Source organism: Ciceribacter sp. L1K22 (assembly GCF_017599385.1).
In the GTDB taxonomy this organism is placed as follows: domain Bacteria; phylum Pseudomonadota; class Alphaproteobacteria; order Rhizobiales; family Rhizobiaceae; genus Allorhizobium.
Map to the genome: position 1 here is coordinate 126,177 of NZ_JAGFPK010000001.1, position 115,343 is coordinate 241,519.

The 115,343-nt window shown below is 58.8% G+C and carries 95 protein-coding genes (1 of these 95 only partly in view); 46 read left to right on the plus strand and 49 right to left on the minus strand.

Annotated elements, in window-relative coordinates; genetic code table 11:
• Window positions 1–164: 164 nt before the first annotated feature.
• From dapF to J5J09_RS00610, 5 genes are read left to right on the plus strand one after another with little or no spacing between them, the layout of a single operon-like run.
• Window positions 165–1,079 carry a diaminopimelate epimerase gene (dapF, locus tag J5J09_RS00590; RefSeq protein WP_208547792.1) on the plus strand — a complete coding sequence of 305 codons (915 nt, stop codon included), beginning with the start codon at window positions 165–167 and terminating at the stop codon, window positions 1,077–1,079.
• Window positions 1,076–2,350 (plus strand): tRNA (N(6)-L-threonylcarbamoyladenosine(37)-C(2))-methylthiotransferase MtaB, encoded by a 1,275-nt coding sequence (gene mtaB / locus J5J09_RS00595; protein ID WP_208547793.1) that lies wholly within the window; start codon window positions 1,076–1,078, stop codon window positions 2,348–2,350. The genes dapF and mtaB overlap by 4 nt, the downstream gene beginning before the upstream one ends.
• A 12-nt stretch (window positions 2,351–2,362) precedes the next feature.
• Window positions 2,363–3,694: a signal recognition particle-docking protein FtsY gene (gene ftsY / locus J5J09_RS00600; RefSeq protein WP_208547794.1), complete on the plus strand. Its 1,332-nt coding sequence runs from the start codon at window positions 2,363–2,365 to the stop codon at window positions 3,692–3,694.
• A gap of 13 nt (window positions 3,695–3,707) precedes the next feature.
• Entirely contained in the window at window positions 3,708–4,361 is a 654-nt protein-coding gene (locus J5J09_RS00605; RefSeq protein ID WP_208547795.1) for a septation protein A, read from the plus strand.
• Window positions 4,358–4,948 (plus strand): DUF2585 domain-containing protein, encoded by a 591-nt coding sequence (locus tag J5J09_RS00610; RefSeq protein ID WP_208547796.1) that lies wholly within the window; start codon window positions 4,358–4,360, stop codon window positions 4,946–4,948. Before J5J09_RS00605 ends, J5J09_RS00610 begins: the two co-directional genes overlap by 4 nt.
• A gap of 55 nt (window positions 4,949–5,003) precedes the next feature.
• On the opposite strand, the gene J5J09_RS00615 is transcribed toward J5J09_RS00610, so the two are convergent.
• Genes J5J09_RS00615 through ccmA form a run of 5 tightly spaced genes read right to left on the minus strand, consistent with a single transcriptional unit; the run spans window position 5,004 to window position 7,900 of the window.
• Window positions 5,004–5,609, minus strand: coding sequence for a DsbE family thiol:disulfide interchange protein (locus tag J5J09_RS00615; protein ID WP_208547797.1), 606 nt, complete (start codon window positions 5,607–5,609; stop codon window positions 5,004–5,006).
• Complete coding sequence (ccmD, locus tag J5J09_RS00620) at window positions 5,606–5,785, minus strand: heme exporter protein CcmD (protein ID WP_208547798.1); 180 nt, start codon at window positions 5,783–5,785, stop codon at window positions 5,606–5,608. The genes J5J09_RS00615 and ccmD overlap by 4 nt, the downstream gene beginning before the upstream one ends.
• Window positions 5,786–5,789: 4 nt before the next feature.
• Complete coding sequence (locus tag J5J09_RS00625; protein ID WP_208547799.1) at window positions 5,790–6,551, minus strand: heme ABC transporter permease; 762 nt, start codon at window positions 6,549–6,551, stop codon at window positions 5,790–5,792.
• Window positions 6,552–6,596: 45 nt separating this feature from the next.
• Entirely contained in the window at window positions 6,597–7,256 is a 660-nt protein-coding gene (ccmB, locus tag J5J09_RS00630) for a heme exporter protein CcmB (RefSeq protein WP_208547800.1), read from the minus strand.
• Window positions 7,253–7,900 carry a heme ABC exporter ATP-binding protein CcmA gene (ccmA, locus tag J5J09_RS00635; RefSeq protein ID WP_208547801.1) on the minus strand — a complete coding sequence of 216 codons (648 nt, stop codon included), beginning with the start codon at window positions 7,898–7,900 and terminating at the stop codon, window positions 7,253–7,255. Before ccmA ends, ccmB begins: the two co-directional genes overlap by 4 nt.
• Before the next feature lie 275 nt (window positions 7,901–8,175).
• Between ccmA and acnA the strand changes: the two genes are divergently transcribed.
• The 3 genes from acnA to J5J09_RS00650 all read left to right on the plus strand — a co-directional run bounded on the left by acnA (window position 8,176) and on the right by J5J09_RS00650 (window position 12,479).
• On the plus strand, window positions 8,176–10,869 hold the full coding sequence (gene acnA, locus J5J09_RS00640) for an aconitate hydratase AcnA (RefSeq protein ID WP_208547802.1): 2,694 nt from the start codon (window positions 8,176–8,178) through the stop codon (window positions 10,867–10,869).
• A 180-nt stretch (window positions 10,870–11,049) separates the two neighbouring features.
• On the plus strand, window positions 11,050–11,799 hold the full coding sequence (locus tag J5J09_RS00645; RefSeq protein WP_208547803.1) for a DUF1223 domain-containing protein: 750 nt from the start codon (window positions 11,050–11,052) through the stop codon (window positions 11,797–11,799).
• Window positions 11,800–12,080: 281 nt separating this feature from the next.
• Window positions 12,081–12,479 carry a DUF2794 domain-containing protein gene (locus tag J5J09_RS00650; RefSeq protein ID WP_208547804.1) on the plus strand — a complete coding sequence of 133 codons (399 nt, stop codon included), beginning with the start codon at window positions 12,081–12,083 and terminating at the stop codon, window positions 12,477–12,479.
• Between the two features lies 1 nt (window position 12,480).
• On the opposite strand, the gene J5J09_RS00655 is transcribed toward J5J09_RS00650, so the two are convergent.
• The gene (locus J5J09_RS00655; protein ID WP_208547805.1) at window positions 12,481–13,035 is read right to left on the minus strand and encodes a GNAT family N-acetyltransferase; all 555 of its coding nucleotides are present in this window, start codon (window positions 13,033–13,035) and stop codon (window positions 12,481–12,483) included.
• Window positions 13,036–13,415: 380 nt separating this feature from the next.
• On the opposite strand from J5J09_RS00655, the gene J5J09_RS00660 reads away from it, so the two are divergent.
• Entirely contained in the window at window positions 13,416–14,441 is a 1,026-nt protein-coding gene (locus J5J09_RS00660) for an aspartate-semialdehyde dehydrogenase (protein ID WP_208547806.1), read from the plus strand.
• 179 nt (window positions 14,442–14,620) lie between these two features.
• Window positions 14,621–15,427, plus strand: a complete 807-nt coding sequence (locus tag J5J09_RS00665; RefSeq protein ID WP_246745874.1) for a lytic transglycosylase domain-containing protein — start codon at window positions 14,621–14,623, stop codon at window positions 15,425–15,427.
• Between the two features lie 18 nt (window positions 15,428–15,445).
• Here the strand turns inward: J5J09_RS00665 and J5J09_RS00670 are convergent, their stop codons facing one another.
• Together J5J09_RS00670 and J5J09_RS00675 are read right to left on the minus strand one after the other, a co-directional pair.
• Window positions 15,446–17,044, minus strand: coding sequence for a diguanylate cyclase (locus J5J09_RS00670; RefSeq protein WP_208547808.1), 1,599 nt, complete (start codon window positions 17,042–17,044; stop codon window positions 15,446–15,448).
• A 109-nt stretch (window positions 17,045–17,153) separates the two neighbouring features.
• Window positions 17,154–17,795 carry a carbonic anhydrase gene (locus J5J09_RS00675; protein WP_208547809.1) on the minus strand — a complete coding sequence of 214 codons (642 nt, stop codon included), beginning with the start codon at window positions 17,793–17,795 and terminating at the stop codon, window positions 17,154–17,156.
• A gap of 203 nt (window positions 17,796–17,998) precedes the next feature.
• Between J5J09_RS00675 and J5J09_RS00680 the strand changes: the two genes are divergently transcribed.
• Window positions 17,999–22,780 carry an NAD-glutamate dehydrogenase gene (locus tag J5J09_RS00680; RefSeq protein WP_208547810.1) on the plus strand — a complete coding sequence of 1,594 codons (4,782 nt, stop codon included), beginning with the start codon at window positions 17,999–18,001 and terminating at the stop codon, window positions 22,778–22,780.
• Window positions 22,781–22,821: 41 nt separating this feature from the next.
• Window positions 22,822–24,225 carry an MFS transporter gene (locus J5J09_RS00685; RefSeq protein WP_208547811.1) on the plus strand — a complete coding sequence of 468 codons (1,404 nt, stop codon included), beginning with the start codon at window positions 22,822–22,824 and terminating at the stop codon, window positions 24,223–24,225.
• A gap of 34 nt (window positions 24,226–24,259) precedes the next feature.
• Here J5J09_RS00685 and purH read toward each other — a convergent pair whose 3' ends face one another.
• The 4 genes from purH to htpX form a co-directional block, all read right to left on the minus strand.
• Complete coding sequence (purH, locus tag J5J09_RS00690; protein WP_208547812.1) at window positions 24,260–25,876, minus strand: bifunctional phosphoribosylaminoimidazolecarboxamide formyltransferase/IMP cyclohydrolase; 1,617 nt, start codon at window positions 25,874–25,876, stop codon at window positions 24,260–24,262.
• A gap of 111 nt (window positions 25,877–25,987) precedes the next feature.
• Window positions 25,988–27,580 (minus strand): heparinase II/III family protein, encoded by a 1,593-nt coding sequence (locus J5J09_RS00695; RefSeq protein ID WP_208547813.1) that lies wholly within the window; start codon window positions 27,578–27,580, stop codon window positions 25,988–25,990.
• A gap of 219 nt (window positions 27,581–27,799) precedes the next feature.
• Window positions 27,800–29,176, minus strand: a complete 1,377-nt coding sequence (locus J5J09_RS00700) for an RsmB/NOP family class I SAM-dependent RNA methyltransferase (protein WP_246745759.1) — start codon at window positions 29,174–29,176, stop codon at window positions 27,800–27,802.
• Window positions 29,173–30,135, minus strand: a complete 963-nt coding sequence (htpX, locus tag J5J09_RS00705) for a zinc metalloprotease HtpX (protein WP_208547814.1) — start codon at window positions 30,133–30,135, stop codon at window positions 29,173–29,175. The genes J5J09_RS00700 and htpX overlap by 4 nt, the downstream gene beginning before the upstream one ends.
• A gap of 86 nt (window positions 30,136–30,221) precedes the next feature.
• Between htpX and J5J09_RS00710 the strand changes: the two genes are divergently transcribed.
• A complete protein-coding gene (locus tag J5J09_RS00710; RefSeq protein ID WP_246745760.1) occupies window positions 30,222–30,467 on the plus strand; it encodes a DUF1674 domain-containing protein in 246 nt (81 codons plus the stop codon).
• 46 nt (window positions 30,468–30,513) lie between these two features.
• The gene (locus J5J09_RS00715; RefSeq protein ID WP_210387923.1) at window positions 30,514–30,957 is read left to right on the plus strand and encodes a thermonuclease family protein; all 444 of its coding nucleotides are present in this window, start codon (window positions 30,514–30,516) and stop codon (window positions 30,955–30,957) included.
• Between the two features lie 41 nt (window positions 30,958–30,998).
• Here the strand turns inward: J5J09_RS00715 and acs are convergent, their stop codons facing one another.
• Window positions 30,999–32,951: an acetate--CoA ligase gene (acs, locus tag J5J09_RS00720; RefSeq protein ID WP_208547815.1), complete on the minus strand. Its 1,953-nt coding sequence runs from the start codon at window positions 32,949–32,951 to the stop codon at window positions 30,999–31,001.
• 230 nt (window positions 32,952–33,181) lie between these two features.
• Between acs and J5J09_RS00725 the strand changes: the two genes are divergently transcribed.
• Window positions 33,182–33,886, plus strand: a complete 705-nt coding sequence (locus J5J09_RS00725; protein WP_208547816.1) for a DUF1013 domain-containing protein — start codon at window positions 33,182–33,184, stop codon at window positions 33,884–33,886.
• A 51-nt stretch (window positions 33,887–33,937) separates the two neighbouring features.
• On the opposite strand, the gene pbpC is transcribed toward J5J09_RS00725, so the two are convergent.
• From pbpC to J5J09_RS00745, 4 genes are all read right to left on the minus strand, one after another.
• A complete protein-coding gene (pbpC, locus tag J5J09_RS00730; RefSeq protein ID WP_208547817.1) occupies window positions 33,938–36,025 on the minus strand; it encodes a penicillin-binding protein 1C in 2,088 nt (695 codons plus the stop codon).
• Window positions 36,022–41,481, minus strand: a complete 5,460-nt coding sequence (locus tag J5J09_RS00735) for an alpha-2-macroglobulin family protein (RefSeq protein WP_208547818.1) — start codon at window positions 41,479–41,481, stop codon at window positions 36,022–36,024. Before J5J09_RS00735 ends, pbpC begins: the two co-directional genes overlap by 4 nt.
• 142 nt (window positions 41,482–41,623) lie before the next feature.
• A complete protein-coding gene (locus J5J09_RS00740) occupies window positions 41,624–43,537 on the minus strand; it encodes a propionyl-CoA synthetase (protein WP_208547819.1) in 1,914 nt (637 codons plus the stop codon).
• A gap of 109 nt (window positions 43,538–43,646) precedes the next feature.
• The gene (locus J5J09_RS00745) at window positions 43,647–44,306 is read right to left on the minus strand and encodes a YggS family pyridoxal phosphate-dependent enzyme (protein ID WP_208547820.1); all 660 of its coding nucleotides are present in this window, start codon (window positions 44,304–44,306) and stop codon (window positions 43,647–43,649) included.
• 189 nt (window positions 44,307–44,495) lie between these two features.
• Between J5J09_RS00745 and leuS the strand changes: the two genes are divergently transcribed.
• The 3 genes from leuS to holA are packed head-to-tail and all read left to right on the plus strand — an operon-like array spanning window position 44,496 to window position 48,704.
• Complete coding sequence (gene leuS / locus J5J09_RS00750; protein WP_208547821.1) at window positions 44,496–47,126, plus strand: leucine--tRNA ligase; 2,631 nt, start codon at window positions 44,496–44,498, stop codon at window positions 47,124–47,126.
• 16 nt (window positions 47,127–47,142) lie between these two features.
• Entirely contained in the window at window positions 47,143–47,640 is a 498-nt protein-coding gene (gene lptE / locus J5J09_RS00755; protein ID WP_208552939.1) for an LPS assembly lipoprotein LptE, read from the plus strand.
• A gap of 23 nt (window positions 47,641–47,663) precedes the next feature.
• Entirely contained in the window at window positions 47,664–48,704 is a 1,041-nt protein-coding gene (gene holA, locus J5J09_RS00760; RefSeq protein WP_208547822.1) for a DNA polymerase III subunit delta, read from the plus strand.
• A gap of 7 nt (window positions 48,705–48,711) precedes the next feature.
• Here the strand turns inward: holA and J5J09_RS00765 are convergent, their stop codons facing one another.
• The 8 genes from J5J09_RS00765 to hemE all read right to left on the minus strand — a co-directional run bounded on the left by J5J09_RS00765 (window position 48,712) and on the right by hemE (window position 57,392).
• Window positions 48,712–49,599, minus strand: coding sequence for a ParB/RepB/Spo0J family partition protein (locus tag J5J09_RS00765; RefSeq protein ID WP_208547823.1), 888 nt, complete (start codon window positions 49,597–49,599; stop codon window positions 48,712–48,714).
• Window positions 49,600–49,631: 32 nt separating this feature from the next.
• Window positions 49,632–50,426, minus strand: coding sequence for a ParA family protein (locus J5J09_RS00770; protein ID WP_208547824.1), 795 nt, complete (start codon window positions 50,424–50,426; stop codon window positions 49,632–49,634).
• Window positions 50,427–50,444: 18 nt separating this feature from the next.
• On the minus strand, window positions 50,445–51,068 hold the full coding sequence (gene rsmG, locus J5J09_RS00775; protein ID WP_208547825.1) for a 16S rRNA (guanine(527)-N(7))-methyltransferase RsmG: 624 nt from the start codon (window positions 51,066–51,068) through the stop codon (window positions 50,445–50,447).
• Window positions 51,065–52,933, minus strand: coding sequence for a tRNA uridine-5-carboxymethylaminomethyl(34) synthesis enzyme MnmG (gene mnmG / locus J5J09_RS00780; RefSeq protein ID WP_208547826.1), 1,869 nt, complete (start codon window positions 52,931–52,933; stop codon window positions 51,065–51,067). The genes rsmG and mnmG overlap by 4 nt, the downstream gene beginning before the upstream one ends.
• Before the next feature lie 30 nt (window positions 52,934–52,963).
• Window positions 52,964–54,283, minus strand: coding sequence for a tRNA uridine-5-carboxymethylaminomethyl(34) synthesis GTPase MnmE (gene mnmE, locus J5J09_RS00785; protein WP_208547827.1), 1,320 nt, complete (start codon window positions 54,281–54,283; stop codon window positions 52,964–52,966).
• A gap of 94 nt (window positions 54,284–54,377) precedes the next feature.
• Window positions 54,378–55,643, minus strand: coding sequence for a transcription termination factor Rho (gene rho, locus J5J09_RS00790; RefSeq protein WP_208547828.1), 1,266 nt, complete (start codon window positions 55,641–55,643; stop codon window positions 54,378–54,380).
• A 190-nt stretch (window positions 55,644–55,833) separates the two neighbouring features.
• Entirely contained in the window at window positions 55,834–56,364 is a 531-nt protein-coding gene (hemJ, locus tag J5J09_RS00795; protein WP_208547829.1) for a protoporphyrinogen oxidase HemJ, read from the minus strand.
• Complete coding sequence (gene hemE, locus J5J09_RS00800) at window positions 56,361–57,392, minus strand: uroporphyrinogen decarboxylase (protein WP_208547830.1); 1,032 nt, start codon at window positions 57,390–57,392, stop codon at window positions 56,361–56,363. The genes hemJ and hemE overlap by 4 nt, the downstream gene beginning before the upstream one ends.
• Before the next feature lie 399 nt (window positions 57,393–57,791).
• Between hemE and J5J09_RS00805 the strand changes: the two genes are divergently transcribed.
• The 5 genes from J5J09_RS00805 to dnaQ are packed head-to-tail and all read left to right on the plus strand — an operon-like array spanning window position 57,792 to window position 61,380.
• The gene (locus tag J5J09_RS00805; protein WP_208552940.1) at window positions 57,792–58,613 is read left to right on the plus strand and encodes a pyruvate, phosphate dikinase/phosphoenolpyruvate synthase regulator; all 822 of its coding nucleotides are present in this window, start codon (window positions 57,792–57,794) and stop codon (window positions 58,611–58,613) included.
• A gap of 25 nt (window positions 58,614–58,638) precedes the next feature.
• Window positions 58,639–59,232, plus strand: coding sequence for a Maf family nucleotide pyrophosphatase (locus J5J09_RS00810; protein ID WP_208547831.1), 594 nt, complete (start codon window positions 58,639–58,641; stop codon window positions 59,230–59,232).
• Window positions 59,225–60,085: a shikimate dehydrogenase gene (locus J5J09_RS00815; RefSeq protein WP_208547832.1), complete on the plus strand. Its 861-nt coding sequence runs from the start codon at window positions 59,225–59,227 to the stop codon at window positions 60,083–60,085. The genes J5J09_RS00810 and J5J09_RS00815 overlap by 8 nt, the downstream gene beginning before the upstream one ends.
• Entirely contained in the window at window positions 60,082–60,672 is a 591-nt protein-coding gene (coaE, locus tag J5J09_RS00820) for a dephospho-CoA kinase (protein ID WP_208547833.1), read from the plus strand. Before J5J09_RS00815 ends, coaE begins: the two co-directional genes overlap by 4 nt.
• Window positions 60,673–60,675: 3 nt before the next feature.
• A complete protein-coding gene (gene dnaQ, locus J5J09_RS00825) occupies window positions 60,676–61,380 on the plus strand; it encodes a DNA polymerase III subunit epsilon (protein ID WP_208547834.1) in 705 nt (234 codons plus the stop codon).
• A gap of 48 nt (window positions 61,381–61,428) precedes the next feature.
• Here the strand turns inward: dnaQ and secB are convergent, their stop codons facing one another.
• Complete coding sequence (gene secB / locus J5J09_RS00830; RefSeq protein ID WP_208552942.1) at window positions 61,429–61,911, minus strand: protein-export chaperone SecB; 483 nt, start codon at window positions 61,909–61,911, stop codon at window positions 61,429–61,431.
• 189 nt (window positions 61,912–62,100) lie between these two features.
• Between secB and J5J09_RS00835 the strand changes: the two genes are divergently transcribed.
• The 5 genes from J5J09_RS00835 (at window position 62,101) to gyrB (ending at window position 67,406) form a co-directional block, all read left to right on the plus strand.
• Window positions 62,101–62,799 (plus strand): Tim44/TimA family putative adaptor protein, encoded by a 699-nt coding sequence (locus J5J09_RS00835; protein WP_208552944.1) that lies wholly within the window; start codon window positions 62,101–62,103, stop codon window positions 62,797–62,799.
• On the plus strand, window positions 62,796–63,917 hold the full coding sequence (locus tag J5J09_RS00840; RefSeq protein ID WP_208547835.1) for a murein transglycosylase A: 1,122 nt from the start codon (window positions 62,796–62,798) through the stop codon (window positions 63,915–63,917). Before J5J09_RS00835 ends, J5J09_RS00840 begins: the two co-directional genes overlap by 4 nt.
• Window positions 63,914–64,474 carry a Smr/MutS family protein gene (locus tag J5J09_RS00845; RefSeq protein WP_208547836.1) on the plus strand — a complete coding sequence of 187 codons (561 nt, stop codon included), beginning with the start codon at window positions 63,914–63,916 and terminating at the stop codon, window positions 64,472–64,474. Before J5J09_RS00840 ends, J5J09_RS00845 begins: the two co-directional genes overlap by 4 nt.
• Window positions 64,471–64,839 carry a helix-turn-helix domain-containing protein gene (locus tag J5J09_RS00850; protein WP_208547837.1) on the plus strand — a complete coding sequence of 123 codons (369 nt, stop codon included), beginning with the start codon at window positions 64,471–64,473 and terminating at the stop codon, window positions 64,837–64,839. Before J5J09_RS00845 ends, J5J09_RS00850 begins: the two co-directional genes overlap by 4 nt.
• Before the next feature lie 131 nt (window positions 64,840–64,970).
• Complete coding sequence (gene gyrB, locus J5J09_RS00855; protein WP_208547838.1) at window positions 64,971–67,406, plus strand: DNA topoisomerase (ATP-hydrolyzing) subunit B; 2,436 nt, start codon at window positions 64,971–64,973, stop codon at window positions 67,404–67,406.
• A 42-nt stretch (window positions 67,407–67,448) separates the two neighbouring features.
• On the opposite strand, the gene J5J09_RS00860 is transcribed toward gyrB, so the two are convergent.
• A complete protein-coding gene (locus J5J09_RS00860; RefSeq protein WP_208547839.1) occupies window positions 67,449–68,030 on the minus strand; it encodes a nitroreductase family protein in 582 nt (193 codons plus the stop codon).
• A gap of 234 nt (window positions 68,031–68,264) precedes the next feature.
• Here J5J09_RS00860 and phaZ point away from each other — a divergent pair, with 234 nt between their 5' ends.
• The 8 genes from phaZ to J5J09_RS00900 all read left to right on the plus strand — a co-directional run bounded on the left by phaZ (window position 68,265) and on the right by J5J09_RS00900 (window position 76,112).
• Window positions 68,265–69,548 carry a polyhydroxyalkanoate depolymerase gene (gene phaZ / locus J5J09_RS00865; RefSeq protein ID WP_208547840.1) on the plus strand — a complete coding sequence of 428 codons (1,284 nt, stop codon included), beginning with the start codon at window positions 68,265–68,267 and terminating at the stop codon, window positions 69,546–69,548.
• Between the two features lie 143 nt (window positions 69,549–69,691).
• Window positions 69,692–70,123, plus strand: coding sequence for a DUF2852 domain-containing protein (locus J5J09_RS00870; protein WP_208547841.1), 432 nt, complete (start codon window positions 69,692–69,694; stop codon window positions 70,121–70,123).
• A 93-nt stretch (window positions 70,124–70,216) separates the two neighbouring features.
• On the plus strand, window positions 70,217–70,975 hold the full coding sequence (locus J5J09_RS00875) for a SprT family zinc-dependent metalloprotease (protein ID WP_208547842.1): 759 nt from the start codon (window positions 70,217–70,219) through the stop codon (window positions 70,973–70,975).
• 73 nt (window positions 70,976–71,048) lie between these two features.
• Window positions 71,049–71,723 carry a phosphoribosylanthranilate isomerase gene (locus tag J5J09_RS00880; RefSeq protein WP_208547843.1) on the plus strand — a complete coding sequence of 225 codons (675 nt, stop codon included), beginning with the start codon at window positions 71,049–71,051 and terminating at the stop codon, window positions 71,721–71,723.
• Window positions 71,720–72,940, plus strand: a complete 1,221-nt coding sequence (trpB, locus tag J5J09_RS00885; protein WP_208547844.1) for a tryptophan synthase subunit beta — start codon at window positions 71,720–71,722, stop codon at window positions 72,938–72,940. The genes J5J09_RS00880 and trpB overlap by 4 nt, the downstream gene beginning before the upstream one ends.
• A 2-nt stretch (window positions 72,941–72,942) precedes the next feature.
• Complete coding sequence (trpA, locus tag J5J09_RS00890; RefSeq protein WP_102021214.1) at window positions 72,943–73,782, plus strand: tryptophan synthase subunit alpha; 840 nt, start codon at window positions 72,943–72,945, stop codon at window positions 73,780–73,782.
• Window positions 73,783–73,820: 38 nt separating this feature from the next.
• The gene (accD, locus tag J5J09_RS00895; protein ID WP_208547845.1) at window positions 73,821–74,729 is read left to right on the plus strand and encodes an acetyl-CoA carboxylase, carboxyltransferase subunit beta; all 909 of its coding nucleotides are present in this window, start codon (window positions 73,821–73,823) and stop codon (window positions 74,727–74,729) included.
• Window positions 74,730–74,768: 39 nt separating this feature from the next.
• Entirely contained in the window at window positions 74,769–76,112 is a 1,344-nt protein-coding gene (locus J5J09_RS00900) for a folylpolyglutamate synthase/dihydrofolate synthase family protein (protein ID WP_208547846.1), read from the plus strand.
• A 52-nt stretch (window positions 76,113–76,164) separates the two neighbouring features.
• Here the strand turns inward: J5J09_RS00900 and trxA are convergent, their stop codons facing one another.
• The 12 genes from trxA to J5J09_RS00960 form a co-directional block, all read right to left on the minus strand.
• Window positions 76,165–76,485, minus strand: a complete 321-nt coding sequence (gene trxA / locus J5J09_RS00905; RefSeq protein ID WP_208547847.1) for a thioredoxin — start codon at window positions 76,483–76,485, stop codon at window positions 76,165–76,167.
• Between the two features lie 76 nt (window positions 76,486–76,561).
• A complete protein-coding gene (addA, locus tag J5J09_RS00910) occupies window positions 76,562–80,104 on the minus strand; it encodes a double-strand break repair helicase AddA (protein WP_208547848.1) in 3,543 nt (1,180 codons plus the stop codon).
• The gene (gene addB, locus J5J09_RS00915) at window positions 80,097–83,231 is read right to left on the minus strand and encodes a double-strand break repair protein AddB (protein WP_246745762.1); all 3,135 of its coding nucleotides are present in this window, start codon (window positions 83,229–83,231) and stop codon (window positions 80,097–80,099) included. Before addB ends, addA begins: the two co-directional genes overlap by 8 nt.
• Before the next feature lie 28 nt (window positions 83,232–83,259).
• Entirely contained in the window at window positions 83,260–83,988 is a 729-nt protein-coding gene (locus tag J5J09_RS00920; protein WP_208547850.1) for a nucleotidyltransferase family protein, read from the minus strand.
• Window positions 83,989–83,993: 5 nt separating this feature from the next.
• Window positions 83,994–85,520 carry a tRNA (adenosine(37)-N6)-threonylcarbamoyltransferase complex ATPase subunit type 1 TsaE gene (gene tsaE, locus J5J09_RS00925; protein WP_208547851.1) on the minus strand — a complete coding sequence of 509 codons (1,527 nt, stop codon included), beginning with the start codon at window positions 85,518–85,520 and terminating at the stop codon, window positions 83,994–83,996.
• On the minus strand, window positions 85,517–88,117 hold the full coding sequence (locus tag J5J09_RS00930; protein ID WP_208547852.1) for a PAS domain-containing sensor histidine kinase: 2,601 nt from the start codon (window positions 88,115–88,117) through the stop codon (window positions 85,517–85,519). The genes tsaE and J5J09_RS00930 overlap by 4 nt, the downstream gene beginning before the upstream one ends.
• A 199-nt stretch (window positions 88,118–88,316) precedes the next feature.
• Window positions 88,317–89,717 carry an adenosylhomocysteinase gene (ahcY, locus tag J5J09_RS00935; RefSeq protein ID WP_208547853.1) on the minus strand — a complete coding sequence of 467 codons (1,401 nt, stop codon included), beginning with the start codon at window positions 89,715–89,717 and terminating at the stop codon, window positions 88,317–88,319.
• A 155-nt stretch (window positions 89,718–89,872) separates the two neighbouring features.
• Window positions 89,873–90,148: an HPr family phosphocarrier protein gene (locus J5J09_RS00940; RefSeq protein WP_208552945.1), complete on the minus strand. Its 276-nt coding sequence runs from the start codon at window positions 90,146–90,148 to the stop codon at window positions 89,873–89,875.
• 14 nt (window positions 90,149–90,162) lie between these two features.
• Entirely contained in the window at window positions 90,163–90,564 is a 402-nt protein-coding gene (locus J5J09_RS00945; protein WP_208547854.1) for a PTS sugar transporter subunit IIA, read from the minus strand.
• Between the two features lie 117 nt (window positions 90,565–90,681).
• Window positions 90,682–91,140 carry a hypothetical protein gene (locus J5J09_RS00950; protein WP_208547855.1) on the minus strand — a complete coding sequence of 153 codons (459 nt, stop codon included), beginning with the start codon at window positions 91,138–91,140 and terminating at the stop codon, window positions 90,682–90,684.
• On the minus strand, window positions 91,137–92,852 hold the full coding sequence (locus tag J5J09_RS00955) for a sensor histidine kinase (RefSeq protein WP_246745763.1): 1,716 nt from the start codon (window positions 92,850–92,852) through the stop codon (window positions 91,137–91,139). Before J5J09_RS00955 ends, J5J09_RS00950 begins: the two co-directional genes overlap by 4 nt.
• Window positions 92,853–92,972: 120 nt before the next feature.
• On the minus strand, window positions 92,973–93,695 hold the full coding sequence (locus J5J09_RS00960; RefSeq protein ID WP_208552946.1) for a response regulator transcription factor: 723 nt from the start codon (window positions 93,693–93,695) through the stop codon (window positions 92,973–92,975).
• 337 nt (window positions 93,696–94,032) lie between these two features.
• On the opposite strand from J5J09_RS00960, the gene J5J09_RS00965 reads away from it, so the two are divergent.
• The 3 genes from J5J09_RS00965 (at window position 94,033) to J5J09_RS00975 (ending at window position 96,821) form a co-directional block, all read left to right on the plus strand.
• Window positions 94,033–95,643, plus strand: coding sequence for a phosphoenolpyruvate carboxykinase (locus J5J09_RS00965; RefSeq protein WP_208547857.1), 1,611 nt, complete (start codon window positions 94,033–94,035; stop codon window positions 95,641–95,643).
• A gap of 99 nt (window positions 95,644–95,742) precedes the next feature.
• Window positions 95,743–96,177 carry an alternative ribosome rescue aminoacyl-tRNA hydrolase ArfB gene (arfB, locus tag J5J09_RS00970; protein WP_208547858.1) on the plus strand — a complete coding sequence of 145 codons (435 nt, stop codon included), beginning with the start codon at window positions 95,743–95,745 and terminating at the stop codon, window positions 96,175–96,177.
• 23 nt (window positions 96,178–96,200) lie between these two features.
• Complete coding sequence (locus J5J09_RS00975; protein WP_208547859.1) at window positions 96,201–96,821, plus strand: alpha-ketoglutarate-dependent dioxygenase AlkB; 621 nt, start codon at window positions 96,201–96,203, stop codon at window positions 96,819–96,821.
• 13 nt (window positions 96,822–96,834) lie between these two features.
• On the opposite strand, the gene coaA is transcribed toward J5J09_RS00975, so the two are convergent.
• Genes coaA through hisB form a run of 6 tightly spaced genes read right to left on the minus strand, consistent with a single transcriptional unit; the run spans window position 96,835 to window position 101,013 of the window.
• Window positions 96,835–97,830 carry a type I pantothenate kinase gene (coaA, locus tag J5J09_RS00980; RefSeq protein ID WP_208547860.1) on the minus strand — a complete coding sequence of 332 codons (996 nt, stop codon included), beginning with the start codon at window positions 97,828–97,830 and terminating at the stop codon, window positions 96,835–96,837.
• Entirely contained in the window at window positions 97,827–98,150 is a 324-nt protein-coding gene (locus J5J09_RS00985; RefSeq protein WP_208547861.1) for a phosphoribosyl-ATP diphosphatase, read from the minus strand. The genes coaA and J5J09_RS00985 overlap by 4 nt, the downstream gene beginning before the upstream one ends.
• 16 nt (window positions 98,151–98,166) lie before the next feature.
• Window positions 98,167–98,943, minus strand: a complete 777-nt coding sequence (hisF, locus tag J5J09_RS00990; RefSeq protein WP_208547862.1) for an imidazole glycerol phosphate synthase subunit HisF — start codon at window positions 98,941–98,943, stop codon at window positions 98,167–98,169.
• Window positions 98,940–99,692, minus strand: a complete 753-nt coding sequence (gene hisA, locus J5J09_RS00995) for a 1-(5-phosphoribosyl)-5-[(5-phosphoribosylamino)methylideneamino]imidazole-4-carboxamide isomerase (RefSeq protein WP_208547863.1) — start codon at window positions 99,690–99,692, stop codon at window positions 98,940–98,942. The genes hisF and hisA overlap by 4 nt, the downstream gene beginning before the upstream one ends.
• Before the next feature lie 34 nt (window positions 99,693–99,726).
• Window positions 99,727–100,377: an imidazole glycerol phosphate synthase subunit HisH gene (gene hisH / locus J5J09_RS01000; RefSeq protein ID WP_208547864.1), complete on the minus strand. Its 651-nt coding sequence runs from the start codon at window positions 100,375–100,377 to the stop codon at window positions 99,727–99,729.
• 18 nt (window positions 100,378–100,395) lie between these two features.
• Complete coding sequence (gene hisB / locus J5J09_RS01005) at window positions 100,396–101,013, minus strand: imidazoleglycerol-phosphate dehydratase HisB (RefSeq protein ID WP_208552947.1); 618 nt, start codon at window positions 101,011–101,013, stop codon at window positions 100,396–100,398.
• 175 nt (window positions 101,014–101,188) lie between these two features.
• On the opposite strand from hisB, the gene hslV reads away from it, so the two are divergent.
• The 6 genes from hslV to J5J09_RS01035 all read left to right on the plus strand — a co-directional run bounded on the left by hslV (window position 101,189) and on the right by J5J09_RS01035 (window position 110,048).
• Window positions 101,189–101,716 (plus strand): ATP-dependent protease subunit HslV, encoded by a 528-nt coding sequence (gene hslV, locus J5J09_RS01010; protein WP_208552948.1) that lies wholly within the window; start codon window positions 101,189–101,191, stop codon window positions 101,714–101,716.
• Window positions 101,717–101,793: 77 nt separating this feature from the next.
• On the plus strand, window positions 101,794–103,101 hold the full coding sequence (gene hslU, locus J5J09_RS01015; protein ID WP_208547865.1) for an ATP-dependent protease ATPase subunit HslU: 1,308 nt from the start codon (window positions 101,794–101,796) through the stop codon (window positions 103,099–103,101).
• A 182-nt stretch (window positions 103,102–103,283) separates the two neighbouring features.
• Window positions 103,284–104,231, plus strand: a complete 948-nt coding sequence (locus tag J5J09_RS01020) for a DUF1402 family protein (protein WP_348646402.1) — start codon at window positions 103,284–103,286, stop codon at window positions 104,229–104,231.
• 24 nt (window positions 104,232–104,255) lie between these two features.
• Entirely contained in the window at window positions 104,256–105,647 is a 1,392-nt protein-coding gene (locus tag J5J09_RS01025) for a cytochrome P450 (protein ID WP_208547867.1), read from the plus strand.
• 121 nt (window positions 105,648–105,768) lie between these two features.
• Window positions 105,769–107,769: a hydantoinase/oxoprolinase family protein gene (locus J5J09_RS01030; protein ID WP_208547868.1), complete on the plus strand. Its 2,001-nt coding sequence runs from the start codon at window positions 105,769–105,771 to the stop codon at window positions 107,767–107,769.
• Between the two features lie 107 nt (window positions 107,770–107,876).
• Window positions 107,877–110,048 carry a malate synthase G gene (locus tag J5J09_RS01035; protein ID WP_208547869.1) on the plus strand — a complete coding sequence of 724 codons (2,172 nt, stop codon included), beginning with the start codon at window positions 107,877–107,879 and terminating at the stop codon, window positions 110,046–110,048.
• A gap of 66 nt (window positions 110,049–110,114) precedes the next feature.
• Here the strand turns inward: J5J09_RS01035 and J5J09_RS01040 are convergent, their stop codons facing one another.
• On the minus strand, window positions 110,115–110,777 hold the full coding sequence (locus tag J5J09_RS01040; RefSeq protein WP_208547870.1) for a L,D-transpeptidase: 663 nt from the start codon (window positions 110,775–110,777) through the stop codon (window positions 110,115–110,117).
• Between the two features lie 178 nt (window positions 110,778–110,955).
• On the opposite strand from J5J09_RS01040, the gene J5J09_RS01045 reads away from it, so the two are divergent.
• A complete protein-coding gene (locus J5J09_RS01045) occupies window positions 110,956–111,435 on the plus strand; it encodes an MmcB family DNA repair protein (RefSeq protein WP_208552952.1) in 480 nt (159 codons plus the stop codon).
• Window positions 111,436–111,443: 8 nt separating this feature from the next.
• Here the strand turns inward: J5J09_RS01045 and J5J09_RS01050 are convergent, their stop codons facing one another.
• The 3 genes from J5J09_RS01050 to hrpB form a co-directional block, all read right to left on the minus strand.
• On the minus strand, window positions 111,444–112,040 hold the full coding sequence (locus J5J09_RS01050) for an ActR/PrrA/RegA family redox response regulator transcription factor (RefSeq protein WP_281436199.1): 597 nt from the start codon (window positions 112,038–112,040) through the stop codon (window positions 111,444–111,446).
• A 61-nt stretch (window positions 112,041–112,101) separates the two neighbouring features.
• Entirely contained in the window at window positions 112,102–113,409 is a 1,308-nt protein-coding gene (locus J5J09_RS01055) for an ActS/PrrB/RegB family redox-sensitive histidine kinase (RefSeq protein ID WP_208547871.1), read from the minus strand.
• Window positions 113,410–113,423: 14 nt separating this feature from the next.
• Window positions 113,424–115,343, minus strand: the 3' portion of a protein-coding gene (gene hrpB / locus J5J09_RS01060; RefSeq protein ID WP_208547872.1) for an ATP-dependent helicase HrpB. Its footprint extends 540 nt past the window's final position; only the last 1,920 of its 2,460 coding nucleotides appear in the window; its start codon lies beyond the right edge, outside the window — the gene reads right to left on this strand; it ends in the stop codon at window positions 113,424–113,426.

Below are 115,343 nucleotides of genomic sequence, written 5' to 3' on the forward strand. Positions count from 1 at the left end.
CCGGTACCCCGTCCGCTTCCCCTTTTGTCTGGAGTTGAGGGGAAGACATTACAGGTGATGCCGAACCGGAGGGGGAGAGCCTCTGCGGGGTTTTGGGCTGCGCACTGGTAATTTAAACGCATTTCCGCCATATACAGGCGAGAACCGAAGGACTTGGACGGCAAATGGATAACACGGTCGAATTCGCGAAGATGAACGGGCTTGGCAACAAGATCCTGGTCGTCGACATGCGCGGCCGCAGCGACCGTGTGACGCCGGCCACGGCGGTCGCGCTCGCCGCCGACCCCGAGACCGCCTTCGACCAGATCATGGCGATCCACGATCCGAAACTCACCGGCACCGACGCCTTCATCGACATCCTCAACAATGATGGCTCGAAGGCCCAGGCCTGCGGCAACGGCACGCGCTGCGTGGTGCAGGCGCTGGCCGTCGAAACCGGCCGCAAGGTTTTCACCTTCCAGACCGTCGCCGGCATCCTGAACGCCGTCGAGCACGAGGACGGAACCATCTCGGTCGACATGGGCAGACCCGTCTTCGCCTGGGACAGGATACCGCTGTCGGAGGAATTTCACGACACGAGCCGCATCGAGCTGCAGATCGGCCCGATCGACGCACCGATCCTGCATTCGCCCTCTGCCATGTCCATGGGCAATCCGCACGCGGTCTTCTGGGTCGATCGCGATCCGATGGACTACGACCTCGAACGCTTCGGCCCGCTGCTCGAAAACCATCCGATCTTTCCCGAGAAGGCCAACATCACGCTCGCCCAGGTGACCTCCCGCACGACGCTGGTGACACGCACCTGGGAACGCGGCGCCGGACTGACGCTCGCCTGCGGCTCCGCCGCCTGCGCCGCCGGCGTCTCGGCCGCCCGTACCGGCCGGACCGAGCGCAAGGTGACCCTCACCGTCGCCTCCAGCCCGAACCGTGGCAAGCTTGTCATCGACTGGCGCGACGATGACCACGTCGTTATGACCGGTCCCGCCGAATGGGAATGGTCAGGAAGGGTCGATCCGTTGACCGGCGACTGGGAACGCGACTCCGATGCCGGTATCGCGGCCGGAGCCTCGCCGACGTGAGCGGCATCGATGTCATTACCTTCGGCTGCCGCCTCAACACCTATGAATCGGAAGTGATGAAGGCGGAGGCCCACAAGGCCGGTGTCGACAACGCGATCGTGGTCAACACCTGTGCCGTCACTGGCGAAGCGGTCCGACAGGCCCGCCAGGCGATCCGCCGCGCCCGCCGGGAAAACCCCGCCGCCCGGATCATCGTCACCGGCTGCGCCGCCCAGACGGAGGCCGAAAGCTTCGCGGCCATGCCGGAAGTCGACGCCGTTCTCGGCAACGAGGAAAAGCTGAAGGCGGAAAGCTACCGGCGCCTGCCGGATTTCGGCGTCGCCTCGGAAGAAAAGCTCCGCGTCAACGACATCATGAGCGTCACAGAGACCGCGCCGCAGATGGTCTCCCATATCGACGGCCACGTGCGCGGCTTCCTGCAGGTCCAGAACGGCTGCGATCACCGCTGCACCTTCTGCATCATCCCCTACGGCCGCGGCAATTCCCGCTCCGTGCCGATGGGCGCCGTCGTCGAGCAGGCCCGCCGGCTGGTCGAACACGGTTACCGCGAAATCGTCCTGACCGGGGTCGATGCCACCAGCTACGGCGCCGATCTTCCCGGCACGCCGACGCTCGGCCTGCTTGCGAAAACGCTGCTAAAACAGGTGCCGGAAATCCTGCGCCTGCGGCTTTCCTCGATCGACAGCATCGAGGCCGACCGACATCTCTTTGATCTTATCGCCGACGAACAGCGCTTCATGCCGCATCTGCACCTCTCGCTGCAGCACGGCGACGACATGATCCTGAAACGCATGAAACGCCGCCATTCCCGCGCCGACGCGATCGCTTTCGCGACCCAGGTCCGTCGCCTGCGCCCGGGCTTTGCCTTCGGTGCCGACATGATCGCCGGCTTCCCGACGGAGACGGACGCGATGGCGGCAAATTCGGCACGACTGGCCGAGGAAATCGGCATCGCCCATCTGCATGTCTTCCCCTACAGCCCGCGCCCCGGCACGCCGGCCGCCCGCATGCCGCAGCTCGATCGTGCGCTGGTCAAGAGCCGCGCGGCGGCACTCCGGGCCGTCGCCGAACGGCTCCATGCGGACCATCTCGGAAGACTGCTCGGTAGCCGACAAACAATTCTGGTGGAGATGAATGGCATGGCGCATACCGAGGACTTCACCCTCGTCGCCGCGCCCGGCCTCGCGCCCCGAAGCCTTGTCGACGTTACCATCACCGGCCACAATGGCCGTTACCTCGAAATGCATCACGCGGCCGCGACAGCGGCCTGACGGACGGTTCCCATGGCACTCGGTTTTATCAAGAAAGTCTTCACCTTCGGCAAGGAGAAGCCCGCCGACGACACGGCCCCGGACGTTGCGGCACCGGATGTCGGCGCTGTCGAAGCGCCGCTCGAACCGCCGGCGGCGGAGATCTCGCCTGCGGAATCCACCGCGACCGAAGCGGAACCCTCGGCCCTCGATGCCGAGCCGGACATGCCGATCCTGACGGACGAGCCGGAACCGCCCGCTCCGGAAAGCGCGCCCGTCGCCGAGGCGTTGGAGACGGAGGTCTTCCATTCCCAGCCCGAACAGCCTGCCGACCTCCCCCGCGGCGAGATCGAACAACCGGCCGCGACACCGGCCGCCCTGCCAAAGGGCTTCGCCAGCACCACCGATCGCAAGCAGCCTGAACCCGAACCGGTCGCGGCGCCGCGCCTCACCTGGTTCCAGCGTCTTCGCGCCGGCCTCTTCCGCACCTCGTCGCAGCTCACCGGCCAGATCGCCGCGCTCTTCACCAAGCGCAAGCTCGACGAGGAGACGCTGCAGGATCTCGAGGATCTGCTGATCCAGTCGGACCTCGGCGTCGAGACGGCGATGCGCATCACCGACACGCTCTCCTCCGAACGCTATGGCAAGGAGGTGACGGGCGAGGACGTGTCGCGGATCATGGCGAACGAGATCACCAAGGTCCTGAAACCTGTCGCCCGCCCGCTGGAACTCGACCTGAGCCACAAGCCGCACGTCATCCTCGTGGTCGGCGTCAACGGCACGGGAAAGACGACGACGATCGGCAAGCTCGCCGCCAAGCTCTCGGGCTCCGGCTTGAAGGTCATGCTGGCCGCAGGCGACACGTTCCGCGCCGCCGCGATCGAGCAGTTGAAGATCTGGGCCGACCGTACCGGCTCGACCTTCATCGGCACCAAGCTCGGCGCCGATGCCGCCGGCCTTGCCTACGAAGCCTTCGAGAAGGCACGCCTGGAAAAATCCGACGTCCTGATCATCGACACCGCCGGCCGTCTGCAGAACAAGACCGAGCTGATGGCGGAACTCGAAAAGATCGTCCGCGTGCTCGGCAAGCTCGATCCCGACGCGCCGCACACGGTACTTCAGACCCTTGACGCCACGACCGGCCAGAACGCCCTGCAGCAGGTCGAGATTTTCCGCAATGTCGCCGGCGTCAGCGGCCTGATTATGACAAAATTGGATGGCACGGCCCGCGGCGGCATCCTCGTCGGCATCGCCGCGAAGCACAAACTGCCCGTCTATTTCATCGGCGTCGGCGAGGGTATCGACGACCTCGAACCCTTCGAGGCGGAAGACTTCGCCAAGGCCATTGCCGGCCTCGCGCACTAGGAAACCAGGATCAATGGCCAATTTCGATAGCGACACCAAGCCGACGTCAGAGGAAAAGCAGCACCCGATGCTGAAGTTCGCGCTGGAGATGGGACCGCTGCTGGTTTTCTTCTTCGCCAACCTGCGCGGCGAATGGCTGGTGGAGAAATTTCCGGCCCTTGGCGAACTGGGCGGCCCGCTGCTCGTGGCCACCGGCCTGTTCATGGCCGCCACCGTCATTTCGCTCGTCGTCTCGAAGATCCTCTTCAAGCACCTGCCGGTCATGCCGCTGGTGTCTGGCGCGATCGTGCTGGTCTTCGGATCGCTGTCGATCTGGCTGCAGGACGAGACCTTCATCAAGATGAAGCCGACCATCGTCAACACACTGTTCGGCGTCACGCTGCTCGGTGGTCTCTTCTTCGGCAAATCGCTACTCGGCTACGTCTTCAACGCCGCCTTCCAGCTGGACGAGGAAGGCTGGAGGAAGCTGACACTCCGCTGGGGCATCTTCTTCCTCTTCCTGGCCGTTCTGAACGAGGTTGTCTGGCGCAATTTCTCCGATGACTTCTGGGTCAACTTCAAGGTCTGGGCGACCATGCCGATCACCATCGTCTTCACGCTGGCGCAGATGCCGCTGATCATGCGCCATCAGGTCGGTGACAAGGCCGAAGAAGCACAGGGCAAATGACACCGCTGTCTCACGCCTCGGGCCAGTCCCGCTCAACGACGTTCTGGCTGATCGTCTTCGCGGCGCTCATCGTAGCCCAGGCCGTAACGCTCTACCTGATGGGGAGGGTGCCGATCTGCGAATGCGGTTACGTCAAGCTGTTCGAGCCCGGCGTGAACACGCCCGGCAATTCCCAGCATATCGGCGATTGGTACACGCCGTCCCACATCATCCACGGCTTCCTCTTCTACGGGCTGGCATGGCTGGTCATGCGGAGGCAAAGCATCGGCGCGAAGCTCGCGCTCGCGAGCGTGATCGAGATCGCCTGGGAGATTCTCGAAAATTCGCCCCTCATCATCGACCGCTATCGCAACGAGACCATGGCGGTGGGTTACGCGGGCGACAGCATCCTGAACTCAGTCATGGACACCGGCTTCATGGCGGCAGGCTTCTTCTTCGCCGCCCGCGCGCCGATCTGGCTGACCGTTCTGGTCGCGATCGGTTTCGAACTCCTCACCGGCTACCTGATCCGCGACAACCTGACCCTGAACGTGATGATGCTCGTCTGGCCTGTCGACGCCATCAAGGAGTGGCAGGCTGCGCTCTAGGGCAAGTCCGGGGCTAACGCGGTTGCCATCCGGGAATTGCGAAAAACCGGTCAGATCAGCTCGACGCCAGCGCCTTCTCTATCGCCGGCATGAGGCCTTCCTTGAGCGAAATCGGATCGAACGGACCGACCTTCTTGTAGAGGATGGTCCCGTCGGGTCCGACGAGATAGCTCTCCGGAATGCCGTAGACCCCCCAGTCGATCGCCGCCTTGCCGTTCGGATCGACGCCGATGGCGCTGTAGGGATTGCCGAGTTCGCCAAGAAACCGCAAGGCGTTGTCGTTGCGGTCCTTGTAATTGATGCCGACGATGGTGAGCCTCGGATCCTTGGCGAGCTCCTTCAGGATCGGATGCTCGTCCCGGCAGGGCACGCACCAGGAAGCGAAGACGTTGACCAGCGTCAGCCTGCCCTGGATCGCCGTATCCGTCAGCGCCGGCAGGTCGGAGCCTTCGAGCGCCGGCAGGGAAAGGGAGGGCGCCCTGGTGCCGAGGAGAGCCGACGGGATGTCGCTGACATTTTTGCCGTGCACATCCTGGTCGTACAGCATCTTGCCCGCCGCACCCGCAATGATCGCGAACACCGCAAGCGGCGCCAGCGCGATGACATAACGACCCATACCACCGCGGCGCGACTGCGGTTTCCGGTCCGGGTCCGCGCTCATCGCTGCTCGCCCTCATCGCCCGCCGGCTGGGCCGAGCGGCGGCGGATACCGGCCGCGTCGAGCGCCTGCAGTTCGCGCTGCCGCGCCCGGCCATCAAGCCATGTCCACAGCGCGGCGACGCCGATCAGGCCGAAGGTGATCGCGTAGGAAAGGAAGATATAAAAATCGTGGCTCATGGCATCACTCGCCCCTGCCGGCCATACGGGCCGCCATCCTCCGCTGCGACGATACCCGTCGACGCCAGATCTCGTTGCGCATCGCCATCATGTGCAGCGTGAAGAACAGGAAGGTGAAGGCAAACGCCATCACCAGCAGCGGCCAGAGAAATTCGGGATCGATGGTGGGACCGTCCATGCGGATGACACTGGCCGGCTGATGCAGGGTGTTCCACCAGTCGACCGAGAACTTGATGATCGGGATGTTGACGAAACCGACGAGGATCAGGACGGCGCTGAGACGCGCCGCGCGCGATGGATCGTCCATGGCGCGGTTCAGCGCGATCAGACCGAGATACATCAGGAACAGCACGAAGACCGAGGTCAGCCGCGCATCCCAGACCCACCACGTGCCCCACATCGGTTTGCCCCAGAGCGAGCCGGTGACGAGTGCGATCAGCGTGAAAACCGCACCGAGTGGTGCAGCCGCCTTGTGGCTGACATCGGCGAGCGGATGACGCCAGACGAGCGTCCCTATCGCCGAGAGCGCCATCACGGAATAACACATCATCGCGAGCCAGGCCGCCGGCACGTGCACATACATGATGCGCACCGTCATGCCTTGCTGATAATCGCCTTCGGTGGTGAAGCTCAGATAGAGCCCCACCGCAAACTGGACCAGGGTAATCGCCGCCATCCATGGGATTACTTTCGCCGCAAGGGCGAGGAATCGCGTCGGATTTGCCAGATCGGTAAATTTCGTGATCGCCAGGGTCATATCGTTCATGGAATTCTTCTAACCTCGGAAGCCTGCCCCAGCAATTGATCCTGGTCAATCCGCGCTGTTGCGCAAGGCAAGGGCGGCGGCAACCGGACCCAGCACGGCGAAGAACAGCGTGATGGCGACCAGAAACAGAAAAGGCGGCATGAATGGGGCGGGATCCTCCACCGCCGCGTAAGAAGCGCTGACGCCGAAGATCAGTACGGGAATGGCGAGCGGAAGAACGAGGATCGAGACCAGAAGGCCGCCGCGCGGCAGCACGACGGCGACAGCGGCGCCGGCCGCGCCGATGAAGGTGATGGCCGGCGAGCCGACCAGAAGCGTCAGCATCACCGCGCCGATCGCGACCTCGCTCATATTCATGAACAGCCCGAGCAGCGGCGAGGCGATGACGAGCGGCAGGCTGGTCGCCGACCAGTGCGCCAGGCACTTGACGAATACCGTCAGCACCAGCGGCGTCTCCTGCATCAGCATCAGGTCGAGCGACCCGTCGTCGCGATCGGCCTGAAACAGCCGGTCGAGACCGAGAAGGGCCGACAGCAACGCGCCGATCCAGACGATCGCCGGGCCAATGCGTGACAAAAGGTTGAGATCGGGGCCGACGCCGAACGGAATGACGGCGACGACGGTCAGAAAAAACAGCACGCCGATGAGCGCGCCACCACCGGCGCGCACCGAAAGCTTCAGGTCTCGAAGGAAGAGAGCGATCAATGGATGTCTCCCTCATCGAGATATTCGAAGCCCTTCATCACCAGTTGTCGGGCGCGCTCGAGGCCGAGCGGCTGGTGCGTCGCGGCAATCGCGATCCCGCCACGGGCAAGATGCGCCTCAACCAGGTCGGCGAACATCCGGTCCGCGCTCGCATCGAGCGCCGCCGTCGGTTCATCCAGGATCCACACGGGGCGATGGGCGACGATCAGCTTCGCCATGGCGAACCGCCTCTGTTGTCCGGCCGACAGATATCCGTAGGGCAGGTGGGTAATGCCGCCGAGACCGACGGTGTCAGCCGCTTCATCCACGTCGACGCCCAAGCCTCCGCCGAAATCGCCAAGATAGGCCTTCCAGAAGCCCAGGTTCTCGAGAACAGTCAGTTCGAGTTTCATCGCATTGCGGTGACCGAGATAATGGCTCGCTTCCCGGGCCGGGCGGAGTTCTTCATCTCCTCCCGTCACGACATGGACACGCCCCTTTTCCGGCGCCAGGAGCCCGGCGATCACTCGCAGCAAAGTCGACTTTCCCGACCCGTTCCGCCCTGTCAGCACCAGGGCCTCTCCAGCTGCGAGTTCGAACGAGATATCTCTGAAAATCAGCTCTTCTCCGCGCCGCGCGGCCAGTCTGTCGGCGATCAGCCGCATCTCGTTCGCTTCCCGGCAACCTTTCGGTCACCTAATTAAAATTTTGTCGAAATTCGCCATTCGTTGGTCTGGCACCTTTCTTAGAAATTATCTATAAGACCTGCAACCACGCCAGCGGCCGGCGTGAAGTTCATCCTTGTGCCGAACTTGATGATTGCAAAGGCAATTTTCACGGGCGGACAGCGGAAATGGTCGTACCCGCATCCTGATGTGCATGAAGTGCATAGGCGTCCGCACGAATGTGTTGGCTCTCAGCATAAGCGGGGTTCTTATCCGTGTCTAAATCGCTCGACAGTTTTAATTGTCGTTCCACGCTCAACGTGGACGGCAAGGAATACGTCTACTACAGCCTGCCCAAGGCTGAGGCCAACGGGCTTGCCGGGGTATCGAAGCTTCCTTACTCGATGAAGGTTCTGCTAGAGAACCTGCTGCGCAACGAAGATGGTCGCTCGGTCACCAAGGCCGACATCCAGGCCGTTGCGGAATGGCTCAACAACAAGGGTCTGAAAGAGGCTGAAATAGCCTACCGTCCGGCTCGCGTCCTGATGCAGGACTTCACGGGCGTTCCGGCCGTCGTCGACCTCGCGGCGATGCGTGACGGCATCAAGGCGCTTGGCGGCGATCCGGAAAAGATCAACCCGCTGGTCCCGGTCGACCTCGTCATCGACCACTCCGTGATCGTCGACGAATTCGGCACGCCGACCGCCTTCGCACGCAACGTTGAGCTGGAATATGAGCGCAACGGCGAGCGCTACCGCTTCCTCAAGTGGGGTCAGCAGGCGTTCAAGAACTTCCGCGTCGTTCCTCCGGGCACCGGCATCTGTCACCAGGTCAATCTGGAGTACCTCGGCCAGACCGTCTGGACCAAGGAAGAGGATGGCGAAACCACGGCGTATCCCGACACCTGCGTCGGTACGGATTCGCACACCACGATGATCAACGGCCTGGGCGTGCTCGGCTGGGGTGTCGGCGGTATCGAAGCCGAAGCCGCCATGCTCGGCCAGCCGGTCTCCATGCTGCTTCCCGAGGTCATCGGCTTCAAGCTGACCGGCAAGGTCAAGGAAGGCGTGACCGCCACCGACCTCGTGCTGACGGTCGTGCAGATGCTGCGCAAGAAGGGCGTCGTCTCGAAGTTCGTCGAATTCTTCGGCCCCGGCCTTGATTCGATGTCGCTTGCCGACCGCGCGACGATCGGCAACATGGGTCCGGAATATGGCGCGACCTGCGGCTTCTTCCCCGTCGATGGCGAAACCGTCAACTACCTCACGATGTCCGGCCGCACCAAGGACCGCATCGCGCTCGTCGAGGCCTATTCCAAGGCCCAAGGCATGTGGCGTGACGGCGACGGTTCGGATCTCGTCTTCACCGACACCCTCGAACTCGACCTTGGTGATGTCGTGCCGTCGATGGCCGGCCCGAAGCGTCCGGAAGGCCGTCTGCCGCTGGAAACGATTGCGCCGAACTTCGCAACCGCGCTGGAAGGTGACTACAAGAAGCCCGGCCAGCTCTCCAACCGCTACGCCGTCGAAGGCGAAGGCTACGATCTTGGACATGGCGATGTCTGCATCGCGGCGATCACCTCCTGCACCAACACCTCCAACCCGAGCGTGCTGATTGCGGCGGGCTTGCTGGCGCGCAATGCCGTTGCCAAGGGCCTGAAATCCAAGCCCTGGGTGAAAACCTCGCTCGCGCCCGGGTCCCAGGTTGTCGGCGAGTACCTGGCCAAGTCCGGCCTGCAGGTTTCGCTCGACGCACTCGGCTTCAACCTGGTCGGCTTCGGCTGCACGACCTGCATCGGCAATTCCGGCCCGCTGCCGGCGCCGATCTCGAAGACGATCAACGACAAGGGCCTGATCACCGCCGGCGTCCTGTCCGGCAACCGTAACTTCGAAGGCCGTATCTCGCCGGACGTCCAGGCCAACTACCTGGCCTCGCCGCCGCTCGTCGTCGCCTACGCGCTCGCCGGCACGGTCCAGAAGGACCTGACCACCGAACCGCTCGGCGAGGACCAGAACGGCAAACCCGTCTACCTCAAGGACATCTGGCCGACCTCGCACGAGATCCAGGAGTTCATCCTGAAATACGTCACCCGCGAGCTTTACGAATCGAAGTATGCGGACGTCTTCAAGGGCGACGAGAACTGGCAGGCCGTTCAGGTACCCGCCGGTCAGACCTATGCCTGGGACGACAAGTCGACCTATGTGCAGAACCCGCCCTACTTCGTTGGCATGGGCAAGACCGGCTCGGGCCTGAAGGACATCAAGGGTGCCCGCGTGCTCGGTCTCTTCGGCGACAAGATCACCACCGACCACATCTCTCCGGCCGGCTCCATCAAGGCCGCTTCCCCGGCAGGGGCGTATCTGATTGACAACGGCGTCGGCGTCGCCGACTTCAACCAGTACGGCACGCGCCGCGGCAATCACGAGGTGATGATGCGCGGCACCTTCGCCAACATCCGCATCCGCAACCATATGCTTGGTCCGAACGGCAAGGAAGGTGGCTACACCATCCACTATCCATCGAAGGAAGAGATGTCGATCTACGACGCAGCCATGAAGTACAAGGAAGAGGGCGTTCCGCTCGTCATCTTCGCCGGCGTCGAATACGGCAACGGCTCCTCGCGCGACTGGGCTGCCAAGGGCACCAACCTGCTCGGCGTCAAGGCCGTCGTCGCCCAGTCCTTCGAGCGTATCCACCGCTCGAACCTGGTCGGCATGGGCGTTGTCCCGTTCACGTTCGAGGAAGGCACGACCTGGGCTTCGCTCGATCTCAAGGGTGACGAGATCGTGACGATCGAAGGCCTGGAAGGCGACATCAAGCCGCGTGAGAGGAAGATCGCGAAGATCACCTATTCGGACGGCACCGTGAAGGACGTACCGCTGCTCTGCCGCATCGATACGCTCGACGAGGTCACCTACATGGAGAACGGCGGCATCCTTCAGACCGTTCTGCGCGATCTGGCCGCCTGACGCGCTCGACTATCGAAAAACGCGAAATGCCGCCGCACCCCGGCGGCATTTTCTTTTGGCAACGGCTCCGTATGGCTCACCCCATCGTGACTTCCCGTTGATTTTCGAAGAGGGTATGTCTCTTGCCGTCACCGGCCCGATAGTGCATTGGGGCGAAAAATCGAACGGGACGATCGGATCATGACACGTTGGCTTTTCGGATGGACGGTGGTGCTTGCGCTGGTCGCGAGCGGTTCCGTGCACGCTGGGGACAGCGTGACGCCGAAGGGTGTCGTTGAGATCTTCACCTCCCAGGGATGTTCCTCCTGCCCGGCCGCCGATAAGACGATGGGCCAGTTGATCTCGCATCCGGACATCGTCGCCCTCGCCTATCATGTCGACTACTGGAACTATCGCGGCTGGACCGACACGATGGCGTCCCCGGAACATACCGCGCGCCAGTACGGCTATGCCCACACCCTCGGTCGCAGCGGCGTTTATACGCCCCAGGCTATCCTCAATGGTCGCGAGCAGGCGAAAGGCAATGACGTGAACGCCCTGACCACCAGGCTAGAGACGCTGAAAGGCAGCGGCAAGGGCCTCGACATCGCGGTGAACGCTGCCAAGATAGGCGACGAGATCGAGATTACCGTGGGAGAAGGCGAAGGGCGGGCCGATGTGGTCGTGGCCTACTTCAAGCATCGGAGCGATGTCGAGATCGGCAAGGGAACCAACAAGGGGACCAAAGTCGCCAATTGGAACAGCGTGACGGATGTGCAGACCGTCGGCATGTGGACCGGAAAACCGATGCGCTTCGTGTTGCCCGCGAAAGTGATGGATCGTGGTGGCAGTGACGGCTTTGCCGTTCTCGTCCAGACGACAGGACCCGATGGCCAGCCATCCGCGATTCTCGGCGCGGCGATGCTATCGAAGTGGGGGCATCCCGGCTAGGCGAGAGGCTTGATGTCCGGTTTGGACCGGCGGTCCGGCCTGGAAGCATTGGGGGGCTGGGGGCAAGGGGTCAATGCACCAGACCGGACCTTTTGGCGCGAGCGCCAACCGGAGTTGCACCATGGCTTTGGAATCAGGCGGTGTTTTGTCCAAAATTGGGCAGGACCAAAAAAGGGTATTCGCCCCGATCCGGGCGCCGCGACGGCATTCGGAAGACTTGCTTTTTCCCGGTAGTCGGGCACAGTGTCATCCATCTGTCATGTCGATGACGAGGAGATACGATGACGGATCATCCCGATTTGCCGCGCGGCGGCGTTAGCGATGCGGGTGCGGATGGCGCTTCAGTCATCGATTTGCGGGAGTACCGGCAAAGTCTCGATCCCCTTCCGGTGACGTTTCACCGTCGCGAGCTGGATGCTATCCTCTGGATCTATGGGCGGATGGTGGGCGAAGGCGAGTGGAAGGATTATGCGATCGATCACATGAAGGATCGGGCCGTCTTCTCCGTCTTCAAGCGTTCCGGCGAGCTTCCTCTCTATCGAATAGAAAAGAACCCCAAGCTGGCGGCGAAGCAGGGAGCTTTTTCGGTCGTCGCGACAAACGGGCAGATCCTGAAGCGGGGCCATGACCTGAAGCAGGTGCTCAAGGTTTTCGACAAGCACATGAAGCTGGTCGAATAAGTCAGCCGCGATAAAGCGTGCCCGGGTAGCGGTCAGGGTCTGGCGATGTCGTCGTGCCTTCGCCGAGCGGCCGCTGCATGAACACGGTGTCGAGCCAGTTTCCGTGCTTGAACCCGGTGCCGGCCATCGTTCCGACCATGGAAAAACCGCAGGCCTTATGAAGGGCGACGGATGCCCCGCTCGCCCCACCGATGACGGCCGCCATCTGCCGAAAACCGAGGTCGGTCGAAAGACGAACGAGCTCGTCAAGGAGCCGTTTGCCTAGCCCCTGGCCGCGGGCCCCTTCGGCAAGATAAATCGAATCTTCCACCAGCCAGCGATAGGCGGGACGTGTTCGAAACGCGGAGGCATAGGCATAGCCGACGACACGACCGCCTTCATCGACAGCCACGATGTAGGGATAGCCCTGCTGGACGATCGCCTCGTATCGCGACAGCATTTCGGCTGTATCGGGCGGCGAAAGCTCGTAACTCGCCGTTCCCGTCAGCACGGCATCGGCGTAGATGCGCGTAATCGAAGGGATATCGTCGGAGGTGGCGGCGCGAAGAAGCGACATGGAAGGATCTTTGAATTGGGATGACCGCTGACAGTAGCCAGATCGACGGCCGTCGCGCAACGGTGATGCGTGGACGCAAGGTCTCGCCGGAGCTTATCCTTGACTTCGTCGGAAAATCTTCTAAGAGCAGCCGTGAAAGGATTTGCGGATGCACGCGTGGCCAGTTTCCATCGTCTGCTCTTTGCGTCCGGCAGGAATTGCCGGCGTGGAATTCCGTATGTCTTCCTCATCGAAAATCACGGCCAAAACGACGACGAAAACCATCTGACGTCTCTGGCCACCGCTCTCTCCCCGGCACGGCCGGGGACAAGGAAGGCTGCTTACCCACGCGCCCTTCCCCCTCATCGAAGCCGAGGAGAGAAAGAAAGAGAGCAGGATTCATGGGTTTCAAGATTGCAGTAGCGGGCGCCACCGGTAATGTCGGGCGCGAAATGTTGACCATTTTGTCGGAGCGCGGCTTTCCCGCGGACGAAGTCGTGGCGCTGGCATCGGCACGCTCCCAGGGCACGGAAGTTTCCTTCGGCGACAAGACCCTGAAGGTCCAGAACCTCGAGAACTACGATTTCTCCGACACCGATATCTGCCTGATGTCGGCCGGCGGCAGCGTCTCGCAGAAGTGGTCTCTGAAGATCGGCGCCCAGGGTTGTGTCGTCATCGACAATTCTTCTGCCTGGCGCTACGACGCCGAGGTTCCGTTGATCGTCCCGGAAGTCAATCCGGATGCGATTACCGGGTTCACCAAGAAGAACATCATCGCCAATCCGAACTGCTCGACCGCGCAGCTCGTGGTCGCGCTGAAGCCGTTGCATGATGTCGCGAAGATCAAACGCGTCGTCGTCTCGACCTACCAGTCGGTCTCCGGGGCCGGCAAGGAAGGCATGGACGAACTCTTCACCCAAACCCGCGCCGTCTTCGTTGCCGACCCGATCGAATCGAAGAAGTTCACCAAGCGCATCGCCTTCAACGTCATCCCCCACATCGACGTGTTCATGGAGGATGGTTACACGAAGGAAGAGTGGAAGGTTCTTGCCGAGACCAAGAAGATGCTCGACCCCAAGATCAAGGTGACCTGCACCGCCGTTCGCGTTCCGGTCTTCATCGGCCATTCGGAATCCGTCAACATCGAGTTCGAGAACGAGATCACCGCAGATCAGGCCCGTGACATCCTGCGCGAAGCCCCCGGCTGCCTCGTGATCGACAAGCACGAGAACGGCGGCTACATCACCCCTTACGAATGCGCCGGGGAAGACGCCACCTACATCTCGCGCATCCGCGAGGACGCCACCGTCGAAAATGGCCTCAACATGTGGGTCGTCTCCGACAACCTGCGCAAGGGCGCCGCGCTCAACGCGGTGCAGATCGCGGAACTTCTCGTCAACCGCGGCCTTATCAGGCCGAAGGCGTAAGCACACCAGGAAAGCCCGGCCTTTTGGTCGGGCTTTTTCTGACACTCGCAACGGCACAAGAAGATTTGAATTCCTAAGGGCCACGCGAAATATTATGGCTTCCAAAGATAGAGCGCCCGCGAATCACCATTGCGGGCAGGCAAACCGGAAACACCAGTGAGGTATTGATGCGATCCGCGATGTTCATGGCCGCCTTGCTTACCGCGACCTTTTCTTTTGTATCGGCAGGCAGCGCAAATGCGGCGGCATGCGGCAACAACGCCTCAGGTTTTCCGGCATGGGTGGAACAGTTCCGCCAGGAGGCGGCGGCCAACGGCATAAAGGCAAGCGTCGTCGATCGCGCCCTGTCTTCGGTCTCCTACAGCACCGCGACCATCCGGGCCGATCGTGGACAGAAGAGCTTCAAGCTCTCCTTCGACCAGTTCATGCAGAAGCGCGGTGGGCAGACGATCATTTCCCGCGGCAAGGCGATGAAGAAGAGCAATGCCGCGATGTTCGCCCGCATCGAACAGCGCTACGGCGTGCCCGCGGGCCCGCTGATCGCAATCTGGGGCATGGAGACCGGCTTCGGCTCCTTCCTCGGCAAGGAACACACGCTGTCGGCGGTCGCGACCCTCGCCTACGACTGCCGGCGATCCGATTTCTTCAAGGATCAGCTCTATGCCGCCCTGCAGCTCGTCGGAAGCGGATCGCTGCGCCTTGACGCCCGCGGTGCCGCCCATGGCGAGATTGGCCAGACCCAGTTCCTGCCGCGCAACGTGGTGAAGTTCGGTGTCGACGGCGACGGCGACGGCCGTGTCGATCTGGTACGATCGAGAGCCGACGCTCTGGCGTCCACGGCCAACTTCCTGCGCGGTCACGGCTGGCGGCCCGGAGCAGGTTACCAGCCAGGGCAGCCCAACTTTGTGGCGCTACAGGGATGGAACGCAGCCTCCGTCTATCAGCAGGCGATCGCCTATATCGGCGCACGGATTGACGGCGAATGAGCGCTACCGCCTGGGCGGTCAGGTTCCGGTGGCGGAGGATGTCCGTCGTTCCGGGAAGACATCTTTGATCTCACCGTCGATCACCACTCGATTGCGGCCGGAAAACTTCGCGGTATAGAGAGCTGTGTCGGCCTGCTTGATGACCGTCGCGAGGGAGAAAGACCCGGACTCCGAGAGGGCGCTTGCGCAGCCGAAGCTGGCGGTGACCGAAAAAGCCGTCCCGTTCGGCAGCACAATCGTCTCCGCCTCCACGGAGAGCCTCACGCGCTCGGCAACGGCCGCCGCCGCCTCGAGCTCCGTATCAGGCAACAGCGCCAGAAACTCCTCACCGCCATAGCGGGCGATCACGTCCTGGCTGCGGAAGCTTGTTTTCGCCAGCTGTGCTAAACGCTCCAGAACGATATCACCGGCATCGTGACCGTGCACGTCGTTCACCTGCTTGAAGCGGTCAAGGTCAAACAGAACCACCGACACCGGTTTTCCCTGGAGCCCGGGATCAGACAACAGGGTGGACGCGGCATTCTCGAAGCCGCGACGGTTCAAAAGCCCAGTCAGGATATCCGTTGCGGCGGCTCGGCTGAGGTTACCGACAAGCTGCTCACGCTCCTCGATGAGCCGTCCGACGACGACGACACCCTTTGTGCCCAGGACAACGACGATACCGATCAACAAGATAAAAAGCCCGATAAGGGAAGTGAGGAAATGCAGTTGACGCTCCGAGGTCAATGCAAGGGCCTCACTCGTGGATCGAAGGCTGGTAACAGAATTCCAGACAGCGCGGTCCCATGCCGCACCCCTGGCGACCTGAAGCTCGAGCCATCGGCGATCGTTCTCGGGCGAAGGATTGATGCTCCACCGGGACACCGATTTTCTCATATCGGCCAGCGCCAGGCCGGGACCTGAGGATTCGAAATCGGCAACGATCCGGTAGGGTCGATAATCGCTTTTCCGCCCGAACTTTTCGACTGCGACGTCGTAGAGCATGGCTGTAGCAAGATAGCTGCTTTCGGCACGGGTCGACCACGGCAGCCCGCGCAGATACTCCTGACCGTGAAAAGCAATGGTAAGGCCTGCTTCATTGGCCTTCAGAAGATCAAAAAGCATTCTGAGCTCGACGGCGAGCCTCGGGTCGTTGACCTGTGCGCCTATCCATTCCGCCAGGGCCAGACATGACAACGATAAGGATTGATAGACCGAAAGTACTTCCGCGTTGGAGGGACGGTCGCCGTCGACCTCGGTGCGGAACGAGACAAGCCGCGCAACGGCCACATCGAACTGGGTCATCTCGTAGAGAGGTTCTGCCAGAGATGCCGTGACCGCTTCAAAGCTTTCACGCACAGTGGCTATGCCTCTATCGACTTCGGAACGCTGGGATGAGAGATTTCCCTTTCCTGTGACGATCTGCGCAACCCCCAGAACGTTTTCCGCTTCCCGAGGCACCGTCAGCGCCGACAGCTGCGCGAGCGACGAGAGGAGTTCTGCACGATCGCGGTCCGCTTCCATCACCTGATATTGCCGATAGTGCGTATCGACGATCATCACGGATTGCACGCCGAGGGCGACGGACGGCAAGACCATTGCCGCGACGACGATGCGTCTGATGCTCAAAATATCCAAGCGCACTCCCGCAGCTGATCAGCCGGACCCAACGGATATCGGATCAAGATCGCCACTCTAGGCGCGGAATATAAAAATCCCCTAAATCAGGGGGAGAAGATGACCCCGATCAGGTCTCAAGCCGGACAAAATCCTTGGAGACGTGGTCCATGATCCAGAGTTCGCCATTACTGATATCGAACCAGGCACCATGGATCTGCAGCTTGCCCCGCTCTTCCAGAATGCGCACGCACGGAAAAGTCCGGAGATTGGCAATCGAATTCCGGATCGAGACACGCTCCATCGCCGTCTGGCGCTCGGCCATGGTGAGGATCGAATTGCTCTGGATCTGCTCGGCTGCCGGACGAACGAGATTCATCCATTTCCCGATAAAGTCGCCCGGTGAAAGCGGTTCTGCATGCGGATCGAGGACGGCCTTGATCCCGCCGCACCGCCCGTGTCCCATCACGATGATGTCCCTGACGCGCAAGGACTGCACGGCAAACTCAAGCGCTGCGGATGTCGAGTGATACTGGCCGTCCGGTTCGTATGGCGGTACCATATTGGCGACATTGCGCACCACGAAGAGTTCACCGGGTCCGGAATCGAAAATCGTTTCCGGTGCGGCTCGGGAATCGCAACAGGCGACGACGAGCGTGTGAGGCTTCTGTCCCGTTTCGGCCAACTGGCGATATCGCTGTGCCTCACCGGCATAGCGACCGCTCATGAAATTTTGATAGCCCTTAAGAAGTGCGGAGGGAAAAGCGTTCATGGCTTCGAATACTCCGACAACACTGGGAATTCAACCTTTCGCCTCCGCCGCGTTTCACCACCCAATCGACTGAGCATCCCGCGATTGGCGCCTATCGGCCGATTTGGCACCGGGTTACAACGGAAGCTCGGCAGTAGCTACATCATTTTGTAAAGATTGGCCCTGCATTCTCGGCTAAATGAGCAATACTGGAGGAAACGATCATGCCGAACGCACGAAAGACCAAACGCGAGCAACGCTTCGACAGCGCGCGGATGATCGCCGAGGCCATAGGCGAGCCGTTCGTCGCTCCCTCAACCCTTTTCGCCCGGGCAAGCGCCGATGACCTGGAAAACTACACCCCTGAAATGCTTGCCTTTTCAGCCGTTCGTGCGGCAGCTGACCTCGCCGCCTGGGACGGCACGAAGCCGAGTGTCATTGCCGCACCGCTGTCTGGCGTCGAGCCGGCGGGCGTTCCGGTCGTCGTGCTCTCTATCGTCGACGTCAACAAACCGTTCCTCTACGATTCGGTCATGGGCGAAGTGACGGCTGCCTGCCGTGACCTCTACCTCGCCATCCATCCGATTCTCGCCATCGACGCGACGACAGGAGCGGCAACGCCCGCAAACATGGCGCTGGAGGGCGTGGAGCGGCGCATAAGTTACATCCAGCTACATCTCGCACCGCTCGGAGCCACTCAGATCGAGGCGCTGATAGAGCGGCTGAGCCATGTTCTCAGTCAGGTCAAGCTGGCATCGAGCGACTGGAAATCGATGTTGTCTACGCTCGACGGAGCCATCGCACAGTTGCGATCGTATGAAGCCGGGCGCCGTAAGTCCGATCGGGACGAGGCCGTTGCCCTTCTCGAGTGGCTGCGCGACGACAATTTCACCTTCCTCGGGATGCGGGAATATATTTATTCAGGGGACGGGACCGATGCGCAGGTAAGACGCGGAGACCAGCCCGGCCTCGGAATTCTGTCGGATCCCGACGTTCTGGTGTTGCGACAGGGCAAACACGCCGTCATGACCACACCCGAGATCCTTGCCTTCCTGCAGGGACCTGACTTCCTGATCGTCACCAAGGCCAACGTCAAATCGGTGGTTCATCGCCGGGCCTACATGGACTATGTCGGCGTGAAGCGGTTCGATGCCAATGGCAGGGTCGTCGGCGAATTGCGGATCGTCGGACTGTTTACCTCCACGGCATACACGCGCTCGGTCAACCAGATCCCGCTGCTGCGGGCAAAGGTCGAGCGGACCATCGACCACTTCGGGTTCGATCCCCAAAGCCATTCCGGCCGAATCCTTCAGAACACCCTCGAATCCTACCCGCGTGACGACCTGTTCCAGATCGATCCGGATCTGCTCACCCGGTTCGCCGAGCAGATCATGGATCTGGCCGAGCGACCGCGGGTCAGGGTTCTCCCGCGTATCGATCGCTTCGACCGGTTCGTGTCCCTCATCGTCTATGTTCCGAAGGAGGACTACAACTCCTTGGTTCGCGAGAAAATCGGCGAGTACTTCTGCTCGGTTTATGAAGGCCACGTTTCCGCCTATTACCCGGCTTTCCCCGAAGGCGGTGTGGCACGCGTCCATATCATTATCGGACGCTCCGGGGGCAAGACGCCAAGGGTCGCACAGCCCCGCCTTGAGGAAAAGGTCCGCGAAATCACCACCCGCTGGGACGACGAGTTCCTCGCTAAGGCCGGCCCCCAGGCATCCAACGTTCAGGTCGGCCGTGCCTACCAGGAGACATTCTCCCCGGAGGAGGCCGTGTCGGACCTTCGCCATATACACGCGTGCGTCAGCGGGCCCGGCATCAGCATCGAGTTCCATGAAGCGGAAACGGGTGCCGGAACAGGTCTCTACCTGAAGATCTTCCATTCGGGAGCGCATCTGCCTCTGTCGCGGCGGGTCCCGCTTCTGGAAAATCTCGGCTTTACCGTCATCAGCGAGCGCACATTCGATATCACGGTCGCCGTCGGCGACGAAAACCGCCTGGTCGTGTTGCACGACATGGAACTGCAGCTGCAATCCGGCGGACAGTTCACTCTCGCAAGCGACGGCCCCCTGGCGAAGGAAGCCTTTTTGGACGCCTTCAATGGCCGCGTCGACAACGATGCCTTCAACAGGCTCGTTCTCTCCGCCGGCCTTACGGCTAGGGCGGTCACTGTCCTGCGCGCCTATGCCGCCTATCTGCGGCAGGCGGGGATTGTCTACTCGCAGGAATATATCGCCGACACGCTGACCAAATATCCGCGTATCGCCGAGGCGATGTTCAGCCTCTTTGTCGCAACGTTCGATCCCTCCTTGCACGAAAGAAGCCGGGCCCAGCGCACAGCCGATATTCGTCGCTCGATAGAAGCCGGACTTGCTGGCGTTCCGAGCCTCGACGAGGACAAAATTCTGAGGCGCTACCTGAACGCGATCGAGGCGACGCTGCGTACCAATTACTTCCAGACAACCGATGGCAAGCCAAAGCCGATGCTGGCGTTCAAGTTCGATCCGGGCCGGCTGGAGGGTCTACCGGAGCCGCGTCCGTTCCGAGAAATCTTCGTGTTCGGCGTCATGGTGGAAGGCGTTCATCTGCGCTTCGGAAAGGTCGCGCGCGGCGGCTTGCGCTGGTCTGACAGGGCACAGGATTACCGCACCGAAGTCCTGGGTCTTGTGAAGGCTCAGCAGGTGAAGAACGCCGTAATCGTTCCCGTCGGCGCCAAGGGCGGCTTCTTCCCGAAGAACCTTGGCACCGCCACCAGCCGCGACGAATGGCTGCGAGCCGGCACCGAAGCGTACAAGACCTATATCAGCACGCTGCTGTCGATCACCGACAACATCGAAGATGGCGAGGTGGTGCCCCCGGCCGAGACGGTGCGACTTGATGAGGACGACCCATACTTCGTGGTAGCCGCCGACAAGGGCACCGCTACCTTCTCCGATACCGCCAATGGGCTGGCGCAGGATGCGGGTTTCTGGCTGGACGACGCCTTCGCATCGGGTGGATCAGCCGGTTACGACCACAAGAAGATGGGCATTACCGCACGCGGCGCCTGGGAAGCAACAAAGCGCCACTTCCGTGAGATGAACATCGACATTCAAACGACGCCGTTCACCGTGGCGGGCGTTGGCGATATGTCCGGCGATGTCTTCGGCAATGGCATGCTGCTGTCCGAGAAGATCCGGCTTGTCGCCGCATTCGATCACCGTGATATCTTCATCGACCCGGATCCGGACATGGACCGCTCCTTCGCGGAGCGCAAACGACTTTTCGAACTGCCGAGATCGAGCTGGCAGGATTATGATCGGAGCCGGCTGTCCAAGGGGGCGATGATCATATCGCGCAACCAGAAATCAGTCGCTCTGACGCCAGAGGCACAAAGGGCAATCGGTCTCTCGCAGGACAAGGCGTCTCCGTTCGAGATCATGTCCGCGATCCTTCGCTCGGACGTGGATCTTCTGTGGTTCGGCGGAATCGGGACCTATATCCGGAGCGCGACCGAAACGGATGCCGAAGTCGGCGACAGGGCGAATGACGCGATCCGCGTTACCGCCGACGAGGTACGCGCAAAGGTGATCGGCGAGGGCGCCAACCTGGGTGTGACGCAAAAGGGTCGCATCGCCTTTGCCCTTGCCGGCGGCCGGATCAACTCCGACGCTATCGACAACTCGGCGGGCGTGAACTCCTCGGACGTCGAGGTGAATATCAAGATCGCGCTTGCCCCCGCCATGAAGGAAGGTCGGCTGCCGCGGCCGAAGCGTGACAGGCTGCTTGCCGAGATGACCGAGGAGGTCGCGCGGCTGGTCTTGCGCAACAACTACCTGCAGACACTCGCGATTTCACTGACGGAACTGAAGGGCGGACAGAACCGGGAAGAGCTCGGCCGCGTGATGAGCGTGCTCGAAGCGCAGGGGCGGCTCAATCGACGCGTCGAAACCCTGCCGGACAATGACGCCTTCGCCGAGCGATATGGATCGGGCCGGACGCTGACACGGCCGGAGATCGCGGTCCTGCTGTCATACGCCAAGATCGTGCTGTTTGATGAACTGGTCGCGAGCACGCTGCCTGACGATCCCTATTGCGAGAAGGTGCTTCTCGACTATTTCCCGGCGAAGATGCGCAAGTCCTTCAGGCAGGACATCCTCGATCATCGGCTGAGGCGCGAAATCATCGCAACGGTTCTCGCCAATCATGTCATAAACCGCGGCGGCCCGGGCTTCATTGTCAGCATGGTCGACGCCACCGGCGCCCTGTCTGCCGACATCGTCAAGACAGCTCTTCTGGTCCGCGACGCTCTCGACCTTCCGGCCCTCTGGGCAAGGCTCGACGCCCTGGATGGGAAAATAGCCGGCGATGTCCAGAACAGGCTCTATGCCGGTGCCGGAAAGATTTACTTCGACTTGACCCGGCTTCTTCTCGAAACGGGAACGGTGACGTCCGACCTGACCACCGCTCTCGAGAACCTGTCAAAGGCGGTCAAGGCGGCCGGCACGACGATCCGGCAGATCCAGCCCGCCAGTGTCGCGGAAGAGGTTGAACGGGAAGTCGGCGAACTGGTCGCGGCCGGCGTACCGCGCGATGTCGCTGTCGATGTCTGCCATCTCCAATCTCTGGTGATCACGCCTGAGATCATGCAGATAAGAGACCTGACACGGATGACTCTGGCAAAGGCCGCTGAGGGCTATTTCGCGGCCACGGCGGCGTTCAGGATAGACGACCTGCTGTCTTTGGCCGCCCGCGTCACCACCGCCGACCACTACGACAGCCAGGCGCTGATGCGTGGCGTGGACCGGATTCGCGAAGCCCGCAGGCGAATCGTGTGCGCGGCGCTGACGCAGCAGGGCAATGACCGGGATCCCGTCGGACGCTGGGCTGCGGAAAATGCGAGACGCCTCGATCGGGTCCGCGACGAACTGCGGGTTCTCATCGACAGCGGAGAGGCAAGCCTGGCGAAAATCGTCGTGGCCGCCGGTCTCGTGAGCGATCTTGCGGAAGACCGGACAACGTGAGACTGTTTGCTCTCTTCAACGGTGAAAGGTCGTCTTGAGGCATGAGCAGCGCGACGTCGGTGGACGGATCGGCGTCGAAGGTCGCCCAGAGGGGAATCGTCGGCTGGATGTTCTTCGATTGGGCGGCGCAGCCGTTCTTTACCGTGATCACCACGTTCATCTTCGGGCCATACCTCGTGTCCCGCATGACCGAAGACCATGCCGCGGGCCAGGCGGCCTGGAGCTACACGATCACCATATCCGGAATCGTGATCGCGCTCCTGTCGCCGATTCTCGGCGCCATCGCTGATGCGACCGGTCCCCGTAAACCTTGGATCGCCATCTTCGCCGCCGTGAAGATTCTCTCCCTAGCGGCGCTTTGGTATGCCACCCCCGGGTCGAGCCTCGTCTTTGCCCTGACCCTCATTGTCCTGGCCACGATCGCGGCCGAGTTTTCGATCGTTTTCAACGATTCGATGATGCCTGGCCTCGTGTCGCCTTCGGAGGCGGGACGGATTTCGAACATCGCCTGGGGTCTGGGTTATCTCGGTGGCATGATCGTCCTGATCATCATGGTCACGCTGCTGGCCGGCAGCCCCAACACCGGCAGGACGATCCTGGGCATCCAGCCGCTCTTCGGCCTTGACCCGGCGGTCGGTGAGGATGCACGCATCACCGGTCCGATCTCGGCAGTCTGGTATCTGATATTCATACTTCCAATGTTTCTCTTCACACCGGACCAGCAGCGTCGAAAACCCTTCGCCGCCGCCGTTCGAACTGGTCTCGGCGAAATCCGGGCCACGTTCGGAGAGCTGAAGAGGCGGCGCGGAATCCTGAGATTTCTCATCGCTCGAATGATCTACCAGGACGGTGTCAACGGGCTCCTGGCATTGGGCGGGACGTTTGCGGCCGGAATGTTCGCCTGGCAGACGCTCGAACTCGGCGTTTATGGGATCATTCTCAATGTTGTCGCCATCGGTGGCTGCGTGTTCGCTGGGCGACTGGACAGCAAGATCGGCTCAAAACGGGTCGTGGTCATCAGTCTCGCGCTCCTGACTATCGCGACCGTCGGTATCGTCTCGACAGGACCGGGCTTCACTCTCTTCGGATGGCTGGAACTCTCGACTACCGACCATGGCGGCTTGTTCGGAACGGCGGCGGAGAAAGCCTATATACTTTACGGTCTGCTGATAGGCCTCGCATTCGGCCCCGTCCAGGCATCGGCCCGATCCTATCTGGCGCGCAGCGTTTCTCCGGACGAGGCGGGCCGGTATTTCGGACTGTTCGCCTTGTCGGGCCGCGCCACGGCGTTTACAGCGCCACTGGCCGTTGCCGTTGTGACGACAGCGACCGGCTCGGCGCGGATGGGCATGGCCGCGCTCGTCGTATTCCTGCTCATCGGACTGCTGGCGATGCTGAGGGTACCTTACCCCGCGCACCAACCCGAGAGCCAAGGCCGCGCCTAACGTAGCGGTTCGTGGATCCCCACCCGAAACCGGCTTAATGCCGGAAATGGCGGACACCCGTGAACACCATGGCGACACCGTGCTCATCGGCGGCGGCAATCACCTCCTCGTCGCGCATGGACCCACCCGGCTGTATAACGGCCGTCGCGCCCGCCGCAATTGCCGCAAGAAGTCCGTCGGCGAACGGGTAGAAGGCTTCCGAGGCCACGGCCGATCCGTGCGTCAACGGCGCTTCGAGACCCATGGCGCGCGCGGCATCCTCGGCCTTCATGGCGGCGATCCGAGCTGAATCGACGCGGCTCATCTGACCGGCGCCAATGCCCACAGAGCGTCCATCCTTCGCGTAAATGACCGCGTTCGATTTGACATGCTTGGCGATCTTGAAGGCGAACTTCATGTCTTCCAGCTCCGTCGGCGTCGGGGCGCGCTTTGTAACGACCTTGAGCTGCAGGTCCTCCACCACGAGATTGTCCCGCGACTGGACGAGAAGGCCGCCCGACACCGTCTTGGCCGTCAACCCGGCGGCGCGGGCGTCAGGAAGTCCACCCGCTTTCAGCAGGCGAAGATTGGGCTTCGACGCGATGATGGCTCGTGCCTCTTCGTCCACGTCAGGCGCGATGATCACCTCCGTGAAGAGCTTGACGATCTCCGTTGCGGTCGCCGCATCCAGGGTCTGGTTCAGCGCGACGATCCCTCCAAACGCCGAGACGGCGTCGCAAGAAAGCGCGCGCATATAGGCATCCACGAGCGTCGCGCCGGTCGCCACACCGCACGGGTTGGCGTGCTTGATAATGGCGCAGGCCGGCCCGTTCTGTGGCAGGAACTCAGCCACCAGTTCATAAGCCGCATCGGTGTCGTTGATGTTGTTATAGGAAAGCTGCTTGCCCTGAAGGAGCTCGGCGGTTGCGACACCGGGACGGCCTTCGCCGGTGACGTAGAAGGCGGCCGACTGATGCGGATTTTCACCGTAACGCATCCTCTCCTTCAAAGCGCCCCCGATCGCTCGGTAATCCGGCGTCTCGATGGCCAGCGTTTCGCAGAGCCAGTTCGAAATCGTCGCATCGTAGGCGGCGGTACGCCCGTAGGCCTTTGCCGCCATGCGCTGACGATATCCATATCGTGTCGCCCCACCGTTCGACGAGAGTTCCTCGAGCAGTCCCTGGTAGTCGGAGGGATCGGTCAGAACCACGACATAGGCGTGGTTCTTGGCGGACGCCCTGATCATGGCCGGTCCACCGATATCAATGTTTTCGACGGTGGTCGGGTAATCCCCGCCCTGGGCACGGACCTGCTCGAACGGATAGAGATTGATGACCGCGAGATCGATGCCCTCTATCCCATGCTCCGCCATCGCCGCCGCGTGCTCGGCATCATCACGTATGGCCAGCAGGCCACCATGCACGTTGGGATGAAGGGTCTTGACGCGACCATCCATGATTTCTGGAAATCCGGTAACGTCGGAGACGTCCGTCACCGGCAGGCCGGCGGCGGCTATGGCCTTGTGCGTTCCGCCTGTGGACAGAAGGCGCACGCCTGCGTCGCTAAGCGCCCGCGCGAGGTCGATGACACCTGTTTTGTCGGATACCGACAACAGGGCCGTCTTTACCGGAACGAGATCGGGAACAGGGGTTTTCTTCGATACGACGGCCATGGCGCAACTCCGCTCTGCGTGGATTGAGGCTCACGGTGGAAACCTTCGCGGTGCGCCTAGCACAGCTTTCGCCGGGATGAAACCGCGCTTTGGCTGGAGAGCGCCGTGTCGTTAGGGACTATAGGTAAACGACCAGACGATCTCCGGCGTGAGGAACGTCAACTCGATCTGTTCCGATGGCCGTGTCCCTGACGCATCGGCGAAGAAAACGTCCTCCGTCAGGGCAGCCGTGCCGGCAATGGCCTTGAAGGTCCAGCTTCCGCCACTCGCGCTATCGAGTCGGATCGTCTGCTCGTCAAGTTGCGTGCACGTGACCGAAGGGTGCACATGAAAGCGCGCCAGCGCCGGCTCCGGATAGACCCCCGTCGCAGGCTCCCTGTCCGGCAGAAGGATCCGGTCCCGACCGATGATCTTGTTGCCATCCGCGCTGAGACGGATCTCGCGCTCATGCAGAACGCCGTATCGCCCGAGATAACCATCATGCCGTGCCAGGAGGCGGTCGCTGCCATCCGTCCCTGTCTGTCTGTTGACATCGACCTCCCGGACGCCGTCCACGAAGATCGGACCGAGAAAATCGGACCGCGAGATCCGACAGGAAGACCGGTCGCCGAGGATCACGGTGCTGTGGGCCGCGGTCTCGCGCGCTATTTCCCGCAACGTGCTTCCGGCGAACCGGGGCGACCCGCAATTGACGATGAAACGCTGCCGGCCGGAGGACATCTCGAAGGAAAGACAGCCCGCATGCGCGACGCGCGAAAGGTCGTCTGACAGAGGTCGACCGACATCGGTGATGATCACGGTGTCACCCGCCGACAGCCTTTGGAACTGGCTGTGGGGCAAAGCCTTGAATGGCTGGCCGGCGGTCTCGTCGTAGCGCAGTACCGCCATCAGATCATTGGCGAGTGTCAACGTGGCGCCGTTGAACAGCGCAAGATCGCCGCCCTGATGCCGGAAGAAGCGGATCGCCGGAAACATGCGATCAATCGCCGGGATGAGGCGGTTTGGCACCTCATGGCCGAGGTTTATGTAGGTTTGCCGGAGCGGCAGGAGGTCGAGCAAAAGCTCGACGGCGGCCTGTGGGTTTCGCGAGATATGTCCACCATCCGGTAGTATTTGCCGCTCGATCTCACGATCGAGTGCCCGGGACGCGCGGCGGATCGACGAAGCCGAATTCTCCATCGCGATCGAGGCAAAGGCCAGGGCGATACGCGCCCTGAACCGCGGAAGACCGTCGGGCGCAAAATCGCACATTCGGTCCAGATAACGGACGTGGTGGTAGACACTCGACAAAAAGCGGCGATAGAAGCCGGCATCGGCGCCTTGCAGCACGATCGGGGAATGGGACAGCCAAGCGATAAGGCGTTGTGCAGCCACGTCAGGTTCCCAGGCGCCACCGGTTGCCCAGGAGCCGTATCGATCGATCCAGTCGTCTAGAATGAACCGCGTTCGTCCGCGGCATTCGTCATCCTTGCTGGAACGAATATGCCGGAGCCAGGAAAAGGACTGCAGGCGGACGGAAAAAAGCTCCGACGGCATGTCGTGCGCGAAGGGCGAGTCCTCGCCAACCTCCAGAATGCGACCCGCCAAAGGAAATCGTCCCAGCATGATCTCCTCTGCAACAAAGGGATCAATCGCCCGCAGATCGGTCGGCGCAACAAGCAGCTTCGTCCGCTTCCAGCTGCCAAGCCGCAAACGGGGCTGCATGGCGGATCGACGGAGCGTCCTGCGCCATAGCTCACGCACATAGAGCCGAATCAAGCTTCCTCGCTCTCAAACCCGTGGCGCATCCGCGACGAGCTCACCTGTACGCACAGCGCTTTGACCGCACTTTTCGCCCACCGCCGATTTGGAGATGCGACCACGGTCACGGCGCCTGTTTTAGCAGGTTCGAAATCTGATTCATCTGGCCTTTGAATTAAGATTTCATGAAAGGCGTCTGAGAACGCAGGCGTAGAAGCCATCCATTCCACCCGCAACGCCGTCCGCTGCAGGCAGCATGTCCGGCGTGGTGCGGAATTCTCCCTTTGCGGTGATGGCGGTCTCGAGACCTGGCCAGTTCTCCGGTAGCACCGGTTCGCGCGCAAAATCGCTACGGTTCGACAAAACGTTCTCGACCAGCATCTCTCCTTCCAGCGGATCAAGCGAGCAGTTCGAAAAAACCAGCAGACCTCCTGGCCGGACAAGTGTCATGGCATGGCGAAGCAACCGTCCCTGCACCTCGGCCAGTTTCCCGATATCCTCCGGCGACTTGGTCCATAAAACGTCCGGATGACGTCTGATAGTGCCTGTCGATGAGCACGGTGCATCAAGCAGGACTGCGTCGAATCCGTCACCGGCATCCAGCGCAAGCAGATCCGACTTCACGGTTTGCGCGCTCAGCCCGAGGCGCGAGAGATTGGTCTCCAAACGGCGAAGACGATTGGCCGATTGCTCGACTGCAACCACCTCGGCACCCGCAAGCAGGAGCTGCGCGGTCTTTCCGCCGGGCGCCGCGCAAAGATCTGCGACGCGCCGGCCGGCCAGAGTTTTGCCGAACAGTTGGGCAGGCAGACAGGCCGCCGCGTCTTGAACCCACCAGGCGCCATCGTCATATCCATCGAGCTCGGAGACCGCACCCTTGAAGGCCTGCAGACGGAGACTTCCAGTCGGAAGCAACCGGCCTTCCAACCGTGCTGCCCAGACTTCGGAATCCTGCTTGACCGTCAGATCGATTGCGGCAGGTTCCAGGATCGCCTCAGCGATGCTGATGGCACGTTCGCGGCCGTAGGCATCGACAAGCCGTTGCTCGAACCACGACGGAACGCAGGCGATACCCGACACCTCTTCCAGCAAGATTGCTTTGTCACGACTGACGCGGCGCAGGATCGCATTGACCAGTTTGGCGAAACGCCTGTTTCGCGGATCGCGGTTGGCCATTTCCACCGCGAGATCAACGGCGGAATGATCTGGTATGTCCAGATAGAGGACCTGCGCTGCACCCGTTACCAGCACGTGCTGCAAAGAACGAGCACCGGCAGGCAGTGGGGTCGCGAGAAGGCGATCAAGGATTGCTTCAATGCGCGGCAGATAGCGTAGCGACGATTGAACGATCGCGCGTACCAAGCCTCGATCCGTCGGATCGAGCGCAAGATATGCCGGATTCCCGTGTTCGGCGTCCAGCATGCCGTCGAGAGAGGTTTTTCGATCCACCACGGCGGCCAGCAATCTCGCAGCCGTTGCGCGCGCCTCCAGTCCGGCCTTCTCGGGCAAAGTTCCCCGACCTTTAGGGGAGGGGACATTGCCCTTTGTATTCGAATTCAAGACCAGGGACCTTTACGTGAACTTGTTCCGCCACGCCCCCAGCCCGTGTCCGGCACAGTGCGCGACCTGCGCCCCGCCTTAGCAGTGACATCCCGGTCGGTCGAGCGAAATTGCCCGTCGGTAGCCATCTGTTCCAATGCCGCGATCCGGTTTTCCGTGTTCGGGTGCGTGGAGAAGAGGTTGTCCATCCGTTGCCCCGACAGGGGATTGATGATGAACATGTGCGCCGTGGCCGGGTTCCGCTCGGCATCGTCGTTGTGAATTCGGGTGGCGGCGCCGGCGATCTTCGCAAGCGCGGACGCCAGCCAACGGGGATTTCCGCAAATTTCCGCGCCCCGCCGATCAGCGGCATACTCGCGTGTGCGGCTGATCGCCATCTGAACCAGCATCGCAGCGAGCGGAGCCACGATCATGGCAATCAGGATGCCGACGAAACCCAGCGGGTTGTTCCGATCATCCCGGCTTCCGCCAAAGAAGAAGGCGAAGTTCGACAACATCGATATCGCGCCAGCGAGGGTCGCGGTGATCGTCATCGTCAAGGTATCGCGATTTTCGACATGCGCGAGTTCATGAGCCATCACCCCGGCCACCTCTTCGGGCGAGAGAGTACGCAGAAGACCGGTCGACGCTGCGACCGCAGCATTTTGCGGATTACGGCCGGTGGCGAAGGCGTTCGGCTGATCGTTGTCGAAAACGTAAACGCGCGGCATGGGCAGGTTCGCCCGAGCCGTCAGATCCCTCACCATGTGGTAAAATTCAGGTGCCGTCCGCTCATCCACCTCCTGAGCGTGATAGGCGGACAGCACCATCCGGTCAGAGTTCCAGTAGGAGAAGAAATTCATCCCGGCGGCAATCACAAGCGCGATCATCATACCGCCCTGGCCACCGATAAGATAACCAACACCCATGAACAGCGCCGTCATGAAGGCGAGCAACATGGCAGTCCGTATGAGGTTCATGGCGTTCTCCCGTGTAAATCCACCCCAGGGGTTGGATCATCGATCAGTCTGCCTTAGATTTAAAAAGCGCACGTCAAGTTTCAATAATGGCAAGGAACGATTCGGTCATGGGCGCCAATGCGGACAATGACAACAATGCGGGACAGACCGCATCTGGCGATGGGAATCAGAAGGCTCTGAGTCCCGCGGCCAGGCGAGCGCTTGCGGAAGCTGAGGCGCGGCGCCGCGATGCGACTGAAAGTCAGCCCGCGGTAGAAATCGGCGGACGCGGCGGTTCCGATCCCGCTCGTTTCGGCGACTGGGAGATCAACGGTCGAGCCATCGATTTCTGACGTTGGCACCGTTGCGCGCTGACAGTAAGAGGAATATATTCCTCTCATGTTATCGCTGCGACACATCACAGCCTTGCTTCTGGCGCTCGCGCTTCCAGTGCAGTATGCCGAGTCCCGGCAGCGTCTGTCCGGGCCGGTGACGGCCAATCTCCTCGAAGTCATTGACGGTGATACCTTGCTCGTGGAGGCCACGCCGTGGCCGGATCATCGCATCATCACCTATGTGCGACTGAGAGGGATCGATGCGCCAGAGCTTCGCTCGTCCTGCTTCGAATCCCGGCGTCGGGCCATCGAGGCGAAGGACGTGCTGAAGAGCCTTGTCCCCGACGACGCGACGCTTGAACTGACGGACATCGCCGGCGACAAATATTACGGCCGGATCGTCGCTGCCGTCCGCCTTAAGAATGGCCAGGATCTGGGGAGCGCGATGTTGTCGGCAGGCCTCGCAAGGCCATACGACGGTGGCCGAAAGGAACCGCCTCTTTGCTAGATTGATGCCCCTCCCGTTTGCGCAGGAGGGGCGAAACATCGTCAGGGAGCGCGGTTTTGCCGATTGGCGATCAGGTCATCGACCACACCCGGATCGGCGAGCGTTGACGTATCTCCGAGCGCGCCGAAGTCGTCCTCCGCAATCTTTCGCAGGATGCGCCGCATGATCTTGCCGGATCGCGTTTTCGGCAGTCCGGGAGCGAACTGGATCTTGTCCGGAGTGGCGATCGGCCCGATCTCGGTGCGGACATGTTTGACGAGGTCCTGGCGGAGCTTGTCGTCACCCTCATGATCCGCCATCAGAGTCACGTAGCAATAGATGCCCTGACCCTTGATGGGGTGCGGATAGCCGACAACTGCGGCTTCGGAAACGAGGTGGTGCGAGACGAGCGCCGATTCGACCTCGGCGGTACCCAGACGGTGGCCTGACACATTGAGAACGTCATCGACGCGTCCGGTAATCCAGTAGTACCCATCTTCGTCGCGGCGGCAGCCATCGCCGGTGAAGTATTTGCCCTTATAGGTAGAGAAATACGTCTGAATAAAGCGCTGGTGGTCACCGTAAACCGTCCGCGCTTGACCGGGCCAGCTGTCGATGATGCACAGATTGCCGTCTGCCGCCCCTTCGATGACATTGCCTTCGTTATCGACGAGTTGCGGCTGAATGCCAAAGAACGGACGGGTGGCCGATCCGGGCTTGAGATCGGTGGCGCCGGGTAGAGGCGTAATCAGAATACCTCCAGTTTCAGTTTGCCACCATGTATCGACGATCGGCGAGCGCTGATCGCCAACCACGTTGTAGTACCATTCCCAGGCTTCGGGATTGATGGGCTCGCCGACGGAACCGAGGAGGCGGAGGCTGGATCGCGAAGATCTCTTCACGAAGTCGTCGCCAGCTCCCATGAGAGCGCGGATGGCGGTCGGAGCGGTGTAGAACACGTTGACCTTGTGCTTGTCGATCACTTCCCAGAAACGCCCCTGGTCCGGGAAATTCGGCACGCCTTCGAACATCACCGTGGTGGCGCAGTTGGCGAGCGGACCGTAGACGATGTAGGAATGCCCCGTCACCCAGCCGACATCGGCGGTGCACCAGTAGATCTCGCCGTCCTTGTAGTCGAAGACGTATTCATGCGTCATGGACGCGTACACGAGATATCCGCCGGTCGTGTGCAGGACACCCTTTGGCTTGCCGGTCGACCCGGACGTGTAGAGGATGAACAGCGGATCCTCCGCCTTCATCTTCACCGGTTCGCAATGCGGCTTAACCTTCGCCGTTTCCTGATGATACCAGAGATCCCGGCCGGGTGCCCATTCGATCTTGCCACCGGTGCGCCGCACGACGAGCACCTTGTTGACGATCACGTACTGCTTCGCGGCAATGTCGATCGCTATATCGGTGTTTTCCTTGAGCGGCACGGGCTTGCCGCCGCGAACACCCTCGTCGCAGGTGATCACGAACGTCGATTCGCAGTCGACGATACGTCCAGCCAGCGCCTCGGGCGAGAAGCCACCGAAGACGACCGAGTGGATGGCACCGATGCGGGCGCAGGCGAGCATCGCATAGGCCGCTTCCGGAATCATCGGCATGTAGATGGTGACCCGATCACCCTTCTTCACGCCATTTGCCTTCAGCACGTTCGCGAGGCGGCACACCTGCTCGTACAGCTGGTTGTAGGTGATCTTCTTGTCGATATAGGGGTTGTCGCCTTCCCAGATGATCGCCGTGCGTTCGCCATGGGTTTTCAGGTGCCGGTCGATGCAGTTGTAGGACACATTGGTAATGCCGTCCTCATACCATTTGATCGGGACCTTGCCCCTGAACGAGGTGTTCTTGACCTTCGTGTACGGCTTGAACCAGTCAATGCGCTTGCCATGCTTGTCCCAGAACTTGTCCGGATCCTCGACACTGTCCTGGTACCATTTCAGATATTTTTCGTTATCGATCAAAGCGCGGCTCTTGGCCGACTTGAGAACCGGATAGGTCTTGGCAGACATGAACTCCTCCTCATGTGTATGCGCAGGCTTTTTCGAAGGTCCTCGCCCCCAGCCATTCGAGTTCATTCATAGCAAAATGCGCCGACCCGACAATTAGACAAAGGTCATTGCGGGACAAAGAATTGCAATTCGCGGGATTTCCGGCTATACGACCCTAAATTCCCGGAAATTGTGGTTGAAACCCACGGCCCGCGAGCACCGGCGCGGACGGAGAGAAGGACTATTTTCAGATGGCTCAAGCATTGCTCATGCCGAAGGCGACAGCCGTATGGCTTGTAGACAACACGGCGCTCTCATTCGATCAGATCGCGCAGTTCTGCAAGCTCCATCCGCTCGAGGTAAAGGCAATCGCCGATGGCGAGGCAGCGCAGGGAATCAAGGGGCTCGACCCGATTTCGACCGGCCAGTTGTCGCGCGAGGAAATCAAGCGTGGTGAAAACGATGTGGCATACAAGCTGAAGCTCTCCGAGCCGAAGGTCCGCGTCCCGGACTCGAAACGCCGGGGACCCCGCTACACGCCGGTTTCCAAGCGTCAGGACCGCCCGAACGCCATTCTCTGGCTCGTCCGGAACCATCCTGAACTGAAGGACGCCCAGATTTCGCGTCTCGTGGGCACGACCAAAAGCACGATCGAACAGATCCGCGACCGCACGCACTGGAACTCGACCAACCTCACGCCGATGGACCCGGTCACACTTGGCCTCTGCAGCCAGATCGATCTCGACCTGGAGGTGGAGAAGGCATCCAAGGGCAGGCCTTTGCCGACCGCTGCCGAGCTTGGCGCAACCCTGCAGTCCGCCAACGAGACCGAGTTCCTCGGCAGCGACTATAAGCGCGAGGAAGAGAAGGAAATCGACGCCAACGCCGTCTTCGCCAAGCTGCAGTCGCTGAAATCGACCCGCAACGAGGATGATGAGGACGACGATCGGTTTTGATCGTTGCGACCTCGAAAGCCCGGCCCTCGACCGGGCTTTTTTATTGCCCTGTCAAAACAGCTTGATGAACACGCCGACGCTGGCTGCGCGTCCCTGGGCATCGATGACAGTCAGCCTGGAATAGCCACCGCCTTCAGGGCTCCATTGGCTGACCCTCGAGCGGCTCTGCTCGGCCATAGGCTTCCCATCCGCGAGCCATCGGAACGGTGGCCTGCCATCCTGGAGTTTTAAAGCCAGCGGTATTGGGGTGCCATCCACTGCGCGTCCGAGTTCAACCTGAGCCCCATCGGGCGGATAAACGATCTGGGGCGCCTTCTGCCGGCCAGACAGTTGCAACAGTCCATCTGAATCCGTCGAGAAGCGACGAAGTGATGCCGGAAGATCAGCGAGAGCACGTCGCTTTACGCCACCCGGAGCAGGCGGAAAGGGTGTTCCCACCAGGCCGGACCGCTCAAAGGCGTCAAAAAGAATGGGCGCGGCGGTGCCATAACCCGTCATCGCCGGGACGGCGCCATTGTCGGGACGCCCAACCCAGACGCCGATCACGTATCGACCGTCGAAACCGACCGACCACGCATCGCGATAGCCATAGCTGGTGCCTGTCTTGTAGGCTATGCCCAAGGATCTGCGCTGGGGCGGTGGCGTAACGCCGGTGAGCACGTCAACCACGTTCCATGCGGCGCTGGCGTCCATCATGGCGGCATCATCGACGTCGGGTCCCGGCTCACGAATCCCGTCGGTCAGGCGTACCGGCCGGCCGCGATTGCCGAAAGCGGTATAGAGCTGCACAAGCTCGCGAAGCGTTACTCCGGCGCCCCCAAGTGCGATGGCAAGCCCCGGCGCCTCGTCGCGTGGCAGCTTCAGATCGACCCCCGCCCTTCGAAGGCGAGCGGCGAGTTTCAGCGGGCCCACCGTGTCGAGCAGCTTCACGGCCGGGACGTTGAGCGATAGCTGCAACGCCTGTCGCACGCTGACGTCGCCTTGATAGGCCATGTCGAAATTCCTGGGACGGTAGCCGAAGAAGTCGGCAGGTCTATCTTCAACCAGGGTCTCCTGCGCAACCACGCCTTCTTCGAACGCAAGTGCATATATGAACGGCTTGAGTGTTGAACCGGGCGACCGCTTGACCGTCGTCATGTCGATCCAACCGGAGCGAGTCGGGTCGAAATAATCCGCCGAGCCGACCTCCGCGATGATGTCGCCGGTTCGGGCATCCGCCATGACGATCGCCAGAGCCACCTTGTCATCGAGCCGGGCCACCGATTCGCGCGCGACGGCCTCCAGTTGCTCCTGTATCGACTTGCGAATCGTCGACCGATGCTCCCGAGCATCCGGTTGCCGCTTTATTGCCGCCTCGGCCAGATGAGCGGCAAGCGCCGGAAGCTGGCGCCGCGCCTTTTGGACCGGCGTCAATTGCGCACGTTGAACTTCCGTCTCTTCAACCAACCCCAGCGAGAGGAGCCTCTTAAGGACGCGCGTTCTTGCATTGGCCGCATTCACCGGATGGCGATCAGGACGGCGGGCCTCAGGCAGCTGCGGCAGCGCTACGAGAAGAGCGGACTCTTCCAGCGTCAACCGGGTCGGCTCCTTCCCGAAATAGGCGAGACTTGCCGCCCGAACGCCTTCTATATTGCCGCCGTACGGTGCGAGCGTCAGATAAAGGTCCAGGATCTGCTTCTTGCTTAGCCGGCTCTCGATTTGAAGCGCCCTGAAAATTTGAACGAGCTTCGTCGTGAACGTGCGGGGACGACCCGGATCGAGAAGCCGGGCCAGCTGCATTGTCAGCGTCGAACCGCCGGAGACGATCCTGCCATTCCCGACCAGCTGGCCGGCAGCACGCAGAAGCGCAAGAGGATCCACTCCCTGATGGTCCCAGAACCGCCGATCCTCATACGCCACCAGCATGTCGATCAGTCGCGGATCGACATCACCCGTCTCCGTTCGCAGACGCCACCGCCCTTCGGGGGTGGCGAACGCCCGCAGCAGACCGCCGTCGGCATCTAGCAGTTCCGTCGACACGATCGACGCTTTCTCCAAGGGAGGAGGAAACCTCTTGTCGACCCAGAGGACAGCCGCAGTCGATGCGGCAGCGGCCAAGGCCGCGAAAAGACCCAGCGCCAGGAACAGTCGGGTCTTCACGGACGCGCCTGCACTGCCATCCGGCCTGTCGCCGTACGAGCCTGCAGTTCCGGCCGATACATATCTTCCACGTAGGCCGCAGGATGCTCATACGTGCCGGGACGAACTGCACGGACCACATAGGCCAGGCTGATCACGTCGTTGTTGCCTTGGGGCCTGTCGATCGCAGCGACGAAGCGGTCATCGCGGAACTCCAGATGGGCGGTTTCGGTCTCGCCGATCCAGCTGAAGTTTTCCAGTTTCGCGCTATCGACGAGGCTTGGATTGTCGATCTCGAATCCAGCCGGCAGCAGATCGGTGATGAGTATCTGCTGCGGGGAGTCGAGGCTCTCCGTCACCTCCAGCACCACCACGTATCGCTCGTTCTGACTGGCCTCCGAAATGTTGGCCTCGTTGCCGCTCATGTCGTAGTAGCCGCGATTGATCGTAAAGCCGCCGCCCCCGGCAGCGAGCGGCACGGCTGGCGCGGCCACCGTCGTTATTGCGACCGACACATTTTCGGTACCTTCGTTTGTGATCGCGAGCGCGTCGGAGAGGATTGCGGACCCTTCCAGCCTGGTTCTGTAAGCACCGGTGTGCGCAGTTCCGTCTACAGCCAACTTGATCGCATCGTCGCCAGCGGTCAGCGCCCGTGCCGCTAGCAGACCCCAGCTCAGTTCCTGCGTGCTGATATAGCGCTTCTGCTTCCAGTCGCGCTCTACCATTCGGGTGAGTTCGGGCACGATCGGTGGAACTGGCCGACTTTCCGCCGCCAGCGCCAGAATGGCAGCGGCATCGCGTAGCGGCGATCCATAATTTGCGTTGTCGTAGCTGATCTTGGTGATCGACGCCTGCTCGGACATCTGCACCGCATCCAGGAACACTGACTTCGAACGTGTCTCATCCCCATACAGTGCGAGCGCCGCAGCCAGATGCGCCTTGGCAAGGGGCGTTGGAAAATCGTTCAGAGCCGTATCGACGTAATACCGCAGGTCGCTCAGCGCCGCTTTCCTGTTCCGGGCGAGCACATAAAGCGCATAAGCGACGGAGTTTCCCTGGACCCTGATGTCAGCGCCATAGCCAACCTGGTTCTGAAGGTTGTCGAGTGCCTGGACCAGAGCTTCAGCCGGAACGTCGTACCCCTTCTCGCGCGCCCGTGTCAGGAAGTCGGTGACATAGGAGTCGAGCCACATGTCGCCATATCCGGGTCCCCAGAGACCAAAACTCCCGCTGGACGACTGGAAGGACAAGAGACGGAATATTGCGTCCTGGACCCGTTTTTCGATCTCTTTGCTCGCCGGCAGTCCGGTCATGGACGCGATCTCGTTGAAGTAGAGAAGCGGCAATGCACGGCTGGTGGTCTGCTCGGCACAGCCATAAGGATAAAGATCGAGACTCATGAGCATGGCAGCGGGATCAAGGCCAGATGCGCGGGTGACATTGACGCTGATCGATGCGTCATCCAGCAGGCTGTCTGACAGCAGCTCACCATCGACGGCAAGCGTGGCGCCGGGTGACAGCGTCAGTTCCCGGCGCTCCGTGATCGGCAGCGCCGCAGGGCGGACGCGGAGATCAAAGCGGCGCTCCAGAAGCAATCCGCTGCCGTTCGTCAGAGCAAGATCTATTGTCCCACCCCCCGCCCGAACAGCGGATAAAGGGACCGTGATCGCCGCTGTCTTCCCAGACGTCAGCTCAATCGTCCGCATCGCATCCTGCGGTGCAATTGCGAGGACCGAGTTCGAGGACAAAGCGATATCGAACCCGCCCGAAGGGACATCGGTTGCAGCGAGTTCAATCCGAAACTCGGTTTCGTCTCCCGGAGCCATGAAACGGGGGAGATTTGCGCTGATGACAACGGGATCGCGCACGACGACATCCCTGGTGGCATGCCCTACGCCCTGTTTCGACCAGGCGACAGCCATGAGCCGGACGGTGCCGTTGAATTGGGGAATATCGAACGACACCTCAGCTTTACCGTCGGCATCAAGACGGATCGCGCCAGAGAAGAAGGCAACCAGTTTTTCTTTCGGCGGGTCTCCCTGCAGCGGGGTCTGGGCGCCGTCGCCCCCCGTCCGGATACGCCCGGCAGCTCCGAGCGATCCATCGATCAACTGGCCGTAGAGATCTCTGAGCTCGAGGCCAAGACGCCGCTGTCCAAAATACCAGCCGTCCGGATCCGGTGTCTCGTAACGCGTGAGATTGAGGATACCCACATCGACGGCGGCGACCACAACATAGGCTTCTTGATCGCTGCCCGCGCCGCTGACGCTGATGGGGACAGAAAGAGACTGACGCGGCTCGATTTTGTCGGGTGTCGCCAGTTCCACCGAAAGCTTTGCGGAACCGGGATCCACCTTTGCCCACACAATGCCGATTGCCCTTGAGGGCATCCGGCTCTCGATGGCGTCCCCCGGTCTGTGGAGCGATGCGGTTATATACGTTCCGCCGCCCCACGCCTCTGTGACAGGCAGGCGAACCTCTGCCGCCTCCCCGTCAACGGTCGCGTCAATGGCAGTCAGCAGGCTGTCGGTACCAACCGTGACAAGGAGCTTGCCGGCAAACCTCGGCGATACCTTTAGGACAGCGGTTTCACCCACCGAGTAGCTTTCGCGGTCGAGAGATATCTCGAGAGCATCCGGGGTTTCCGTCGATGCCTGTTCCACGTACCAACCGGCGTCGAACTCCACGCTGGTAGCCGGAGCGTCTACCGATGTGCCCTCGACCTCCAGGCGGTATCGGCCCCAAGACACTGGAATGGACAATTCCGCACCGTCGGAGGTCAGATCGACCAGCCCATCCGCTTCCTGTCTGGTTGTGACAACGGGCTCGAAGCGCCACGAGGTTCCGTCCCGGTACCACTGATAGTTCCGCTCGAGCCTGAGCAGTTTCCAACGCAGGCCCGACGCTTCCTGTCGATTGCCATCGCTGTCGACAGCCAGAACGTGGAAGCGCGCCAACGCATTCTCGGAAACCGATCCATCGAATTCAGGCTTGATACCGATCATCTGGCCATCCTGCCGAACAGGCAGTACCAGTTTTCGTTCCACCGCTCTTCCTCCGCCATCTCCCAGACGGACAACGATCTCGGCATTCAACATCTGCGTCGTGACGGGAACTTCATCCACGAGGATGTCGAGAACGGCATTTCCGGCATCGTCCAGCGGCTGAGCGTCATCAATCGGAATCCGGCTATCTTCGGAGGACTCTTCATCAACCAGACCGAACTGGTATCCCTCGAATCCCTGGCGCGTCCGCGTCGGCCGCACCGTGACTTCTCCCTCGTAACTCAGTCCGGCGGCCGGTGCTCCGTAGAGATAGCGCCCGGAAATTGCCACCGACTGGGGTGTTCCCGGCTCGATTTCTGTGTCCGTGCTAGTGAGATCGAACTCGATACGGTCCGGAACAAAGTCGTCCACGAGGAACGTCTTGCGGGCGATCGCCGATTGCTTCGGGTCCGCGTGGACCGATACGGTCCATGTCCCCCGCATGGCATTGGCCAACAGGGGTAATTCCAGGAAATGCCCGCCCAGATCACCACCCTTGCTGACGATACGTCTATATTCGACGCCATCGGGCCGAGCGAATATGAACGTCAACGGCAGGCCTTCGATCGCGGAGGCATCTCCATCACGCGCCAAGGCCGCCGTGTGGACGGCTTCCCCTGGACGATAGATACCGCGCTCTGTCCACGCGAAGATGTCAATTGCCCCAGGTGCGAGACGACCGGTCACGCCCCGATCCGACAAATCGAAGCCGGCTTTGGTCATGTCGAGAAAGACGTAGTCATCCTCACCCTTGCGGGCTGTCATGACCGCGGGAGAAAGTGCGGCTTCCCCTCTCACGAGGCCGGCGGCGAAGATCGCGCGACCTTCCTTGTCGCTTGTCGCTGTGCCGAGAATCTCGTTGTTCTTCGCCAGGAGCTGTAGCTCAACGCCTTCCAACGGTTCGGCAGTTGCCAGGGATCGAACGAACACGGAAAGACCGTCGGTCCCGGCGAACGTCGATAGTCCTATGTCCGAAACAACAAACCACTGTGTCGCACGACTGTCCCATTCTTCGGAAGGCTTGCTGGGAATCGTCGCCGTCAGGACATACACACCCGGCCGACGTTCCTTCAGGATTTCGTCAACGGGCACGCTGGTGACGACGTCGCGGTTCACGTCCGACGCTGTTTCCAGCGTGCCCTTCCAGACAATTTCGCCCGTTTCCGCTTCGATCCGCTCGGCATCATAACCGTCGAGCTGGTTGAGGAAGCGTCCACCGGCAAACATCGGGGCAATGCCTCGCTCGCCAATCCGGAAGAGAGACAGGTCGACGCTGTCGGTGTTGATGGTGACAAGCGGGATACCATGGCGTGCAGTAGACGGGAGAACGAAATTCTCGCCGGTGAAGCGCACCGAGGGCGCGCGGTCCCGCACATAGAGATCGAGATTTACGGCCTGCGGCAGGTCTTCATCCACTGACGAGGGAAGCCCGGCCCGGACGAGAAGCTGGTAGCGTTGTCCGTGGACAAGTCCTTCCACGCAGATCTGATTTTCCTTCGCACTGACAGCCTGCGGCGCCTTCCCATCGAGAAGAACGAAGTTCTCGTAATCGATACCACGCTTGACCAGCGGCTCCGAGAACTGCACGCATGCCCGCGGCGTGACACCATCTGAATCGATCGAATGATCAATGACACGGAATCCATACCGCGCCCGCAAATCCTCATAAGCGGCCACCACAGGTGCAGCTTCGACCAAAGCGAGACTTTCCCTATACGCAGACAATGCGGCGCGATAGTTTTCCGTTGTTGCGAGGGTTTCCGCGAGCGCGACCAGCGCGCCGGCGCGACTGCCGGCCGTGCGACTGACAAGATAGGCATTGAAGGCGAGCGGAACACCTTCAGCCCGAAGGTCGGGATTGCCGACGATTCGGTTTGCAGCACGCGCGGCGCCCAGCCAGATTTCGGGATCTTCCGCCTCAATCGACAAGGCTGCCTTGTATGCCGAGAGAGCGCCCTCAGGCCGCCCAGCAGAAAGCTCCGAGTGAGCGAAACCCACAAGGCCGGCAAAACCCATTCCGGCATAGCCATCCGGCAAGGAAAGGTTTGCCTTCTGATCGCGAGCCTGCTGGCGAATGGCCTCCGAAACAAAGGCAAGCGCGGGAGGAGCACCCAGATCGACATCGTCACCGCCCTCGACCACGCGCCCCGCGATTGCTCCTGGGAAAGCGTTGGGTGTTTCGAAATCAGACTTCAGAAAGCACCAGCGCGCCTTGGGATTATAGGTGAAAGCGCGACAGATATCGTCTTCCACGCAGGTCTGCTCACACTGCTCCAGTGAGACATTTCGCTCGGTTCGAAGGTCGAAGCCAAAATAATCGGCATCGGTGGTTGTGACGACCGTCCTCGTTGTCTCCGAGGCATTTGATATGAGAGTGGAAAACGAAACGATCAAGGTTGCTGACGCAATCGCAAGAAATCGGCGCCTGGACATCCTGTCCCTCCCAAGGCTTGGTGTATGGCACCAGTTTTTCAGACTTCTCGGCCTTGTCAATCACGACAGCGTGACGCCAGTAACGAGTCGATCGGATGGACGCTGAGCTTTCCGGTTTTCGCCTGCACTGTCTCACCGGATTTCAGTTGGCTGCGATACCGTTCTGCTTCAGCACCACCGAAATTTCGTCAAGGATTGCCGGATCGTCGATCGTGGCGGGCATCTTCCAGGGCATTCCGTCGGCGATCTTCTGCATCGTTCCTCTCAGGATCTTGCCTGACCTTGTCTTTGGCAAACGTTCGACCTTCATGACAGTCTTGAATGCCGCTACAGGCCCGATTTCGTCTCGAACCAGTTGAACAACCTCACGTTGGATCGCCGAAAAGTCCCTGCTGACGTTGTTCTTCAGGACCAGGAAGCCGCATGGAATCTGGCCCTTCAATTCATCGGCAATACCGATGACCGCGCATTCGGCGACATCCGGATGCATCGCGCAAACCTCTTCCATCGCACCCGTCGACAGACGGTGGCCGGCGCAGTTGATGATATCATCGGTGCGCGCCATGACGAAGACGTAGCCATCCTCGTCGACCATTCCGGCATCCGCCGTCTTGTAGTAACCCGGGAACTCATCAAGGCAGGACGACCGGAAACGCTCGTCGGCATTCCAGAACGTGACCAGGCACCCCGGCGGCAGAGGCAGTTTTACGACCAGGTTGCCAAGAGTCCCGGACGGTACCGTGTGGCCCGCGTCGTCGAGTATCTCGATACGGTAGCCGGGCATCGGAACGGCCGGCGAGCCGTATTTAACCGGAAGAAGTCCCAATCCGACAGGATTGGCAGCGATGGCCCAGCCCGTTTCCGTCTGCCACCAATGATCGACGACCGGTATCTTGAGGTGTCTCTCCGCCCATTTGATGGTCTCCGGATCGGCTCGCTCACCGGCGAGGAACAGGGTCCGGAGCCCCTTCAGATCATATTTTCGGATATGTTCGGCATCCGGGTCTTCTCGCCGGATCGCTCGAAACGCGGTAGGCGCTGTGAACAATGCCTTTACGTCGTGCTCCGCACAGACCCGCCAGAACGTTCCGGCGTCAGGTGTGCCGACCGGCTTGCCTTCGAAGATGACCGTGGCGTTCCCTGCGAGCAGGGGTCCGTAAACGATGTAGGAATGCCCGACGACCCAGCCGATATCCGAAGCAGCCCAGAAAACTTCGCCGGGTTTGACGCCGTAGATGTGCTTCATTGTCCAGGCGAGGGCGACCATGTGCCCGCCATTGTCGCGCACGACGCCCTTTGGCTGGCCGGTGGTGCCAGAGGTGTAAAGAATGTACAGCGGATCTGTTGCGCCGACCGGAGTACAGGCTATCTCGGTTCCCTGGGCCTTTTCGACCTCGATGGCGTGCGCGAAATCCACATCGCCGTGCTCGTAGCGCAGGGGGGCGTGCAACTGGTCCCGTTGGAGAATGAAGCAATACGCGGGCTTGGTTTTCGCCATATCGATGGCATGGTCGAGGAGCGGTTTGTAAGCAACCACGCGACCTGGTTCCAGACCGCAGCTTGCGCTGATGACGGCCTTGGCCTCGCAATCATCTATGCGCGTCGCGAGTTCGTGCGCTGCAAACCCGCCGAAGACCACCGAGTGCACGGCACCGAGCCTTGCGCAAGCCAGCATTGAGAACACAGCCTCGGGGATCATGGGCATGTATATTATAACCCGGTCACCCTTGCCGATGCCGTGGTTCTTCAAGACGGCTGCAATCGCCTTCACCTCGGCGAGGACGTCGTTGTAGCTGTAGATCCGCTTCGTGCCGGAGGCGGGACTGTCGTAGATAACGGCCGTCTGCTCACCACGGCCGGCATCGATATGCCGGTCGATGCAGTTGTGGCATGTATTGGTTTCCGCCCCGGCAAACCACCGCCCGTACACGCCCTCGGACGGAGAAAATACCTCGGACGCTGGTTTAAACCAGTCGATGCCCTCCGCAGCAGTCGCCCAGAAGGCCTCTGGATCATGCTCCCAGGTTTCATAAACCTCCCGGTAACGCTCCGACATGACTGTTCCTCCCGACGCCAGTGCACCTGACCCTATTTAGGGGAACGAGGCTGCCGGTGGAAAGCCAGACGAAAGCGGTATCGGATTTGCTCTTCGTCAAATCGTCGGGTTATCGCGAGCCGAAAATGGCGGAGCCAACCCTCACATTCGTCGCCCCGAAGGATACGGCCGTCTCGAAGTCCCCCGACATTCCCATCGACAGTCGCTCGACACCTGCCTCTTTCGCGAGCTTTGCAAGGAGCGCGAAATGGGGGCCAGGGTTTTCGTCGACAGGAGGAATGCACATCAATCCGATCACGGAAAGTCCCAGTTGCTCACGGCAGAAAGCAACAAAGGCGACGACCTCCTTCGGATCGATGCCGGCCTTCTGCGGTTCGAGACCGGTGTTCACCTGTACATATACTGGCAACTGACGCCCCTGCCTGCGCATCTCGTCGGCAAGGGCGCGTGCGATCTTCTCCCGATCCACCGTCTCGATGACATCGAAAAGGGAAACGGCGTCAGCGGCCTTGTTCGACTGGAGCGGGCCGATCAGATGCAACTCCACGCCGGGCGTTTCAGCTTTCAGAATGGGCCATTTCTGTTGTGCCTCCTGCACTCGGTTTTCACCGAATACACGCTGTCCGGCCATTATCGCATGACGAACGATATCTGCATCGAAGGTCTTGGAGACGGCCACCAGCTGCACCGAACCCGCTGGGCGCCCGGCGTCGCGCGTTGCGCTGTCGATGCGGCCCAATATGTCCAGAAGCCGTTCTTCAAGCGTCATGATCATTCCGTTCCCTGTCTGCCGTCTCTGGTTGGATCGAACGTGCCATCCCATATGTAGGCTGTCTTAAAACCACGCTACCCCTTCTTGTCAAAGAGGAAGCTGTAAGGCTGGCCCTAAACTTGACGCTTGGGCGGTTTCATGGTGAAGGTCTCGCCCAACCTCTCCTGATTTCCGGAATAACACGACATGAGCAGCGAACGTTACAACCCGCGCGAAGCCGAGCCTCGTTGGCAGTCCCGATGGACCGAGGGCGAGGTCTTCAAGACAGACAATGATGATCCGCGGGAGAAATACTACGTCCTCGAAATGTTTCCGTATCCCTCGGGCCGGATTCACATGGGACACGTTCGCAATTACGCCATGGGCGATGTGGTTGCCCGCTACAAGCGAGCGCGCGGCTATAACGTTTTGCATCCGATGGGATGGGACGCTTTCGGCATGCCGGCGGAAAACGCCGCGATGCAGAACAAGGTTCACCCGAAGGACTGGACCTACCAGAACATTGCGACCATGCGCGGACAGCTGAAGTCCATGGGGCTTTCGTTGGACTGGTCCCGCGAGTTCGCGACGTGCGACGTGGACTATTACCACCGTCAACAGCATCTCTTCCTCGATATGATGGAGAAGGGACTGGTCTATCGCAAGCAGTCGAAGGTCAACTGGGATCCGGTCGACCAGACGGTTCTGGCAAACGAACAAGTGATCGATGGCCGCGGCTGGCGGTCCGGTGCGCTGGTCGAACAGCGCGAGCTGACGCAGTGGTTCTTCAAGATAACCGCGTTCAGCCAGGATCTGCTGGACGCTCTGGACGGTTTGGATCAGTGGCCCGAGAAGGTCCGCCTGATGCAAAAGAACTGGATCGGCAGATCGGAAGGCTTGTCCATTCGCTGGCAATTGACCGACGCAAGTGCTCCGGCTGGTTTCAACGAGCTCACCGTTTACACGACGCGGCCGGACACCCTTTTCGGTGCATCGTTCATGGCGATCGCGGCAGATCACCCGTTGGCAAAGGCCGTTGCCGAAGGCAATCAGGAGATTGCCGCATTCTGTGAGGAATGCCGTCGCGCCGGCACGTCGCTGGCGGCTCTTGAAACCGCCGAAAAGAAGGGAATGGATACAGGTATCAGGGTCCGTCATCCCTTCGACTCTTCGTGGGAACTCCCCGTCTACGTCGCGAACTTCGTGCTGATGGACTATGGAACGGGTGCCATCTTCGGCTGCCCGTCCGGCGACCAGCGCGATCTGGACTTTGCGAGAAAGTATGGTCTCCCCGTTGTGCCTGTCGTCAGGCCCAGTGACTCGAACGATGAGAACTTCTCGGTCGGCGACACTGCCTATGATGGCGATGGCGTCATGATCAACTCGCAATTTCTGGACGGCATGTCCAACCGGGAAGCCTTCGACGTGGTGGCCGACAAGTTGTCAGGCACGCTTCTCGATGGGGCTCCCCAGGGTGAGCGGAAGGTGAACTTCCGTCTCCGTGACTGGGGTATTTCAAGACAGCGCTATTGGGGCTGCCCAATACCGGTCATCCATTGCGACAGCTGCGGCGTGGTCCCGGTCCCGAAGAAGGACCTGCCCGTGAAGCTGCCGGACGACGTTACGTTCGATGTTCCCGGAAACCCGCTGGACCGCCATGCCAGCTGGAGACATGTCGCCTGCCCGGTGTGCGGAGCAGCTGCCCGGCGCGAAACCGATACGATGGATACATTCGTCGATTCGAGCTGGTACTACGCACGGTTCACAGCACCATGGCAGGACGAACCGACGGATCCCGATGTCGCCAGCCGGTGGCTGCCGGTCGACCAGTACATCGGCGGCATTGAGCACGCCATTCTGCATCTGCTCTACTCGCGGTTTTTCACCCGCGCGATGCGCGAGACCGGCCACGTCTCCCTCTCGGAACCATTCAAGGGTCTGTTCACGCAGGGCATGGTGGTTCACGAAACCTACAGGCTGGGAAGTGGCGCCAACGGTCAGTGGGTATCTCCAGCGGAGGTCCGGATCGAGGAAGTGGAAGGCACACGGCGAGCCGTCCTGGCCGCCAGTGGAGAAGAGGTCGCGATCGGCTCCATCGAAAAAATGTCGAAGTCCAAGAAGAACGTGGTCGACCCTGACGATATCATAGCGTCATACGGCGCGGACACCGCGCGCTTCTTCGTTCTGTCGGATTCCCCGCCGGATCGGGATGTGATTTGGTCCGAGGCTGGGGTGGAAGGAGCTCATCGTTTCGTCCAGCGTGTCTGGCGACTGATATCCGAGGCGTCTGAGGTTCTGCGAACCGTGAAGGCGAATCCGGCTAAGGACGGCAGCGGCCTGATCATTTCCCAAGCAGCCCATAAAACCTTGGCGGCTGTGCAGGGAGATTACGACCGGCTGTCGTTCAACAAGGCCGTAGCCAGAATGTACGAGCTTGTGAATGTTCTGGCCGGTCCGCTGACCAGGGTTACCGCGGAACCCGCTGACGAAGCCTACATCGCTGCTGTTCGTGATGCTGTCGAGATTCTTATCCATCTGATTGCACCGATGACCCCGCACTTGGCGGAGGAATGCTGGGCCACCCTTGGCAATGAGGGTCTGGTGTCACAGGCGCGGTGGCCGCAGGTCGATCCCGCGCTGGTCGTCGAGAACGAAATCGTCCTTCCCGTGCAGATCAATGGTAAGAAACGCGGTGAATTGACAATTGCGCGCGACGCGACCCAGAATGAAGTTCAAGATGCTGTTTTGGCGCTGGATTTCGTTAAGAGTGCACTTGATGGCCAGAAGCCGAAGAAAATCATCGTTGTGCCGCAAAGGATCGTGAACCTTGTCGTTTAGTCGTGTCCCTCTCCCGGTGCATCGCGTGCGCGCGACTTTGTGCCTCTTTGCAATCGCCATTGTCCTCCAGGCCTGCCAAGTTCGTCCACTCTACGATGACACGTCCGCAGCCGCCGAAAAGCTAGCGGCCGTGACCTTCTCGGAAGCGACCGATCGCGTATCGCTGGCTGTCCGAAACCATCTGGTGTTTCTGACATCCGGCGGCGCGGGAGAGCCGGTAACGGCAGAGTACGAGGTCGAACTCGACGTAAAATCCCAAACCATCGGCGTATTGCTGGAACAGTCTTCAGATACCGCCAATGCAGGTCGTGTGGTCGTGACCGGTGATTACGTCGTTCGCCGTGTCAGCGATGGCACCGTGTTGCGCTCAAGCCGGAGACAGGCCGTGGCTCTGGTCGACTTTCCGTCGCAGGAGTTCGCCAAGTTGCGCGCCATCCGGGATGCGGAAAACCGGGCGGCCAGGCAGCTTGCGGAACTCATACGCGCCGATTTGGCGACTGTCCTCGGCCGTTAGAGAAACGGCGACGGATAGGCGAAATGACCGAACTGAAGTCTCATGAATTCGATTCGTCGGTCGCAAGAATCTCGAAATCTTTCAGGATATTCGTGTTCTACGGGCCGGATAGGGGACTTGTCTCGGAGCGAGCATCCGAGATTGCCGCATCCATTGGTATCCCATTGAACGATCCATTCGCGGTGGTACGGTTGGACGGATCGGACCTCCAGGGGGATGCTGGACGCCTGGTGGACGAGACACGGTCTCTCGGTCTTTTCGGCGGCGACAGGCTGGTCTGGATCAAAGCCAGCGGAAGCGAAAAGGCTCTTACCGATGGCTTGGAGATAGTTGCCGAAGGGCGGCTGGAAGGCTGTCACCTCATCATTGAGGCGGGCGACGTCAAGAAAGGCGCGGCTCTTCGCAAGATTGGGCAGTCATCATCCAATATCGCTATGGTCCCTTGTTACGCGGACGACAATCGCGCAATAAGTGCACTCATCGACGCGGAACTCTCGAAAACCAGGCAACACATCACCCCCGCAGCTCGGGAGTATCTCCTCAGCCTGCTCGGAGGCGACCGCCTGGCATCGCGCAATGAATTGAGCAAGCTTCTTCTATATTGCAAAGGTGCGGACCAGATCGACCTGGAGCAGGTGTCCGATATCATCGGCGACGCGAGCGTCGTCTCGGTGGACGAGGCTGTCGACGCCGTGCTGAAGGGCGACCGCGAGGGCTTCCTCCACGCCGCAAAGAAGGTGGTCGCGTCGAAGACGCCTGTTTTCATGATGCTTCAGGCGTGCCTCAAGCAGTTCCAGCAGCTCGATGCCATGCGCTCGGAGATGGAAGACAAACGCCTCCAGCCGGGACAGATATTACAAACCGCCAGTCGCGGCATACATTTTCGCAGGAAGCCTCTCGTCGAACGGGCCTTGCGGGGCTGGTCATCATCGGATCTGTCGCGGGAAACCGCGCGCCTACAGTCGGCGATATTGCAGACACGCCAAAAGAACGCGCTGGAGGCGAACATCGCCATATACACGTTGCTTTCGACAACGCTTCAGTCCGCGCGTCGATTGCGATAACGAACCTCTAGGACTGACCAGATTCCAGCAGTCTGCAAACCACCTCGAGTTGGTCGAGACTTTTATAATTGATGCGTATCTGGCCGCCATCTCCCTTGTGGCTTATCGTCACCGCCAATCCGAGCCGGTCCGACAGACTACGCTCGAGTGCGACGGTGTCGGAATCCTTGGGCTCCTTGGCCGCTCCAGCGGAAGAGATCGTTTCACCTCGGATATGATTCTGCGCCAGGCGCTCCGCGTCGCGGACCGACAGTCCCTTGTGCACGATGGTCTTCGCCAGCCCGACCGGGTCTCCCGTCGACACCAGCGCTCGGGCGTGTCCGGCGGAAAGAGAACCTTCAGCCAACATTGTCCGCACTTCGTCTGGAAGCTTGAGAAGTCGTAGACTGTTGGCAACGTGGCTACGGCTCTTGCCGATAACCTCGCCCAGGTCGTTTTGTGTATAACCATGCTCGGCGATCAACTGCTCGTACCCGAGCGCTTCTTCGAGCGGGTTAAGGTCAGAACGCTGGACGTTCTCGACAATGGCAAGCTCAAGCGCCGTCCGGTCGTCGACATCTCGCACTATGACGGGAATTTCGACCAGACCGGCCAACTGCGCTGCTCTCCAGCGCCGCTCACCGGCGATAATCTCATAGCGGTCCGATGATAGGGTGCGAACAACGACCGGCTGCACGATACCGTGCTGGCGGATGGATCCCGCCAGATCCTGCAGCTCGTCTTCGTTGAAGTAACGCCGTGGATTGCGAGGATTACGGGAGATGAACTCGATGGGAACCGAGCGATCTGGATTGACGGCGGATTTCCGAGCCGCACCATCCACCGGTTGATCCATTTCGCCGATCAGCGCCGCCAGCCCCCGACCCAGCCTGCGTTTCGAATGATCATCACTCATGCTTCACTCACTTCAATAGGGCAATAACTGTATCAGGCGGCCGCCTTGCGTTGACGCTCGCGTTGTATGACCTCGGACGCCAGCTGCAAATAGGCTTGGCTCCCCGCACACTTCAAATCGTACAGGATTGCGGGCTTCCCGTAAGAGGGAGCTTCGGAAACACGAACATTACGGGGAATAAGCGTGTGATAGACCTTATCGCCTAGATGCGTTCTCACGTCGGTGACAACCTGCTGGGCAAGATTGTTCCGCGCGTCGAACATCGTCAGCACGATACCCTGTATGTCAAGGCTCGGATTGATCGTCTGGCGCACCTGGTTGATCGTTTCAAGCAACTGACTCAGGCCCTCCAGAGCAAAGAACTCACACTGCAGCGGCACCAGTACGGAATGTGCCGCTGCCATAGCGTTCATAGTCAGAAGATTGAAGGACGGCGGACAATCGAGAAGGATGTAGCTATATTCGCCTCTCAGATGATCGAGTGCCTTTTTGAGACGAAAGACCCTGTCATTTTGATGGGCGATTTCCATCTCGAGACCGAGCAAATCAAGTGTGGAGGGCACGATTGAGAGATTGGGGACCGCTGTCTTCAGGGCTGCCGCTGAGAGCGTCTGCTCCCCCGTCAGGACATCGTAGGACGAAAGGCGACGTTCTTTGCGCTCGATGCCGAGTCCCGTACTGGCATTACCCTGTGGATCGAGGTCGACGATCAACACCCGCTCACCGATTGCAGCGAGCGCTGTCGCCAAGTTTATCGCGGTGGTCGTCTTGCCCACCCCACCTTTTTGATTGGCGATTGTGATGACTCGAGTCAATTCGATTGCCATGCCGCACCTGATCAACGGTTAATAGTTGCGCGCCAGACTCTTAACGTCGAGGATCACGGAGTCGGCTTCGATAGCGCTACGATGTAATACCAGATCGAACTGCCAGCGGTCACGCGCTTTGTCGATTTCCGCACGGTAATCCCGCCCTTTATGAAACAAGCCTCGGGCCGACTGCGAGAGCCACGGAGCTGAATACTCGAATAGCAGATCTAGACTTGCCAGCGCGCGCGCTGAAACAATGTCTGTCTCGATGTCATTTTTGGCGAAGTCTTCAATACGGACGGCATGTACCTCACCACGACCACCGGTCTCCAGAAGCGCGGCGCGAAGGAACGACGCCTTTTTTTGGTTGCTCTCGACGAGATGAACCCAACCGTCACCACGCTCGGCCATTAGAATAGCAATGATCAGTCCGGGGAAACCTGCCCCGCTCCCGAGATCGATCCAACGTTTCGGCAACTCAACGAGTGACGCTAATTGCAGACTGTCTGCAATATGTCGTGTCCATATGTCTTTCTTCGTGGACGGCCCGATCAGGTTGATTTTGGCGGACCATTTTTCCAGGCAGTCAACAAAGACCTTTAGCTTATCCACTGTTTCACGTGAAACACCATCTAAGAAATCGTTCGATAGCGAGTTCACGACGCTTCTCTCTCCAAATCGCGTTCTTGTCGCTTTAGCGTGGCAAGGATCAATGCGACTGCCGCCGGGGTCATTCCATCGACTTTTGAGAGCTGATAGATATTTTCCGGTCTCGCTGCGTGAAGCTTCGCCTGGAGCTCCCGAGAGAGCCCCGGCATTCCATGAAAATCAAAGTTCGGCGGAATTTTACGCTGTTCTTCTGCGCGGATACTGACAGCGTCCACGTTCTGCCGATCAACATAAACAGCATAAGTCGCCTCGTTGCCGAGCGCCTCCACCACCTGTCTGTCGGCCGACCGCAGCTGCGGCCAGAGAGCGCTCAGGTGATCCCAGCTGATGTCGGGGTATGAAAGTAGCTCCAATCCATTGCGTCTTCGCCCGTCCTGATTGACGGAGAGACCAGCCGCCGCCGCTTCTTTCGGCGTGATTGTCAGTTCCCGCAACATCCTGCGAGCATCCTCGATCTTCTGCTGAAAGCGGCCAAACTTCGCAGCACGGTCATTTCCGACACAGCCAGCCCGAATCCCCATGGGTGTCAGTCTCAGATCGGCGTTGTCTGCACGAAGAGTCAGCCTGAACTCAGCGCGTGACGTGAACATCCGATACGGCTCCATCACACCGCGTGTGGTGAGATCGTCAATCATCACTCCGATGTAGCTCTCCGTTCGACTGAAAGCGACGGGCTCGCGGGAGCCGGCCCTCAAAGCGGCATTCAGTCCCGCCACGAGGCCCTGTGCTGCCGCTTCCTCGTATCCCGTCGTGCCATTGATCTGGCCGGCGAGGAAAAGACCTGACACCTGCTTGCACTCCAGAGTGTTCGATAGCTGCTTGGGGTCGACATAGTCGTATTCAATGGCATATCCGAACTGTTTGATCGCGACCTTTTCCAAGCCTAATATCGTGCGGATAAATGCTTCCTGCACGTCTTCAGGCAGGGACGTCGATATTCCGTTTGGATACACGGTGTTGTCGTCCAGCCCCTCGGGCTCAAGGAATATCTGGTGGCCGTCCCGCTCGCCAAACCTGCTGATCTTATCCTCTATCGAGGGGCAGTACCGTGGTCCCGTTCCCTTGATCTGACCCGAATACATCGCGGAAAGAGACATGTTCCGCTGAATTATCGCATGAGTCTCACGCGTCGTACGCGTTATTCCGCATTCAATCTGCGGAGTCGTTATCCGGTCCGTCATAAACGAGAAGGGAACGGGATCTTCATCTGCTGGCTGCATTTCGAGGCTATTCCAGTCAATCGTGTCGCGGTCCAAACGCGCCGGTGTACCCGTTTTGAGCCGGCCCAGTCTGAGCCCAAGATGTTCAAACGTTCTCGACAATCCCGTAGTTGGCGCTTCTCCGACGCGGCCGGCGGGGATCATTTTGGTACCGATATGAATCAGCCCATTCAGGAACGTGCCGGTGGTTATCACCACGGCTCCAGAGGAAAGGTTAGTGCCGTTGGCCAAAGTTACGCCGATCACGCTATGGTGATCTAGAACCAGATCAGAAACGTCCCCTTCAATCACGTCCAGACTGTCGATGGCCGCGATTGCCGCTTGAACCGCTTCTCTGTACAGCTTGCGATCGGCCTGTGTCCTCGGACCTCGAACCGCCGGACCCTTTTTCCGATTCAACAACCGGAACTGAATTCCCGCCGCATCCGCACAACGACCCATCAAACCGTCGAGAGCATCAATCTCGCGAACCAGGTGTCCTTTACCCAAACCACCTATCGCCGGATTGCAGGACATGACGCCGAGAGCGGCACGCTTATGGGTGACAAGCGCAGTACGACAGCCGAAACGTGCCGCTGCTGCTGCGGCTTCGCAACCGGCGTGCCCGCCCCCAACAACAATTACGTCATAGTCCATAGTCTTCACCGTTGTGTTTCACGTGAATCATCACTTGCCGATGCAAAACTCTGAGAAGATAGAATCCAACAACATTTCGGTGTCGATTCTACCTGTGATCCTGCCGATCTCATCAGCTGCCTTACGCAACAATTCCGCGCGGATTTCAAGGTTAAGATGCGTCTCGTCCAGCGCACGGCGCAACCAGTTCAATCCGCAAACGAGGTGCTCCACCTGCCTCACCCTTCCGGGAACGAGCGACATACCGGCACCCTTACTCTCTATCTCGCCGATAATTAACTGATGCAGCGCCGTCAAGCCGGTGCTGTCTCGAGCGGAGATCAAGATATCATAGCCTGATGCGGGTCTTCCCACGATCGCGTCGAGTTTGGTACCAATGGTTCGTATCGACACCGAGTCGATGTCACCCGGAGTAATAGGTGGTAAAGAAGCTTCATTGAGGGCCAGGACAAGATCCGCCGATTGCATGGCGACCTTGGCGCGCTTTATTCCCTCCCGTTCGACCACATCGTCAGTCTCCCGAAGTCCTGCCGTGTCGGAAAAGCGAACGAGATAGCCGCCGATATCAACGTCGCAATTGATGACGTCTCGCGTCGTCCCAGCTACCTCGCTGGTAATGGCCACATCTCTCTCGGCAATGGCGTTCAGAAGCGTCGACTTACCGGCATTCGGAGGCCCGACCAATGCAACCTTATATCCGGCCCGAACCACCTCACCTCTGTTGGCGCCACTGATATGCTCCGCCAACTCTCCGGCCAGGCTTCCTAGTTGCTCCCAGATCCGGTTGCTGACGTCGTCCGGAATATCGTCTTCCTCAGGAAAGTCGAAGTCGGCCTCTATCGAGGCCCGGGCAGCCAGCAGCACTCCACGCCACCGCTCGTAGAGCTCGGACAAACGACCAGACGCATGCTCGAGAGCCTGCTTACGCTGCATCTCGGTTTCGGCAGAAAGAAGGTCCGCTAGTCCTTCTATCTCGATCAGATCGACTTTCCCGTTCTCCAGCGCCCTGCGCGAAAACTCGCCGGGCTCGGCCATTCGACAATTGGGTCGTTTCCCCAATTCACCCAGCAGTGCGGCCACTACTGCTCTGCTCCCATGCACGTGGAATTCAACACAATCTTCGCCCGTGAAAGATTTGGGACCCTTGAACGCCAACACCAGACCTTGATCGATCGTCTCCCCAGTTGACGTTCTCAATTCCCGTACGGACGCCACCCTGGGAGATGGAACGGATCCGGCAAGTGTCTCGCAAAGCCTGAAGGCCTCAGGCCCGCTGATCCGCACGACCGCGACACCTGCGGGCAGGGCACCTGAAGACAAGGCGAATATCGTATCAGTTGAACTCATCATGGACCTTAATGCCAGCGACGTCCCACCAGAACAGCTTAAGCAAAAACGCCCCACACTCGGCGGGGCGTTAGTTCTTTCTGCGAATACCCAGAACTCAGGTGTTCATGGAATCGAAGAAATCCCCGTTGTTTTTTGTCTGTTTGAGCTTGTCGATAAGGAACTCGATTGCATCGGTCGTTCCCATGGGCGCAAGAATACGACGAAGAACAAAGATCTTCTGCAGATCCTGCCGAGGAACGAGCAAGTCTTCCTTTCGTGTCCCGGACTTCAGGATATCCATAGACGGGAATATGCGCTTGTCCGCAACCTTCCTGTCCAGAACGATTTCGGAGTTGCCGGTACCCTTGAATTCTTCAAAAATAACTTCATCCATACGGCTGCCGGTATCGATCAGAGCCGTTGCGATGATTGTAAGCGATCCACCTTCCTCGATATTGCGAGCGGCGCCAAAGAACCTTTTTGGACGTTGCAAGGCATTTGCATCGACACCGCCGGTCAGCACTTTGCCCGACGACGGCACCACCGTGTTGTAGGCCCGCCCGAGACGCGTGATCGAATCCAGCAGGATAACCACGTCCCGTCCATGTTCGACGAGACGCTTTGCCTTCTCGATGACCATTTCCGCGACCTGAACGTGTCGTACGGCCGGCTCGTCGAAGGTGGACGAAATTACCTCGCCACGAACCGACCGCTGCATGTCGGTTACTTCCTCCGGACGCTCGTCGATCAGAAGGACGATCAGATAGCATTCAGGGTGATTGGCGGTGATGGAATGGGCGATGTTCTGCAACAGTACGGTCTTACCGGTTCTCGGTGGTGCCACGATAAGTCCGCGCTGACCCTTACCGAGCGGCGCCACCAAGTCTATGACGCGTGCCGACAAATCCTTGGATGTCGGATTATCCAGCTCCATCTTGAAGCGCTCGTTCGGATAGAGCGGCGTCAGATTGTCGAAATGGACCTTGTGCCGGATCTTTTCGGGATCCTCGAAATTGATCGTGTTGACCTTCAGCAGCGCAAAGTACCGTTCGCCTTCCTTCGGGCCACGAATCGGCCCCTCCACCGTATCCCCGGTTTTCAGCGAGAACCGACGGATCTGAGACGGCGATATGTAGATATCATCCGGACCCGGAAGATAATTGGCGTTGGCGGATCGCAAAAAGCCGAAACCGTCCTGCAAGACTTCGACCACCCCCTCACCAATGATCTCGACATCCTGCGAGGCCAGCATCTTCAGGATCGCAAACATCAGTTCCTGCTTTCGCATGGTACTGGCGTTTTCGACCTCAAGCGATTCAGCGAAAGTCAGAAGATCGGTAGGGGACTTGCTCTTAAGTTCTTGTAGCTTCATTTCGGCCATGAAGAGTAACCACGTACATTTCGAATTCAGGGGAGAGCGGCGTGTTCGTTGCGTTTCGGCTTAATTGCGAGGGGAGCGCAAATTATGGAATGCTACGCAGGCCACGAGGATGAGGTTGCGGGAAAATAGCCTGTCGGCCAATCAGCCGCAAGGCAAAAAGGAAGAAACTGCATTACCGCAGTCACGCCGCCTAGAACGGCTTCACTACAACGAGGATCACTATGACAATCATCAAAATTGTCGGAACCTCGTTCGTAATCCTCCAGAATCTCCCATTCCCTATATACGTGCCTTTTGCAAAAGCGCCAACGGCCCGACCAAAATAAAAGTGCGCAGCCGTCAGAACGACGACAGATAGCAACTTGAGATGAAGCCATCCCCCGCGAAAGCCGAAGACATCCCATGCAAGATACAGTCCGAAGACCCATGACAAGATCATCGCTGGTGTCATTATGAACCGGAACAGCCGACGTTCCATGATGGAAAATGTCTCCGCCTGGACTGAATTCGGCTGAGCATCGCAATGGTAGATGAACAGCCTCGGCAGATAGAGAAGGCCGGCCATCCACGATAGCACCGCGATCACATGCAGCGCCTTTATCCAGAGGTAACGCTGTCCATCGTCGAGGAGAAAAAGCGCCAAGGCGCCCGCAACGAAGACCGAGAGCGCTATCATGGCCCTGCGCCCCGCAGAGCGGCCCTTGTCCCTGGATTCACTCATAACCTGTTCCGGATACGCTTGACGAGGCGATCAACATTCTCTGGATCCGCCTGCGGCGTAATGCCATGACCAAGGTTGAAGATGAAGGGTCCTCCGCCCAAAGCTTCCAGTATTCTGTCCACGCCTTCGTCCAGTGCCGTGCCGCCCGCGACTACCCTCAACGGGTCCAGGTTGCCCTGAACCGCACCCTCACTCTGCAGCTCCTTCGCGAAGGACAGAGGGACTGTCCAGTCGAGGCCGATCGCGTCTGCCTTGGTGATCCGGCGGTAATCTCTCAACTGAACGCCAGCGCCTTTAGCAAAAGCGATAACCTTCGCTCCTGGACGCCGCGCCCGAACCATCTCGATCATACGGGCTACCGGACGGGCACAGAATTTCTCGAACTCAACCTCTCCCAGCACGCCGGCCCAAGAATCGAAAATCTGCACAGCGTCGGCGCCGGCATCCAGTTGATCAACGAGATAGCCTGCGGAGATCTCAGCAAGAACATCGAGGAGACGGGCGAACTCTAAGGGGTTCTGATAGGCAAAGAGACGCGCGGGTGCCTGGTCGGGTGTTCCATGTCCCGCGATCATATAGGTGGCGACTGTCCAGGGAGCACCGCAGAAGCCGAGCAACGTCGTTTCATCGGGCAACGCAGAGCGGAGACTTCGAACGGTTTCCATTACCGCTGAAAGCTTGTCCGACGAATAAGCTGCCTCCAAGCGCGCTATGTCGTCCACGGTGATCGGATCCATTTGTGGTCCATGACCTTCCGTGAACCGAACATTTCGTTTCAGCGCATCGGGGATCACCAAAATATCGGAGAACAGGATCGCGGCGTCGAAACCGAAGCGCCGGATCGGCTGCAGTGTGACCTCGGTGGCCAGTTCAGGCGTGTAGCAAAGGTCCAGGAAACTTCCTGCCTGCGCACGTGTCTGTCGATACTCCGGCAGATAGCGCCCTGCCTGTCTCATGAGCCAAATCGGAGGTGGGCTTAAAACCTCCCCGTCGAGCACATCAAGGAGGCTGCGTCGGTGTTTTTTCACAGGGGTCCCTCTAACCAAGAAAGATAGTTTGAATCTTTTTCTATTTCTAAGAGTCTATGGGTATCAAGGATTATCAGTGTCGCACAGCCCATCAACAGCAGCTTCCCATTCGACTGCATTCGAACGAAAATCGCCTAGCGGCGGGGATAACAATATCGGATACCAAATAACTGTGATTTTATAAGGTGTTACAGGAAATTTTCTATTCTGTTTGCTGTGGACAACCTCTGAATTTGGCGATGTCACGCCTCACTTTTACCCATTGTTAACACCCCTGCCTATGCGATACCGATGGAGCGCGGGCGTGTGGATAAGTTGGCTGTCGACCCACAGCCTCTCGAGATGGGGTTCACGCTTCGCGAGGTTGTCCCCGGTTATCAACAGCCACGGAACCAAAACGTGGAGAACAAGAAAATCTTCTTCCATCTTCACCTGATTTCGGATTCGACAGGTGAAACGCTGATCTCGGCCGGGCGTGCCGTATCGGTGCAATTTCGGGACTTCTCTGCCATAGAGCATGTCTATCCGTTGATCCGAAACCGCCGACAGCTCGAAAGCGTCGTTGAGGAGATAGATAGGCAACCGGGTATCGTTCTCTACACCGTGATCGATCAGGAATTGTCGGCGCTGCTGCAGGAGCGTTGCCACTCCTTGGGAGTGCCGGCGGTAAACGTCTTGGAACCGGTTATGGCGACGTTTCAGTCCTATCTCGGCGTTTCGTCTCGCCGTCGGGTCGGCGCACAGCATGCGTTAACGGAGAACTATTTTGCCCGTATAGAAGCGCTGAATTACACGATGGATCACGACGATGGGCAGATGGCCGACGATTACGATGATGCGGATGTCGTTATCGTGGGTATAAGCCGGACCTCGAAGACCCCGACAAGCATCTACCTGGCCAATCGAGGAATCAAGACGGCGAATATTCCCATCGTACCGGGAATTCCGCTTCCCGATGCCCTTTTCAGCGCAACACGTCCTCTGATCGTCGGCTTGATCGCCACGAGCGACCGCATTTCTCAGGTACGGGAAAACCGCGACCTGGGCTCGGTGGACCTGTTGCGCGAGGGTCGGTATACGGACCGCGCTGCAATTGCCGAGGAACTGAAACACGCCCGGTCCATCTGCTCGAGACATCAATGGCCGATCATCGATGTAACGCGCCGCTCGATCGAGGAGACCGCCGCGGCGATCTTGGCGCTGAGACCCAAGCTTCGCTAGGCCGGTATGACGGAGACATTTACTTATGACAACGCGGCTGATCCTCGCTTCGACAAGTCCCTTCCGAAGGGCGCTTATGATGAATGCCGGCCTGGCATTTGAATGGGAGGATTCCGGTGTCGATGAAAGGGCGATAGAGGACGCTGAGGGCAGGTGGGATCCGGTAACGCTTGCCGCTACACTTGCCAAAGCCAAAGCGGTGGCGGTCAGCCTACGAAACCCGTCAGCGCTGGTTATCGGCTCGGATCAGGTATTGTCGTTGCAAGGGCAACTTCTTCACAAATCAAAATCGATTGCTGACGCGCGGGAAGTTCTTCTCAGGCTGCGTGGGCAAACACATGAGCTCAACAGCGCAGTGGCGGTCGCCGTGGATGGACAGATTGTCTGGGAGCACGTGGATATCGCGCGCATGTCGGTAAGGGAGTTTACGGAAGAATTCCTCAGCTACTACGTGGAGTCAGTCGATGAGAAGGTGTTGCGAAGCGTCGGGGGATATCAGCTTGAGGGCGTTGGCGTACAACTGTTTGACAGGATCGATGGCGATTATTTCACGGTACTCGGTCTACCGCTCGTTCCTCTACTCGACTTCCTGAGAAGAGTAGGAGCAGCACATGCGTGATTCACGTGAAACACAGTTAATAAGAGCTTTCATTCTGGGTTTCCCCGTCAAGCACTCACGCTCGCCGCTCATCCATAACTACTGGATACGCCAGCTAGGCCTCCATGGCGTTTACGAAAAGATCGAGGTGGCGCCGGAAAACATAAGGGCTTTCTTTGACCGGCTTAGAAGTTCGGAGTCGGGCTTTGTTGGCGGGAATGTCACGATTCCGCATAAAGAAGCGGCCGCTGCCTATGCCGATCATTGTGACGACGTCGTGAGAGAAATCGGCGCGGCGAACGTTCTTTGGCTTGAGAACGGTCGACTTTACGCCAGCAACACCGACGCTGCGGGCTTCCTCGCGTGCCTAGATGAGGAGGCGCCAGGATGGGATAAAACGCAACGTGCCGTGGTCATGGGCGCCGGCGGTGCGAGCCGATCCGTCGTTTATGCGCTAAGGCAGCGCGGTCTGTCGGAAATCCACGTGGTGAACCGCACCCTGGATCGAGCGCAGGAGCTGGTCGATCGCTTCGGGGCGAAGGTTCACGCACATCAAATGGACAGCATTGGCGAGGTCATTGCAGGGGCTGGGCTCTTTGTGAACACGACATCCCTGGGAATGGGCGGCAGCAACGTACCGGAGTTGCCTTTTGACAGGATGGCATCGAATGGTGTGGTGAACGACATCATCTACACTCCGCGGCTTACGCCGATCCTGATGCAGGCGGCTCGCGCCGGTCGGGTTTCGGTGGGTGGACTTGGAATGTTGTTGCATCAGGCGGTCCCGGGCTTTGAGAAGTGGTTTGGCCAAAGACCGGAGATAACGGACACGCTTCGTCAGATGATCATCAGCGACGTGGATCGAGAGACATGATTCGTCTGGGTCTCACCGGCTCTATCGGCACCGGGAAATCGACAACGGCTCGAATGTTCGCGGAAGAGGGTCTTCCCGTAAACGACGCCGATGAGGTTGTTCACCAACTGTATCGCGGAGAGGCCGTGCCGGCAGTGAAAAAAGCCTTTCCCGAGAGTGTGCTCGACGGCCGTGTCGATCGCCAAATCCTGTCGGGATTGCTAGCTAAGAATCCGGCTAGGTTTCGTGAATTGGAAGCAATCGTTCACCCCTTGGTGGTCCAGAAAGAACGTGAATTTTTACTATTCCAAAAGGCCGCGGGCGCTGACATCGCAGTGCTGGACATACCCCTTCTGTTCGAAACAGGCGCCAACCAGAGGGTCGACAAGGTCGTTGTCGTGACCTGCGACCCCGAGACCCAGCGGCACCGCGTGATGGCGAGACCTGGGATGACGGAAGAAAAGCTGAGGATGATTCTGTCGCGCCAGATGCCAGACGAGGAAAAGCGTCGACGGGCCGACTATGTGATCGATACGGGTCGCGGCATGGCAGACGCCAAAGAGCAGGTCCGGACAGTAATAGACGGCTTGAGAAATTTAGGAAAGTAGCCGATGCGCGAGATTATATTCGATACCGAAACCACGGGACTGGAGTTCAAGAACGACCGGGTCATCGAAGTGGGGGGCGTGGAGTTGCTCAATCACTTCCCGACGGGGCGGACATTTCATGTCTATATCAATCCCGAGGAACGCAAGGTTCATCCTGATGCTCTCGCGGTGCATGGGATAACGGACGAATTTCTCAAAGATAAGCCGATTTTCTCCGAAATCGTAGCGGAGTTGCTGTCGTTTTTCGAAGGAGCTCGCTGGGTTGCCCACAATGCGAATTTCGACATGAGCTTTATGAATGCGGAATTCGAACGCCTCGGTCTTCCCCCGATAGGCGCAGAGCAGGTTGTGGATACGCTGGCCATGGCCAGGCGCAAACATCCAATGGGGCCGAATTCCCTCGATGCATTATGCCGGCGATATGGCATCGACAACTCCCATCGAACCAAGCACGGAGCTTTGCTCGACGCAGAGCTGTTGGCCGAAGTCTATATCGAAATGCAAGGGGGGCGACAGGCCGCCTTGGGACTTGTGCATACGGAAGCGGGCGCCTCAAGGCGTGGAGAGGATACCGCGGAAGAGATTGTGCTGCTCGACGCGACAAGACCTCATGCGCTAGCCGAGCGTCTTACCGCCCACGAGATTGAATGTCATGGAGCGCTCCGCCAAAGGCTCGGCGCAAAAGCGATCTGGAACAAGTACGAATGAAAAGCCCCGGTCGAAGCCGGGGCATAGCTGACGTCAATAAAAGAAAAATCAGTTCGGGGCAGCAGACACCTGAGCCCTTGTCTTCTCCTCCGCCATCCGCTGGGCGAACATCTGAGCGAAATCGATCGGGTCGATCATCAGAGGCGGGAAGCCGCCATTGCGGGTCGCATCGGCGATAATCTGCCGCGCGAACGGGAACAGCAGACGCGGGCATTCGATGAACAGAAGCGGCAGCATGTGCTCCTGCGGGAAACCTGCAATTCTGAATACACCGCCATAAACGAGCTCCGCCGCGAATACGACCTTGTCTGCGTCTTTCGCTTCTGCCGTCAGGCTGAGAACCACGTCGAAGTCAGTATCCGAAAGCGGATTGGCATTAACGTTGACATTGATGTTGATGGCCGGCGCCTTGTCGCGCGCCTGCAGAGACCGGGGCGCCCCAGGATTTTCAAAGGACAGATCTTTGATGTACTGGGCAAGAATGTTCAATGTCGGGCTTGTTGTTGCCTGAGCGCCGTTCTCGTTGGCCATAATGGTCCTCGCATATTGAAGTTTGATGGCCATCTAACATTTCGATATGGGCCTTACAACCCTCCGACCTCTCGGCAGCCTGCTGGCTTTAGAAGCCTCACGAAACTGTTCGGCTTCCGTATTTGAATGATCGGCATTTGCAGACTATATGAAAAAGCGGAATTTAATTGGAGCGATGGCCGGGTTCGTATGGGATCGAATGAATTTGTAACGCTGTTCTTTTTGGTGGCGGCTGTGTTGATCTTTCTGCAGCTGCGCAGCGTGCTGGGTCGCCGCACAGGAAACGAAAAGCCTCCCTTCGACCCTTACAGTCGCAGGGACTCGACCAAGCTGCCCGAGGGCGAAGATGGAAAGGTCGTCACGCTCCCCAAGAGAGAGGTGAATGACGACGGAAATCGTTTCGCCGTGGCGGACTCGTATGCCCCCGCCGGCACCGCTCTCAACAGCGGACTTCGCGAAGTCTTGAAAGCCGACCAGAACTTCAACCCGCGTGAATTTCTGGATGGCGCCAAGATGGCCTATGAAATGATTGTTTCGGCCTTCGCCGAGGGAAACCGACAAACTCTGTCCTCTCTTCTGTCGCCCGAAGTCATGGAAGGGTTTGACCAGGCCATCCGAACCAGGGAAAGCCGCGGTGAAAAGGTTGTATCTACCTTCGTGGGTATCGAAAAGGCGGACATCGTTCAGGCTGGTGTGAGGGATAATGAGGAGCATGTGACCGTCCGCATCACCTGCCAGCTTATCCAGGCAACATACGACAAGGACGGTAAAGTCATAGACGGGGATGCGGACGTCGTGTCTGAAGTGAACGACATCTGGACCTTCGCGCGGGACGTGCGGTCTAGAGACCCGAACTGGAAGCTCATTGCTACTGAAGCGGATCAATGACCGGTCGTCGCGCCGACTTCACACTGAAGCCCTGCACCTTCGCAGACTTGCCGAGGTGGGAAAACGATGATGCGACATGCCTTCTCGAACCGCTACGGAAATGCCTCGACTACGTAAAGAAAACCAAGCCGTATCGGGTGGGCAGTCTCGGCCTGCTGTCGGACGATCTGGATGCAGTGGTGACGACCATTCCCCCAGTGGCATCAACCACGCCTGAACGGGCGCGTCACTTTTTCGAAACCAGCTTCGTTCCCTTCATGATTCAGCCGTCCGATGGGCGCCGGGGGTTCGTAACCGCGTTCTACGAGCCTGTCGTCGAAGTCTCCGATCGTCCTGACGACGTGTATTGCTATCCGTTCTATCGGCCCCCAGTGGATCTAATAGAGATTGCCGACGGAAACCGGCCGGATGGTTGGCCCGCCGATTACCGCTTCGGCCGTCGAACCGGCGAAGAAATTTCGATTTATCCTGACCGAAGGGCGATCGACAGTGGCCTCCTTGAGGGCAGGGGTCTTGAGATAGCCTGGGCTAAATCGTCGGTCGATGTCTTCTTCGCCCACGTACAGGGCGCGGCGCAACTTCTGTTCCCGGACGGACAAATTAGAAGAATCACCTATGCCGCAAAAAATGGACATCCATTTATCGGGATAGGTCGACACCTGATCGACATTGGAGAGATCCCGGAAAGCCAGATATCCATGCAGGCGATCCGGGCGTGGCTTCGCGACAACCCCGCGCGCGTGGAAGAGATTTTGTGGACGAACCGCTCCTACATATTCTTCCGCGAAAGCTTGGTCGATGATCCGGCTCTCGGCCCGATCGCTGCTGCAAAGGTCCAACTTGTTCCCGGGCGGTCGCTCGCCGTCGATCGGGAAATTCACACGTTCGGCTTTCCGATTTTCGTCCACGCAGAGACTATCACGCACATCGATGATGAGAGACCCTTCGCCCGGTTGATGTTGGCGATGGATACAGGCTCGGCCATTGTCGGACCCGCCCGTGGAGATATCTTCACGGGCTCCGGGGATCTCGCCGGCGAGCATGCGGGAGCGGTGAGAAGCGCCGCAGACTTTTACATTCTGATCCCGAAGGATGCGGCATCGAGGTACATCCCATGAGCCGGGACAGGAAGCTCACGCCGGAAGATCGGATCCTGTGGGGGCGGATCGCTCGCACGACGCGTCCGTTGCCGGGCCGACTGGAGGAGATGCTTCAGCTCACGGAGGAATTCGAAAAGATAGTCCCTGAAGCGGGCGGTTCCAAGGAGGCCAGTGTTGCGGTCGCCCCTCCATCCCAGCGCGACGTAGCGCGACGCGACAAGGTTGGCGGCGTGCACCATCCGTTGGAGCGGCCCGTGAAGCGAAAGTTGTCTCGGGGGCGACTGGCTCTTGAGGCGCGACTGGACCTTCATGGCTTGATCCAGAGCGAGGCGCACACGGTGTTGCTCGATTTTCTGATCCGGGCCCACGAGCGAGGTCTCAGGCACGTGCTCATCATCACCGGCAAGGGAAGTTCCCTGGGAAGTGATGGGGCATTGAAGCGTGCCGTCCCGATGTGGTTCGCAAATCCCCAGTTTCGGTACCTGATATCCTCGTATGAAACTGCCGCACACCATCACGGCGGTGAGGGGGCGCTCTACGTTCGTTTGTCGCGTGGGGGGAGAGAACCGTCGTGACTCCCTTTGCAGAATTGGTGCGCGACCTGCGTCGTCAGAGAGGGGTGTCGCAAAAGGAGATGGCGTACGCCATAGGCGTCTCACCGGCATATCTCTCGGCTCTCGAACACGGGAAACGAGGCAAACCGAGTTTTGATCTGCTGCAGCGTGTCGCCGGCTACTTCAACATCATCTGGGACGAAGCCGAACAACTGTTTCAGACTGCTGGCGTCTCCGACCCAAAGGTTACCATCGATACGTCAGGTCTCCCAACTCCCTACACCGCATTTGCCAATGCTCTGGCCGCTGAAATACGAACGCTTCCGATCGAGTCCCTTCTGGCTCTTCAGGAAGTCCTCGACCACGCGCAAAAGCGCGGTAACTGACGTGTTTTCCCCCTGTTTTGACTGCCTGCGGCCTGCGGATGTTTTGATCGCTCAAACAAAACCTCTATAGTCCCGCCTAACGCTGCGGCTGATTCGAAATAGCCGTTTTGCCTTAAATGGAAAGAACCTTGATGAGTGACATTCCTGTAACTGCAACCGCAGATTCGTCAGAATACGGCGCCGATTCGATCAAGGTGCTGAAAGGACTTGACGCGGTCCGGAAGCGGCCGGGGATGTATATCGGCGATACGGACGATGGTTCGGGCCTGCATCACATGGTCTATGAAGTCGTTGACAACGCGATCGATGAGGCGCTCGCCGGTCATGCTGACCTCGTGACCGTCACTCTTAATGCCGACGGATCCGTGAGCGTAACCGACAACGGGCGTGGTATTCCAACCGATATACACTCCTCCGAAGGCGTGTCGGCCGCAGAAGTCATCATGACCCAGCTGCATGCTGGTGGTAAATTCGACCAGAATTCCTACAAGGTGTCAGGCGGTCTCCACGGCGTGGGCGTCTCCGTCGTCAACGCGCTGTCGACCAAGCTAACGCTCCGCATCAGGCGTGGCGGGAAAATCCACGAGATGAGCTTCACCCATGGCGTGGCTGATGCACCGCTTCGCGTCACTGGTGATTATGAAGGACGGTCGGGCACGGAAGTCACCTTTCTGCCAAGCCCGCAAACATTCACGAAGATCGAGTTTGATTACGGCACACTGGAACATAGGCTGCGTGAGCTGGCATTTCTCAACTCCGGAGTGAGAATTTTGCTCACGGACCGCCGCCATTCGGATGTCCGGCAGGACGAGATGATCTACGATGGCGGTCTGGAGGCGTTCGTTTCGTATCTCGACCGCTCTAAGAAGCCTCTTGTGGAGAAGCCCGTTGCCATTCGTGGAGAGAAGGATGGCATTACGGTCGAAGTGGCCATGTGGTGGAACGATAGCTACCACGAGAACGTGCTCTGCTTTACCAACAACATTCCTCAGCGGGATGGCGGGACGCACATGGCGGGGTTTCGCGCGGCTCTGACCCGCCAGATTGTTGGCTATGCCGATACGGCTGGAATTACCAAAAAGGAAAAGGTGTCGCTGACTGGCGACGACTGCCGCGAAGGCCTGACGGCAGTTCTGTCCGTCAAAGTTCCCGATCCCAAATTCTCCTCTCAGACGAAGGACAAGTTGGTATCGTCAGAGGTAAGGCCGGTGGTGGAGAGCCTGGTGAACGAGGCGCTCGGGACCTGGATGGAGGAGCATCCTACGGAGTCCAAGGTCTTGGTCGGAAAAGTCGTCGAAGCCGCGGCAGCTCGTGAGGCGGCTCGCAAAGCCCGAGAACTCACACGCCGAAAAGGTGCCCTCGATATCGCCTCTCTTCCGGGCAAGCTCGCCGACTGCTCGGAGCGGGATCCCTCGAAATCCGAATTGTTCCTGGTCGAGGGTGACTCGGCGGGCGGGTCGGCCAAACAGGGGCGTTCGCGCGAGACGCAGGCAATTCTGCCCCTTCGAGGCAAGATTCTCAACGTTGAGCGTGCGCGCTTCGACAAGATGTTGTCGAGCCAGGAGATCGGCACGCTGATCACAGCGCTCGGAACGTCGATCGGCAAGGACGAGTTCAATCCCGATAAGCTTCGGTATCACAAGATCATCATCATGACGGACGCCGACGTCGACGGCGCACACATCAGAACGCTTCTTCTGACTTTCTTCTTCCGGCAGATGCCCGAGCTCATCGAACGGGGACATCTCTACATCGCACAGCCGCCGCTCTATAAGGTGACGCGCGGAAAATCAGTGCAATACCTGAAGGACGAGAAGGCGCTCGAGGACTACCTCATCTCGATGGGTCTTGACGACACGACGTTGGAACTTGGATCTGGTGAGGTCCGTGCGGGTGCTGATCTCCGGGAAGTCATCAACGATGCGCTACGTCTGCGTTCGCTGGTGGAGGGATTGCACTCCCGTTACAGCCGCAACGTTGTTGAGCAGGCGGCAATCACCGGGGCTTTGAACCCCGAACTGACGCGCGACAAAGCCCGCGCCGAGGCGACGGCGGCTGAGGTTGCACGGCGGCTCGATCTTATTGCCGAAGAGACCGAACGTGGCTGGACTGGTCACGTGACAGATGAAGGCGGGCTGCGGTTCGAGCGCATGGTTCGCGGCGTCAAGGAAGTCGCCGCTATCGATGTCGCCCTTATCGGATCGGCGGATGCTCGTCATATGGATCAGCTTTCCACCCGTCTTCAGGAGGTTTACGCAAGCCAGCCGCTCCTTTCACGCAAAGACGGTCAGACGCAGATCTCCGGGCCACGCGCGCTGCTCGATGCAATTTTCGCATCTGGCCGCAAAGGACTGTCGATGCAGCGGTACAAGGGTCTCGGCGAGATGAACGCCGAACAGCTCTGGGAAACAACCCTCGATCCGAACGTGAGATCCCTTTTGCAGGTCCGGGTGGCTGATGCAACGGATGCCGACGGCCTCTTTGCGCGGCTGATGGGGGACGAGGTGGAACCGCGTCGCGACTTCATTCAGGAAAACGCGCTCAGTGTAGCCAACCTGGATATCTGACGTTTTCACGTGAATCAGGCGAGGTTTGATTCACGTGAAACACTAGTCGACCATCAATACGTGCCTAAAGGCGATTTCGCTGAGCGGCCGCCGACCATTCGGCGTTTCATCCCCACTTGGGATGCCTTCGCGTATCTTGCCGATTGCGACTGCTACCTCTACGTGGTGATCTTGCGGAACACGCAACACCTCAGCCGCACGCACAAAATTGACACCACCCATTGCGTGGGCGGCCAGCCCACATTTCAATGACTGCAAAGCGATAGCCATCCAGGCCGCTCCCGCGTCAAAACTGTGGCTGCGAAGCGGCCTTGTTGAACCGTCCGGTCGTCTGCTCAACGTGTCGGAAATTACGAAAATCAGAGCGGAAGCATTTCTAGCCCACGCTTTGTTTCCTTCATCAAGAAGTTCAAGCGCCGTCTCGAATTCGTGGTCTTGACGCAAGAAATAGATAATTCGCCATGGTTGACGGTTTGATGCCGAGGGAGCCCAGCGGGCAGCCTCGATAATTGTCAGCAACGTGTGATGGTCGATTTGCTCTCCAGTGAAAGACCGAGGCGACCACCTGTCTAGAAATATGGAATCGATCGGAAACTCCGAGATTCTGCCGTTCGATGATGTCATGTCCGATCCTCTTGGCATTCGCGCGCTTATCGCGAACGCTCCTGTGATTCAAACTTCCTAAACCAGCCTTTGGAGAAGAAAATTTAAGTTCGAAGATCTATGATTTAGCGCATGGAACCACGCGAGCAAGAGAGCGTTTTCGCGGGTGCAACAAAAGCGTTACACATCAAGCGAACTCTGATAGCGTTTGATGCATGTAACCAATGATCGTTCCCGAACGGGAAGGGGTGGCCAATGTTCTACCAATTGTACGAGATGAATCATGCGTTCATGGCGCCCGTCCGGGCAACAGCGGATGCTATGAATCTCGCCTGGAAAAACCCCTTGAACCCATGGTCACATACCGTCGTTGGGCGCTCTCTTTCAGCCGGGTTTGAAGTCTTCGAACGTGTGACACGCCGGTACGGTAAACCCGCTTTTGGGCTTCCCACGACCACTGTCGCTGGCGAGAGGGTCGCGGTGGAGGAAGAAATTGTATGGCGCAAGCCCTTCTGCGACCTGATCCATTTCAAGCGACATCTGACGCCCGGTGCGGACAAGGGCCCGCGTATCCTCGTCGTTGCGCCTATGTCGGGTCATTATGCCACTTTGCTTCGCGGCACTGTCGAAACGCTGATGCAAAACGCAGACGTCTACGTCACCGATTGGATCGACGCACGAATGGTGCCGGTCACGGAAGGCGATTTTGATCTCGATGATTACATCGATTACGTCATCGAGATGCTGCATCACCTGGGTCCAGATACCCATGTGGTTGCCGTCTGCCAACCTTCGGTTCCGGTTCTGGCGGCCGTTGCCGTGATGGAAGGAGATGATGACACCTGCGCGCCGTCATCGATGACGCTGATGGGCGGACCGATCGATACCCGAATCAATCCGACCGCCGTGAACCAGTTGGCGCAGGACAAGCCGCTTGAATGGTTCCGCGACAACGTCATCATGCAGGTGCCGTGGCCACAGCCCGGTTTCATGCGCCAAGTCTATCCGGGCTTCCTGCAGCTTTCCGGCTTCATGTCGATGAACCTCGATCGTCACATGATCGCGCACAAGGACTTCTACATGCACCTCGTCAAGAACGACGGGGACTCGGCCGAGAAGCATCGCGATTTCTACGACGAATATCTGGCCGTCATGGATCTGACGGCGGAGTTCTACCTGCAGACGGTCGACACCGTCTTCATCAAGCATGCCCAGCCGAAGGGCGAGATGATGCACCGCACGAAGCGCGTCGACACCACGGCCATCCGCAACGTCGCACTTCTGACGGTCGAAGGGGAAAACGACGACATTTCCGGCGTCGGCCAGACCAAGGCGGCGCAGACGATCTGCACCAACATTCCCGACCACATGCGTATGCACTACATGCAGCCGGACGTCGGTCATTACGGGGTCTTCAACGGTTCCCGCTTCCGTCGTGAGATCGCTCCGCGGATCATCCAGTTTGCCAAGACGCACACCAAGAATGTCAAGGCGCAGACACCGGTCAAGCGCGTCATCAAGGGCGGCAAGGCCCTCTGATACTTTTGACAATCTGAATTTAAGAAGCGGATTCAGTCGGTTCTCCGATTGGGTCCGCTTCTTTCTTGAAGCCCGCCTGCGCATTTCCCACATCGAAACCATCGGACGGCATTCCGCCGCCCGCGAGAACGAGGTTATCGATGATGAACCAGTCAGCACTGCTTCGGCCGGATTGGACTCCGGCAACCGTCGCCCTGATGGTGGTCGGCTTCATGGTCTTCTGGCCGCTCGGTCTGGCCATGCTCGCCTATATCCTGTTTGGCGAGAAGTTTCAGAACTTCAAGCGCGAAGCCAATCGAAAGGCCGATACGGCTTTCGCGTGGTGCCGCACAAACAGCTACTCCGCCTCTGGCTCGACCGGCAACGTCGCCTTCGACGACTGGCGTAAAGCCGAGCTTGAGCGCCTGGACGAAGAGCGTCGCCGTTTGGACGAGATGCGCGCCGAATTCGACACTTATGCCCGCGAACTGCGTCGGGCCAAGGACCAGGAAGAGTTCGATCGCTTCATGCGCGATCGTCAGCAGGTGAAGACCGCGGACCAGTCCGGTCCGACCCAAGGCTTCACCGGCAACTGATCCGGCACATAGCTCTGAAAGAACGAGGTCGGCGCCATCGCGCCGACCTTTTTTGTTGCTGTACAAGACCCAGAATCGGCTAGAACACGAATCATGTTCCCCCTGCTGAAAAAGCTGACACCGCAGAGAGCACCGGCGATCCAGCTGGAGCGTGCGATCGCCGTTGACGGCCGGTCCATCCCGCTCACCATCCGCAAGAACAGCCGCGCGACCCGGATCACGCTCAGGATCGAACCGGGCGGCCGCGCGCTGAAGATGACCATTCCACCGGGCCTTCGAGAACGCGACATCGATGATTTCCTCGATCGTCACCAAGGCTGGCTTAGCACCAAGCTTAAACGCCAGAAGACTGCAGGAAGCATCGAGGATGGCGGTGAGATTCTCGTCCGGGGCATTCCGCATCGCATCGTCCATACCGGACAGCTTCGTGGACTGACCCAGTCGATCGACAGCGAGGTCGGCCACGTTCTGAGCGTCAGCGGGCTTGAGGATCATCTGCCCCGGCGCGTTGCCGACTTCCTGAAGAAAGAAGCGCGCCGCGATCTGGAGCAACTTGTGGCGCTTCATGCCAAGACGGTCGGGAAGCCGGTCAAGAGCATGACCTTGAAGGACACCCGCAGCCGCTGGGGATCCTGTTCCTGGGACGGCAAGCTGAGCTTTTCCTGGCGCATTGTGATGGCACCACCGCTCGTCATCGATTATCTCGCAGCCCATGAAGTCGCCCATCTGCGCGAGATGAACCATGGCCCAGCCTTCTGGGCACTCTGCGGCAAGCTCTGCCCTCAGATGGATGAGGCCAAGGCCTGGCTGAAGCGCCACGGTTCGGCGCTGCATGCCATCGACTTCGACTGAGCAACCCTGAGACCTTTCAGCCTTTGTCGCAAATTGGCTCGACTCTTTTTTGATTTCGTGCGACTTCGCTGCCATGAGACCCGATATCAAGATCTGCGGACTGAAGACGCCGGAGGCGGTCGATCGTGCGGCTGACCGCGGCGCGAGCCATATCGGCTTCATCTTCTTCGCGAAAAGCCCACGTAACATCGAGCCAGACATTGCAGGTACACTCGCCGACCGCGTTCGCGGCCGGGTGAAAAGCGTTGCGGTGACGGTGGATGCCGACAATGACGATCTCGACGAAATCATCGCCTTGATGCGCCCGGATATCCTGCAGTTCCATGGTCATGAGAGCCCGGAACGCCTTTTGACAGTCAAGGCGGTCACCGGACTGCCGATCATGAAGGCATTTTCCATCCGCGATGCCGATGACCTGAAGCGGATCGAGCCCTATATCGGGATTGCCGATCGTTTTCTCTTCGATGCCAAGCCGCCGGTCGGATCGGACCTGCCGGGCGGGAACGGCGTCACCTTCGATTGGCGTCTCCTCCGGTCGCTTGACGACAGCGTCGATTACATGCTTTCCGGAGGCCTCAACAAGGCCAACATCGCAGAAGCCCTGCGAGAGACCGGGGCGCGGGCGATCGATATCTCATCCGGAGTGGAATCTGCCCCGGGCGTCAAGGATCTGCAGATGATGGACGAGTTTTTTGCGGCTGTTGCCGAAGCAAGTCGCGCACAGCCGGTTTCAGGGAGTGTCAAGTGAACCAGTCACCCAAGCCCAATTCCTTCCGTGAAGGTCCCGACGAAGACGGCCGTTTCGGTATTTTCGGTGGCCGCTTCGTTGCCGAGACGCTGATGCCGCTGATCCTCGACCTGCAGGCGGAGTGGGAAAAGGCAAGGACGGATCCGGAATTCCAGGCCGAGTTGGCGCATCTCAATACCCATTACACCGGTCGTCCGAGCCCGCTCTATTTCGCTGAGCGCCTGACGGAAGAACTCGGTGGCGCGAAGATCTACTTCAAGCGTGACGAGCTCAACCACACCGGCTCGCACAAGATCAACAACTGCCTCGGCCAGATTCTGCTCGCCAAGCGCATGGGCAAGACCCGCATCATCGCCGAAACCGGCGCCGGCCAGCACGGCGTTGCCTCGGCCACGGTCGCAGCCCGCTTCGGCATTCCCTGCGTCGTTTACATGGGTGCGACCGATGTCGAGCGTCAGGCGCCGAACGTCTTCCGCATGAAGCTCCTCGGTGCCGAAGTGAAGCCGGTCACGGCTGGCCATGGCACGCTGAAGGATGCCATGAACGAGGCGCTGCGTGACTGGGTCACCAATGTCGATGACACCTATTACATGATCGGCACCGCTGCCGGCCCGCACCCCTATCCGGAAATGGTCCGTGAGTTCCAGTCGGTCATCGGCCGCGAAACGCGCGAACAGATGCTGGCAGCCGAAGGCCGCCTGCCGGACATGCTGGTTGCTGCCGTCGGCGGTGGCTCGAACGCAATCGGCCTCTTCCATCCCTTCCTGGATGACGAAAGCGTGCGCATCGTCGGCGTCGAAGCCGGTGGCAAGGGTCTCGAAGGCGAGGAACATTGCGCTTCGCTGACCGCGGGCACGCCGGGCGTCTTGCATGGCAACCGCACCTACCTGCTCCAGGACGGCGACGGCCAGATCAAGGAAGGTCACTCGATCTCCGCTGGTCTCGACTATCCCGGTATCGGTCCGGAGCACTCCTGGCTCAAGGACATGGGCCGCGTCGAATATGTCCCGATCAAGGACGACGAAGCGCTTGCCGCCTTCCAGCTGCTGACACGCACCGAAGGCATCATCCCGGCGCTGGAGCCGAGCCACGCCCTTGCCGAAGTCGTTAAGCGCGCGCCTCGCATGGACAAGGACCAGATCATCGTGATGAACCTCTGCGGCCGCGGCGACAAGGACATCTTCACTGTCGGCAAGATTCTCGGTATGGGGCTCTGATCATGACTGCGCGTATGGACCAACGTTTTGCTGCCCTGAAGGCAGAAGGCCGCCCGGCTCTCGTCACCTATTTCATGGGTGGCGATCCGGACTACGACACGTCGCTTGCGATCATGAAGGCCCTCCCGGAAGCCGGCGCCGACGTCATTGAACTCGGCATGCCCTTCTCGGATCCGATGGCCGATGGCCCGGCAATCCAGCTTGCCGGCCAGCGGGCTTTGAAGGCCGGCCAGACCCTCGTGCGCACGCTCGATCTGGCCCGCGAATTCCGCAAGACCGACAACGAAACGCCGATCGTCATGATGGGGTACTACAACCCGATCTACGTCTATGGCGTCGAGCGTTTCCTTGACGACGCACTCGCCGCCGGCATCGACGGCCTGATCGTCGTCGACCTCCCGCCGGAAATGGATGACGAACTCTGCATCCCGGCCCGCAGCCGCGATATCAACTTCATCCGTCTAGCGACCCCGACCACCGACGACAAGCGTCTTCCGACCGTTCTGAAAAATACCTCGGGCTTCGTCTATTATGTCTCGATGAACGGCATCACCGGCTCGTCGCTGCCCGATCCTTCGCGTGTTGCCGGCGCCGTCCAGCGCATCAAGGCGCACACGGACCTGCCGATCTGCGTCGGATTTGGCGTCAAGACCGCCGAACATGCGCGCCTCATCGGTGCCAATGCCGATGGTGTCGTGGTCGGTACTGCGATCGTCAATCAGGTTGCCACCAACCTCACAGCCGATGGAAAAGCGACGGCGGATACGGTTCAGGCCGTCGCCACGCTGGTGCGCGGACTGGCAAGCGGCGTGCGTTCTGCCCGCCTTGCTGCTGCCGAATAAGCACCCCATATGGGCTTTAAACATCAGGAGTACGCCGCGTGAACTGGATCACCAACTATGTGCGCCCGCGAATCAATTCCATGCTGGGCCGCCGCGAAGTTCCGGAAAACCTCTGGATCAAGTGCCCGGAAACGGGCGAGATGGTCTTCCACAAGGACCTGGAAGAGAATAAGTGGGTGATCCCGGCTTCCGGCTATCACATGAAGATGCCGGCCAAGGCGCGCCTGACGGATCTCTTTGACGATGGAGCATACGAAGCCCTGCCACAGCCGAAAGTGGCGCAGGATCCGCTGAAGTTCCGCGATTCCAAGAAATACACCGATCGCCTTCGCGACAGCCGCGTGAAGACGGATCAGGAAGACACGATCGTTGCCGGAGTCGGCACGGTGCAGGGCCTGAAGCTCGTGGCCGTCGTTCACGAATTCAATTTCATGGGCGGTTCGCTCGGCATCGCCGCCGGCGAAGCGATCGTGAAGGCGTTCGAACGCGCCATCAAGGAAAAGTGCCCGTTGGTCATGTTCCCGGCTTCGGGTGGCGCTCGCATGCAGGAGGGCATCCTCTCGCTGATGCAGCTGCCGCGCACGACGGTGGCCGTCGACATGCTGAAGGAAGCCGGCCAGCCCTATATCGTGGTCCTGACCAACCCGACCACGGGCGGCGTCACGGCGTCCTATGCCATGTTGGGCGATCTCCACATCGCGGAACCGGGCGCCGAGATATGCTTTGCCGGCAAGCGCGTCATCGAGCAGACCATCCGCGAAAAGCTGCCCGAGGGCTTCCAGACTTCGGAATACCTGTTGGAGCACGGCATGGTCGATATGGTGGTCAAGCGTCATGACATTCCTGACACGCTGGCTCGCGTCCTGCGAATGATGCTGAAAAAGCCGCAGCCAGACACTCGAAAGAAGCTGCCCGCGCCTGAGGCCATTGCCGTCTCACCTGCTTAATCCGCGCCGCACCGAACAGCTGTCGACGAGATCATAGAAATGACCAAGCCCGCCATCAGTGAGGCAGAGCTGGAGATCGAAAGGCTCATGGGCTTGCACCCAAAGGGCTATGATCTCTCGTTGACGCGCATCACCCGTCTTCTTGAAACGCTGGGAAATCCCCAAAAGCGTTTGCCTCCCGTCATCCATGTGGCCGGAACAAACGGGAAAGGCTCTGTGTCGGCTTTTTGCCGTGCACTGTTGGAAGCCGGCGGCATGAGCGTGCACGTTCATACCTCACCGCATCTTGTCCGATGGCACGAGCGATATCGCATTGGTCGAAAAGGCGAACCCGGACGCTTTGTGGAGGACGCAAAGTTTGCCGATGCTGTTCGGCGCGTGGCTGAAGCCAATGCGGGCCAGCAAATTACCGTATTCGAAATTCTGACAGCTGTCGCATTCCTGCTCTTCTCCGAGGAACCTGCTGATGTTGTGATTATGGAAGTGGGCATGGGGGGCCGCTTTGACTGCACTAACGTCATCGAACAACCCGCTGTTTCAATCGTCATGCCCATATCTCTCGACCATCAAGCCTATCTCGGTGATCGCGTGGAACTGATCGCCGCGGAGAAGGCGGGGATAATGAAGCGCGGCTGTCCAGTCGTGATTGGTCATCAGGAGTTTGACGCCGCGCTGGAGGTTCTTATGACGACCGCTGAGCGACTGTCCTGTCCCATGAGTGTCTATGGACAGGATTACTTCGGTCACGAGGAGTTCGGCCGATTGATCTATCAGGATGAGTTCGGTCTCTCCGATCTTCCGTTGCCGCGGCTTCCCGGTCGTCATCAGTACGCAAACGCAGCAGCGGCCATCCGTGCGGTGAAGGCGGCAGGCGTCGTATTGACCGAAGACATTGTCGCCAAGGCTATGACGACGGTTGAATGGCCGGGACGACTTCAGCTTCTGACAGAGGGAGCGCTCTATGCAGCAGCTCCAGACGGCTGTGAGTTATGGGTCGACGGCGGCCACAATCCCGGCGCCGGAGAGGTGATAGCCGAGGCAATGGCGAGTTTCGAGGAACGCACATCGCGCCCACTTGTTCTCATCATCGGAATGCTCAACACCAAGGACCCGACCGGCTATTTCCAAGCCTTTGCAGGTATCGCGTCTCACGTTTACACCGTTCCCATCAGGGGAACGGATAATGCCCTTGACCCAGTTGTCCTGGCGGATGCTGCTATGGATGCTGGGCTGGTGGCGGAGCCCGTGTCGAGCATCCTGGACGCTCTGCACGCCGTAACGGAGCGACAGGAGAAGGATGTTGCCGCCCCCCGCGTCATGATCGGTGGGTCGTTGTATCTGGCAGGTAATGCCCTTGCAGACAACGGCACTCCCCCGAATTGAAGAAGCCCGGCGTACCGGGCTTCACATTCATCGACTTATGCTAGCAGTGAGCTTAAACTGCTCCAGCGATCCAGCTTGACAAAGCTGTTTTGGGGGCCGCTCCGACCTTGATGTCGGCAACCTCGCCACCCTTGAACATCGCAAGAGTCGGAATAGACCGAACGCCGAATTTGGCGGCGAGCTCGGGGTTTTCATCGATATTCAACTTGGCGATCTTGACCTTTCCAGCCATCTCCTGCGAGATTTCTTCCAGGCTCGGTCCGATCATCTTGCAGGGGCCGCACCATTCAGCCCAGAAATCCACGATGACAGGCTCAGCAGATTCAAGAACCTCCGCCTGGAAATTTGCGTTGTCGACTTTAACCGTAGCCATGATTGCTCCTTTCGCGGTCGAAGTATCTGACAGACATGTGAGAACGTTGGCCCGCCTTTTCAATGGGGCCTGTATTTCACAGTGTGTTGAGCTCGGCAAGCGTGCTGTCCAGCAACTCAGGTGGAAGCTCAAGCAGCTTCGCCTCTTCGGTGTATATCAGCAAGCCGTCAATTAAATGGCCTGGGTAGATGGGTTTCAGAAGTTCCCGATATATCGCCAGCTGAGCTCTATGAGTGAAGGGGACGTGAGAAAGATCGCGTGGTGGAATACGGTTCGTCTTGTAGTCGATCAGGATGACCCGTCCCTCGACCACGGCAAGCCTGTCGATTCGTCCACTCACCGCCCGGTCTTCACCAGCGATCATCAGAGTTCCCATGATGGATACCTCTGCCTGTCCGTAGGACGACATTATCTTCCTCATATCGGGGTGCTGGATAAGTTGGGCTATCTGCTGAAACAGTTGCAGGCGTTGCACTGTTGTCCAGAACCGCGCCGCGCGCGAAATGTAACGCTCCGCCGCGGCCATCCGATCTTGTTCCGACACGTCTGGTAAAACCTGCAGCAGTCGATGAACCAGGCGTCCTTTTTGCAAGGCTCTGTCGCTCTCCTGCTTCGGCGCGAAGAGCCTTGATCCGATGATAGCGTCACTAGGCGCATCCTCAACAAAAAAGCCGACGCCCGAAGGGCTCAGGGGACGCGGAAGTTGGCTCGGAGGTGGCAATGGCGTGAGCAAGGCGGGCGGGAGTTCATATTGTTGCAATCTGGCAGGTGGAGGTTCGTGTCCTTCAATTCGAGCAGCCTGTTCAGGCAGCTCCCAGACGATGCCGTCCCACTGGTCCCCAGCTGTGGTGAAACGTTCCTCCCGACAAAACCTCGACTCTGCACGCAACGCGGTACTCACCATGTCGTGCCATATGTCGCTCGGCCTCTGCTTACCGCAGTATCCGCAGATGACGAGGCGATCGGCTGCTCGGGTCATGCCCACATAAAGAAGGCGCCTGTACTCATCTTCGGCCAGCTGGCGAATCCGGTCACGATCGAACTGCGAGACGCATGTCTCCAGGTTTTTCGTCGGCACCCAGATTGGCACTGTCTTGCCGTGCTCTGTTGTCGCAAACCGGAACCGCGGCAGATGGTTGCTATTGAAGGGTCGACCCCCACCATCGACAAGGAAGACAACCGGGGCTTCCAGACCCTTCGAGGCATGGACGGTCATAATCCGTACCTCGTCACGGGAGGAGTCCTGCTCTCGCTTGATTTCCGGCGCTTCGGTTTCGAGCGCGGCAACAAATGCCTGGAGGCCTGGCATGCCTCCGCTCTCGTGATCTAGAGTGAGGTTGGTGAATTCGTCGAGAACGTCCGCTGCTTCTGATCCTAATCGACCCAGAAATTTGCGTCTGCCCCCAAAGGCGCCAAGCACATGGGCGTAGAAGCCATGGACGGACGACCGTCGCGAAAGCTCGACCAGTTGCAGCAGCTCTGATGTGACCCCGTGCCAGACGCTGTCTGCATCCGTTTCAGCCAACGTCAGGATTCTCTGCCAAAGGGAATATCCTTCCGGACGGAACGCGGCTGCTTCATAAAGCTCCGTTTCGGTGAGATTGAAAAGTGGGCTTTTCAGGAGCGAAGCAAGAGACAGATCGTCGGACGGCAGCAATACGAAACGGCCAAGCGCAAGAAGATCTTGAATGGCTATGTGTGTCGTCAGCTTTAATCGATCCGCGCCTGCCACGGGGATATTGCCGCGACGCTTCAGCTCCCGCGTAAGTGCTCCCACAAAGCTGTCACGTTTCCGAACAAGCACGAGAATGTCTCCTGCGCGGATGGCGCGTTCGACGCCATCGTCGACGATTTTGCCCTGCCTGATCATCTGCTCCATTGTTTCGGCGATACGCCGCGCGACGATCGCCGGAGGAGCGTTCTCAGGGGTCGAATCGAAGGGAGCAGTCCAATCATCGCTTTTCTGCGTCGCGTCCGCAGCGATCATGTCCCAAACTTCGACGCGGCCGGGGTGACCGATACGGTTCGAGACATGAACGATCGCTTCGGACGACCCGCTCAAGCCACGAGCGTTGTCCTGGAAACGGAAGACCTGGTCGACCGCTGAAAGAACCGCTCCGGTTGACCGGAAGGAAAGCGGAAGGCGTACGGCACTGAAATCCAGGCCCCCCTGGCTGACGTCTCTTTCCGTAGCGCGGCTTTCCTCTGAAAAACGTTCGGGTCTAGCGCCCTGGAACGAGTAGATCGACTGCTTCTCATCGCCCACAGCGAAGAAGGTACGCAAGCCCGGACGAGCGCTCTCGCCCGAAAAGAAATCGTCACGAAGCGATCGTATTACCGACCATTGTACGGGACTGGTATCCTGAGCCTCGTCGACGAGGATATGGTCAATACCCTGATCCAGCTTATAGTGAACCCAGGGGGCGGCGTCGCTTTTGGTCAGGAGCTCCGCTGTTCGCGCAATCAGATCTTCGAAGTCCAACTGACCCCGGACCTTCTTCCGATACTCATAATCGCCAATCAGGAATTGAGCGAGGACCAGAGCCGCCGAAGTTGCTTCGTATGTCTGTACAAGTCGTACTCGCTCGCGGCACTGCAACAAGTGTTCTTGCGCCTTGGTGAACCAGTCGCCGACATCGATCACCTGCCGCTGCATTTCCGCCGTAGCAACTGTTTTCACACTTTTCGGCGCCCCAAGCTTTGTCAGAAGTGCGTTCTCTAGCCGGGCAAGTTTCAGCATAGGATCTGTTTCGCCAGTCGCCGCACGCAATTCGGAGGCGACTGCTTGAGCATTGGCTCCGCCGATTTTGTCGGCAAGCTCAAGATAAACCGCAAGATTTTCGCCTGAGAGGCCGGCCAATGGCCAAACAGCCTCAGCGGCCGACCGAACCGTCTCGGTCTCCTTCAAGCCGAGGCGACCACGGAGCACTTGGTTGAAACCGTCTCCGCGCTCCGCCGCGGAAAGGAAATCCCGCAATGACTGCCGATTGCTGACAATATCAGCAAGAAGAGCTTCAAGGCCGTGTTCGTCAGCCAAGGAAAGAACGTGCTCGAAGGCGCGCACGAGTTCCGGATTCTGCCTCGCAGAGGCGAGCGTCAGAAGCGAACGCTTGACATCATCAAGAAGCGTTGAGGCCGCCCTATCCTCCAGGACGGTAAAATGGCCCGCCACATTGGCCTCAAGCGGAAACTGGTGCAGCAGCGCCTCGCAGAATGCGTGGATGGTCTGAATCTTGAGACCGCCTGGAGTTTCGAGAGCCTTGGCGAAGAGTTGTCGAGCGTCGCGTAGCTTGGCTTGGTTCGGAGACTGTCCCTCGATTTTCTCGATCCGCAGGGCGAGTTGTTGATCATCCAGTCTCGCCCACTCGGCCAGCCGTGCAAAGACGCGATTGGACATCTCAGATGCGGCTGCTTTCGTGTAGGTCAGGCAAAGAACGGAAGAGGGCCTTGCCCCAGACAGCAGCAGTCTGATGACTCGTTGCGTTAGCACATGCGTCTTGCCAGATCCGGCGTTCGCTGACACCCATGCGGATCGTCGGGGATCGGAGGCGAGGGCTTGCTGCGCTGTTGTCCAGTCCGCCGGATTCAGTCCCTCCGGCATCATTGTAACATCACTCATCGCCGACCTCGTCGGCTTCGGCGGTCGACCATTCCGCCACGCGCGCAAGATGATCGTAGTCTCCGCCGAGATCGCCTTGCTGGAAAGGTATGAGACGGGACACAAAGCCGCGCTCGCCGCTAAACAGAAGCGCGACAAAGCGGTTTAGCTGTGATGCGGCGTCCGATCCCAGGTCTGACGCGGACTTTACTTTGTCGCCCTTGCCGCTCTGCTCATTGTTCACTGCCTCAGCCCCAAAACGCGCACCCGGACGAAGACGCACATACAGTAGATCGTTCGGTTTGCGGATGCCGACGTTTTTAAAGGCACCGGCCTGAAGCGCGGCTGCCTCGAGAGGCAGCTGCGGATCGAGAAGGCTTCTTGCCTGAGCCACGCTGGGGCTGGAGCCAGTCTTGTAATCGATTATATCCGCAAGACCGTCGATCCGAATATCGATTCTGTCGGCAACGCCCGTCAGACGGATACCAGCACCCTCTAGTTCAAAGCCTGCGGGAACCTCTGTAAACGACTGGCTATATGATCCCTGCCGATTTTGCTCCCATTGCAAAAATGGATCGGCAATGCCCCAGAAGCGGTGACGCCAGACAACATCTATATGCGGCGGAAGCTTCGCGGCCGCGAAGCACTCGTTAATGATTCGCTCGACCTCGGATCGCTCCACCTCATTTCGTGAGAGCATCGCCTCGCGCACAAGCCGTTCCACTATCTTATGGTAGAGTGTGCCTCGTTCAGCAGGTCCCGGTTCGCAGCTGAAGGGGGCGATCGGTTCAAGTCTGAGGATACGTCTCGCATAAATCGAATAAGGATCACGCCGCAGTCGTGCCACCTCGCTGAAGGAGTACTGGCGTGGCTGCAAGGCCGCATCGGGCCTTGGCTCGGGACGTCGCGCCGCAGGCTGGGCTTCGCCTTCATCGAGCATCGCAACGAACTGTCTGTACCGATCACCACGTAGCTGGAGTTCTTCAGCAAGACCGTCACCGGCAAGTGCAAGCAGTCGCTGCAACCAGCGGGAGGCGACGGTGGGTGTGTTCCCTTGGCGCAAGGAGCGCGAAAAAATCAGCCTCCTGGTGCCGCACGCCATTTCGAAGTCGTGCGCCAGCTGGCCGGTCCGCCGCTCGGGTGGCTGAAGACCGATGTCTGTCTTCATCGTCCGCGACAGAAAGGGATTGTTCGTCGTCTGCGTTGGCCAAGAGCCTTCATTCAGACCTCCCAGAACCATCGTGTCGACATTCTGGAGGCGGGCCTCGAGGGTACCGAAGATAAAGACCCGAGGGTGCCGCATGGCTCTTGGCTTCACGGCCTCGCCCGCACTAAAAGCTTCGACGAGATCGATCCACTCGAGACCGGTGGCTTCCAGCTGTCCGTCCGTTTCGATGATCTGCTCGAGCAGGTTCGCCAGCTTCTCGCCCGCCTCGTCACCCCATAAGCTGGATAGGTCGCCTCGATCATCAATGCACACGGCTTCCAAGGCCTGACCGGTAAGGACTGCCCACTCGGAGAGCGGTAGTCGACGGTCTGCGGCATTCTTAAGATAGGCGAGTGCGTGGTCCATCAGCGTGGCAAGAGTGGCGGCCCCGGCCACCGCTTCTTCGCCGAGGTTCTTTCTCCAAAGGGGTGGATGCCTCTCCTGCGACTGTGCCTTCAGTTGATCTTCAAGAAGGCTCCGCACGTCTTTTATGTTCGCGTTTTTTGTCCCGCCTCGCAGCGCCAACAGCTCCAGCATCTCGGCCGATGTCACGATGTCGTGTTCGTTGCAGCCGAAACGTGCGAGCGGATGTTTTAACAATCCGGCGATCGTCGTCGGATTGCCGGGCTGCAAGCACGCGTCGAGCAGCAGACCAAGGATCGTCCCCTGCCTGCTTCCTGTGAGCGGTGTGCCGGCGGTGTCATCGGCGGCAATGTGATAGCGCGCCAGTTCTGCGACAACCCGCTTGGCAAGGTTCCGATCGGGAGTGACAAGCGCCACCCGGCTTTCGCCGGCGGCGCCGACATCCTCCAGCGCCAGACGGAGCGCGGTGGCGATGGCAGCCGCCTCTTCCCGCTCGTTAGCGGCTTCGATCAGGCTGACATCCTTAAAGGCATTCGAGATCCGCCCCGGATCGAAGCTGGACCGCCATTCCATCCAACTGTCGGTGGCGCCGGCCGGCGTTAACGCACGCGAAATGATCTCTGCCCGATCCGCCAGGTCGTCGTCCGGCCGTCCAAGTGCGGTGACATCATTTCGATGAACTCCCAACTGTTTCAGCAATTGGGACAATCCGTACTGTGGATGACTGCGCGAGGCAGGATCAGGAATACTCATGTCCCCGAGTTGAGCTCCAACGAGTGACCAATGAGCGTCGGGCATCGTCTGATCAAGACCCGGCAAGACCACGATACCTTCCGGTATCGATGCTGCTGCCGCAATCAACTCAGCTGCTGCGGGAATGGAGCCCGTGGATCCTGCAATAATGACGGGGTCTCGGCTATCGAGCGCAAGTAGCCGTGCGGCTTCACCCCGGAGTTGGGCGTTGCGATGTCGCACGGGGGAAGAGCGGTTCAGTTCGTTCAGTCGATCGGGCCAGAACGTTCTCGCTATCTTGAGGAACTCCAGCGTCAGCTGCCACCATCCGGCAAAGTTGCCGGCCTCGATGGTCTCCAGGAGATTCCAGTCGGTTTCTTCCGTCTCGATCGCATCGATCAGTTCGGCGAGCGCCCTCGCGAGCCACACCGCGTCCGCGGGGCTTGCGGGCGCCACGAGCGGGGTATCAGAATGAAGACTGCGGACGATTTCGGGCAGCTGGTTCCGCCAGGCGAGAATCAGCCGTCCGAGTTCGATGAGGCGCGCCGTATTACTGATCGGTGGGTAGAAATCGAGAATATCAGGCGCGTCCACATCGAAGTAACCAAGATCTTCTTCCGTTTCGCCGAGCGGCTTTATGATCGGCAGTATGGCGGTCTGACCACCCATGAGATCGACAAACTCCGACCGCAATTCGCGGGCTGCGCGACGGGTGGGCAGATAAATCGTTATCTTGGCGAGAGCCAGCGGATCGGTCGGATCATGCCGAAAGCCTCGGATAAGCCGGCCGTTGAGCAAGCCACTCGCCAGCTCCCGGAGGAAAGGCACACCCGGGGCGATGGTCATGATCTGTCCCGCTCGCCCGCGCGTCATGTCATCGGTCCTCCTCGTGTTCGCGCATCGTGTGTTCTGCAGCTACAATTGCCTCAGGCGTGCCGACGGTGATCCAGTGACCGGAGAGCTCTATCCCATACAGACGACCCGCAGAGATCGCCTTGTCAAAATAGAGGTTGAGATTGAATGCTTCGGATGGAGCATCGGAAAAAAGCGCTGGATCAAGAACCAGCGCTCCCGCGTACACAACCGGATGTTCGTCGCCATCGACATATCGGGTAAGCTTGCCCGTCGGTGCCATTGAAAAATCGCGCTTTTCATTGTGCCCCGTTGTCCGTTCGGGTGGCACGCAAAGGAGCGCCATGTCCATGCTGCCAGGATCGAAAAATTCCGCAAGCCGGTGAAGATTGGAGGACGATGACGTTTCGCCGATCCAGAAAAGATCGGCATTCATCACGAATACGGGCGCATCTGCGAGCTGCTGGAGTCCCTTGACCAGACCGCCGCCCGAGTTCAGCAGGCCTTGCCGCTCATCCGATACTAATACTTGCAGGCGGGAGTAGGTGGATAAGTGCGCCATCATCGCATCCGCATGATGATGGACGTTGACGACTGCTCGTTCCACACCCGCCTCGGCGAGCAGATCCAGTGCGTAGTCGATCAACGGCTTTCCAGCAACCTGTATGAGCGGTTTAGGCGTCGTGTCCGTGAGAGGACGCATGCGCGTGCCAAGCCCAGCGGCCAGCACCATCGCTTCGGTGATTTTCATGTCAGTCAAGGCTCTGATTCGGCTACTTCAATTCCAGCCTTTATGCACCACTCGCGCAAGGGCGACATTATGGGATGCTCCAGGGCAACTGCCAGGTGCCAGAGGGTGCGCGACATATGGCGCATGTAGTCCGGTTTCCGGTCCCGCTGAAGCAGCCTGACCCAGAGTCCGTTGAGCTTGCAGGCTCGCTGAGCCGACATGATGTGCCACGATTTGACGAACGATTCCTCGTCAAATGATCCATGTTCGCGCCTCAGGGTGAAATACCGTGCCATCAGCATGTCCATCAGCGGTCTTCTCACCGTCACGCGGGCATCCTGGACAATCGAAACCAGGTCATAGCTGCTGGGACCAATCATGGCGTCCTGAAAGTCGATCAGCCCAACGCGTGCGTGACCGTGCTGTGCCTCTCGCCAGATGATATTGGGAGAATGGAAGTCGCGCAGGACCACCGTTTTTTCGCAGGTCCCCAACTCGTCGATCAGATGGTCCCATATCGCCACGAAGTTTGCACGCTCCTGCGGAGAAGCGACCTCGCCTCCGCGCTTCCATGGAATGTGCCAATCCAGAATCAGCTCCGCCTCGATCTTCATCGCGGACCGGTCGTAGTTCGGGATATGATGCGTGCGCCCGTCATCAAGTGGGATCTCTGCGGGAAAGGTGTTTGAGTGTAGCCAAGCCAGACACTCGACCGCAGCTTCGTACCGCTCCGGAACCGGCAACCCTTGATCGTCAAGGATGGAGCCGCTTCCAAAATCCTCGATCACGAGAATCCCTTGGTCCAGATCAGCGGCATGGATCTCGGGCGCGGCAAAGCCTTTGTCCCGCAACAACCGGTCGATGGCGACAAACGGACGAACATCCTCAGCAAGATGAACGAGTTGCGAATAGGGCTTTCCATCGCGTATGGGCGGACCGTCCGGCTGGCGGGGAGAATCCATCAACACCAGTGTCTTCGAGTCGGGCATATGGAGGCGTTCATAGGCCCTCGTCGATGCGTCTCCAACGAGGAACCGACGCTTTACTCCCCTGAAGCCGTGCTCATCTAGAAATGAGCGGATTGCCCGGAGCCGGATTAGCCGATCAAGTTTCTGGGACGGACCGCTAATGTCGAGGCGGCGCCCTTCAGCCTGATGGGTCAACTCCATCCATAATGTTGTTGCCGGCAGAGCGCCCGCGGCGCGATCCGGCCATTCAACCAACACGACACCATCTTCCAAAGCCTCATCGAGACCAAGTTCGTCCAGTTCGGAGACGTGTGTCAGCCGATAAAGATCGAGATGGTATAGAGGAATTCTGACGTCATAAGACTGGACCAGAGTGAATGTGGGGCTCGGTACATCGAGCATCGGATCATCCCCCACCGCGCGAATGAGGGCGCGAGCGAGCGTGGACTTTCCCGCGCCTAGATCGCCTGAGAGCGCAATGCAATCACCCGGCTTTACCAAGAGCGCCAAATCCTCCCCGAACGCGATGGTCGCGGATTCGTCAGGAAGGAAGAGATTGAAGCGGGAAGGTGAGTTCTGGATCATTCCGCAGCAGCGACTGACCGGGGTTGGCTGGATGATGGGATACGGCAGGTTACAGTAGTTCCAAGTCCAGGATCGCTGGCAATCGATACCTTGCCGTTGTGAAGGCTTACAAAACTTTCGACGATAGAGAGACCCAGACCGGCACCGCTTCGCCTGCCGCCCTTACCGTTGGATGAAAAACGGTCGAAGATGTTGTGCAACATGTCCGGCGCTATACCGCATCCCCGATCCTTGACTGCGAATAGAAAATCTGAGCCTTCGCGCCAGCATTTCAATTCAACGGCCGTCGAAGCCGGTGCAAAGTTCACTGCATTGGTCAGGAGCTTGATGAGTATTTGCTTCAACCGCTGCTGATCGGCTGTAATCGTGCCCAGGCTTGGCGGTGCCGAAATCTCCAGCGTCACGTTCGCTTCCTGAAGACGATCGGTCATTTGCATCGCGACATCATCAAGGAGGTCATCGAGATCGATCTCCTCGTGGTTCAGGCGCATGATGCCCGCATCGACAGTTGCGAGGTCAAGAATGTCATTGACGATCGTCAGGAGCACCGACGATGACGTCGATATATGATCTATGTATTCGGCCTGTCGCTCGTTCAGCGGCCCGACGGACGGCGTTTTCAAAAGGTCCGTGAAGCCTATGATATTCGTCAACGGTGAGCGCAGTTCGTAGGACATGTGTTGGACGAAATCGTTCTTGAGTTCGTCCGCCTTTCGCAAGGCCTCGTTCTTTTCCAGCAATGCGCGCTCCGCCCTAGCGCTGTCCGTCATGTTGACAAATGTCAGCATCGTCTGAGCGTTCGGCAGCGGGATGACAGCGTAGTCGAGTATGAGACCAGAATGCAGTTCGAGCGTACCTTGGAGGGAGGGTCTTTCGTCCTCGAAGCTCGTGATCATGCGTCCGAAGGTCTTCCAGCCGTCGGGCTTGTCGTAAGAGTTCGCGCACGCCGCTTCGATAGTTTGAATATGGGTATCCGGTTTGGCCACGGCCTCGCTAATACCCCACAAGGCGCGGAAAGCAGGATTGGATAGACGCAGACGTCCATCTGGACCGAAAACAGCCACGCCTTCCGAAAGATGATCGATGGTTTCGCCCTGAACACGCAAGAGAGTGTTGTATTTCGTTTCGAGATCGACCTGTTCGGTCAGATTTTCGAAGACCCAGGTCGCACCGCCCTGTGGGTGCGCTGCCGTGATGACGCGCAAGGTTTGGCCATTTGGCAGATGCCAGAGATCGGTCCTCGTCTCAATGGATCGGTAGACTGCCAGCGCCTGTTCTTTCCAGTTTTTCCAGTTCAGTTGCTCCGGCAGCTTCTTGTCAGTTCGCAGTCGGTCAAGAAGTTCGCCGTTCTCCGGTTTTCCTTCCAGGAAGGGCATATCCAGAGCCCAAAGGCGGGCAAACGCCTGGTTGTAGAACTGCAGTCGCCGCTGTGCATCGAATATTGCCACGGGTGTTGCCAGGTGGTCCAACGTATCCGCATGGCTCTTCAGCGTTCTCTGAAGTTCCTCCCGAAGAGCCTCGTTCTGGCTGATGTCGATGGCGAGACCGCAGCCGCCATCTGGCGTCTTCGTATCGACGATGTCGAGGAACGCGCGTCGTCCACGCACCACTGCCGATATGGTTCCATGGAATGGTGAATCTATCCCGGTTTGTGCCCTGACAGTGGCGCGGTCGATCGTGCCCAAAAGTTCTTGCTGCGACGCAATTACCTGCTGTGGGCTTTGCGCTTCCACGGCCTCGCTATAGGCATGGTTTACCCAGATCAGACGTCCGTCCGGATCACGCCGCCACGCCGGCTGATCGATTGAGTTTAGAAGCGTTTCGAAAGCCGTGATCGAAGACAGTAGACGTGAACGTTCGATTTTGAGCTCCGCAAGCTCGGCGCGAAGATTGTTCAAGGCCACGAAGCTCGTGAATGCTCTGCCTCCCGACAGGCGGCCCTGAACTTCAAGCAATTCGCTGCGGTTGGTTTCGATCACAAGATCGAATGTCTGGGCTTCCGAACGCAGCGCCTCGATTGCATGTTCCAACTGCATCGCGGAAGCCGAATTGAGCCAGCGACCAAATGCAAGGAAGTCAGTATCGCCTTGCGGAGCTCCGCTATCAGCGGGGAGCTGGCCCACAAATTCGGCTTTGCCGGTCCGGCCATCCCAGATCACGATACGCCTGTTCTTTTCCGCTATCAGCGCCTCATAACGTGACAGGCGTTGATTGGCGTCCGCGAGAAGGCCGCGGACTTCCTCGGTTTCTGCCTCGATTCCGGCTTTTTGCCTGATCAGCCAAAGAACGGAAAAGAGGCTGGCGGACAAAAGACCGAGAACAATCGAAAGTCCGACCATCTCCGCCGATCCGAACAGATTGCCCGTCTTCGTCAGGATTGCCGCGTCGCCGCCGAATGCGGCTGGGGAAGAAGCGCCCAAGGCGCTGCTGCCCAGGAGGAGCGCTGTAAGCCGTTGGCGCCATCGCGACCATTTCCGACTCTGCGGCAGAGAAATACCGCAAGAACCGTCAAGGCACGCAACGTGATGCGCAAAATTTGTCTGCTGCCCGGATGGCGACTCACGCCATTCCGACCTCGTATTCTTCTTCACCGACATCCCCGGTCTGTCTCCGTCCCATGAGCCGCATCTCGACAAGACATCCCAACTTCACCGGAGCGCCAGTGCGCGTAACGGCGAATCAAGTTCTAAAACATTACTGCCTAAGGGAATCCCAGTGAAGGGTTGGGCTCAAAAAAGAAGCCGCGGCCTTTGTCAAGGGCGCGGCTACAATATGTTGTGTATATAATGTCGTCGATTAATAGCGATAGTGGTCGGACTTGAACGGACCCTGGGGAGTCACGCCAATGTAGCTTGCCTGCTCACTCGAGAGTTCCGTGAGCTTCACACCGAGCTTTGCCAGATGCAGGCGGGCAACCTTCTCGTCCAGATGTTTCGGCAGGACATAAACCTTGTTCTCGTACTTCTCGCCCTTCGTGAAGAGCTCGAGCTGTGCAAGAACCTGGTTGGTGAACGAAGCCGACATGACAAAACTCGGATGTCCTGTGGCGTTACCGAGGTTCAGGAGGCGCCCCTCGGACAACAGAATCATGCGGTTCCCCTGCGGAAACTCCACCATGTCGACCTGCGGCTTGATATTGGTCCACTTGAGATTGCGAAGGGCAGCAACCTGAATCTCATTGTCGAAGTGGCCGATGTTTCCAACGATCGCCATGTCCTTCATCTGCCGCATGTGATCGAGGCGGATGACGTCCTTGTTGCCGGTCGTGGTGATGAAGATATCCGCAGTCGAAACGACATCTTCCAGCTGGACAACCTCGAAACCATCCATAGCCGCCTGCAGTGCGCAGATCGGGTCCACCTCGGTGACCTTCACTCGGGCACCGGCTCCACGAAGGGATGCGGCCGATCCCTTTCCGACGTCGCCGTAGCCACAGACAACCGCAACCTTTCCGGCCATCATGACATCGGTTGCCCGCCGAATTCCGTCGACGAGAGACTCCTTGCATCCGTACTTGTTGTCGAACTTCGATTTCGTAACGGAGTCGTTGACGTTGATCGCCGGGAAGGGCAGCAGGCCCTTTTGGCTTAGCTGATACAGCCTGTTTACGCCGGTGGTGGTTTCCTCAGTCACGCCACGGATGGCGTCGCGCTGCTTGGTGAACCAACCCGGCGAAGCCGCGAGCCGCTTCTTTATCTGGGCGAACAGGATTTCTTCTTCCTCGGAATGAGGGCTCGACAGAACGTCCTCTCCGGCCTCCGCGCGTGCGCCAAGCAGGATGTACATGGTTGCATCGCCGCCGTCATCGAGGATCATGTTGCTGAAACCGCCGTCGGTCCATTGGAAGATGCGATCCGTGTATTCCCAATAGTCGGTCAGGCTCTCGCCCTTCACAGCGAACACCGGTATGCCGGACGCCGCGATTGCAGCGGCTGCATGATCTTGCGTCGAAAAGATATTGCACGACGCCCACCGAACTTCGGCGCCCAGCGCAACGAGCGTCTCAATGAGCACCGCGGTCTGGATCGTCATGTGGAGCGAGCCAGTGATGCGGGCACCTGAAAGCGGTTTTGCCTCGCCAAACTCCTCACGGCAGGACATCAGTCCTGGCATTTCGGTTTCGGCGATGTCGATTTCCTTCCGGCCAAAATCGGCAAGCGAAATATCCGCTACGACGAAGTCACTTGTATGGCTCATCTGTTTCTCCAGCCTGTACGCTGGGGGACGGTCCTCGATCACCCATGCGTATGTGTTTCCTCTTTAGGAAGAGGGTTGATAGCTGGAATAGCAGGCTTTGTTCGATGTGACAATACGGATATAAAGACCTCTTTATGTCTTTATATCCTTTCGATTTACGCTTCCTCGCCAAATTTGTTAAGGATCAACTGTTCAAGGGCATCCAGCACTTCGGTCGCCTGAGCCCCGGTCGCCGATACGCGAATGCTGCAGCCGGGGCTGGCTGCAAGCATCATCAGTCCCATGATCGACATGCCACCTACTTCGGTTCCATCCTTCGAGACCGATACGAGAGCGTCGTAACTTCCTACGGTTTGGACAAATTTGGCGGAAGCCCTGGCGTGAAGACCGCGTTTGTTGGAGATGAGCAACTCACGTGACAATGTCATTATGGACGCCTGATACCCTATTTACCGCTCAAAACTCGGCTCGCGACATTGATGTATTTTCGTCCAGCTTCCGACGCCTCAGCGAGTGCCTTCTCCATGTCATTATCGGAACGCACCCCTGCAAGTTTTATCAGCATTGGAAGGTTCACACCTGCTATCACCTCGATACGGCCGCTGTTCATGACGGAAATTGCAAGGTTTGAGGGTGTACCCCCGAACATGTCGGTCAAAATGATGACACCATGCCCATCGTCGGCTCTTAGGACGGCGTCGAGGATATCTTGACGCCTCTGGTCCATATCGTCTTCCGGCCCAATGGATACCGTTTCAACGAGTTTTTGAGGGCCAACGACGTGCTCCACCGCATGGTGAAACTCTTCCGCAAGCTTGCCATGGGTGACAAGCACAAGTCCGATCATTATAGCCGCCTCTTTGCTGCCGCAAAACCTGGCCCAGTTATCGCACTGCGGCCTTTTCGTCCACCGGTGGCCGACAATCTTGGCGATGTATCCGCCGAGCGCAAGCAAAAACGAGACTCAATCATCACTGCGATGCCGCGTCCCTATAAGGCTCTCGATCCAAGCCAGCGGAGAACTGCAACCTATGACGATCCGCAGCAGGGGAACGCTGATATTTGCTGCGAATTCGTAGCATTCGTCATCCAGGGGAAGACGTTCTGCTTCGTTTCCAACCGGAAGGACACAATAATGGATCACAGTCGATCTCTGTCCGCCCATCTCAACAATACCGCTGTGCCTCAGCTCAAGAAGCCCGGCGGTCGCCACCGGACGGGACGCGATTACGGACCCGTTTAATATCTGCAGCCAAGCCTGATCATCAGCGACGAGGGCTCCGTATCGCCCGTTGCGGCGCGCCTCGGCGATACATGAGAATGCCAAACTTGACTTGCCCGAACCCGACGGACCTACAAAGGCCAGTCCAGTTAAGCCGACGGCAATAACCGTCGTGTGGGCATTGATTCCGCTACCGGTCATGCCGCCACGTCAATCGGCAAAGTGAGAGTGAATTTGGCTCCTCTTGGCTTTGAATCTTCCTGTTGGAGCAGGTTTTCTGCTCTCAAGGTGCCGCCATGTGCCTCGGCAATCTGCCGGCTGATCGACAAGCCAAGACCAGAGTTCTGCCCGAAACCCTCGCCTTCGGGACGGTCCGTGTAGAAGCGTTCGAAAATACGGTCAATGTTTTCAGCCTGAATCCCCGGTCCGTTGTCCTCGATCTGGATGACGCAACGTCCCTTGGTTCGTGACAGACGTACAACGATACGTCCGCCATGAGCGGGCGCGAAAGAGCGTGCGTTCTCGATCAGGTTTGAGATGATCTGGCCAAGCCGCAGGTCATGACCATTGACCATGAAGCCAGTTTTCATTCCTTGTTTCCGATCCACGATATAGTCGATCTCGACGGGCTTCTTGCGCGTGCTGATCTGCCGCGACGCGTCCACAAGATTGCTGAGAAGGACTTCCATATCGACGGGCTTGGCGTCGCTTCGCGCAAGCTCGGCGTCCAGCCGCGAGGCATCGGAAATGTCGCTGATCAGCCTGTCAAGCCGTCGCACGTCATGTTGAATAATGTCCAGAAGCTTGTTTTTGGATTCCTCCGTCCGGGCGAGCGGCAGCGTTTCCACGGCACTGCGCAGCGAAGTCAGCGGGTTCTTCAACTCGTGGCTGACATCGGCAGCAAAGCTTTCGATCGCGTCGATACGATCGTAGAGCGCATTCGTCATCTCGCGTAGCGCCAGGGAGAGGTTGCCGATTTCGTCTTGGCGTGCAGAGAAGTCGGGAATTTCTTGCCGTTCCTTTGCTCCGCGTCGGACCCGAACCGCTGCCGCAGCAAGGCGGCGCAGGGGATTGGCAATCGTCGATGAGAGCAGAAGGGACACAACGATGTTAACCAGCGTTGCCACGCCGAAAACGCGCATGATCGCAAGTCTTTCAGCATGAACAATCTTGTCGATGTCTCCGGCTTGCGTCGATAAGAGCAACACTCCGAGCACGGCTCGGAACCGCTGCACCGGGACGGCAACAGATACGATCAATTCGCCGTTGTCGGTGACCCGCACCACCGCACCCCGTACGCCCGTCAACGCATTCATCACTTCGGGATAGATAGACCCGTCGCCGCCAGGCGTTTCCTTGTACAAAGGGAGGTTGCTCGGTTGCAGCAGCTTGTTGAACAGACGCGCTGCCGCGTCGGCCCAGCCCTCACTGTCGGTCTCCACAGGTGGGAGATCGAACCGGAGAATCTGTCCCCGCGAGTAAAGATGTCGCGAGTCCAGAAGCATGTTGGCATCCGCGTCAAAGAGCCGGGCACGGGTTCGGGTAGGGGAGATCAGCCGTCGCAGGACAGGCGCCACCCTCTCGGGATTGATTGGGAACTCCAGGTCTTCATCGTTGGGAACTGGCGTTATGCTTTGTCCGGCTTGCAGTTCCAGCAGCTTCTGCGGGTCGATTGTTATCGAATTCGTATCCACGGACGCCGACGCGGAGATGGCACCTGCAATGATTTCGCCTTGGGTAAGAAGGCTCTCAACGCGGGCGTCGATCAGTCCCTCGCGGAACTGATTGAGATACATAATCCCGCCCACCAGAACGACGAGGGCGGCAAGATTGAAGAAGACGATGCGGCGCGTGAGGCTGGAAAAAAGTGCATTGCCGAAGACGCGGCGAATGAGAGTAAACGGGTGAACCATGAAACGACGCCGCGCAACGGCTACATCGGTCTCATCCAGGTCATCATTCGAAAACGGTCGTTCCAATCCCTAAACCTCTTGCGTGGAACGGTGCCCCGCACAGTGCCAACGCGCTTCCAGTCAGGCCGCTTCCCGGAACCGGTAGCCGACGCCATAGAGTGTTTCGATCATGTCGAAGTCGCCGTCTACCATTTTGAATTTTTTCCGCAGACGCTTGATGTGACTGTCGATCGTACGGTCGTCGACATATACCTGCTCATCATACGCGGCGTCCATAAGAGCGTCCCGGCTTTTCACGACACCGGGCCTTTGCGCCAGGGACTGAAGAATCAGAAATTCCGTGACCGTCAAAGTGACTGGGTCGCCCTTCCAGGTACACGTGTGCCGTTCTTGGTCCATAACAAGTTGCCCGCGTTCAAGAGTACGCGCCTGCGGCTCGCCTGTCGTCTTGCCGGTGCTTGCTACCGGGTTTCCTTCACGATTTGCGGCACGCCGAAGGATCGCCTTGACGCGTTCCACCAATAGCCGTTGGGAGAATGGTTTGGTGATGAAATCGTCGGCACCCATCTTGAGGCCAAACAGTTCATCGATCTCTTCGTCCTTGGATGTCAGGAAGATCACCGGAAGATCCGACTTCTGACGGAGCCGCCTCAGCAGTTCCATGCCATCCATTCTCGGCATCTTGATGTCGAAGATCGCAAGGTGCGGTGGGCGAGCCAGCAGACCGTCGAGCGCGGATGCGCCATCGGTATAGGTCTCGACCTTGTAGCCCTCGGCCTCCAACGCGATCGACACCGACGTCAGAATGTTGCGGTCGTCATCCACGAGGGCGATTGTCTGCATGAGAGTACTCTCCATGATCATTGCTCTTCGGCTCCTGTCTCTGCCCACCAGCCCGGAGGCAATCAGGGAACCGCGTTCTGGGGGTAAAGGTGGAACAAATTGTGGCAGAGATAAAGGGTAGTGCTCGGGACAATCTCTCGTTCTTGCAGATTGAAGCCGAGCGTAGACCGCGGACCCGCTATATTCAAACCGATTTAAAAAGGATGAATGAGATTTAAATCGATTAAATATCTGATATTATTGACATTTTTGGAAATATGCTCTTGCGCAAAGACACAACTGCATCTAGTTGTGCCTTGAATTCAACGGCTGTCGCCCAGAGCAAAGGAAGCTGTCCATGGAGGAGCTTGGAGTGAACAATCCCTTGATGGGGGTCGCTGCAATTGGTTTGGGCGACGCTGCGCGTGTCTTCTATAACCTGACGCCGAGCGAACTTTACGAGGAGATCATCCTGCGCCGTGAGGCTGTTTTGACGGCCGACGGCGCAGTTTGCGCCGAGACCGGACAACACACGGGGCGTTCGCCCAAGGACAAGTTTGTCGTGAGGGATGATACGACCGACGGGCAGATCTGGTGGGAAAACAACAAGCCCATGTCACCCGAAAACTTCGGTCTTCTGCATAAGGATATGCTGGCGCATGCGGCTGGCCGGGATCTGTTTGTTCAGGATCTCATCGGCGGCGCGGATGTCGACAACGCGCTTCCGACCCGCGTCGTTACTGAATATGCGTGGCACTCGCTATTCATCCGGAATCTTTTGATTCGGCCGGACCGATCGACTTTGAAAACTTTCCATCCGAAGCTGACGATTATTGATCTGCCAAGCTTCAGGGCCGATCCGGCCCGTCATGGTTGCCGTACCGAGACCGTGATTGCCTGCGATCTCACCAACGGTATCGTCCTGATTGCAGGCACCTCCTATGCTGGGGAGATGAAAAAGTCAGTCTTCACCGTCCTGAATTATTTGTTGCCCGCCAAGGGTGTGATGCCGATGCATTGCTCCGCTAACGTTGGGGCAGATGGAGATGCCGCTGTTTTCTTCGGATTGTCCGGTACCGGAAAAACGACGCTCTCCGCGGATCCCTCGCGCACTTTGATCGGGGACGACGAGCACGGTTGGGGCGAGCATGGTATCTTCAATTTCGAAGGTGGATGCTACGCAAAGACAATACGTCTGTCGGCCGAAGCCGAGCCGGAAATTTTTGCAACCACGAAGAGATTCGGAACCGTTTTGGAAAATGTGGTTCTCGATCAAAACCGCGTTCCAGATTTCAACGACGGATCCAAGACCGAGAACACCCGGTGCGCCTATCCGCTGCACTTCATTCCGAATGCATCGGCGACGGGAACGACAGGACACCCTCGGACCATCATCATGCTGACGGCTGACGCATTCGGAGTCATGCCGCCGATCGCGCGGTTGACCCCCGAGCAGGCGATGTACCACTTCCTGTCTGGATACACGGCCAAGGTTGCCGGGACGGAGAAAGGTGTCACAGAACCCGAAGCCACGTTCTCCACCTGCTTTGGTGCGCCGTTCATGCCGCGTCATCCGGCGGAATACGGACGTTTGCTGCGCGATCTTATTGCCGAGCACGACGTGAAATGCTGGCTGGTCAACACCGGCTGGACCGGTGGTGCCTATGGCGTTGGTCATCGCATGCCGATCAAGGCAACGCGGGCCCTGCTCACCGCTGCGCTCAAGGGGGATCTGCTGAGCGCCGAATTCAGAACCGATCCGAATTTCGGTTTTGCTGTGCCTGTTGATGTCCCCGGGGTAGACCGAGCCATACTGAATCCCCGCTCCACCTGGGCTGATCCGGAGCGATACGATGCGCAGGCCCAGAAACTGGTCGCTATGTTCATCACGAATTTTGCCAAATTCGAAGAACATGTGGACCACAAGGTGCGGGATGCGGCACCCACCGTGAGAATCGCTGCTGAGTAATAGTGCGTTTTCGGACTGTATAAACCCGGCGGCTTCCGCCGGGTTTTTTGTTTCCCGGATGGTGCCTATAATGGCGCGCCGCAGAAACGGAACAGGACTATGGCCAGCGAACCCCTTGTCATCAATGAAAGAATAGTCATCGCGGGATGGGAGTTGACCGAGCAGTTTGTGCTGGCCGGCGGTCCCGGCGGGCAGAACGTCAACAAGGTTGCGACTGCTGTTCAGTTGTTTTTCAACGCTGCCGGGTCTCCGGCTCTAAGTGAGCGCATTAAGACAAACGCGTTGAAACTGGCGGGGAGGCGGGCATCCAAGGATGGTGTCATTCTAATTGAGGCGGCCCGATTCAGGAGTCAGGAACGGAATCGAGACGACGCTCGCGAACGGCTGCGCGAGCTTATCCTCAAGGCAGCGGAACCACCTGCACCGCCGAGGCGAAAGACCAAACCGTCCAAGGGTGCAATTGAACGGCGCCTGAAGGAAAAGAGCGGTCGGTCCGAAGTCAAGCGGATGCGCGGCCGGCCGGACAACGAATGAATAACGCCTGGAGACGGCATTCAATGTCGACACCCATAATTCTGGAAGAGGGATTGCTGCTCCGCCCCGGTTATTTCTCTCGAGAGCAGCAGGAACTGTTGCTAGAGGATGTGCGGTCTGTTGTTGGTATCGCGCCGCTCTTTGTTCCGGTCATGCCCAAAACGGGCAAGTCACTGTCGGTGCGTATGACCAACTGCGGTGATCTTGGCTGGGTTACAGATCGTGAGGGCGGATACCGATATCAGGATTTTCATCCGGTTACCGGAGAACCATGGCCAAAGATCCCGCAGCGTCTTCTGGAGTTATGGCGTGACGTTTCCGAATACGACGCCCCGCCGCAGGCGTGCCTAGTCAATTTTTATGAACCCGGGGCCAAGATGGGTCTCCATCAGGATCGCGACGAGAAGAACTTCAAGGCTCCCGTCGTTTCCGTTTCTCTTGGAGACGCATGCCTCTTTCGGGTTGGTGGTCTCGACCGACGCGATTCTACCCGTTCGTTTAAGCTGGAAAGCGGGGACGTTCTCGTCCTCGGCGGAAAAAGCAGGTTAAGATATCACGGCGTCGACAGGATTTATCCCGGCACGTCGACGTTGCTTCGGCACTCCGGGCGCGTAAACCTGACGATGCGCCGAGTCACGGACTGATACGTCGAATAAATCACAACTTTCTCAGTGCGACTTTCTCGATAAGGTGGTCTTTGCCTTTTCTCAGTATGAGATCGGCACGCGGTCGCGTTGGCAGAATGTTTTCCCGCAGGTTTTTCAGGTTGATGCTGCTCCAGAGATCCTCAGCGCGGGCCAGCGCTTCTCCTTCGGTTATTGTGGCGTAACGATGGAAATAGGAATTGGGATCCTTGAATGCTGTCTGGCGTAACTTCATGAACCGATCGACATACCAGCGATGAATGTGTTTTTCGTCGGCGTCGATGTAGATCGAGAAGTCGAAGAAATCGGATACCATGGGCACGATCTTTCCATCGGCCGGCAAGTCCCGGGACTGCAAGACGTTGATACCCTCGAAGATCAGGATATCCGGACGGTCCACCACGCGGGACTCGTTCTGAAGGATGTCGTAGGTAAGATGCGAGTAGGTCGGCGCGTTCACGTTCGGACGACCGGCCTTTATGGCGGAAAGAAACCGGAGGATGGCCGCGGTGTCGTAGCTCTCTGGGAATCCCTTGCGGTTCAGGATGTTCTGACGAACGAGCGTCTCATTGGGATAGAGAAAGCCGTCGGTGGTAACGAGATCCACTTTGGGGCTTGACGGCCAGCGGGCCAGAAGTTCTTTCAGGACGCGAGCGGTCGTGGACTTGCCAACGGCGACCGATCCGGCGATCCCGATGACAAACGGCGTTTTTGTTACGTCCGAGAGGCTGAGAAACCTGTTTCGCTGCTCGAACAACAGTTGCGACGACTCGACGTGTGCCGATAGCAGGCGAGACAGAGAGAGGTAGATTCGTCTGACCTCTTCCAGATCAATCGGATCATCGATGGACCGAAGTCGCCGGACTTCGTCCTCCGTCAGCGTGAGAGGTGTATCGGCACGGAACCTGGCCCATTCATTCGAAGAGAAGAAATGATATGGCGAATAGTCGTTCGGCTGAAAATGATCTAGCGCCTCGGACGTTTCGGCTTCCCTGCTTGCAGTAGTCATGGGTCTTTTCGACTGGCCTTCTCGCTGAGGCCGCTTTGACCGGTTCGCCGCTCAAGCTCGCTCATCACCGCTTGTAGCGGGATATCCGCGATTTTCAATACGACCATCAGATGATAGAGAATATCTGCGGCTTCGTAGACGAGGTTGTCTCGGTCGCCAATTGTTGCAGCGATGACGGCTTCGATAGCCTCTTCGCCCAGTTTCTTCGCCGCTTTCGCCTGCCCACTTGCGATCAGTCGCGCCGTCCAGGACTCATCTGCTGGCGCTGACGATCTCTCGTCAACAATGGCCTCAAGGTCCTGTAGCGTGAACTTGGACATTCCAGTTCTCCATTCATCAGTCAAGGCGGACGGCGATGCCGTTGTTGGCCATGTGCTTCTTAGCGTCGAGGATGGAAAATGTCCCGAAGTGGAAGATTGAAGCCGCAAGAACCGCCGTTGCGTGGCCGTCATTGATGCCCGCCACAAGGTCATCCAGTGTTCCGACACCGCCGGAGGCGATAACTGGAACGCGAACGGAATCGGCGATGCGCCGGGTTAAGGCGATGTCGTAACCGCTCTTGGTTCCGTCCCTGTCCATGGACGTGACGAGCAGTTCGCCCGCCCCCCTTGCCACTACCTTCTCTGCGAAATCGATTGCGTCGATACCGGTGGGATTGCGGCCGCCATGGGTGAATATCTCCCAGCGTTCGGTTTCGCCATCCGCCGATACCCGTTTGGCGTCAATCGAAACCACGATGCATTGGTCCCCGAATTTGTCCGCCGCCTCCGCCACGAAATCCGGATTTTTGACCGCTGCGGAGTTGATGGAGACCTTGTCGGCCCCACAGAGAAGCAGCTTGCGAATATCGGCAACGGTGCGCACACCGCCGCCGACAGTCAGCGGCATGAAACAGTGCTCGGCGGTCTGTGCCACCACGTCGAAGATCGTGTCACGTTCGTCGGACGACGCCGTTATATCGAGAAAGCAGAGTTCGTCCGCGCCAGCGGCATCGTAGGCCTTTGCCGCTTCCACTGGATCTCCGGCATCAATCAGGTCAACGAAATTGACGCCCTTGACGACGCGACCGTCCTTGACGTCCAGACATGGGATCACGCGGGCCTTGAGTGTCATATGCCTTCCCCCTTGGGCGCTCTGGCAGCCTTTATCATCGAGAGGGCTGCTGCGGGGTCGATTCGACCATCGTAGAGCGCGCGTCCTGAAATCGCCCCCTCAAGCTTACTGGCATCCGGCTCCAACATGCGGCGGATATCGTCAAGGGAAGCAAGACCGCCGGAGGCAATGACCGGAATTGATACCGCATCGGCGAGCTGCAATGTGGAGGGCCAATTGATGCCGGCGAGAACGCCATCCCGATCTATGTCGGTATAAATGATGGCTGAAACCCCGGCTCCTTCGAATTTGCGTGCGAGTTCTATCACGCCCAGCTCGGACGCCTCTGCCCAGCCTTCGACAGCGACCTTGCCACCCTTCGCATCGATTCCTACCGCGATTCGGCCCGGAAAGCGGCGGCACGCCTCAACGACAAGAGCCGGATCTCGGACGGCAATTGTGCCCAGTATGACTCGTGCCAGGCCTCGGGAAAGCCAGTTCTCGATGTGGGCAAGAGTGCGAATCCCGCCGCCAAGCTGCACTGGATTTCTGGTCGCCCTCACGATCGCGTCGACGGCTGCACCGTTGACGCTTTCACCAGCGAATGCGCCGTTGAGGTCGACCACGTGCAACCATTCGAAGCCTTGTTCCTCGAAGGCTCGGGCTTGGGCGGCCGGATCCACATTATAGATCGTGGCTTGCGTCATGTCGCCCAGCTTGAGCCTGACGCAACTACCATCCTTGAGATCAATGGCGGGGAATAGAATCATGTTAGCCGGCTAGCCTTCAGTGTGCTTCCAGGACTCACGGGTCCCATCTCAGAAAATTTGCGATCAATTTCAGGCCCAACCTTTGGCTCTTTTCAGGATGGAACTGGGTTCCCACCATGTTTTCCCGGCCCACGACCGCTGTCATCGGACCGCCGTAGTTGGTCGTTGCGATGACGTCTGCCTGATCCGTCGCCGCAAGATGGTAGGAGTGTACGAAATAGGCATGAAGTCCGCTCTCACCTGTTGGGATGCCCTCAAAGAGAGGATGCTGACGATTGAGATCGACGGTATTCCAGCCGATTTGCGGAATTTTGAGGTTCGGATCTGCGGGCGACATCTCAATCACGTCGCCAGAAATCCAGTCAAAACCCGGCGTCACCGTCTTTTCTAGTCCACGGGAAGACATAAGCTGCATTCCAACGCAAATGCCCAGGAAGGGGCGGGCTTTCCGTTCTACGACCTCAAGCAGCGCGTCATGCATGCCGTCCACCGAATCCAGGCCCTTGCGGCAGTCCGCATAAGCGCCAACGCCTGGAAGAACGACCCGGTCGGCAGCCGCCACGACTTCTGCCTTGTCCGTTAGATCTACCGCTGCGTTGACCCCGGCTTCGGACGCGGCGCGCTCGAAGGCTTTGGTGGCCGACCGCAGATTTCCTGATCCGTAGTCTATGATCGCGACACGCATCGACACTAACTCCTCTGGCTAGACCAGCGTCCCCTTCGTCGAGGGAACGCGATCGGCCTGACGCGGATCGATTTCGGTAGCGACGCGAAGAGCGCGCGCGACCGCCTTGAAACAGGTCTCCGCGATATGGTGATTGTTGGCCCCGTAGTGATTGACTACGTGAAGCGTGATGCCGGCATGTTGCGAGAAGGCTTGAAAGAACTCCCGCACGAGTTCCGTGTCGAAGGTACCGACCTTCGACGAACTGAAATCGACCTTCCAAACCAGAAACGGCCGTCCGGACAGATCCACTGCAGCCTTTGTCATTGTCTCGTCCATGGCGAGATCGAGAGACGCGTAACGCGTTATTCCACGGCGATCTCCGAGGGCCTTGGCGACTGCCTGACCAACGGCTATTCCCGTGTCCTCCACGGTGTGGTGGTCATCGATATGCAAGTCGCCCTTTGCGTCAATCGCCATGTCGATCAGCGAATGCCGGCTGAGTTGATCCAGCATGTGATCGAAGAAGCCGATGCCCGTGGCGATACGAGACAGACCGGCGCCGTCGATATTCACTGAGACGGTGATGTCGGTTTCATTGGTTTTGCGCGAAACCTCGGCTTTGCGACCTGCCATCGAAGCTGCTCCCTCGGAAATTGGCCGTTCCATATCAGGAGGAACACTGAATATCCAGAAATTACATTGCGCTGCGCCTACCCGGATGTCGCTGTTCAAGCGATCGCGTTGTATTTGCCGGATGCGCGCTTACATAAGCGCCGATTGGCAGTGTATGCCGCTACAAACGAATGTCCTGTCGGGACGGAGAGTGCTCATGACCACGATTATCACAGTTAGAAAGAACGGTTCGGTCGTCATGGCGGGTGATGGTCAAGTCAGCCTCGGGCAGACCGTAATGAAAGGCAATGCGCGCAAGGTCCGAAGGATCGGGAAGGGCGGCGAGGTGATAGCTGGCTTTGCCGGAGCGACGGCAGATGCCTTCACACTGCTTGACCGGCTGGAAAAGAAGCTGGAGCAATATCCCGGCCAGCTGATGCGCGCGGCTGTCGAATTGGCGAAGGACTGGCGCACGGACAAATATCTGCGCAATCTCGAGGCCATGATGCTCGTCGCCGACAAGAGTATTACCTTGGCAATCACGGGAAATGGCGACGTCCTTGAGCCCGAACACGGAACGATCGCGATCGGATCCGGTGGGAACTACGCCTTTGCCGCGGCTCGGGCGCTTATGGATACCGACAAATCCGCTGAGGAAATTGCGCGTCGGGCTATGCAGATAGCCAGCGACATCTGTGTCTACACCAATGATGCGATTGTTCTGGAAAGTCTTGATGGTGAATGACGGCTTCCTGAACTGGTTAGAAAACGTCCCGATACCGTCATCATGACACACGAAATTCTGAGCACGAGTGACAAACCATGACCAATTTTTCGCCCCGTGAAATCGTTTCCGAACTCGATAGGTTCATCATCGGTCAGCACGAGGCCAAACGGGCCGTCGCGATCGCCCTTCGCAATCGCTGGCGACGCCAGCAACTCGACGAGAGTTTGCGTGACGAAGTGATGCCGAAGAATATCCTAATGATCGGCCCGACCGGGGTCGGGAAGACCGAGATATCGCGTCGTCTTGCGAAGTTGGCCGGCGCCCCCTTTATCAAGGTGGAGGCAACCAAATTCACGGAAGTCGGATATGTCGGCCGTGACGTTGAGCAGATTATCCGTGACTTGGTTGAGATAGGAATCGGCCTTCAGCGCGAGAAGAAGCGGGCCGAGGTGCAGGCAAAGGCCCATGCCGGTGCCGAGGAACGTGTCCTTGATGCGCTTGTCGGTGCGACAGCCTCGCCGGCAACTCGCGACAGTTTTCGTCGAAAGCTCCGCGCTGGTGAGCTGGACGACAAGGAAATCGATATCGAAATTGCGGACACTGCCGGCGGAATGCCGAGCCTGGACATCCCGGGCATGCAGGGCGGCAACGTCGGCATTCTCAACCTGTCCGATCTGTTCGGCAAGGCCATGGGTGGCCGAACCAAGAAGGTCCGCACGACCGTCAAGGCTTCCTACGCTGATCTCATCCGAGACGAGTCTGACAAGCTGATCGACAACGAAGTCATCCAGCGCGACGCTGTTCGCTCGGTTGAAAATGACGGAATCGTGTTTCTTGACGAGATCGACAAGATTGCGGCGCGCGATGGAGGCATTGGCGCCGGCGTTTCCCGTGAGGGTGTGCAGCGTGATCTTCTACCGCTTGTCGAGGGAACAACCGTCTCGACGAAATACGGACCGGTAAAAACCGACCATATCCTGTTTATCGCGTCTGGCGCCTTTCATGTTTCCAAGCCATCCGACCTGCTGCCCGAATTGCAGGGACGCTTGCCGATCCGTGTTGAGCTCAAACCCCTCAGCAAGGAGGATTTCCGCAGGATTCTTACGGAAACGGAAGCAAGTCTGATCCGGCAATACCGCGCCTTGATGGAAACCGAGGAATTGCAGCTCGACTTTACCGAGGACGCCATCGACGCTCTGGCTGATATTGCCGTGAAGCTCAATGCATCAGTTGAGAACATTGGCGCACGCCGGCTGCAGACAGTCATGGAGCGCGTCCTGGACGACATTTCGTTCAATGCTCCTGATCGCTCCGGTTCCGCCGTGATGATCGATTCTGAATACGTCCGGGAGCACGTTGGTGAGATCGCAGCTGACGCGGATCTGTCTCGTTACATATTGTGATCCTCATTCGAGGCTGTGAATGACGGAAGGACGGTCCTCACAAATAGTTTTTTCTGCAGCCTCGACAGTTCCATTTTGTCTTTATAAGTATGGCCGCATTCTTTGCACCGGCCGTACCGTCGGTCAGGATGCGAACCTTCCGACTTCCGGAGCGCAGGCTTCAAGATAGAGGCGCAGGCATCGTGCAACGTTTTCTTCTGGCATTGGTCACGACCCTTGGACTGGTTTTCGCCGCAGGCAATGCCATGGCCGTCACGAAAGTGCCGGCCGGCAACCGGAATGCGGAGCAACCGGCGATACCGGGCGCTTCGGTACGACGTACCAAGGCCGGGAAGACATCTTTCGATCTCAAGTACGAGAAGGTTCGAGACCTTCTTGCGACCGACAAAAAGCTCGTCTCGAAGATCAAGGAAACTGCCTCCCGCTACAACATAGATCCGATTCATATGATCGGCGCGATCGTTGGCGAACATACCTACAACGTGGATGCCTATGATCGCTTGCAGAGCTATTATGTGAAGGCCGCTTCCTATGCCGGAAACGTCTTCGATTTCTCCTACAAGGGAGAAAAGATATCCGACTTCGTCAATCGACCCGAGTTCTCGGTTTGCTCCTCTAAGACGGATTCGTATGCTCTCTGGACCTGCCGAGATGAGGTCTGGCAGAAGGTTTTCCAAGGAGAGTCGGTTGACGGGCGAACTTATCCCGACAACCGATTCAGTGCTGTTTTCTTCCAGCCTTTCTATGCCGGGCAGACGTTCGGCCTTGGCCAAATCAACCCGCTGACCGCGCTGATGATGAGCGATACGGTGCACGAGAAATCGGGTTACCCCGAGCTTGATGAAAATGATGCTGCCGACGTCTACCGTGCGATCATGCAGCCAGACGTGTCTCTGGCTTTCATGGCGGCAATCATCCGCAAGGCAATCGATGATTATCGCGAGTATGCGGACATGGACATCTCCGGAAATCCCGGCATCACCGCAACTCTCTTCAACATCGGGGACTCGCAGCGGCGTGCACGCGCTCTGGCTCGGAAAAATGCCTCCGGCGGACGGGTGTGGCCGGAGGAAAACTACTATGGCTGGTTGATAAACGACAAGCTGCCGGAGCTCGAAGCGTTGTTGTAGCGACTTGTCCGGCAAGGGAACGGAATGTACGTCGACAGAGAAGTTTTCGAACCCCCTGCACCAGTACCCAGATCGATGCCGCCCGGCTGGCTGACGGTGATAAACACTGTCTTGAAAAATCCCCTCGAGCTTTGGGGAGAGCCATCCTACAATCGCCCCTGGATCGTCGCCCGCTTCTTCAACCAGCGAAGCCTCATCGCCAATCATCCTGGTCTCATCAGGCATATACTGGTCGAAAATGCCGCGAACTACCGGATGCAGACAATTCGCCAATTGGTATTGCGCCCCATTTTGCGAGATGGCTTGCTGACTGCCGAGGGTTCTGTCTGGCGGCGAACGAGGAAAGCGATAGCGCCCGTCTTTACGCCACGCCACGCAAAAAGTTTCGCCGCTCAGATGCATGCCAAGTCTGTTGAGTACGTCGAGCTGAGATACGCGGATGGTGACTTCGTGGTCGACGTCTCCGAAGACATGAACCAACTGACGTTTGCGATTCTTTCCGAAACGCTTTTCTCCGGTGAACTCGCGGTCCCAACGGAGAACTTCTCGGAGGACACCGAACGACTGCTGCATGTCATGGGGCGGATAGATCCAATGGATCTACTGCAGGCTCCGGGCTGGATCCCACGCCTGACACGTACCGGCGGTGAAGCCGTCCTGAACAAATTTCGCGACATAGTCCAGCGTACCATCGATCTCCGTCGGAGGCGTTTGCAGAAAGAACCGGAAAAAGCCCCGCAGGACTTTCTCACGCTGATGCTTGAGCAAACCGGAGAGAGGGGTCTGACGGAAGACGAGCTCCAGGACAACATCCTGACCTTTATCGGCGCCGGTCACGAAACGACGTCGCGTGCCCTCGCTTGGACGCTATACTGCGTTGCCCGGTCGCCGGTCGTGCGGGATAGGATGGAAGCGGAAATCGATAGCGTCATTGCAGACGGGGATGACCCGGTCGTTTGGATCGAACGCATGCCCCAGGTGCGGGCAGCCTTCGAGGAGGCAATGCGCCTCTATCCACCCGCACCTTCGATCAACCGCGAAGCGATCGACTCTGACAGTTGGTCGGATGGCACAGGAGAGCGCGTCGAAATCACCAAGGGCATGACAGTTCTGATCATGCCGTGGACCCTCCACCGTCACGAACTCTTATGGGAACGGCCCCGGGCTTTCATACCCGAACGTTTCCTGCCTCAAAATCGGGATAAGATAGACCGTTTTCAATATTTGCCTTTCGGAGCCGGACCCCGTGTCTGCATCGGCGCATCCTTCGCGATGCAGGAGGCCGTGATCGCACTGGGAGTCATGATGTCGCGCTACCGGTTCGACGTGACGGCAGCGACCAGACCGTGGCCGGTGCAAAGGTTGACGGTGCAACCCAAATCAGGATTGCCGATGCGCGTATCCCGTCGGCGGTGAAGACGATATAGGTTTGCTGAAAGACGAAATCAGACCGTGTTTTGCCGTTTGTCAGCTGGTTCCATCAACGATATCGGTGCGATAAGGTCCGGCTGAAGAATGACACCGCCGGGAGCAAGACGTGGCCTCTGACATTTTGTTGGGAATCGATACCGGTGGAACCTATACCGATGCGGTTCTCTTCAGCGAAACTAGGGGCGTCATCGCCAAAGCAAAATCACTCACCACCCGACACGATCTATCAGTTGGCATTTCCGGTGCCGTTGAAGCCGTTCTGACGAGTTCCGGGGTCCTTAGCACACAGGTTTCGCTGGTTTCGCTTTCCACCACCCTGGCGACCAACGCGCTGGTCGAGGGACATGGCGGCCGCGCTGGCCTGGTGATGATTGGATTTGGTCCGGAAGATCTCGGGCGTGACGGCCTTGATCAGGCTCTCGGGAAGGATCCCGTGGTCTTCCTGAAGGGCGGACATGATGTACACGGGACAGAAACGCCGCTTGAGCTTGGCCCGCTCGAATCCGCCATGAGCGATCTGAAAGACAGTGTTACATCCTTTGCGGTAGCAGGATATTTTGCCGTCAGAAACCCTTCACACGAATTGAAAGTAAGGGATTTCCTGCGGTCCCATTCGCCGCTGCCTGTTACCTGCAGCCATCAACTTTCTTCGAAACTCGGAGGTCCTCGACGCGCCCTCACGACGCTGCTGAACTCACGCCTGGTATCGATGATCGACCGGCTTGTCGGTGCGTGCGAAGATTTCATGCGCGCGCGGGGCATAACAGCCCCGACGATGGTTGTCAGAGGTGATGGAGCTCTGATCTCCGCTGCGGAGGCGCGCCTCAGGCCCATTGAGACCATATTGTCGGGTCCGGCCGCAAGTCTGATCGGCGCCCAGTTCCTGACAGGCCGCAGCGATGCAGTCGTTTCAGACATTGGCGGTACGACCACCGATGTCGCCATTCTCGACAAAGGTCGACCACGCCTGGATGCCGAAGGCGCCGTCGTCGGCGGGTATCGAACCATGGTGGAAGCCGTGGCCATGCGGACATATGGGCTCGGCGGTGACTCGGAAGTGCGGGTTAACGACCGGGGGCTTGCGGCCTCGATCGAGCTAGGGCCGCGTCGGCTAATGCCGCTCAGCCTTGCCGCCTGGATCCATGGTGACGAAGTAAGCGCTGTTCTCGAACGTCAGCTAAAGGCGAGTTACATAGGTCGTTACGACGGTCGCTTCGCGGTCCGAACCGGTGTTCCGGCGCGTTTTGCCGCAGGCTTGGAGAAGAAAGAGATCGAGCTGTTTGACCGGATAGGCATGGTGCCCGTGCCGCTGGATCAGCTTATTAGTGTCACACCGCAGAAAGCGACGTTAGATCGGCTGGTTTCCCGTGGTCTTGTCCATGTCTGCGGCGTAACGCCGTCAGACGCCCTTCACGTGCTCGACCGTCAGCATCAATGGGATCGCGAAAGCGCTCTCTTGGGCCTGGAACTTCTTGCTCGCACCCGGGATGGCGCAGGTCGGCCAATCGCCGATTCCGCTGTAACGATGGCAAACCGGATCGTCGATCGGTTGACGCGTCAATCCGCAGACTTGCTGATCGCATCAGCGCTTTCCGAGGACGGCGTTTTCGATGTCGATCCGGCCCGGTCACCTATGGTGGATCGCGCGCTAAACCGTGCAGGCGGCATTGTGCGTCTTTCCATATCGCTTGATCGTCCGTTGATCGGTTTGGGTGCATCCGCCCGGGAATACTATCCGGCCATTGCCGCGCAACTGTCGGCCGAATCGATTGTTCCGGACGAAGCGGATGTGGCAAACGCCGTCGGGGCAGTGGTTGGCCAAGTCCGCTCGGCTGTTACCGTCTTTGTCACCTCGCCGGAGGAGGGGCGGTTCGTTCTTGCCGGCGCGGGCGAGAATCGACTGTTTGCTGACGAGGCTCAGGCTCTCGCGGCAGCCGAGGAGCGTGCGCGTGCCGTTGCGCTGGAGCAGGCGATTGTCAACGGCGCTAACGATCCTGCCGTTCTGTGTGACGTTTTCATCCAAGCGCCGGAGATTGAGGGGCGGAAAAAGCTGATCGAAGCGCGTATTGTCGCCACAGCGAGCGGCCGACCTCGCTTTGCAAGCTAAACTCTTTCCGTATTGGAAAGAATCCTTCGAACTTATGCCGCATTGACTTGAATTCGCATCGCGAGTTTGCTGCGCATCAAGAATGTGAACGTTTCCGGAGAAATGATATGAATCGCGTGGATGCGCACGGCCTTGCCTTCGATGGGCAACTTTACGATTTCCTTTGCAGCCATGCTCTGCCGGGAACTGGCGTAGACCAGGAAACGTTTTTCCGCGCGTTCTCCGATATCGTACATGACCTTGCACCCCGCAATGAGGCTCTTCTTGCTGTGCGGGATGAGATGCAACACCAGTTGGATACCTGGTACCGCGAAAACGGTGCACCGTCGGATATTGCTGACTATGAAGCATTTCTGCGACGGATTCGGTATCTTCTGCCGGAGGGTGCAGCCTTCTCGGTATCCACGAGCAATGTAGACCCGGAAATATCGTCGATCGCGGGGCCGCAGCTGGTCGTTCCCGTGATGAACGCCCGATACGCTCTCAACGCCGCGAACGCACGCTGGGGCTCGCTCTACGATGCGCTTTATGGAACGGATGCCATTCCCGAAGAGGACGGGGCCGAGAGGCAAGCCGCTTACAATCCGGTTCGAGGCGAAAAAGTCATCGCGTGGGCACGCACGTTCCTTGACGATGCCGTGCCGCTTGGCCTCGGCCGTTGGAAGGATGTCGCGTCGTTTTCGATCCTGAATGCGGCTCTTCATATCACACTCGTTGATGGGCAACAGACATCTGTGGCCGATCAAAGTCAGTTCGTCGCTTATTCAGGACCCGTCGATCACCCCAACACGGTCGTATTGCGGCGAAACGGACTTCATATTCAGCTCATCTTCGACGCGGAAGGAAACATCGGACGCACAGACCGAGCTCACATTGATGATATTCGCCTCGAATCAGCGATCACGACGATTATGGATTGTGAGGACTCAGTCGCTGCGGTCGATGCCCAGGACAAGGTAGCGGTGTACGCCAACTGGCTTGGTCTCATGCGCGGAAATTTGACGGAAGACGTTACCAAGGGCGGCTCTGTCTTCACCCGTCGTCTGGCACCCGATATCTCGTGCAAAGCGCCCGACGGATCATCTTTGCAGCTTCGCGGCCGTTCGTTGATGCTCGTTCGAAACGTCGGTCACCTCATGACCAATCCGGCGATTCTTGATCGCTCTGGAAAGGAAGTGCCGGAAGGGATCATGGACGCCGTGATCACCGCCTTGATCGCTCTTCACGATATTGGTCCGAATGGCCGCCGAAAAAATTCTCCGGCAGGTTCCATGTACGTGGTCAAACCGAAAATGCATGGCCCGGACGAGGTAGCATTTGCCTGTGATCTATTCGCGCGGGTGGAACAAGCGTTTGGTATGGCGCCCAACACGATCAAGATGGGGATCATGGACGAGGAGCGGCGTACCACCGTCAATCTCAAGGAGTGCATACGTGTCGCCCGCGAGCGCGTGGTCTTCATCAACACCGGTTTTCTGGACCGGACCGGCGATGAAATCCACACGTCGATGGAAGCAGGGCCGATGATACGGAAGGGTGATATGAAGCAGGCCGCCTGGATCGCCGCCTATGAGAACTGGAATGTCGATATCGGCCTTGAATGCGGTCTGTCGGGACATGCCCAGATCGGCAAGGGTATGTGGGCGATGCCGGATCTGATGGGCGCGATGCTGGAACAGAAGATCGCGCACCCAAAGGCGGGAGCCAATACAGCATGGGTTCCGTCACCGACCGCCGCCACCCTGCACGCAACCCACTATCATCGAATTTCGGTGAAGGACGTCCAGCAGGCGCTCATGAATCGGAAGCGTGCGAACTTGCACGACATCCTCTCGGTCCCTGTTGCAGTGCGTCCAAACTGGACGGCGGAAGAAATACAGCGGGAACTCGATAACAACGCACAGGGGATCTTGGGTTACGTTGTCCGCTGGATCGATCAAGGAGTGGGTTGTTCCAAGGTTCCGGATATTAACAACATTGGCTTGATGGAGGACCGCGCCACCCTTCGGATTTCAGCCCAACACATGGCGAACTGGCTCCGTCACGGCGTCGTTTCGGAGCAGCAGATTGTCGAGACAATGAAGAGAATGGCAATTGTGGTCGACGCTCAAAACAAGGACGATGTAGCTTACCGACCTATGGCGCCTGACTTCGACTCCTCGGTTGCTTTCCAAGCCGCTGTGGAACTTGTGCTGAAAGGACGTGAGCAGCCTAACGGATATACGGAACCGGTTCTGCATCGGCGCCGACAGGAGTTGAAGGCGAAGCTCTCAGCCTAAAAACTTACTGCATACAGAAAAGCCGCCGGAAATCGGCGGCTTTATAATGTCGCACGTGCCGAGGGCCTACTGGATCACGACGACCTTCGCGCCCTTTCCAGGGCGGACACGGTTGTAGAGGTCAATCACGTCCTGGTTCATCAGGCGGATGCAGCCAGATGACGCGGCGGTGCCGATCGACGCCCACTCAGGTGTACCGTGCAAACGGAAAAGCGTGTCCTGACCTTTCTCGTTAAACAGATACATCGCACGCGCGCCCAGCGGATTATTAAGGCCCGGCCCCATGCCGTCATCGACGTATCTGGCGATCTCGGGCTTCCGGACCGCCATTTCTTTCGGCGGGTGCCAGGTCGGCCAAGCCTGCTTCCAAGCGATATAGGCCGTCCCAGACCAGGCAAAGCCCTGCTTGCCGACGCCAATGCCATAACGCATGGCTTTGCCATTCGGCAGAATGTAGTAAAGGAATCGCTCACGGGTATTCACAACGATTGTTCCGGGCTTCTCGTCAGTCTTGTAGGAGACGATCTGCCTGTGAAATTTTGGATTGACCCGATTGATGGGAATAGCGGGCAGCGTGTAGCCGGCGTCCGACATTTTGCCATAGGAGTCTGAGAAAATCTGGCCTTTCTCGATCTTGGCGGTGTCGGTCGAATTGTCGGTCGTTGTGCATCCGGTGAGCGCTAGCGCTGCTACAAGGCCGAACGCTGTCAAGGTATTGCGGAATCGCATGGAGGGCTCGTGTGAAAGGCTGGATAATGGTCGACTACCGACCATCTGTGATTATGGTTTATTTTGAATTAATTCGGCCTTGGCAATACTGTGCACGGCGCAGAGGACGAACGCCGCAGCAAATTAAAACTGCATTGCTTTTTTGCAACATGTGGACCCGGCAATGGAGGATTTGTCCATGACTCTTTTGTCAATCGCGGCAAACAATCCGTTAGTGGATGGGCGCCAATCGACGAATGCGCTTCTTGTGCGTAGAGGCGTTCAGATCCTGCTCAGCGAGATGCGTCACGCTTTGCTTCCGGAACTGACACTTTCAAACGGCCGACGCGCCGACCTGGTAGCGTTGTCCGAAAAGGGTGAGATCTGGATCATTGAGGTGAAGTCCTCGATTGATGACTTCAAGGTCGATCGGAAATGGCCGGATTACAGGCTTCATTGCGACCGCTTGTTCTTCGCCACTCATCCCGGCGTTCCCGCTGAGATATTCCCACAGGACTGTGGCCTTATCCTGTCTGACGGTCGTGGCGCTGATTTGCTGCGTGAGGCACCAGTCCACCCCCTGCCGCCTGCACGCCGGAAAGCGATCACTCTGTCTTTTTCTCGCACGGCTGCACAAAGACTTATGCAGGCAGAGTGGGCGGCGACGACTGTCTCCTAGCGAACGGTCTATTTCGGAGCGCGCTTGGCGAGGATTCGCTGCAATGTGCGGCGGTGCATGTTAAGGCGGCGCGCCGTTTCCGAGACATTCCTTTCGCAAGCTTCATAGACGCGTTGTATGTGCTCCCAACGCACCCGATCCGCGGACATGGGGTTCTCCGGAACCTCCGCCTTTTCACCGGGCTTCTGCGTAAGAGCGTTGAAAACGTCATCCGCGTCAGCCGGCTTAGACAGGTAATCCAACGCTCCAAGTTTGACCGCGGTGACAGCCGTGGCAATGTTGCCGTATCCCGTCAGCACGACGATCTTTGTGTCATCGCGTCGCTGCCGGATCGCCTCTATCACGTCCAGGCCGTTGCCGTCTCCAAGCCTCAGGTCGACGACCGCGTATTTTGGGGTCGCGCTTTTGGACTTTGCTACGCCTTCGGCCACGGAAGCTGCGATGTCGACCGTAAATCCTCTCGACTCCATAGCCCGTGCAAGCCTTCGCAGAAAGGGAACGTCGTCGTCGACAATCAGCAGAGTCGGATCCGATCCAATCATTTCGACCGAGGTGTTTCCGCCAGTTCCGGGTGTTCCGGCTACCGATGCATTGTTTTCGCTCATGACACCTCCACGGCATTCGACCCGCATTATTCCGACTGAGGACTATATAGGGCCGCAAACATCATTTTGTCGAACTGATGTCGAGGCGTTGGCGAGGCCAAATGACGCTGACGCGTGCGCCGGGTTCAGGCGCCGCGCGATTCTCGAACCTTAGCTTGGCACCCGACCTCTCAAGCAGCGTTTTGGCAATGAACAGGCCGAGCCCGAGGCCGCCTGCACTGTCTGGCCGCGTCCTGGTCGTCATGTACGGCTCGCCAATACGCGCAAGGATATCGAGAGAATATCCTGGCCCGTCGTCCTCCAGCACGATCGAAATCGTATCCTGATTATGACCGACGAAGACGACAACCCTGCTCTTTGCGAAGTCAACGGCGTTTTCAATGAGATTCCCAAGACCAAAGAGGATTCCGGGATTTCGGCTTAGAAGCGGTTCGGGTTCTTGGGTCTTGGTTTCGATCAGCTCGACGGCAATGCCAAATTCGCGGTGTGGCGCCATCACCTCCTCCATCATGGAAGAGAGAGTCAGCCGTCGCATATGTTCTTCGCTTTCCGATGGAAGGCTCGTCAGGCGACGAAGAATATCACGGCATCGTTCACTCTGGCTTCGCAGCAATTGGACGTCTTCGCCGAAGCGCTCGTCCTGACCCAGTTCGCGCTCCATCTCCTTGGCAACGACGCTAATCGTTGCCAATGGAGTCCCTAGCTCGTGTGCTGCGGCGGCGGCTAGTCCGTCCAGTTGCGATAGGTGCTTCTCCCTTTGCAGGACGAGTTCCGTTGCCGCGAGCGCATCAGCGAGAAGCGATGCTTCTTGTGATACTCGGTATGCATAGAAGGCGGCAAAGCCCATCATCGAGATCACGGAGCACCATGTCGCAACCTGCATCAGCGGCTTTACGTTCAAGATTTCCCCGCTGAACCAGGGCAGGGGGAAAGGCGAAAGGAAAAGCACTGTAACGGCCACCACCGCCAACGCCATCAGACCGATGGAGTGTCTGAGGGGTTGGGAAGCGAAGGAAATGATAACCGGAACGCACATCAGCGGAGCGAAAGGGTTCGCGAGCCCCCCGGTTATGAAAAGCAAAGCCGCCAGTTGCAGCAAATCAAGTGCTAGGAGACCCGATGCCGCCAGGGGCTTGAGGCGATGTGTCGGAGGGAACAGTAGTGATAGGGATATGTTTGCAAGAGCAAGCGCCGCAATCAGTCCAAGGCTGGCGACGACGGGCAGATCGAAATGTAGCCAGAATGCCACGGCGAAGACTGTGACGCTTTGACCCGCAACGGCCAGCCACCGCAATCGGACGAGCGTTTCAAGACGCAGTCGCCGGCTGGTATTGTCGAAACCAGGACTGGAGGTATGTTGTGGCTCCATATCACACTTCCCGATTATCGTGCTCGCGGCTTGGCTCGCGTCGTTGGATTGGCGTCTGCAGGGTTGTCCGGCCACTCGTGTTTCGGATACCGGCCACGCATCTCCGCGCGTACATCCCTCCATGAGCCAGACCAGAATCCCGGGAGATCGCGCGTCGTCTGGATAGGTCGGTGGGCTGGTGACGTCAATTCAAGCAGCAGCGGCAGCCTGCCGTTACCGATTGTCGGATGGTCCTTCAACCCGTACAGTTCCTGGACGCGAATGGAGACCGTCGGCTCTTGCCCATTGTATCGGATGGGATGATTCTGCCCTGTGGGTGCTGTGAAATGGGTCGGGGCCAAGCGATCCATTTCCCTTTGCAGATTGAAAGGAATGATCGACACGAGTCCCTCATGCAGACTGCCGGGCGATATGTCCGCAAGGCTTCGCACGGAACCCTGAAATGGGACGAACCACGCCTCAAGCAGCGAAATCAGTGCTTCATCGGACATATCTGGCCACGGCTCGCCGATGGCGCGACGGAGAAACTCGACGCGTTGCCGGAACTGTATCGCCGCCGTCCCGAACGGGAGAATCCCAATACCCAGTTGACGAACCCCTTCCGCCAACCCCTTTGCAGTTAGCTCTCCCGGCGGCACGGGAAGCGGTGTTTCCTCAAGTGTAATGGCACCGACTTTCACGGTTCTCCGGGCACGAACCTGACGGCTGTCGGTGTCGAAATAGCTTTCCTCGCACTTCTGTATCGCGCCGGGAAGCAGGTCTTGGATATCGTCCTTGTCGATACGCGCGGCCGCAAGGATTCGAGGTTTTTCCGCCCGTCCGGTGACATCGGCGACCACGAGCATCCTCTCGCTTGCCAGCCGTTCGCTCTGATCGAGTTCCCCTCCGCGCCCATTGGCCATCAGGAACCGCCCAGGTGCGCCTCGGGCGAAAGCGATCCGATCGGGATAGGCAAACAGCAGAAGCTGTCCAGCTGTCATCGACGCAGCAGAGTCATTATTGACGAGAGATGTGGCGATCTGCCTCGCAAGCCGTTTTGCCGCAGTGGCTCTCGCGGAGCTGTCTCGGTCGAAATGAAGCAGGCGCTCGTCAAGGTCGATGTTCTGTCCACCGATGCCCGGTTCTCCGACGAGAACCGCAAGCCTGGCGGCCCTTTCGGCCTGACCGTAAGCGGCAGCGCTGAGGATCATAGCCGAAAGGCGCGGCTCGAGCCCCAACCGCCGAATCTGTCGGCCTCTCTCTGTCAGCGCTCCGGCTGGGTCGAGCGCCCCAAACGTCCGAAGCAGGCTCCGCGCCTCGGCAAGAGCCGGTGCGGGTGGAAAGTCGATGAAGGCCAGCGCTTGCGGATCACGAACCCCCCAGATGGCGAGATCCAGTGCAAACCCCGTGAGGTCGGTGCTCAGGATGGATGGCGGGGTGAACGCGGGCAAAGCAGCGGTCTGTCCAGCATGCCATAGCCTTATTGCGATTCCCGGCTCGGTTCGGCCCGCGCGTCCCGCGCGTTGATCGGCCGACGCCTTCGAGACCCGTGTCGTCTCCAGCCTCGTGATCCCGGTGGAGGGCTCGTAGACAGGCAAACGCTGCAGGCCGCTGTCGATAACAATCCGCACGCCGTCGATGGTAATCGAGGTTTCGGCGATCGAGGTTGCAAGCACCACCTTCCGCAGCCCTGACGGAGCGGGCCTTATGGCCTCGTCCTGTTCCTTGCCTGTGAGATTGCCGTACAGCGACGTTATCGCGATGTTGTCGTCAATGATCGATTGAAGTCGCTCCGCAACCCGTCTTATTTCCGCCTGTCCCGGGAGAAAGGCAAGGATCGACCCTTCTTCCTCCCGCAATGCCTGGCTTACAGCCGTTGTCACTGTTTCTTCTATCGAGGCTGTGCCGGGTCTGTCCCGATACCGGATCTCGACGGGAAAGGCTCTTCCCGGGCT

Bases quoted from the DNA above. Each gene is read 5' to 3' on its own strand.
- J5J09_RS00615 (WP_208547797.1), bottom strand. From the start codon at position 5,609: ATGAGCGCGGACCCGGACCGGAAACCGCAGTCGCGCCGCGGTGGTATG.
- J5J09_RS01035 (WP_208547869.1), top strand. From the start codon at position 107,877: ATGAATCGCGTGGATGCGCACGGCCTTGCCTTCGATGGGCAACTTTAC.
- J5J09_RS00770 (WP_208547824.1), bottom strand. From the start codon at position 50,426: ATGGCAATCGAATTGACTCGAGTCATCACAATCGCCAATCAAAAAGGT.
- J5J09_RS00735 (WP_208547818.1), bottom strand. From the start codon at position 41,481: ATGTCCAGGCGCCGATTTCTTGCGATTGCGTCAGCAACCTTGATCGTT.
- trpA (WP_102021214.1), top strand. From the start codon at position 72,943: ATGACTGCGCGTATGGACCAACGTTTTGCTGCCCTGAAGGCAGAAGGC.
- mnmG (WP_208547826.1), bottom strand. From the start codon at position 52,933: ATGGACTATGACGTAATTGTTGTTGGGGGCGGGCACGCCGGTTGCGAA.
- J5J09_RS00955 (WP_246745763.1), bottom strand. From the start codon at position 92,852: ATGGTTCACCCGTTTACTCTCATTCGCCGCGTCTTCGGCAATGCACTT.
- J5J09_RS00985 (WP_208547861.1), bottom strand. From the start codon at position 98,150: ATGTCCAAGTTCACGCTACAGGACCTTGAGGCCATTGTTGACGAGAGA.
- J5J09_RS00880 (WP_208547843.1), top strand. From the start codon at position 71,049: ATGAGACCCGATATCAAGATCTGCGGACTGAAGACGCCGGAGGCGGTC.
- rho (WP_208547828.1), bottom strand. From the start codon at position 55,643: ATGGCCGAAATGAAGCTACAAGAACTTAAGAGCAAGTCCCCTACCGAT.
- J5J09_RS00920 (WP_208547850.1), bottom strand. From the start codon at position 83,988: ATGAAAATCACCGAAGCGATGGTGCTGGCCGCTGGGCTTGGCACGCGC.
- dapF (WP_208547792.1), top strand. From the start codon at position 165: ATGGATAACACGGTCGAATTCGCGAAGATGAACGGGCTTGGCAACAAG.
- gyrB (WP_208547838.1), top strand. From the start codon at position 64,971: ATGAGTGACATTCCTGTAACTGCAACCGCAGATTCGTCAGAATACGGC.
- J5J09_RS00725 (WP_208547816.1), top strand. From the start codon at position 33,182: ATGGCTCAAGCATTGCTCATGCCGAAGGCGACAGCCGTATGGCTTGTA.
- J5J09_RS00835 (WP_208552944.1), top strand. From the start codon at position 62,101: ATGGGATCGAATGAATTTGTAACGCTGTTCTTTTTGGTGGCGGCTGTG.
- J5J09_RS00810 (WP_208547831.1), top strand. From the start codon at position 58,639: ATGACAACGCGGCTGATCCTCGCTTCGACAAGTCCCTTCCGAAGGGCG.
- addB (WP_246745762.1), bottom strand. From the start codon at position 83,231: ATGACCATCGCCCCGGGTGTGCCTTTCCTCCGGGAGCTGGCGAGTGGC.
- J5J09_RS00965 (WP_208547857.1), top strand. From the start codon at position 94,033: ATGGAGGAGCTTGGAGTGAACAATCCCTTGATGGGGGTCGCTGCAATT.
- phaZ (WP_208547840.1), top strand. From the start codon at position 68,265: ATGTTCTACCAATTGTACGAGATGAATCATGCGTTCATGGCGCCCGTC.
- mnmE (WP_208547827.1), bottom strand. From the start codon at position 54,283: ATGATGAGTTCAACTGATACGATATTCGCCTTGTCTTCAGGTGCCCTG.
- ccmD (WP_208547798.1), bottom strand. From the start codon at position 5,785: ATGAGCCACGATTTTTATATCTTCCTTTCCTACGCGATCACCTTCGGC.
- J5J09_RS00840 (WP_208547835.1), top strand. From the start codon at position 62,796: ATGACCGGTCGTCGCGCCGACTTCACACTGAAGCCCTGCACCTTCGCA.
- arfB (WP_208547858.1), top strand. From the start codon at position 95,743: ATGGCCAGCGAACCCCTTGTCATCAATGAAAGAATAGTCATCGCGGGA.
- J5J09_RS00945 (WP_208547854.1), bottom strand. From the start codon at position 90,564: ATGATCGGACTTGTGCTTGTCACCCATGGCAAGCTTGCGGAAGAGTTT.
- J5J09_RS00975 (WP_208547859.1), top strand. From the start codon at position 96,201: ATGTCGACACCCATAATTCTGGAAGAGGGATTGCTGCTCCGCCCCGGT.
- J5J09_RS00680 (WP_208547810.1), top strand. From the start codon at position 17,999: ATGCCGAACGCACGAAAGACCAAACGCGAGCAACGCTTCGACAGCGCG.
- J5J09_RS00685 (WP_208547811.1), top strand. From the start codon at position 22,822: ATGAGCAGCGCGACGTCGGTGGACGGATCGGCGTCGAAGGTCGCCCAG.
- J5J09_RS01055 (WP_208547871.1), bottom strand. From the start codon at position 113,409: ATGGAGCCACAACATACCTCCAGTCCTGGTTTCGACAATACCAGCCGG.
- J5J09_RS00610 (WP_208547796.1), top strand. From the start codon at position 4,358: ATGACACCGCTGTCTCACGCCTCGGGCCAGTCCCGCTCAACGACGTTC.
- J5J09_RS00745 (WP_208547820.1), bottom strand. From the start codon at position 44,306: ATGACGCTTGAAGAACGGCTTCTGGACATATTGGGCCGCATCGACAGC.
- leuS (WP_208547821.1), top strand. From the start codon at position 44,496: ATGAGCAGCGAACGTTACAACCCGCGCGAAGCCGAGCCTCGTTGGCAG.
- holA (WP_208547822.1), top strand. From the start codon at position 47,664: ATGACCGAACTGAAGTCTCATGAATTCGATTCGTCGGTCGCAAGAATC.
- htpX (WP_208547814.1), bottom strand. From the start codon at position 30,135: ATGAACCTCATACGGACTGCCATGTTGCTCGCCTTCATGACGGCGCTG.
- J5J09_RS00875 (WP_208547842.1), top strand. From the start codon at position 70,217: ATGTTCCCCCTGCTGAAAAAGCTGACACCGCAGAGAGCACCGGCGATC.
- hslV (WP_208552948.1), top strand. From the start codon at position 101,189: ATGACCACGATTATCACAGTTAGAAAGAACGGTTCGGTCGTCATGGCG.
- J5J09_RS00625 (WP_208547799.1), bottom strand. From the start codon at position 6,551: ATGAACGATATGACCCTGGCGATCACGAAATTTACCGATCTGGCAAAT.
- J5J09_RS00930 (WP_208547852.1), bottom strand. From the start codon at position 88,117: ATGTCGGTGAAGAAGAATACGAGGTCGGAATGGCGTGAGTCGCCATCC.
- hslU (WP_208547865.1), top strand. From the start codon at position 101,794: ATGACCAATTTTTCGCCCCGTGAAATCGTTTCCGAACTCGATAGGTTC.
- J5J09_RS01025 (WP_208547867.1), top strand. From the start codon at position 104,256: ATGTACGTCGACAGAGAAGTTTTCGAACCCCCTGCACCAGTACCCAGA.
- J5J09_RS00605 (WP_208547795.1), top strand. From the start codon at position 3,708: ATGGCCAATTTCGATAGCGACACCAAGCCGACGTCAGAGGAAAAGCAG.
- acs (WP_208547815.1), bottom strand. From the start codon at position 32,951: ATGTCTGCCAAGACCTATCCGGTTCTCAAGTCGGCCAAGAGCCGCGCT.
- J5J09_RS01045 (WP_208552952.1), top strand. From the start codon at position 110,956: ATGACTCTTTTGTCAATCGCGGCAAACAATCCGTTAGTGGATGGGCGC.
- J5J09_RS00650 (WP_208547804.1), top strand. From the start codon at position 12,081: ATGACGGATCATCCCGATTTGCCGCGCGGCGGCGTTAGCGATGCGGGT.
- J5J09_RS00715 (WP_210387923.1), top strand. From the start codon at position 30,514: ATGTTATCGCTGCGACACATCACAGCCTTGCTTCTGGCGCTCGCGCTT.
- J5J09_RS00900 (WP_208547846.1), top strand. From the start codon at position 74,769: ATGACCAAGCCCGCCATCAGTGAGGCAGAGCTGGAGATCGAAAGGCTC.
- ftsY (WP_208547794.1), top strand. From the start codon at position 2,363: ATGGCACTCGGTTTTATCAAGAAAGTCTTCACCTTCGGCAAGGAGAAG.
- ahcY (WP_208547853.1), bottom strand. From the start codon at position 89,717: ATGAGCCATACAAGTGACTTCGTCGTAGCGGATATTTCGCTTGCCGAT.
- J5J09_RS00815 (WP_208547832.1), top strand. From the start codon at position 59,225: ATGCGTGATTCACGTGAAACACAGTTAATAAGAGCTTTCATTCTGGGT.
- J5J09_RS00695 (WP_208547813.1), bottom strand. From the start codon at position 27,580: ATGCAGCCCCGTTTGCGGCTTGGCAGCTGGAAGCGGACGAAGCTGCTT.
- hisA (WP_208547863.1), bottom strand. From the start codon at position 99,692: ATGATTCTATTCCCCGCCATTGATCTCAAGGATGGTAGTTGCGTCAGG.
- J5J09_RS00765 (WP_208547823.1), bottom strand. From the start codon at position 49,599: ATGAGTGATGATCATTCGAAACGCAGGCTGGGTCGGGGGCTGGCGGCG.
- coaE (WP_208547833.1), top strand. From the start codon at position 60,082: ATGATTCGTCTGGGTCTCACCGGCTCTATCGGCACCGGGAAATCGACA.
- trxA (WP_208547847.1), bottom strand. From the start codon at position 76,485: ATGGCTACGGTTAAAGTCGACAACGCAAATTTCCAGGCGGAGGTTCTT.
- coaA (WP_208547860.1), bottom strand. From the start codon at position 97,830: ATGACTACTGCAAGCAGGGAAGCCGAAACGTCCGAGGCGCTAGATCAT.
- tsaE (WP_208547851.1), bottom strand. From the start codon at position 85,520: ATGATCCAGAACTCACCTTCCCGCTTCAATCTCTTCCTTCCTGACGAA.
- secB (WP_208552942.1), bottom strand. From the start codon at position 61,911: ATGGCCAACGAGAACGGCGCTCAGGCAACAACAAGCCCGACATTGAAC.
- ccmA (WP_208547801.1), bottom strand. From the start codon at position 7,900: ATGCGGCTGATCGCCGACAGACTGGCCGCGCGGCGCGGAGAAGAGCTG.
- J5J09_RS01050 (WP_281436199.1), bottom strand. From the start codon at position 112,040: ATGAGCGAAAACAATGCATCGGTAGCCGGAACACCCGGAACTGGCGGA.
- J5J09_RS01040 (WP_208547870.1), bottom strand. From the start codon at position 110,777: ATGCGATTCCGCAATACCTTGACAGCGTTCGGCCTTGTAGCAGCGCTA.
- J5J09_RS00675 (WP_208547809.1), bottom strand. From the start codon at position 17,795: ATGAACGCTTTTCCCTCCGCACTTCTTAAGGGCTATCAAAATTTCATG.
- J5J09_RS00740 (WP_208547819.1), bottom strand. From the start codon at position 43,537: ATGTCGGAGCGTTACCGGGAGGTTTATGAAACCTGGGAGCATGATCCA.
- J5J09_RS00845 (WP_208547836.1), top strand. From the start codon at position 63,914: ATGAGCCGGGACAGGAAGCTCACGCCGGAAGATCGGATCCTGTGGGGG.
- J5J09_RS00860 (WP_208547839.1), bottom strand. From the start codon at position 68,030: ATGACATCATCGAACGGCAGAATCTCGGAGTTTCCGATCGATTCCATA.
- J5J09_RS00710 (WP_246745760.1), top strand. From the start codon at position 30,222: ATGGCAAGGAACGATTCGGTCATGGGCGCCAATGCGGACAATGACAAC.
- J5J09_RS00665 (WP_246745874.1), top strand. From the start codon at position 14,621: ATGTTCATGGCCGCCTTGCTTACCGCGACCTTTTCTTTTGTATCGGCA.
- J5J09_RS00655 (WP_208547805.1), bottom strand. From the start codon at position 13,035: ATGTCGCTTCTTCGCGCCGCCACCTCCGACGATATCCCTTCGATTACG.
- J5J09_RS00960 (WP_208552946.1), bottom strand. From the start codon at position 93,695: ATGCAGACAATCGCCCTCGTGGATGACGACCGCAACATTCTGACGTCG.
- J5J09_RS00870 (WP_208547841.1), top strand. From the start codon at position 69,692: ATGAACCAGTCAGCACTGCTTCGGCCGGATTGGACTCCGGCAACCGTC.
- J5J09_RS00645 (WP_208547803.1), top strand. From the start codon at position 11,050: ATGACACGTTGGCTTTTCGGATGGACGGTGGTGCTTGCGCTGGTCGCG.
- purH (WP_208547812.1), bottom strand. From the start codon at position 25,876: ATGGCCGTCGTATCGAAGAAAACCCCTGTTCCCGATCTCGTTCCGGTA.
- hemJ (WP_208547829.1), bottom strand. From the start codon at position 56,364: ATGAGTGAATCCAGGGACAAGGGCCGCTCTGCGGGGCGCAGGGCCATG.
- J5J09_RS00950 (WP_208547855.1), bottom strand. From the start codon at position 91,140: ATGACCGGTAGCGGAATCAATGCCCACACGACGGTTATTGCCGTCGGC.
- addA (WP_208547848.1), bottom strand. From the start codon at position 80,104: ATGAGTGATGTTACAATGATGCCGGAGGGACTGAATCCGGCGGACTGG.
- hisH (WP_208547864.1), bottom strand. From the start codon at position 100,377: ATGCGTGTCGCGATCATAGACTACGGATCAGGAAATCTGCGGTCGGCC.
- J5J09_RS00660 (WP_208547806.1), top strand. From the start codon at position 13,416: ATGGGTTTCAAGATTGCAGTAGCGGGCGCCACCGGTAATGTCGGGCGC.
- hisF (WP_208547862.1), bottom strand. From the start codon at position 98,943: ATGACACTCAAGGCCCGCGTGATCCCATGTCTGGACGTCAAGGACGGT.
- dnaQ (WP_208547834.1), top strand. From the start codon at position 60,676: ATGCGCGAGATTATATTCGATACCGAAACCACGGGACTGGAGTTCAAG.